Origin of the sequence: Mesorhizobium sp. WSM1293, from assembly GCF_000513875.1 — a bacterium.
Lineage (GTDB): Bacteria > Pseudomonadota > Alphaproteobacteria > Rhizobiales > Rhizobiaceae > Mesorhizobium > Mesorhizobium ciceri.
In genome coordinates this window covers 55,917-171,259 of sequence record NZ_AZUV01000010.1, presented here as the reverse complement: position 1 = coordinate 171,259, position 115,343 = coordinate 55,917, and the positions used below count along the sequence as shown (strand labels likewise).

The following is a 115,343-nucleotide window of genomic DNA, read 5'->3' as shown; positions in this document are numbered from 1 at the left end:
TGTCAAATGCTGCGGCGACACGCCATGGCCGCGGACTGGTCCGCGCGGCTGCGCAGCCAACGCACCGAACATCAAACCGAGATGCTCGACCTTCTGCGATGCGGTCTCCTCGCCCCAGACACCGTTGCGCTGAAGACCGAACGCAGTGAGTGTCGCGGTCTTGAAGCGGATCAGATCCGCCATTTCCATGGCAAGCGCAGACGGGGCGTCGATAACGCCGGACCTCAGGTCAGGGTCGGTGAACAGAGCACCATCCTCATCGTGGTGCTCACGTCGAACTCGGTAGCCGTCATTTGCGGCGTATGACTGACCGTATGTGACACCTGGGAAACGGATGGCGTAACGCTGTTTCAACGCAGCAGCCTGGAATCTCCGGTACTCCGTTGATCCGCTGATGATTACACGCCGGACCCATTCCAGGATCTCTTCCTGTTCCTCTGGGCGCCGCGTGTTAAAGTCGTCGGGCAGATGCCACGCAAGCCGCCGGCGTTCAGCCGGGCCTATATCATCAAGGATGTGGCCATAAGCGGAACGTGTCTGAAGCGGGAGTTTCGCCTTGAAATATCCTGCCGAAAGACGGTACCGACGCTCGATCCGAGCCAGCACCTCCATGCTCGCCACGCTGCGAGGCGATTTTGATCCCTGCAGCCAATGGCGAATTGTGGAGCGGTCGAGGCTCTCGTCGTCTCGGACAACAGCTCGATGAAGATGCCAATAGCTGTCTCCATGGCGGCGCATCTGGAAAGCCAGCGCCGCCTGAAAGGTGGGTGGGTCAATGCCTTCCTCGAAAAGAGGCTCCGGGAACTCTTCGGTCTCGCGCGGTTTGATGCCGGGCTTCTGCCGGTCTACAGCAGCGGCGCGCGCCGAGCGATCGAGCTTGCTCTCGCGCCTTGGTGTGGACGCTCCCGGTGCTGCCTTCTGTGGACGGCCTCGCACGGAATCCTTCGGTTTGGCACCGCGGCAGTCACCGACAGTCGCCCCCTTCGGCGAAGTTTTCGTATTTCGAACGATAGCATCCAATGCCGGCTCGATTGTCGTCCGAGCAGATCGCATCGCGTTCTCGTTCAGGCCGCACTGAACGCCAATTTCTTGCCAATCATAGCCGCGGAGTTTGCGAGGTGGGGTTTGTGCGTTGGAGATGAGGTTGAGCAGATATTCTCTGATGCGCGTGCTTTCTTGAGGAGGGAGCACAGGGTCAACGCGGAGACGGCAGAAGTCAGAGATCTTTCGGGAGAGCAGTCTGGTATGCGGATTTTCAGTCATGCAGGAGGCTATGTGGTTGATTAGCGATGGCAGTGAAGGAGTGCGCGCACATACCCCGATTCTCAGCGCTTGGGAGGTACAAAGCGCTTAAATCGACGAGGTGTCGATCTCCGCAGCGCGATACCGCTGTAGCCGACGATAGGGTCGGTCCGTGCGTGTTGGGCTACCGGATTACGCTCGACGAACCGCATGATGACGGCTTGCGCATTTCGTTGCCGCACACACCGCCAACCGCCTTCCAGCCTTGAGACGCCTGGACTATATCTGGCTGCAAGAACGTGACTGGCGAGCACGAGGACAACGGACGTAAGGGCAGGCATAATCTCCCCTCCCCTCGCACGAATCCTGTCGCCCGGGGGGCTACCTACCGAGTTGCCACGATCGGTGGAGGCGCGACGGGCGGGCAGGAGATGGTACCTTAGGCCCCTGTCCATCTGACCCCTCGCTGCGAGTCGCGAAATCTCGCCGTGGTGGGCATGTAGGGCCCCGCTTGTGACGGGCGAGTACGCAACCCCTAGAGAATCAATTTTGATTGCGCCGAAGTCCCCACCAAGCTCTATTTGTCGGAGCAGGATTTCTCCGGAACTCCGTCGCATATCGACTTCAACCTTCGCATGCTCGCAAAGTACTTTTTGAGGCCGCTCACGGAGTCTGAAAAGCAGCCATCTTTGTCGGGCCAGAATTCATCGTTCTCTCCGTGGGGCCAGCTTGGTGGCATGGTGTCGTTGGCGGCGTTGCCAAGGACCGTCGAACAGTAGGAAGTGCGCGTACGTGGAATATCGTGGCACCTCATGCAGGCGCCGCCCTCTCCGGTCGAATCCACAGGCGCCGGGTTGATCCAACTCAGCAGCGGCGCGCCGAACTCGACGAATGCGAACTGATCGCTATTTGTCTTGTCCGCATGCGGATTGAGAATTTCGCCCAAGCGCATTCCTGGATGCACGATGAGCGGATTGTCTCCAAGATGGCACAGATTGCAATCATCATCGTAGTCGGCTGGATGTGCAAGTTGATCGAAATTGGTTGAAAGCATTGTTGCTTCATCGATGCGACGGGTACTTCCATCTTTTCCGTAAACTATATTGTCGAAGAAACAGGCATATTTTCGGCCTGCATCCGTACAGATCGTTCCAATCAACGGGACGGGTTGATTTCCATGCTCGTCCGGATACGCCTCGCGCAGTAAGGTCACGCACATGCCCTGACTGCCCGCGTCGTATTTCCAAAGCGTCAATTTCTTCTTTATGTCCTTGCCGAAGAAGTATTTGCCTGCATCGGCTGCGAGATCGAAGGGGCTGGACCAGTGCCCTCCGCTGGATATCGCGTCAGGCACGGGAACCTGCGCCGTTCGGCAGTTGTCCAGGTATTGCTTGACGTACTGCGCGTATTTGCCCGGCGTCTGCCTGACCCAGCCATTCGCGGCCAACAGGTCTCTCGCGCCGCTGTGCTCGACGATTTCGTTGACGTTGCTTCCTCCGATCTGAGCCAAAAGGCGCCGGGTGATGCGGCTTTGCTCGTCCACCGTGACGTCGACAGAGATTGCTGCCGCGAGTTCGACCAGGACAATATCGCGTTCCATCGCGTGGGCGCCGGCGCTTGCGATCGGCAACAGCTGGCTCTGTTGCGCATATCTGCTTCGCTCGGCATCTGCCAGGCGATCTTCGGCGCAATTGCGCACCTGCGTCATCGTCGGCCCGACGGTATCCGGAGTGACCTTGACCTCGTCGCCCGTCACCAGGTCGTACACCATCCCGTAGGCGGCGCCATATGCGCAAGTTTCTCCTTCTTTGCCGGCAGCGGGCACCGGTCGAAGATACCAAACGACCTGAAGGGTGACGAACGCGAGCACCAGCACGGCGCCCGCCGTAAAACGTCCACGCGTGTCCATCATCAATCCCCCATCCCGGCTATCAGCTTGGAAAAGAACCTTGTTTCCAGGAACGCCGTGTCGATACGGCCGTCCCGGCGCCCAGTTCCAGGAAGTGCTTCGAGGAGCAGCTGGGCGTCGCGGCCCTTCAATCCCGGGCCGTTGCCTGCAATCCAGCGCGTGATCCTTTGCGAGCAGCCAGTGTCCGCTCCGGCTGCCGATAGCAGGCTGGGCCACGTTCGCGACTTGAAGAACATGGCTCTCGCCTGGCCAACGATCTCGTCGCGCAACGTATCGGACAATTCTCCGGCCGCGTGCATGCGGGCGACCGCGTCTTCCACATCGACCAGCGCTACGCTGAGCGGGACATAGCCGAGCTCCATCGGCCCATGGATCAGGGCGACGTCCGCATCGGCGCTTCGCCTGCCGGCGAGAAAGTCCTCGAACACCTGCCCGATACCGATCATGCCGAATGCCGCGCACTCGGCTGCTCGAATGGCCCCCATGCTGGACGCCCCCAGGACCGTACAGCCGGACGCCAGGGCGAACAGGATTTCCTTGTGCCAGACGGCCGGGCCGGACTCGAACGTTCCGTCGATGAGCCCGATGACGCCACGGCCCTCCCTGGCCGCCCTCAGCAGATCGCCGCAACCCGCCGGCGGCGCGAACTCGACGCGGCTGTCCCTCGGCAACTGGAGGCCGTGCAGGCTGGGTCCGGCAAAGACAATGGGCTTCACGAATGCATCCACCTGCGCAACAGCTTGTCGCCAGCTCGGCCGGTGCGGGCGCTGCCTGTCACGGCCTCGAAGGCAACCAGATCGTCGGCCAGGACCCGCACGACTTCGAAGCCATAGCGGCAACCGCCGAGAGGAAAGGCATAGACGTCGCCAATGCCTGCTGCGAACACTGCCGCAAGCAGCACGGCGAGATCATCCGATCCATCCTGGCCAGATTCTTCGGCAGGCCGCTCGTCGGAGAACCGGTGGCCGCCGAAAAGAGCTTTGGTCCCCGGTCTCAGTTGCCGGTGATACTCCTCGGCATAGAGATCGTCTCGCGCCCCGGAGATATATGTCAGCCGGCTTTGCACGGCCTCGAGCAGGGCTGCTAACGCGGCATCCTCCACGGTGGACCTGCAGGCCGATCCGCAGAAATACGCAAGGCCGGCCTGATCTCCATGTCGAGGCTTCAGGGCGGCCATGACAACCGGCATGGCGATGTCGTCCGAGACTTGCACGAAGCGTGCCTCGATATCCCGTTCCGCCAGCTTTTCGATCGCCCAGGCGATCCCTGTCGCGCAGGGACGATTGAAGATCACGTCACGACGCTCGGCCGGCGCGCCGCCGGCAAGCGGACCGAAAATGGCATCCTCCTCGACCAGTTCCCGCAGCCCGTGCAGGATGGCGCTCGCCAGGTCGCCCCCCGCGGCAAGGCCGAGTGACGACATTCGAAAGTCGCGCGTATTCCACGGCGCCGAGGAAACCATATCCATGCCGACGAGCTCATACGGCGCGAATACCGGCTCGCCCGTCCTCAGCGACAGGCCCATCATCCAGCCAAGCTCCGCCTCCTGCGTCAGGCGGCGAGCTGCGCAGCGGGCCTGCCGCTCGAGTGGTATGCTGCGCAGCCCCTGCCGGGTGACGGCGGCCCGACTGGCAACGAAGCTGACAAGGAGCGATGCCTCCTCCGCGATGGCTTGTTCGGCGCTCTCCATCACTGCCGACAGCCATGCGCCCTCTTCGGTGATCCCTTTGCCGTTGGCGATGCATAGCGACCTCGAGGCAGGCCTGGCTGCGAACCAGACCGGAATGCCGATGTGGTCCAAGCCAGTGATATCCCCGACGCGTGTGATGCCGAGCCGTGCCAACTCCGGCTCGAGCATCGCGCGCGACAGTCTTTTGCACGCCGCTGGATTGCCGCCTTGCAGATCTGCGTAAAGCATCCGAAGCGCGGCCAGCGCTGCGGCTACATCGGCCGCCTGCTTGATCACCGGTTCAGGGCTTCCACGGTTCCAGCGGATCGAGCTCGCTGGGCGCAAGATTGCCGATGTGGAATTGCTGCGGCTTGGTTGCGTTGGCTGCCAGGTAGTCCGCAATCTCCGAGGCCGGCTCAGTGTTGCGCCCCTTCGCGACTATTTCCGCAGGATCGACATCCAGCGCGACGCAGAAATCCACATCGCAAACATTGCCACCGTTTCTGATGATCCTGCCGATAGTCCTGGCATAGTCAGCCTCGGCGAACGCGGCCTCCTCCTGAGCGAGCGAAAAGTCGCCGTGCTTTCCTTGGTCGATCTGATTCAATCTTTGCTTCAGCTGCACTACCTCGACCCCACGCAGATGCGGCACCAGATCCTTGACTATCGCGGCCATGGAGACGATGGGCTCCTGCCCACTCATGTCGTTGTGTTCCGCCTTTTTGAGATCTTCGGCAGAGTAGTAAACAACCATCACCGGATCGGTAATGACGATTGTGAGACCGAGATCGCGATCTCCGATGATGAAGGCCCTGGATGGCTTCAGATTTTTCATTGCACTTCCCCTTCCCTCTTCTCACTTGATACCTGCCAACCGCAGTCCGTCGATGAATGGTTGCAGGTCCTGCCTGCTGCGGTGCGGCTGCAGGCGCGTCATGCTCTCGGCGCTCTCGCCGGGATACATCTCCATTAATCGGTGGCCGTACTCTCGCGCCTCGACGACGTTTCCCAACTGCCCATGGCACGCGGCCAGCAGTCGCAGAACGGACTCTTCGTTGTCCAGCCGGCCACATAATTCGATGGCCTTGAAATAGTCCGCCTTGGAAAAGGCGATGCTCGCTCCGGCCCACCAGTAGTGGTCGGGCGGTGTGGGATTGAGATCGATGGCGCGCTCGTACATCCGCCATGCATCGTTGGCGTCGCCGACGAAGCCCATGGCGTCGCTGTGGTCGAGCAGGATGTCAGCGGAGTTCGGATGCAGGTCCCGCGCCCGGTGAAAACACTGTTCCGATTGAGCGAAGTCGTGTTGATAAAGCGCGACCATTGCCTTGCGCCAGTGGCCGGACGAGCTGTGCGGATCGTAGCGTATCGCCTGATCGGCTAGTTCGCGCGCTTCCGACAGCAGCTTCGGATCGTTGCCGCCGAGCAAGAGCCACTCGAGATAGAGTGAGCATGACACACCGGAGTAGGCTTCTGCGAAGCAGCCATCTTCTTTGATCGCATTGGCGTAGGACCGCCGCGCCCGTCGCACGCTTCGCAGGTCGCATGTCTTCAGCGCGCTTTGAGCTCTCAGGAAATGCAAATACGACGAGGCGTTCCCGGTTCGCTCCAGTTGCTTGAGCGAATCGCTTTCCACGGCACCGGACACTTCGGCAGCAATCCGCGCGACGAGCACCCGACTGGAGTGGACAAGCACCTCATGTTGCAGCGCGAAGTCACCAGCCCAGACGATGGCGCCGGAATCGCTGTGCACGAGGCGCACACACAAGGTACCAGGACCGGCGGCGGGCCGGACGAAGCTGCTGACTGTATAATCTGCCCGCAACAAGCTGTTCTCCAGCAGAACGCCGCCGTCGTGCATTACCTGAAAGCTGCTGTGGGGTGCCAGCGTCAGATGGCTCTTGTATCGTGCCAGCTCGTTCGCGATGTCTTCCACAAGAGCGCGAAGGAAATTGTCGCGATCCGACATCCGTGATGCCCAATTGGGTGCCAGCAAGGCGACCCGCATCAGGCGTGTTCCGGCTTCGCCGACGTCATTGGGTCGACCGAATGTCTGATCGATGAGCCTTGCTGTCGCGTGCGCAAGCGAAACGCGTGTATTCATGACGGGACTGTCGGCGCCGTCCATGTTCAGCACCGAAGCTAGGAGGCCGTAAATCCGCCTTGCTTCTTCGGGCCTGCCGATTGCTCCGTAGGCCATGATCAGCGCGCGGTAGGTGTCTTCCCTGGCGTTGTCGATGGAAAGGCTGTGCCGTTCGACGGCGCGAAGCAACGTAGAGTCAGCAGTCCCGTAGCGGGTGAGCGCCTTCAGCGCCTCTTGAACAAGGGCGAAATAGCGCTCCCGCAAATAGGTGCTGGCTATAGCCAAGGCGTCATCCGGTTGATTGGCCGCGGCGGCCACGCCTTCCAGAAGGTCGCCCTGGTAAAGTGCGACCAGCTCCAGGAGGGTTTGATCCGCAGGCCCGTCACCCAGCTCCAGAAACCTGCAAACATCGATCTGGCCGGCGGCGTTTGTCAGCCAAAGCGATTTGTCGTCCACCGCAAGGATCGTGTTCAGATCGGGTAGAGCCTTCTGCATGCGCAACAGCAGTTGGCGCAGGTTGCCCAGGCTTGCAGCCGAGTCGGCACTGTCCCAAAGCTGCGCGGCGACCCTAGCACGCGTCAGCTTTTTGACCGGCGCCAAGCTGAGCAACGCCAAAAGGCAGAAGCCCCGCGACGGAAACACGCTCGCCTTTTTCGAGGAAACGACCTGGGGGAAACCAAACAATCGAAACGAAACAGTATTCTCAGGCTGTATCGACGCCATTTTCCCAACCCCCAATCCCAATATTCGATCAAAAAATCAATGAAGGCAAATGCTTTCGCGCTCGTTCGGCATAAATGCTTGAAGTCGGCAAGTTGAAATGATCGATGCGCTGACGGAACCACGATGCCACCGGTCAGGAAGGGTGCTAATCCGTAACATCAAATACAATCTACGGCGCGGGGCGCGCGTCGCAGAGTTGAGCCGGCTTCGAATCTTTCGGCGTGAAGTTCAAGAGTACACACTCGCGTGCACAATCCGAGACACATACGCTTTTGCCCCCACGACGATGTAACGGCCGTGTAACGCCTGTGGCGAGATGACTCTGGGGTCAGGCGGCGAGTTGAACACGCAGCCGTTCAAGAACCCAGTCCCGTGAGGCCAAGCTCTGCTTGGGTGAAAAGATGTGGAAACATCTCTATCTGCCGTCGTCTGCTGTTCCAGTTGGTGGGCTCCAGAGGCCGCTACCTCTGAGCAGACGCCATTTTCTTGGCCTTCTTGCCACGGCACCGGCTATTCCGAGTCTGTCAGCCGCCTTTGCCGCAGATCGAGCCGACGATTCGAACCTCGATCTCGCATTTGATCTCTCGGCCGACGGGAGCAACCTGCGCGTGCTTCGCGTCGATCACGAAACTCGGGAACCCGCGCCCGGGCTGAAAACGCTCGACATGTCAATCGACATGTTCGGTCAAAAAAGCTGGTTCGACATTGCGCGACCCGGGTCGGACGCGAAGAAACGCACACTCTACATCAGGAACATCAGCTATGGCGGTCTCGTTGACAGAAAGATCGAACTGTTCTTCGAGAATGTTGCCGGCTGGAAGCTTAGAATCCTCACCGACGTCTGGCTGGACAGCGACGGCAAGTCGCTCGAATACGAGACGGAACATCCCGTATTTCTCGACGATTTCATCATGGAAAAGGCCGAGGCCACCGAAACCCTATGGGCGTCGCGCGTCAACAAGACATTCCTGCGCATGTTCGCTGGCCGGATCGATGCAGGCAACGGCAAGGACGACGTCGCGATCGGACTGACCGGCAAGTTCCAGTGGCACGTGAGTACGATAGGCAAGCCGCTTGGTGCCTTTGCGGGCCAGATCGCCGTTACCGACTTCTCGCTGGGCTGGCATGAGAAGGCCGCGAAGGCCGCAGACGGCACAACGGCCGGGCCTCATTTTGGCGGGATCGGTGCCATTGTGTCGGTCGCGAACCTGCGTGCGGGCAACAGCGCCGGACTCAATTTCCGTCTCATCCGTCCCGATCCGCCTGCTGGCGGGAAATGGCAATTCGAAATCCGCCGCGGCCCCTCGGCCTTGCTGCCAGGCGCCTTCCAGACTGTATCCCGGATCGTCGTCGGCACCACGACGGCAGAATTCGTCGAAAAGGGCGCGCAGGTCGCCGGCCCGCTTGAACTCCAGCAACTGGTCGCGACAGAAACCAGCATCGTCTTCCCCGGCAAGGATGAGATTGTCCGCACCGTTATCTCTGCCGCCGGCGCGGTCGATATGGAGAAAGGCGATGCCGACGGGGAGTCGGTTGCCGTTCCGAGGAAGACGGAGATCACCACGGCAATCGGCCGAATTCGAGCAACCGGCGCATACAAGGATCATGAAGAGGGGGTGGCCAAGGCCGATGATGTCCCGGCCGGCGGCTCACCCTCGGCCTCAGATGCGGTTACGACGACCGGGGACGATTTCGGCAAGGTGATACTCGCCGCCAGCGGCGACCGCGCCGGCGCACCGGGCCAGACGGTATGGATCGTCGCGGATCGCGGCGCCAAAGCTGGCGATCAGCAGCGTCTGCGCCGGGCTGCCGTCGACCTTCATTTGCTCGAGGCCGACACGGCTTTGCCGGATGTCAGCCACAGCAGGCTGCGCTTCGAGCGGGCCGAATTGCGCCTGTCGTTTGCAGACGGACTGCCGCTCGCCGGGCCGATCGCTGAATCGCCCACCGCCGACTCATCAAGTTTCATCTGGCTTGGAACGCCGACGGCCGGCGCGCGCCAGGCAACGCTCGACCTGTCGCGCGCATCGCTGATGGCGGCGCGCGATTACGACCAGATGCGGCTCCGGTTCCGCTTCTCGGACATGATCCTGGCCTTCACGCCGCAGCCGATCATCCTCCCGGCGCGTGAGGACTGCGGGGTGGTTGTCGCGCCGCGCCAAGAGCGTGCCGACATGTCCGAAGAGGAGCCGGGGGCGCTTCCAGGACCGGTGCGCGTCGACACGCGCCCGGTCCTGGTTGTCGAGTTCGACCCCCAGCACGTCATGGAGGAAGCGATCTTCCGGCCCGAACTCCCGCCCCTGCCGGATTTCGGTCTCGACAAGGACCAGCAGGCTGCCGCAGCTCAACTGAAACCTGAGCTGGTGCAAAGGAAATTCATCCAGGACGAAAAGAAGAAGAACGAACAAGCGGCTGGCTCGGATCTCGGCAATCCTTTCGCAAACTTCTGCGGCAAGTTCGCGACCGCCACCGAGACCGCAGAACTCTCCGAAGAGCAGCGTGTCTATATCGGCCCCGACGGCCTGCAGCCGGATGCATTCGAAGCCGCTCGGAAACTGCAGATGCAGTCGATCGACGGCACAATCAGAGCGGCGATCGACCAGCTGATAGACGTCCAGGCAGCGGCGCAGATCACCGCCATTCAGGCGGCAGAATCCGGCCCCGACAATCAACCCAAACCGCTTCCGACCGACTACGACCTGCGGCTCGAACTCGAGCGCAAGCTGGAATCGAGCCTGCCGCTCTACTCGCTGTTCCGCGGCTTCTATCGCGATCTCTTCACCGGCAATTCCAAGATGAAGCCGGCTGATCCAGCGACCGATAGCGCCATGGAAGCAGAATATTTCCACCCGATCAATCTGGCCGGGCTTTCGACCGAACAGCTGACGATGGCGGGCAGGCGCGACAAGGACGCGCGATCGAAATTCACAACGTTCGCGTCGGGCCGCGACGGCATTCCAGACATCGTCGAGGCGCGGCTTTCTGGACCGACACGGCTGGCCTTCAGGGTCAATTGCCGACCGGGACTCGGCGATGGCCATGACGCCAACGGGATGCCCGCATTCCCGCCCGCGTCGGCGACCAAGCCAGGCGCCGCAGGCATCGCGTTCGGCGCAATCCCTTTCACCTTCGCCTCGCTCACCGACTGGTCACATCACGAGCCGGCGGTCACGCGGCGCGCTGAAAAACTGTTTCGCGAAGCGCCTTCGGGCATGATGCCGCCGCTCGGCGAACAGGCGGCCGACCTGGATGATCACCGCATGCTCGGCCATCAGGGCTTGAGCGCCGGCGAGGACGTAACCGGTGCCCAGCGCATGAGCGAGATCCGGGCCTCGCTGGCGCAGAATCCGACCACGCTCGAGACCGCGATCGAGATCCCGTCGCGGCTCGTGCTGTCGACGGCACAGGACGCGGTCTGGCAGGCCACCAGGCGCTTTCCCATTCCGCACGGCAACCCTGAATTCGCCAGTCCGCCGGCGGTGCTGGAGTATGGCGGGACGCCGACGCAACTCAAGGCAAGGGCCTTATCGCACAGCAGCGATCTTTGGACCGCCCGCCTGCTGGTCGACGACATATTGCCCAGTCTGCGTGTGGTCGGCACGCCGGACTTCCGGCCAATGGCCCTGCAGCCCTCGCCTGGCGACGGCAAGTCGCCGCTGCCGGGTCATTTCGCTCCGCCGCGCGGCGCCTACGCACCGTGGTTCCTCGGCGCGGAGCAGTCGAACTCCGGCGTGAACTCGCCGCTCGCCACGCATGTTGCTGCATTTCCCGAGGACCAGGGCAAGTGGGGCGATCACGATGACCAGGCGTTCTGCAAGGAGGAGAAGAGTTTTCCCGCACCGAGGAAGTTGCGGCTGGTCGACTGGCTATGCCGCCGATTGGGCATCCGCAGCGAGACGGAAGCCGACATCAAATTCTTCCGCACCTCGCTCGACGCCTACGACCGCCACGAATTGCTGCTGCTTGGCTCGGCCTACGGGCTGCCTGTCACCGGCAAACGCAAAGCGATCGGCGAGAATGTCGAGGAAGGCGGCGCCCTGATCGACGGCTCCGGGCAATTCGAGCCGGGGAAAGAATTCGCGCTGCTCGACGGCCGCAACGACGAGGCGATCTATCGGCCGGTACCGCTGAATGCAACCGAACTGACGCTGTCGACGCTCGGCGGGTCCTTTACGCACGACACGCACTTCAATCCGCCGGCGACAGCGCTCGACACCAATGGCCGCCCGTTCTTCACCGGCATGTCGATCGAACGCTGGCAGCATCAGATCGTGCTTGGCCGCGATATCCGCGCCGAGGTCGTCTACAAGGGCTATCTGTTCCCGCTCGGTCATCGCGCTTCACTGGTGAAGCTCACCGAACGTATCTTCCTGCTGACGGAGAAGCAGGGCTACAAGGCGTTGCTGCGCCAGCATATGTTCTTGAGGATCGGCAAGCCCGACAAGAAATATCCCGCGGTCGGGCAGCCGAATGCCGGGCGCCAGTGGTGCGCCAGTGACGTGCTGATGCTTACCCGGCGCACGCCGGACATCGTCGACCCGACGACGCCGGTGAGCGCCACCGGTCAATTGGCAGAAGAGCCGAATGGCAAGCTGAACCTGGGTGACGCCCCTGGGCTCGCTTTCTGGCCGAAAATCGACCTCACGGATCAAGGCAGGATCGCGTTCCAGTTTGCGCTCGACGGCAAGCCGACCTCGATGCCGCTGCTCTTCCTGGACAATGTTGCCGCGACCACACCGGCGAGCGTCAAGAAGGTCGCCGACTACTACAATACCTTGACGTCGGACCTCCGCTCCATGCCGCTCCGGGGGCAAAAGCTGCGTTTTGCCGAAGAGATGGAAAGCGGCGACACGACCTTCGCAACCGATAGCGTGCTGGTTCAGGCGCAGGGACGGCGCAGCCCTGGCGGTGCGCAATGGGGCGGCGACAATTCGTTGTATGCGACGACTGGCGTCCTCGAAGGAGCCGAGCAGCCTCCGTTCTATCCGATGGTCGAAAAGGCCTTCATTCATATCGAGCAGGTGGAGCGATTCACCGGTTCCGGCGCCAACCCAACCGTAGTCCGCTATGACGGACATTTCCTTGAGGAGGGCTTCCAGGGGGAGAAGAAGGCCTCGGACGGTGCCGGCCAAGTAGCAGACAACGGCAATCCGCTTGAAGTGTTTCTGGATCTCGTCACGCCGGTACCGCTGAACATGGGCGGCAGTGGCGACCGCTCGGGCGGCATCGCACGACCGAATTCGATGATCTACGCACTGTCGCGAAGCAAGGGTCCGCTCGGCGCTGATAAGCCCGCGTATGCAGCCAAGCCAGACCCTTTGAAAACCATCGAGACCGAAATCGTCTCGCTGGCGGAGTATTTCCGCAAGGCCAAGCCGCCCACCGCTGCCCCGCCTACCGGCGCAATGGCGGTTGCGAACAGCGACAACGAAGCCAACGACGCCGAGCAGCTCAAGGTCTTCGAGAGCTTCTTCTCGTCGGACGCCAAGCTGCTTGGCATCATCAAGCTCAGAGATTTGATGAAATGGTTCAACCTTTCAGGCGCGAACCTGCCGCTGCTCAAGGAGACGATGGAGTTCGGCTCGGCGCTGCAGGACGCCGCGGCTGATGCACTCTCGCTGGTGCGCATCAATGTGCTGTTGCCGCTGAAGGCCGTCGTCAAGACGATCGCAGAGCAGTGGAATGCTCTCGACGAACGTCTGGCCAAGGAGCAAGCGAAGGTTGCTGAGGGCGCCGAAAAGCAAGAGAAGATCTCGATCAAGAGGTATTTCCCGGAGATCGATGAAGGGCTGACCGGCCTCTCACAGATGCTCGATGCGGCGCTCGCCGAGAATGATCTCCTCAAGCTGCCGAAGAAGCTGTCGGCGATCTACGAAGCAGGCAAAAGGTTCGCGCGCCTGCTGGCGACGCTCGCCGCCAATGCTCCAGAACGCCTGCAGGAGGCGGTCCGCGACCAACTGCTCAACGGTATTTCGAACATTCTCGGCGCCAAGGCGGCGCTCGAGACAACGCTTGACAAGCTTGAAGCGATTGGAAAAGGCGACGCCAAGGCAGCCATTGCCGACGTCGTCGCACAGATGATCGGCACTATCGAGTACCTCGACGACTTCATTCCGCTGCCCGTGCCCGTGCCCGATCTCGTCGCCGCTGTCCGCGTGGCCGGCGGCACGGCCTCCGAGGTGGCGGCGGCCGAAGGCCAGGCGCGCGAGGCCGCCAAACTGCTTCGCGCGGCCGTCGCGACTGCCAAGCAGGAACTTAACGATGCGGTGAAGCAGACAACCATCGAACTCTGCACCGGCGTCATCACGCTCGAAATGGCGGTGGCGAAGCTCGCCAAGACGTTGATCGGTGCGGCCAAGGGCGCCATCGAGGACGCGCTCGACTACATCGAGCAGAACACAGACGCGCCTTACAAGTCGAGGCTGCTTGGCGCGGTCCAGGCCTATCGGACGCGCCTGGAGGAGGTCGAAAAGCGGATAGACGCCACGCCGTCACAGTTGCCTCCTGCCGTTTCGCAACTCCTTGCCGAGCTGCGCCGCCTGCAGACCGGCGCTCTAGCGGTCGAGAGTCTCGTGAACGCTGTCCATGCAAAGAACATGGACGCGGCGCTGGCTGCCTCGGCAACGGTCTCTCGTCAGCTGTTTGGCGCCGAACTCGATCTGACCGCTGTACTCCAAACGCCAGCCACCGAGGCAGCGGGCGCGCTCGACGGGCTCGCCAAACTCCTGGGCTTCGCAGTGGTCGGCACGCCCCAGTGGCCGACGGACGATGAAGCCGACACCGCAGATATGCCTGACCTTCCGGATGTGCTGCCCGCGGAGGGCACAATCCTGAAAAGAATTGCCGACGCATGGACGTCTGTCGGCGAGATCGACACGCAGCTCGCCAAGGCGCAGAGCGAATTTGACGACCACAAGAGCGATTTACCGCTGAACCTGCAAGAGGCCGCTCAAGGTGTCTTGAAGGATACCACAACCCTCGACAGCATCATCAAGACCCAGATCGGTTCGATCTATCGGCATACCGTTCACCTCGGCCGCGGACTTCAGGCGGTTCAGCGGTCATTGGACGACATCAAAGCTCAATCCATCGGCGACGGCACAGGCGACACTCTCAATCCGGCAAAACTGCTGCAGCGGCTTGAGGCAGCTCGCGCAGTTGTCGAGGTTGCGCTGGACGGCCTCGAGGCGGCGCTCAAGGAGATCGCCGCGGCATTCTCCAACTATCTCAGTAAACCCAACAACCAAGCTGCGCTGGCTGGCGGGTTCGCGGCAACGTTGATTGCTTCGACCGACATCGCCGACGCGGTGAAGAAACTGGAGGCAGCTCTTCAGTCCGCCCAATCAAAAGTCGCCGATTGCCTAACGGTTGTGGTCAGCCTCTCCCTCAAGCTTCTGTCCAAGGGCAGTCTCCTTGCCACCGCCGGGATTTCGGAGGTGAGCAAGATTGTGGCCGCATTGCCCGAGATTCTCAATCCCGAGCGCAATAGCGTCGTGGCAGCCCTCACCAAGCTGACGAGCACTCTACCAGTGAACCTTCGCGAGGACTTCGACGCTGGCGGAAGTCCAGAAACCATTGAAAAGCTTCTCGTTTTGCCGGTGAAGACCGGTGAGGGAACCAGTGTCCAACAGTTCTTCATGGGTGGAGGCGCCAGCACCGAATTCGACACCATCCGCGACGGTCTGCGAAATGCCGAAATCACTGCTGTGAACGCATACCGCAGCTTGCTCGACCGCGCGTCGGCGCTACCGGCGGCGCTTCGCGACAAAGCGTTCAACCTCATCAAGCCCGCTCTCGAGCCTCTCGCCACGGGTTACGCCGCCATTCTCGAGGCCCGCAACAAGGTGCTGAAAGACCCGTCGCTGGCGGAAGGTTTGGCAACCGGGCTTGTCGTCCAGGCCCTGACTGTGCCCAAGCTCGAGGGTTTCGCCTGCGATGGAGAAGGCTGCGACCGGCTTCAGCAGGAAGCGGACTGGATCAGCGATGCGGCCAACGCCACCGATTTCGGGCAGACGGAGGTTCGCAAGCAGCTCGGCGCCTTTCTCGACGGTTGGCTGGGCGGCCAGGCTGCGCCACTTCTAATCATCAGGAATCTGAAGGATCTCGTCGTCAAGGCGACCAGTGGCGACATATTGAGCATGATCGATGTCGCGGCGCTGCGTGACGAGATCGAAGACACGCTCGCCAATCTCGTGCCGCTGCGCACAACGCTCGCCTACGATCTCAACCTGGCGACCGGCAGCTACGGCGCCGGCCAGAGCCAAGGCAAGATCTTCAGCCTTATGAATGGCAGCCGCTTCGATGTCGCCGTCAGGGTCAATATCGATCTGCTTGGCAAGGACCCGGTCAAGTTCCGTGCCGATGGCAAGCTTGGTGCGTTCGAGGTCAACCTGCTCGGGGGCATCTTCGAAGCCGTCGCGCTGAAATTCCACGGCGCGTCGTTCCTCATCGAAGACGGCGGCAAGCCATCCTTCGACGTCAACTACAATACGTTCGAGATCGGCAAGGAACTCGAATTCGCCCAGCAGTTGCAGTCATTTCTCAGCCCAAGCGGCAGCGGCTTCTATCTGCAGCCACTGGACGGCCTACCGGGCATCGAAGCAGGCTACGGCATCAACCTGGGGACCATCCAGCTTGGCGGCATCTCGTTCTCCAACGTCTCGCTGAATGTCGCGGCGCTGCTGCCGTTTACCGACAGCGAAGCCCTGTTCCGCGCTTCGCTGGCGCGCCGGCTTGCGCCCTTCACCATCAGCGTACCGCCGTTTGGCGGCGCCGGTTATTTCGCCATTACCGCCAGTGCCAAGAAGATCGTGGGCTTCGAGGCGTCGTTCGAATTCGGCGGCAGCGCCGACTTCTCGTTCGGCCCGTTGGTTGCCTACGGGCGCATCATGAGCGGCTTCTATATCCGCACGCAGGAGCTCGCCAGCGGCCATCGCGTCACCGAACTCTCGGGCACGTTCTTTGCCGGTGGCGCCGCCAGCATCTGGATCTTCAATTTCTACGCGTCCCTCTATGTCAAGCTTGGCATGGCCGAGGGCGGCGCCATGGAAGGTGAAGCGATCTTCAGCTTCGCCTTCTCAATGGGCATCGTCGACTACGACTACAGCGTGCGCGCTGCCAGCAGCCAACCTGCGATGGGCAGTGGCGGCGGCGGTGGTTCAAGCCAGTCCGGCGCGCTGGAAAGCCCGACGCGATTTGCCGGCATCTCGGCCGATGGCATCGACCGCTCGATCATCACCGGCGCCACCGGCGCGACCATCACGCCGGACGAATACGGCTTCGTCACGGGCGTCAAGGTCACCACGGTGTGCCAGGGCAAAGACACGTCGAAATACTTGGACTACTTCGACATCGCACTTCTGGAGCAAGCATCATGAGCGAACCAGTTCGCCCTTTCATGCGGGTTGTCGCCAACGGATATACCAAGAGCGGAGCCCGACAGCTGACCTTGATCGTCACGCCGGAACCAGCAACTGCCGGCGCGCCAGGCAGTTTTGAGTTGTCGGAATGGCCGAAGAAAATGGCCATGCTGATCGCCGGCGGGATCGGCTTGCCCGGCAGCTCCAAGACTGCGGCAAAGTTCGCGGTCGAGATCGCGGTCGCTCCGAGGGCCGCACAAAGCTTCGACGGCGAATGTTGGACGGCGGCCGAACCCGACATTGCACAGCCTTCGACGTTGATGGCAATCGCGGCGATCAAGAAGCTCGGCGATCCCAAAACCTCCAAGGCGTGGGACGAGATCAACGCGGTTTGGAGGGAGGCCTTCGAAACGGCCGGAGGCGCCGACCCATGGACGGATCTGAGGAAACTCATCAGCCATTCGCTTGAGGGCGCAAGCTTCAACGCCGCCCTGACGGACGAGGCCGACCCCGCCGAGTTGCAGCCGGGCGGGCGCGGTCAGATGCGCGCTTCCGCCGTCAAGCCTGGCGAAACAGTAACGATCAAGACCATCATTCCGGCACGCCAGAGCGACCTGGCATTTCAACTCGAGATTGACCGGGCCAAGCGCGTCGCGGACCGCATCCGCGAGCCGCTGCCGGATCTGGACGACCTGCCGATTGAAGGCATAGCGGCGGCTCCGGCAACCGACCTCAAGGAACTGAGCAAGGAGCAAGCCCTGGCCGAGCTGCGTGAAAAAAAGAAGCTGGAATTGGACAGCGTCGTCAAAGCAACCAACGACGACCGCAAGCAAGCAAAGCAGACCTTCGACAAGACGACCCACAAGCTTTTGAGCCGGCTTTGCAAACCTGTTTCTCCGGCGGAGCTTCCTGTTCAGAATCCCGGCCAGCCGGAATCTGACAGCCCTGGGACGGCCGCGAAGACGCAGCTCTACGGAAGCTGGGCTCAGGCCCCCCAGACGCCGCTGGAAGAGCAGAAGCGCCTCGAGCGCATTGCGCAAACCTTCTATGCCCTGCAGAGCGACGCCGGTTTCGCGCGCCTGTTCTGTCTGGCGATCGACTTGGAACTCGAGCCGATGGAGATGGACCCGTATATGTTCCTCGCCGCCGAAGCGGACGAGGCAGGCCGCTCGACGCCGCGCGTCTGGACCACCGCAAAGGTGGCCGACGATCATTTCTGGCCTGCGCCGAAGGACGAGATCGATGTTCCGGGGATGATCCAGGGCGAAAAGGGCTGGGAGGCCCGGATCATGGATCTGATAACCAACCTCGACCAGTTCGACGGCGTATCGTTGACCGGCTCCGGCGCCGCCAAAGGTAACCCCCGCTACGGCCTCGTGTCGCTCGACATGCGCCGAGCCGTCGAACCGACCGGCAAGGACGACGTCATCAACAAGGCGGAGGCGATTGCCAACGCCTTCCAGACAGCGGGTTTCGTCGTCATGGATCGGTTGCGCGCCGACGAAGCAATCCGCACCGCTGCCCGCACGGCTGCGCAGAAGAGCACAAAACCGGAAGAAGGCGAGCAGCGTGCGCGGGCCCTGCTCTTTGCCGAAGATCTGACCATCGGCCGCCGGCTCGACGTCGCGGTCCGAAAGAACAAGGTGGATCGCTGGCGCAGCCTGATGAGCCGTACAGTAAGTTATGACTTCCGCGTGAAGCGTGAGCCCAAGCCGGCTGTCAAGGCCGCGCTCGACACATTGATCGGAGCACCCGGCTCCGCTGAGCGCCGCGAGATCGACGCCGCCAGCATGGTCTTCGCCTCGCGGCTGGTTCCGCGCGGCAGCGGCGGCGCGGACACCGACGCGGTTGTCGAGGAGGCTGTTGCGCAATGGGACGGCACGCCGATGGCAGTACTTTGCGCGCCCGAGCGTCCGGTGCCCGACGATGCTGCCGGGAAAGCCGCGCTTCCCTTCCGCCGAACGCTCGGTCTTCCCGATGCCAAGAACGAGCCGGCATCGCGGCCACCGCCGCTTCGCTATGGCGTTGGCTACCGTTTCGCCATGCGCTCGACCTTCCTCGGCGGCCGCGCCATCCCGTTGCGTGAGGATGGCGCGCATTTGAAGCGGCAATACGTGGCGAACACCCCGCAAGACCTGGAGAGCCTGCTCGCCTTTCCCGCAAAACTGACTGAAGAGCCGACGCCGGCATCACTGCGGCGTTTCCTGCGCCAGGAAGCGATCGGCCGCCCGGACGTGCTGCTGCCGAACCACATTGCACTGCGCAGCAACGCGCCGATGGGCTTCGAGCAGGCCGATCGTGCGGCGCTTCGCCTCAACAATTCCGAGCCGGCAGATGGCGGCGAGTTCATGGCTGGGGCGCCCTACGTGCCGGCGAGCAGGCGGGCTAACCCATCGTCCACCATGCGCATCATCGTGCCGCCGACCATCTCGCAGGACGAGGCGACGCGTCACGGCGTGTTCGATACGAGCGACTTTCGCGAGCGCCTCAAGGGCGGACTGCGCGACGTACGTCGCGATCGCCAGGCGCCGAACATGAACGACAAGAATGCTTCCCGCGCCCGCCGGCCGGCCGGCTTTCCGATCGCCGTCACCCGCAAGCCATATGGCTTCGGCATGATTCCGGCTGAACAGTTCCGCGAAATCGTCTACGACGCGCCCGACGAACAGGGCGAGACCGTGTTCATCGCGGGCCATGATGTCGGCGAGCGGCAAGCGTTTCTGCCGGACCCCGCCGCCGAGTATTATGTGCTGCGTCTCAAACACCGCACCACCGGGGCGTATCTCGATGGCTCTCTGACAATCCCCGTCTACGATGGCGGGCTCAGCAAGTGGCCGAATGCCCGGCCGCTGGCCATCGTGATGTCGTCGGTGAACCGCCGGCCAAGGCCCAAGGCAGCGAGCGAGGTGCTGGCATTCGCCAAATCTCCCGATCAGCAGTTGTCGCCATCGGGCGAGTTCGGCAAGACCGGCGCTCGTGTGAAGGTGGTCGAGATGAAACTCGCCCCTTCGGAAGACTATGACCTGGTGGCCTTCTGTCTGCCGAGCCCGGAGCACCTGGCGAAATGGTTTTCGCTGACAGAGGTGCTCGGAGCGCTTGTCAATCCGATGGGGTCTCCGGCAGCGCCGGCAAAGCTCGCCGCGATGTTCGGCGATCAGGCTGCCGAAACGCTGCAAAAATGCCTCGCCGCACAGGTTGGAGACGCAGCCGATTGTCACTGCTCGATCGGCGGCCACAGCGGCGCCAGCGACGACCTGCTGCTGGATATCGCGAAGCTTCTGTTGCAACACGCGACGTGCGTGCGGCCGATCGACGAGCTCTCGGCCGTGGCGCCGGTGCGTGTCGCCTGTGCGGCGAGCCGCCCGGCATCGGCGCCGCGATGGGCCGTATCGCCACTGCCCGGCGGGTTCGACCAGGCAATCGCCGCGGTGCAGTGGATTGGCGAAGGTGCTTCGGACAAGTATCTGGCGAGGAACCTGTTCGGTGCAGCCGACGCCGTTCGGCCGGCGGCCATTGCCGCGCAGACGACTGAAGGGGCCAAGCGGCATATCGAGGCGCTGGCGCTGGCGCGAGATGTGTTCCGGCCGGCAACAGCAGTCGGTTCAAAGGACTACCTGCTGACGGGCGCGATCTCCATCGACCTTACGGACGCCGACGGGTTCGAAATCGTCGCGGAAACGGTGGCGCCGCGCAGCTCTGTCATGGATGACATCAGCCGGCGGCGCAGCCTCAAGGCACGCCGCGCGGGCCGTTGGCCGAGCCTGCTCGACGAGGCGGGCAAACGCCGCTTTTCTTCGGTGCTCGACGTCTACGGCTTCGCGGATATCGACGACCGAAACCGTGTCTCCCTGCAGAGGTCTGAGGTCACCCTGCTGCGTTGTGAAGCATTGCCGGCTGAGGGGGCGACGCCATTGTGGCCGCAATGGGAGGGGAACTCGACCATCAGCCTGGCCATGGTGCACGAAGCCGCGCGGCGCGGCCTGGTCGTCCTGAACAAGGAAGAGGCAACACCCCGCAAGCCAGCGGGCAGCGGACAGGTGCGGCGTCTAATGTTCAAGTCCGACCAGGTGCACACCTTCCCGGACGCGAAGGCACGTCGCCTCGTCGTCAAGGCGGTGGCGTTCTCGCGTTTCGCGGCCGATTGGGAAACCGTCGACCGCTGGCGCGGCCCGAAGGAACCTACACAGCAGGAACTGGGGCGGAGGCAGCCGCTCAACCGCAAGCAGCAGATCAGGGAAAGTTTGCCGCACGAAATCTGGCTTCCTGCCAGCGAGCGCCCTGCGAAGTGTGTCGTCCGTTCGCCCATGCCGGTGTTCCGGACCGAGCGGTTGACGGTCGACAAACAGGGGCTGGTCGTCCACACGCTCAAGCGCAGTGCGGTGACCCGCATCTATCTGTCGCGCGGCTGGTTTTCATCTGGCGAAGGCGAACGGCTGGGCGTCGTGGCTTGGCCACCAAACCATTTCGACGAGCTGGAGGCATCGCTGTCGCGCAAACTCGGCGATTACTACAAGCGCAGCGTTGCGCTGGATGAGCTGTCCGACGAATTTGTCGGACCCGGCGGCGCCTTCATCACGCGCTGGGGCGGCGATCCGATCCGCTGGGACAGCGCTCCCAGCACCGAGCCGCTGATCGGCCCGTACAATTTCGCCGATGTCGCCCATCTCATTCACAGGCCGCAGGATCCCCCTATTCCCCCGGATATACTGCAGCGTCTGAACAACTCTCCGCACGACCCGCGCATTGTCCGTAACGTGAAGATGCCAATCGCCAGGGCGGACGGCGAAGACAGCGCGACGGCCGCCGACCAGGACAGCACCAAGCTCAAGCTCGACATGATGGACGTCAGTCTCATCACCTACGAGCCGTGCTTCGACGCAGACCGGGAGGAATGGTTCGTCGACATCGAGATCACGCCCTCGAGATCGACCGACCCGTTCGTTCGGTTCGGCCTGGTTCGCTACCAGGAGCATACCGAACCGGATCTCCAGGTCTCGGAGCCGGTGGTCGCATGGAGCCAGATCCTGCCCGGTCGCACCGCCGAGGTTACGCCGATCCGCGGAGAGAAGGGCGGTCTCATGGTGTTCGCCAGCGTTTTCGGTCAGGCGTCCGAAAGGGTCAAGCACCACAAGCGCTACGAGAAAGCAGGGCACCCGATCTACGACGCACTCGACAAGCCTCAGATGCGAATGAGCGTGGTCCATGAAGGTAAGGACAACGGAAATCGGTGGAGGCGCACGCCGGTCAACGCAGCGGAGTTCCATGCGTTCGACAACAACCCGCACATCGCAGACGGCGTAGGCCGCTGGAATTTGCAGTGTTCGATCGACGCCGAGCGGCTGGCGCAATTAGGCCCAGGCCGGTTCTATGCCTACCTTGAGGAAATCGAGCAGCGGATGCCGGCGACTTACCCGGCCGAGCCGATATCTCCCGAAACGATGTTCGAGCCAAATACCCTGGTCGATTCCGGTCCACGCTTCTCGGCACGCATAGCTTTCGACCTCCCGATGGAAAGCGCGAGCGCGCCGCCAAAAATGCAGCCCGAAGATGCGACCTCAAAGTAGCAAGTATCGAAATTGCCCGAAGCGAAACGCGCACGACAGCGGAGGAAATCACATGAGGAATTCACTGAGACTGGCCGGCGTCGCAGGATTGCTGTGCATGGCGGCAACAACCGCCCGCTCCGACGCATTTGACGCGTACCGCGTTGCATGTGATGCGGGACAAAATGCCATTGCATCGGCCGCGGTAGTGGAAGCGCGCTCGATGCTGTCGGACACCATCAACAGTCTGCCGACCACCAATTCCGCTAGTGGCGCGAAGTTCAAGCGCTGGTTCGGGGGGAATGAAGGCGACGACGATCCCGTACTCAAGCAAGTCTACGAAGAGGTCCTCGGCTTTATGGTGTTCCAGAGCTATTGGTGTCCGAACAAGACAATGCCAGACGACGACCCGGGTACCTTGGCCTTTGTTCCCAAGGGGGGCTTCTCCGAGATTTTCCTGGAGTCAGGTTTCTTCGACCTATCGGACAAGGGCGCCGATTCCCGAGGCGGGACCATCGTCCACGAGGCGTCTCATCAAGCCACCAGCGCCACAATCGTCGATACCGACGTCACGGGCGACGGCAAGCCTGACTATACCATCGCCGACGCCGAGCAATTGGCAAGAACGGAGCCCCAAAAAGCAAGGCGCACAGCCAACAACCTCGAATATTTCGCCGAGGACATCGTTGCCGGCATCCCATAGCCGCCGGGCGGTCGATCCGGTCGGCGGTACATCGTCAACCTAACCATTCGACCGATCCTGTCTCGATCGGACAAAGGAAGGATAAGAAAATGGGTGCGCTAAGCATATGGCACTGGTTGCTCGTCATCGTCGTCGTGATGATTTTCTTCGGGCGCGGGCGAATCTCCGCCCTCATGGGAGATGTGGGAAAAGGCATCAGGAACCTTCGGCAAGAATTGACGGCAACGGATGATGCCGTGCCTTTGGCACGCGAGCCGGAGGCTCGTGGTCTCGCGCGGGGCAATTCCTCCACGAAAACTTCCCAAAGGTTGCCGGGGCAATGAATAGTATTGTTACGAGTAACGATACCAGCGCGATCAGTGACTTATGCGGAACGCGCTGCACCCTCTTCTCACAGTAATTCGTGAATAGAATTAAGACATGGGGAAATATTATGACGATCGCGAAAACTCGTCTCCTATTGCTGGCGCCATCGGTTTGTATCTCGCTGGCAGCCTGTAACGGCGATCAACTCTTCCAAGCGCCGCCTCATGGTGGCGAGGCCGTTCCTCCTCCCACTATCTCAGATAGCGTCATCACGCTGGTGGCGTCGATTCCTTACAGTGCACTCGTTCAGGCCGGGGAAGCGAAAGTCCCAAACTCGGTCCCGCTGAACGGGGATGGCCACGTTGCGTGCATGAACATACCGTTCGTTAATCCAGGCCGCGTGGGATCGCACCAGGAGTGTTTTGACAAGCCATACCTGGACTTTCGAGGCGCTGGAATTGAGAGGGTGTGCATAAACGTGCCAGACATCGTTGGTCCTAGTATCGGCACAAGGAATCAATGTGCCGATTATCACTGGGACGCAAGCGTGAACAAGGATGGGTCTCTTCGGATCGCAAAATCCGGCGCCGATATCCAAGTAGGCCAGAGTGTCCACATAACGGGCAAGGCCGGTCTTGGCGGCGACCTCGCAAGAGTGCTCTCTCTATCTGGGAAGAGCTTCGACGCTCGGGTTTCGCCGCAGATCAATATGAATGTCGGTCTAGACAGTGGATGGTGTCCGATCGTCAAGGCTGCCCCCGTCGGAAAATGGGTAGATAGTGCATCCGTCGAACTCGTCGGGAGGAATTGCGTTGGGATTGATCTCGGTGCTCTCGGTCACCCTGAAGTGTGCGCCGGTCCGGTAAATCTTGGGCTTGCGGATGTTCTGAACGGCGAGTTCGACAAGCACCGCGACGACATACAGAACGCGGCTCAGAGCCTTCTTCCCTGTGACGCTGTCCGGTCAGGCGTTTCGAAGCAGTGGCACCCGTTCTCGATCAAGATCGACCGACTCAAGCAGACTCCCCTCTTTCTAAATATCGAGCCCAAGACAGCGGGCTTTTCTGGGCTCATAGCAGAGGACGACGCGATAAGAATGGTCGTTCGCGTCGGCGCGACGACAGTCCTTTCGCCATCTGAGATCGCGACGACCGGCACAGCCATTCCTCCTTTGAATTCCGCGTCTGCCGATCATGGCGGGCTCGATGTGAACCTTCAGGCAATCGCTCCATACGACTTTCTCAAAGCCGAATTGGCGGCTGCCCTGAAAGGGAAAACCTTCAAGCAGAACATCGCGTCCAACACGATCGAGATCCGGATTGACGACGTGGACCTCTATCCCAGCAATGGATCACTCGCTGTTGGGCTGAAGATCGATGCCAAGTTGCCAGGCCAGTGGTTCGACACAACTGGCTGGGTCTATCTGTCTGGTAAGCCGACGCTGGTTCAGGGCGGCAAAGCCATCACAGTGGAAGGCATTCACTTTGCGACTGTCATCGACAACAAGTTCTGGATGATCGTCCAAAGTCTTTTCGAAACGGAGATTCTTTCGGCGCTCAAAGAAGGCTCTAAATTCGATCTCACCAAGCCGATCGACGAGGCTGCATCGCAAATCACAACCGGCATCGCGAAGGCCAATGTGCCCGGCCTGAAAATCACCGCTGGAACTCCCACGATCCAGCTGACAGGTGTCCATATTGCTCCCGACAATCTCGTCGTCACGGCGAAGCTCGCCTTGACCTTCGACACCGAGATCACGTCTGCTCTTCTTAAGTGAACTTCGACAAGGACCGACGCTACGTTACCTCCGGAAAACCGTCTGACTGGCCAGTTTTTCGACGGGAGAACAAAGAGATGAGGGCCATCGTTGTAATGACGCCAGCCGCGAGCGGCAAGCCGTAGAAAGTTAGCGGAGTTAGAGAACGGGGAAACAGCTCGACGCCGGACAAACAAGGCTCTGCACCAGTTCCAGCTTGGCGAAGCCTCATCTGATTTCCTTCCTTGGCCACCGGAGCCCACAGCAGCATGGTCTCGGAGCCCTCGTAAAAGTACCGGGTGTCCTGTTCACAGATGTCGCCCGATTCAGCCTCGGCCATGCAGCACATAACTCCAGCGACCGGAACAAGAACGAAAATCACGAGAACGCAAATCTGAAAGATCTTTCCTTCCCGTGTGGCCGTATCAAGTCCGTCAAGCCAAACCACTGGTATGCGAGCGTGCCAGTGGTCGCCATGGCGCCGTGCGTGCAAGAGGAAGACGCTTGATGACAGCACAAACAGGCCTCCGCCAACAATTGCCCCAAAATAACCGGTGGCCGGCATGTTGTCGTCTACGCCAACTTTGTCGCCAAAGAGGCTTCCCAAAAACTCTGAACCTCCCTGTAGGGAAACCACGCTCGCCACCAAAAAGAGGACGCAGACAACAGACAGCCATTGCCACAATTGCGTAAGATGCGCCTTGGTCATCCCCTGGTATCTAAATCCTCACTTGATCTGTTTCTGCGCAGGGCCTTGCAAAGCGCTCTACTATCGTCAGGCGCAGAATCGCTCTGTCAGCCACTTGGCGCAAGAGCCTTTGTGCGATCTCACTGCCATTGCGGGTGACGCTCGCTGCGAGTCGAGAACGGTCGCAGCCATGCTGCCGCGGAGATCAGCAGTCCGCGGCATACGTGGGCCTCTTCAGGGCCTGCCGAGATCACGATCTTGGTCCATGTCTCGCAAGATGTTCTCATGCGGAGGACGAGAGAAGTCGTCAAATCAGTCGGTCGCAGAAAGGAATAGCAAGGCGTGCTAGTCGGAGAGCCGTGAGCCGGATCGGCTGTCGGCAAAAACCGCAAGTCCAAATCACGGTCACGCAACCACCGATAGCGACCTTCACTGGTTGTAGCGATTTAGGCGCGCGTTTCGCCGCCTGCTTCAGCCGATCCGTTTTTTAAGGCGCCGTTGAGCTTTGCCCATGCCGACGCTTTTTCCCACAGTCGATCGTTGATGATCCAGCGAGAATTTGATGAAGTACCGTCAAAACTGACAGGATCAATACGCCTACCTCCATATTTGGATCGATTGATCACTGGAGTCGGGCCGTGGACGCGTGGGCGGAAGAAGAGGTCGAGAGGGTGAGGACGGTTTCTCGCGAGAAGCTTTACGAGCAGGTCTGGTCCAAGCCGATGACCAAGGTTGCTGCGGATTACGGCGTTACGGGTACGGCATTGAAGAAGACCTGCGATCGCCACCACATTCCAACACCAGAACGCGGATACTGGGCAAAACTGAAATACGGCAAGCGCGTCAACAAGCAAGCGCTGCCCCCATCGGCCAAACCAAACTTGGCGTTGGTGAGGATCGCAGGAAGTTCCGAGCAGCACCTGTCGCCGTCGGTCCGCGAAGCCACAGAAAAAGCCCGAGATAGGCTCAACAAGCACGCTGCGACTGATCCGATGGTGGCCCCTACGCCGGAGTCTACGCCCAGCTTCGTTGAGCTCCCGTCTCTCGCTGTCACAAGGCGCGCGATTTCAAAGGCGCGTCCGGACGATCAGGGCTTCGCGATCGTTCGGTCCAGGGGCGTTGTCCCTCTCAAAATTGCAGTGGCCTCCATTGAAAGGGGAATTCGCATCCTAAGTCAGTTGTTCGCTCTTGCAGAAACGCAAGGCCATTTGCCCAAGGCAACCGAGACCGGGTTGGTGCTCGTTGTCGAGAATGAATCAGTTGCGTTCGGCCTGGAGGAGCAGCCCGAAAAGACCCTGCATCAACCGACGCCGGCAGAATTGAAACGGCGGGATGAAAGAACGCGTTGGGGCAACACCAACGATGCTTGGCCCAAGTACGACGAGTCTCCATCCGGGCGGCTCGCTATCGTCATTCACGCCAACCCGTATTCAGGCCTTCGCCGCAAATATTCCGACGGAAAGACGCAAACTTTGGAAAGCATGCTGCCGGACATATTGGCAGGCTTCGCTGGACACGCGGCGTTCATCAGCGAACGCAGGAGACAAGGCGAGGAACGAGAGCGTCGTCAACGAGACGCCGAAGCCCAGCGGCAACGCGAGGAAGCGTTCAATAGCCGCGAGAAGCGCCGTATGGAATTTGTGGATGCGATCCATGAACAACTGACCCATCGGGACAAGTTGAACGCGGTGCTGACCCATCTCGAGAATGCGACGCCTGAGGATGTCGGCAGAATGAGCGCGATGGCGACTTGGATCCGGCAGCGCCTGAAGCAGATCGATGCTCTGATCAGTCCCCATTTCCTCGATATTTCGGCAAGATCGTCGAAAGTCGATTTCGATGAGCCAGACCCTGAAAAAGAGGCAGACAGCGGCAATCGCTACCTTGGTTATTCGCCTTCCGTCAGCCTTCAACTTTGGTCGATTGACAACGAAAAGAAGCTGGCCACCGCGTGCTCACCGCTGGAATGGGCGAGCGCTGTAGGGTCGATGGTCGAGAAAAATCCGGCGGATTAAAGGAGACTATTCCGCATGTGAGATGCGTGATCATCAGGGCCACGCTGAAAAGCTGCCGCTTTCTGGTCGGCTCTATGCCGGGGTCGTGCCTCCATATTGGTCGCTGAGGGGGTAGATCATGATCCCGGGAAGAATTTCTGCCTGACACGGCGATTGCGCCCTAGCGCCCGTTCGAGCTCCAGAACCGACAGGTGGTATTGGTCGACTTGGCGTTTCGAGCAGATCGCGTCGAGCTTGTCGTAGAGTGTGGCGTCCATTTGAGCTGAGGTGATCACGCCGAACCCTTGGGCGCCGTATTGCTCGAGCATGTCCCCGACGTCCGTCAGGCGTGTGGCTCCGAGGGACGAACCGTTGGTGACAAGCTTGCACTGGAAGGTCCATTTCTTCGGTTTCACCCAAGGGCCTATTGTTGCCTCATGGATGATGATATCGCGGCCGCCATCCCTCGACCTCGATTTGCCGAGTTTCCGAATGGTATCGGAATTGAACTTCGGGTTGTCGAAGATCAGCTGGTAGCAAAGCTCTTCGAAGGCCTCGTCGTCCAAGCTCGTCCAGTCGCACTGAAAGAACGGCGCGGCGCCGGTCGCGGTGGACAACTCTTCGGTCATTTGGGCCGAAGCCTCGCGGAGGGCCTTGGCCGTCTGCAGCTGCGCCGGCCGGATGTCGTAGAGGAAGTGGAGGAAGTGGAGGAAGTAGCCATCATTGACGAACGCAAGCGTTCCAGTCTCGTGGAGGTAGCAGCCTTCCTTTAGCGTTGACGTGCCTTCTGGCGCGTCCGAAGTCGAGATGCCTACGGGAGCGGCTTGTTCTGCTATCGGTGAACGGAGCGCGCTGAAAGGGTCTGATGACCAGCGTTCGGCATACTCGTCGTCCTGGGTCACGAGCCCCGCGCAGACCTGGGATTCGAAATACAGACCTGATGGGAAGCGGACCAGGAGACCCTTGTGATGCACGAATGACTCGCCGTTGATGATGACGAAGTCGGCGGGCAGGAAATCATTCAGACGGTACTTCTGATCCGTTCCCACGAAGAATCGGTCGGGGCCTATCGCCACCGGCACAAGCCACCCGGTCCGCGAAGCATAGCAGCTCCCCCCTAGTATGCCGCTGAAGCCGCTGCGATGGAAGCCGAGGCGACGCTCTGGGAAGCGCTTCATCTGACTGCTCCATGCCCCTGGAGCTTCGGACCGCAACTCGCTGTTCACTTCGTGAAGGTTGGCGAAATACCAGTCGATAATCTCCGGCGCTCGGGGAACCAGAGTCTCCAGCTTGTCCTCATACTCATAGACCTGTTCGCGAAGGTTCTGCAGTTCCTCCAGTCCTGCATCGTCTGTGACATCCTCGAGTTCCCCGAGCAGAAGCGCACAGTCGGCGATGGCGCAGAATATTCCCGGCCTTGGTCCTGTGAGGACGGCCCTGATGCAGCGGTAGTCTCCGGGTGGGTTTTCGGTCCTGACACACTTCGCATGTGCAGCCATCCGTTCGATGGCCCACGAAGCGTCAAGAAGATCTCCGCAGATGTCGCGATAGGACTGGGTTGACCCGAATGAGGGGAGCGGCACGTAAACGAAAATCCGATCGTAGGCATGTGGATCAAGCGTCGCCAGATCCATTTCAAACTCTTCGCCGAGATCGATCTCGAGCGTTCGCGCATTGCCCCCGGAATCGTCCTCCATCTTGTTCATCCCTTGTCCAAGGTACCAGCCGCACCGGCTTCCGTTTCTGGCTTGCATCCCGGTTCAACGACGATTGTAGGCTGTCAGTCGAAACACAGCGTCAATCGGACGGGGCGAGCTGACGAAAGGGTGCCATTTACAGCAGATACATGCGGGGTACGGGCCACAATTCAATTGTCAGACGATCTGATGCGCGCGCAGGATGGTCCCACCAGCGCCCAGATGGCATCCACAACCTCCACCAGTGACAGGCCGTCGTGGTCGATTGACTGTGCGTAGGCCTGCCATTGGCGCTGCTTGGTCGTATCGTCCAGCAGTGTCGTTGAAAGACCAGGTGGCCTACCGTCAGGAATGTCAGTATGTCGCCGCTCGAAGGTCGCTCGGATAGCAGCATCCAGATCCGTATCTGCGAGAGGGACTGCCTTGGGGATCGCCCACAGATCGTAGTAATCTTTCATGCGACCGTTGGCGATGCCCAGCGCGACCATGGCCTGAAATTTCTCAGCGATAACTGTTGCCGGGGGATAGGTCCGAATCTGCGGCGTCTCCATGCCAAGCAACGATGGATAGGCGAGCGGTTGCGCCGCTGCCGCCAGAGCGTCGCCAAACCCTATGTCGATCGTAACTGGGATCCTGGACCGCTCCAAGAAGGCCGTCGTGCGCAGGCGCACCCCGCCATATTCCATCTCTTCGCGGATCGTAGTTGCAGTCAGGCCCTGGGTATCGAATACAAGCCCATCGTCGGTAGCGATTGCCATGATTTCGGCAAATGTAGCTCTGAGCTTTTCCGGGTTGGCATCACCGTGCCCAAGAAAGTCAGCGTCTCGCGTCTCGCGATTGCCATCGTCGATCCATAGGGTAACGAGCATCCCTCCCTTCAGAATGAAACGATCGCGCTGGTCCGAGACAGACAGGCGGTAGAGCAGCCGTTCCAGCGCGTAGCGCACCAGCACGACCTCATAGATCCGGCCTTCCTTGCGCGCGAGGTTCAGCAACCGCTGCTTGATCGAGGCAGCCTGATTTGTAGTGCCTTTAGCCATTCGAGGTCAGAGCCTCGAGATAGGGGCGCATGATCTTCCAGGAGTCGCCGGCGATTGCCGCCTCCGCGATTGTACCAGGTGTGGCCTTGCGCTGGTCGAGGGCAGCTCGCAGCCCCTCCACTGCAACCGAGCGGTCGACCAGCTTGCGGTTGCGGAAGATATCGGCGAGCGTCTTCGGGACCGAGAAGATCGGAACGTCGACTCCCGATATCCGATGATGCTCGATTCCCTGGTCCATGTACTTGTCACGAAGTTCGACGATGCGGATCGGCGGGTATGAGGGCGCCGGCGCTCCCCAGTCCTTGGCACTGATAGCAACCCAGATCTTGCGAGGCATCTGGTCGGTCAGCCCGTGAAAGGCGAGCGCTGAAACCATGGCAATGACGCCTTTGGGGACCCTCTTTGCAGCTTCTGCGAGCGCCTGCTCGGTCTCGACTTCACTGTCGGCGCGTTGATAGAGGCCGCGGGAGATGCGGATGAGTTGGCCATTGTTGACAGCGCGCGAGATCGTCTCGGGCGCAATCCCGGCCTTGCGGAGTTCGTATGCGCGCATGATTGGCTGGGTGTCCAGGAGGGCAGCCAGTTGTTGGCGTTGGGTAGTTTGAGTCCGTTCCATGACGTGACATATCCTGGGTCTCGTTTCGATCATACCCAGGATATGTCACATTGTCGCTCTGTGACAAATCCTGGGTCTCATTTAAATCATACCCAGGATTTGTCACAATCCCAATGTCTGGCCCTTGGCTTTCTCAACTCGCCACTCCGGTCACAATGACGCTCTCCTGGTCAGCGGAGAATCGACACGTGGGCGTACAACATCGCTTTCGAAATCGCCGCTTTCCGACCATATCCAGGCCAGCACCCGTTCCACCGTCTCATTGAGATACGCTGCCCGAAGCCCACATTCCCAGACGATAGCAACGCGCCAGCCTTCCGCATGCAAGGCATCGACCACCTCGCAGTCTCGGGTCATGTTTCGATCGAACTTCGCAGCCCAGAATTCCGGCCTGGACGCTGGTGTGCTGCACCAGTGACAACCCGCGTGACGATGCCAGAAGCATCCGTGAACGAGGATTACCGCCCGTCGCGAAGACAGAACCATATCCGGTCGGCCAGGCAAATGTGCCCCGTGCAATCGATATCGCAGGCCAGACCGATGCAGCGCCTTTCGCAATGCCATTTCCGGCCTGGTGTTCTTCCCTCGAATGCCGGACATCATCCGAGAACGGGTCGCCTGATCAACTACATCTGCCATCGATCTGTCATTTCTCTGCAGAGCTGATATTAATCGGACCTTTGCTCCCGGGGTCGAAAGAGCGTGATTCTTGCCAACATATGCAGTTGTTGACATATTTGCAGGTCCTGGAGGACTGGCCGAGGGATTTTCGAGCGTTTCCGGCGCCGATGGGAAATGCGCGTTCAAGATCGCTCTGTCGATCGAGAAGGACAAGGCGGCGCACTCGACCCTGCAGCTGCGAAGCTTCCTGCGCCAGTTTGGCAATTCCCTTCCTGAAAGTTACTACAATCTGATCAATGCGGGGGGCGAAGTACCCGACTGGTCCAAACGGCACCCAAAGGAATGGGCCGCGGCGGAAGAGGAGGCCTGGCAACTCGAGCTTGGCAAGGAGGATCCCGAGGAGCGACTGAACGCTCGACTCGACGCCATCCGGGCCGAAAGTGACGGCAATGTCATCCTCATAGGCGGTCCGCCCTGCCAAGCATATTCACTCGTTGGCCGTGCCCGCAACCAGGGCAAGGAAGGGTATGTGGCCAGCGAGGATGAAAAGCACTTCCTGTACAGGGAATATATCCGCATCCTCGATCGACTCCGGCCCGCGGCCTTTGTCATGGAAAACGTCAAGGGCATGCTGTCCTCGTCGGTCGATGGCGAGAATCGGATTTTCGATCAGGTACTGCGTGACCTGCGTGGAGACCGGCCGCATGGAGAGCCATACCGGCTGATTGCACTGGATCCGCGTAGCCGAGGACAACTCGGCTTTGGCAGGTTTGAACCACGCGCCACTGATTTCATAGTTCGTGCCGAGGATTTCGGAATTCCTCAAGCACGCCATCGAGTGATCGTCGTCGGCCTAAGGTCAGACCTGGCTGCGGACTTGCCTGATTCTGCCCTCGCCGACCTGATGGTCCGCCATAGTCTGACTGCAACCGTCGGCAATGTACTGGATGGGATGCCGAAGCTGCGCAGCGGTCTCAGCCGTGGCGTCGACAGCCGGGAGGAGTGGAAACAGATGGTCAGCATCGCCATGGCCTTTGTCGCCGACGTGGACACCGGTCTCGCGGATGATCTGCAAGCAGCATTTGCGCAGACGGCTCATCGGTATCATGCGACCTTCGAGAGCCTGAACGACGTCCCTGGCCGTGAGGCGCGGGGCGTCGGCATCTCGCCAGCCTGTCCAGCCGACCTTCGTGACTGGCTGATCGATCCCAGGCTGGAGACACTGCCAAATCATGCGACTCGTAGCCATATGGCGAGCGATCTTGCCCGTTACTTCTTTGCAGCGGTCTTCGCCGAAGTCGTCGGCCGCTCGCCCAAGGCGTCGGATTTTCCGGAGGAGCTGGCACCGGAGCACGAGAACTGGAACTCGGGCAAGTTTGCCGATCGCTTCAGGGTGCAACTCTCCAAGGCTCCCTCGACGACCGTCACGAGCCATATCTCCAAGGATGGACACTACTTTATCCATCCTGACCCAATGCAATGTCGCAGCCTTTCGGTACGCGAGGCAGCGCGTCTTCAGACCTTCCCCGACAATTATCTCTTCCAGGGCAATCGTACCCAGCAATATACCCAGGTTGGCAATGCGGTGCCCCCTCTCCTCGCCCGCTGGATCGGTGAAGCTCTTTTCGTGATTCTGACTGCCGAGAGAAGCGATGCAGCAGAAAACGAAATGAAGCTGTCGCAAGTTGCCTGACCAGGCCGGTTGGAAAGATTCACGCTGATATTCGCGTACGGTTCTAGTGGCGAAGTCGTTCGCGATTTTTTCATTTCAGCTTGCAGCCGATGGCCTGCAGCGTACAAGGTCCATTCGGGGCGATGAGTCTATTCATAGCGGGGGGGCGATGTCGGTATCAGCGACACAAATGGATGCGTTTGTCAGGCAGCTGCGCGCGCGCCTGTCGTCGGCTGACGGCCTGGATGATGCGGCTCGCCTCGTCCGGCAGGACCTCGAACCGTTCCTTGGCCGCTTCTCGGACGAGACCGAGCAGGATTTTGCCGCCGCCATCGAACAGGTTCGCGGATCCATTCGACCCGTCGAAATTCTCAGGGTGAATTCGATCTTCCGAATCCGCCAGGACTGGTATCACGGGCCGGCGGAAACTGATCGTCACTGGCCCGCGTTGCGGGCTTATCTCGTCGATTCCAAGGGCTGGTCCGCAGACACCGTCGATGACCGCATCGGCAAGGCCTCGAACGAGATCGTCTCGCTGCTTGAGAATCCCTTGAAGGAGAGCTTTGCATGTCGTGGTCTGGTCGTTGGACACGTTCAATCCGGCAAGACCGCCAACATGACCGCCGTCATCGCAAAGGCGGTCGACGCCGGCTACAATCTGGTGATCATTCTGGCTGGCCTCACGAACAAGCTTCGCAAGCAGACCCAGGGGCGCATGCAGAAGGATCTGGTCGATCGGCTGAGAGACCAGTGGCAGCTCCAGACCCGCGAAGACGAGCAGGGCGATTTCAGGATGCCGCCCAATGGAGGCTTTCCGATGCCCGTGGATGGGGCGGCGCAGCTCGCAGTCGTGAAGAAGAACGTTGCTCCGCTTGGACAGCTGCTTCTCACACTGGAGCGCACCCTGCCCGCGATTCTGCGTCGTCTCAAGGTCCTTGTCATCGATGATGAATGCGACCAGGCGAGTGTGAACACGGCCTCCGGCGAGTACGACATGACACGCATAAACGAGAGGATCCGCCTGATCCTCAAGAAGATCCCGGCAAATTCCTACGTAGGATATACCGCCACGCCGTTCGCCAACGTGCTCATCAACCCCTTCCCCGCTGGGGGAAGGGAACTCGACGATCTCTACCCGAAGGACTTCATAACCGCCTTGCCGACGCCGGATGGTTATTTCGGGACCGAGCGTCTGTTCGGCCGCCCGCCGATCGACGCGGATTCCCCGCAGCCCGAAGAAGAGGGGCTCGACATGATCCGGGAGATCCCGGAGGACGACATCGCGTTCCTTCAGCCGCCGAGCCGGGCGGAAAAGGATCATTTTCAGCCACGCATGACGGAATCGCTCGAAGATGCGGTCCTGTATTTCCTGGCGTCCTGCGCAGCGCGACGGTTTCGAGGTGATGCGGACAGCCACATGTCGATGCTGATCCACACATCGGCCTACGTGATCATGCATGAGCGGCTGGCCACTCTGGTGAAGGCATGGCTCGAGGTGATCGCCGACCAGATCACGGACCCCCTATCTGCTCTTGGGGTACGGATGCTCGGTCTCTGGGAGGCCGAGCAGCAGCGCGTTCCCGACGACCTGTGCGCCCTGCCCCACGTCACCGGACATCAGCTGATGCCATTCATGCCGGCGGTCCTCGAGGCGCTGGAAGTTCCTGTCGAGAACGGCACCAGCGAAGATCGGATCGACTACGATGGCCCTCCACGCACGTACATCGTGGTCGGCGGCTCCATCCTCGCTCGTGGCCTGACGATCGAGGGCCTGTGCGTGAGCTACTTTCTGCGCACATCCAGCCAGTACGACACCCTGCTGCAGATGGGGCGGTGGTTCGGCTATCGGCCCGGATACGAGGACATGCCGCGCATCTGGATGACCGATTCGCTCAGCACGGCATTCCGTTCGCTCGCCCTCATCGAGGCCGAGATCAGGGGGGATGTAGCCGAGTATGCGGTTCGCAGGACCACTCCGATGGAATTCGCGGTCAGGGTGAGGTCGATACCGGGCATGGCGATCACAGCCGCAAGCAAGATGAGAGCGGCCGTCCTCACCGACGTGAGCTATGCCGGCAAGCACGTGCAGACGATCCGCTTCGATCATCGCAGGCCTGAGATCGTCCGGGGAAACTGGACCGCCGCCGCCCATCTGATGACACAGGCCACCGACCTCGGGTTACGCGACCGGGAATCGACGCGCATCCTGTTTCGCAGTGTGCCCGGCCGCCTGATAGTGCAGTTTCTCCGGGCATACTCGGTGCAGGCGTCCCACAGGGAGCTCTCTGCCGAGTTCCTGCTGGGGTACATCGAGGCATCCGGCGACAGCGCGCGGACATGGAACGTCGGAGTCGTCGAACCGAGAAGCGGGGACCAGTCGGCAAAACCGATGGGCGAGCTGGGCCCGGTACGGCTTTCGACAAGAACGCGACTGGAGCGGCCGGATGATTTCGCCGACATCAAGGCGCTGATGTCGCGAAGGGACGTCCTCTTCGACTGCGCCGATGGCGCAGACGCCGCCACAGAGACGGATTGGACCAGGCTGAAGGCCGTGCGCGCGGGTGTCGTCGGCAACGTGCCGCTCCTGCTGCTCTATCCGATCGACAGGAACTCGACGCCGAGAAAGGCGTCGGGCCAGCGCGTCGCCCTTGAAGCCGTAGGAGATCTGGTCGGCTTCGGGATTGTCTTCCCCGGGTCGGCAGACGGGTCAGGCGGATATTACAGTGTGAGACTGGAACCACCATCGGCCGACGATCTCGAAGAGATCGAGGACGAGATCGCCGAACAGCTCGAGGCCGGCCGTGTCCACTGAGCCATCGCTCGAAGAGTGGGCCATGCTGCGCCGTGGTGGTCACGCTTCGAGCGAGCTCGGGATTCCCAGCGTGGATACGGGAATCGAGACTGGCTTCGGAAGCATTCGTCTTGCGCTGGGCAATGCGGGCGAGCTGCGCGTGCTCCTCCCGATAAGACACAGCGAGAGAATCACCCAGCTCCCGAGCAGTCCATCGCTGGGGATCGGCATCGCGACCTACTCTCTGAATGGTGTCTCGGTACGCTATCTTGACATTATCTGCCTGGCAGCCGGGCTGGACGGGGTCTTTGCGGATGTCAGCGCGGAGATGATGAAGCGTATCAGGGCTGGCTCGTCTCCAGTCGACGCCTGCGCGTCGACGCTCGACGACTTCAGATCGCTGCTCGCCGATCCGGGTTCTGGAGTAACGACCCAGGAAGTGAGAGGTCTCGTCGGCGAACTCCTGATGCTCCGGCGGATGCTTCGGCTTGATGCGCGCGCCTGGCAGCTCTGGCGCGGCCCCATGATGGAGCGTCATGATTTTCGCGCCGACAGCCTCGCGCTCGAGGTCAAGACCTCCGCGAGAGTGACTGGCCTTTCGGTCAGGATTTCGTCGGTCGATCAGCTGCTCGCTCCAACGGGAGGCGTGCTGCATCTCGTGCTCTATCAGCTCGAGCAGTCGACGGGCGGCGACCTTTCGGTGTCGACGCTGGCTGCAGAAGCAATCACAGCGGCATCGGACTCCCTTGGGGTCCGGAATCTTCTTGCGGCTGTCGGCTGCGCAGATCCGAACGCCCCGGCATGGAACATGGCGAACTTTCGTCTTGAGGGCGAGCACCACTATGTTGTCGCCGGCGACTTCCCGAGGATCACCCCGGAGAGCTTCGCGACCGGGGCCCTGCCAACGGGCATTTCCAGCCTTTCCTACTCAATCGACCTTGTCGCGGCCGAATCCAGCCGTCTGGCTGCCGTTCGTGCCGACGCTCATGTCAGCGAGATGATCGCATGCCTCGACCACCCCTGACATTGCATTCCGAGGCCTACTCGGCTTCCGGCAACCTGGCCGCCGACGGCTATCTGAAGCTGCTCGGTGCGCCTTCGATCGATCTTGTCCAGACGGTGGTGAGAGAGGCCGTGCAGAACAGCTGCGATGCCGCCCTGTCCGACGGCGGAGCCGAGGTCCATTTTCGGTTGCGCACGCTTGATCCGCAGCAGGCCGCCATTCTGCGTGTCGAGATCCTGAGCCAGCGACCGCTTGACGGCAAGGCGGCGGGCAGCCTCGACGATTTCCTGCATTCCGAAAGCCTGCGCGTGCTCGAGATCTGTGACTTCGGCACAGCCGGTCTCGCCGGGCCGACCAGAGCTGACCTGGCGTCTGATGACGGGCCAACCGACTTTGTCGATTTCCTGAGGAACGTGGGTTCACGCCGCAACACCGTGCACGGCGGCGGCACATACGGCTATGGCAAGACCTCCCTCTATCTGGCGAGCCGCTGTTCGACGATCGTGATCGACAGTCAGACCTCCTTTGCAGGCGATCCGGTCCGCCGCCTCATCGCTGCCCAGCTTGGATCAGCATTTGACGCGGACGACCCGCACGGAGTGAGACGAAGGTTCACCGGGAGGCACTGGTGGGGTGTTCCTGCCGACGGCGAGGAGTACGTCGACCCGATCGAAGGCCAGGAGGCTGCGGACCTTGCCGACGCGATCGGCTTTCCGGGGCGCGACGCTACCCGATCAGGCACCTCGATCATGATTCTTGACCCTGCGTTTGTCGGCACCGATGGCGAGCATGCGATGAGCCTGGTGCAGGAGGCACTGCTCTGGTTCTTCTGGCCTCGGCTCATCGAGGACACGCCCGAGACGCGGAAGATGCACTTCCGCGTTTTCATCGACGATACGGAATATCCGCTGCCGCGTCCTGAGGACTTTCCTCCGCTGGATCTCTACGCGCGTGCAATGAAGGCCTTGCGGACCGATCCGGCGAGTGGCGAGGAGATACGCTCCTTTCGGCCGAACAGGCTGCTTGGTCGCCTGAGCATGGTTCGAGGGCTCCGGGCAGATCGAATCTCGCCAGCAGGTCGTGAGGGTAGCCTGTTCCCGGAGCGATCCGCCGCGATCGCCGTGATGCGGCCTGTGGAACTGGTGGTTCGCTACTACGAAGGTCCGCAGCTTCCCGATGATCGATTCGAGTGGGCTGGTGTCTTTGTCGCTTCAGATGAGCAGATCGTCGAGGCTGCCTTCGCAGAAGCAGAGCCGCCCGCCCACGATGATTGGCAGTTCGAGGCGCTCGCCGACAAGGAGGCGCGAAGTATCGTGCGGATCGCCGTCCGCCGCATCAAGGTTGCCGCGGCAGAATATGCAAATCCGCCGGCGGCGGCGCCGATCGCCGGCGATACTGGACCGTCGCTTGCGACGGTCGCCGGCCTCTTTGGAAGGGTACTCGAGGGTGAAGGCGAAGGTGCAGGTCCACGAGCTCCCGGGGGCGGTGGTGGCGGTGCAGGCCGTGGTGGCAGCGGCGTCACTCGGCCCTTGTTCCTGAGACTGGAGGAAGGCCAGGACGGGCCTGTCGCGGTTTTCGAAATGATCGTGAGGGGCGACGGCGCGGCAAACTCGCTGCTTCTTGAACCTGCACTTGTGATGGACGGCGGCACTGCAGCCGAAGCGCCCTCGACCGTCAAACCTCATGTGCTCGACGCTCGCGATGACTTCGGAGAATCGCTCGGCAGCGGGGCGCGGATCGAGATCGGTCATCGAGTCGGCAGGTTCGAGGTGGCTGTCGCGATGCCGTCTGATTGCGCAGTGACCCTCGGCGCGCGACTGTCCGCGGCAGCCGGCGCATGAGCCGTATCGCCTTTCCATTCCTGACGCTAGGGACCGACGCCGTGCAGGCCGGCCCATGGGTACTCGTCGAGAACGATCGTGAAGTCGTCATAGAAGACCCCTGGATTGCAGACTGGGACAGCGGACGCGACGTGACCCTCAGGCGCCGGATTGCTGTCGATCTTGATATCGCCGCCTCACAGCTGCGGATCGACATCGCGCAGCTCACCCTGGTGCTGTTGATGCGCGTCGGCACGGGCGCGGGCAACATGCCCCGAACGATCATTGCAGCGACGCGTCGCGAAATTCGTGCTGGAGAAATTCTTCTCGAGGAGCGGGTAGCGGGACACAGCCTTTCCCAGCGCCTTCTTGCCGAGACAATGATCCTCCTCGGCCACCCGGGTGCAGGCGCCCACACGCTGTCCCCGTCGCGATCCGCATCGAAGCTCTGGTCTGACCGGATCGATCTGCGTCTCGAGGGCGAGGAGCCCAGATTCCCGATGGAATCGCTGAGTTTCTCTCGCCGCTTCGCCGGAAGGCCGGAAGCGTATGCGCCATGGTACCTGCACTGGGCTCCAGGCAACCTCCACCGGGACTTCGGCGGAGCTGTTCGACTTTTCCTCAACAGCGATCGCCCCGACTTCACCGAGCGACTTCTGGCCGGCGATCGCGCCACCCTCCAGGTGGTGCTTGCCGATGTCATGACGCAGATCATCGCGACATCGCTGCGACAGTCCGATTTCGAGCAAGCGGTCGCGGAGAGCGACTCCAGCTCCATAGCAGGCAGAGTCGAGTTCTGGATCCGGCTGGCCTTTCCCGGCCAGGACATCCAGACGATCCGGAGCATGCTCGATCTAAGACCATCCTCGTTCCATGCAGCGGTTCTCGCCGCTGCGGACGTCGCGACGGAGGAGGCTCGCGCATGAGCGTGGCACTACTGCCGAGACTCGACCGCATTGCAGTCGACGCATGCCTGTCGTCTACCGCAGGTCTCATGGCGACCGTCGATGCTGGGCTGGATTCTGCCCATTTTCCTGTCGAGGCAACCTATGCTGCGAGCGGTGGAAGCCCGGTGCCCGACGAGTTCCTGCGGACACTCCGATCTGCTCTGCTCGAGATCGGGCATGCCTGCGGATTTCCGGACCGCGGCAGCGCCACCGAGCGAGCTCGGTTCGACGAACTTGCATCCATCCACCTTGCACAGGTGCCTGAGTTTGATAGCGGCGAAGCACTGCGGGATGACGTGTGGGCGTTCCTCGCGACGGTAGTTCTGCCTGACCTTGTGGCATGGCGATTCGCCGGAAGGCCGGCCGAGCGATTTCAGGGAGGCATCCGCAATGCATTCCAGAGACTGTGGATGAGAGGGCGAATACTCGACAGAGGTCCTCGGGCCGGCCGCCGCTGGGAGCTGCTGGCAGAGCTCACGGAAGATGCTCTTGTCCAGATCACCGAGCGCCCATCCATCGGAAGTGACGCGCGACTTGCGCGCGGGTTCGCCGAGGCCTGGGTCAGGGCGGCAGGTCGGCTCGGCCGTCCGGCTATGGAAGATGTGACGCGGGAAGCCATCATCCGGCTGAGACTGCGGAATCAGATCCAGGTCCTCTCGGAGATCGAGGACTCCGAACTGGGGACCGTCATGGATTCCTTCTTCATCGGAGACAGTACACCGCCAGCGCCTGCCAGGCCCGGTTGGGTAGGCCGCCTCCTCGGTCGGACCTGATCAGCAATTGGCAGCAGTCTTGTTCGCAGGAGCGATGCGAATGCGCTTGCGGTTCTATCAGTCCCGACATGGACCGGTGGATTGCCGTGCTGGTGCGCGATCGGCGAACTGGAACCGCTGCCCCATGACCTCTCACCGCCATTGGCTTGGCAAAATGTGCGTATCAGTGCTTCAGTATCTGGCTGAGAAACAGCTTGGTGCGATCGTGCTGAGGATTGCCGAAGAAGCTGTCCGGCTTGCCTTCCTCGACTATCTGGCCGGCATCCATGAAGATGACGCGATCGGCCACCGCCCGTGCAAAGCCCATTTCATGAGTGACGCAAACCATAGTCATGCCGTCGCGCGCTAGCCCGGTCATCGTATCGAGCACTTCCGACACCATTTCCGGGTCGAGTGCCGATGTCGGCTCATCGAACAGCATCACCGCCGGCTTCATGCACAGGCTTCGCGCAATGGCGACGCGCTGCTGCTGGCCGCCCGACAGCTGGACCGGGAATTTGTTCGCCTGTTCGGGAATGCGCACGCGCTCCAGGAACTGCAGCGCGGTCTTGCGTGCCTCGGCGGCGGAAACGCCCTTGACCCACATCGGCCCGGCCATGCAGTTCATCAGCACGGTCAGATGCGGAAACAGGTTGAAGTGCTGGAACACCATGCCGACATTGCTGCGCACGTCGGCGACGTTCTTCATCTTTGGGTGAAGATGGATGCCGTTGACGGCGATGTCGCCCTCCTGATGCGATTCGAGGCGATTGAGGCAGCGGATCAGTGTCGACTTTCCGGAGCCGGACGGGCCACAGATGACGATGCGTTCGCCTTTGTGGACCGTCAGATTGATGTCCTTCAGGGCATGGAACTGGCCGTACCATTTGGAGACGGCTCTGGCTTCAATGATGGTTTCAGCGCTCATCGCACCTTGCTCCTGGCATAGTGCCGTTCGATGCGGGACTGGATCAGCTCGAGGCAGATCGACAGCATCCAGTAGATGAGAGAAGCCGAAATCAGCATCTCCATATGCTGGAAGGTTTTCTGGCCCAGCGTGCGGGCAAGGAACATCAGTTCCCAGACGCCGATGACCGAGACCAGCGAACTGTCCTTGAGCATGGAAATGAACTGGTTGCCGGTCGGCGGAATGATGACCGGAAGCGCCTGCGGCAGTATGATCCGGCGCATGGTCAGCGAAAAGCCAAAACCCATCGAGCGCGATGCTTCCCATTGACCACGGTCGATGCTCTGGATTCCCGATCGGAAAATTTCGGTCATGTAGGCGCCGTAGCACAGCGAGAGCGCCAGGATGCCGGCGGGAACCGCACCGACCACGAAGCCCAGTTGCGGCAGGCCGAGATAGATCAGATAAACCTGCATCAGGAGCGGCAGGCCGCGAAAGAACGAAGTGTAGAAGCTTGCGATGGCGTAGGCGAAGCCGTTGGTGGAGAGCTTGGCTACGGCACCCAGTATGGCGATCAGGGAGGCGATGATGATGGAGATGGCCGAGACGTAGAGCGTGGTCACCACCCCCTGGGAAATCAGGAATGGCAGCTTTTCCCGGATGAAGGGCAGGCTGAGATGAAAGGTCGCGAAGAAGGCCAGGAAGAGCAGCAGCAGTTCGAACCAGACGATGGCGATCTGGACACGCAGCGAGGCGAAGCCGATCAGGACGACATTGAGGACGAACAGAAGCGCGATCACGAAGGCGATGGCAAACCGACCATAGAGGCCGCTCTGCGACGGTTCGCCGATGACCGGGCGCATCAATTCGCCGAAGCTCGTCGACGTCAGGTTGAAGGCGAGGAAGATCGCAAAGACGACGCCGAACATCGTCGCCACAAACCACGGCTTGTGCACGAGGACTTCAGCTTCGACGGTATCGGGGTAGAGCATAGCCTGTCCCTTCGAATGGTCGGCGGCCCGCACAGGCGAGCCGCCAGCGAACGTCGGAACTACTTTACGACCGAGTAGTCGACCCCGTACCATTTCCTGGAGAGCGTGCTCAGCGTTCCGTCGCCTTTCATGGCCTTCACGGCATCGGCGATTCTGGCCGAGAATTCCGGGTCACCGTGTTCGATTGCGACAGCCAGGGGCTCATAAAACACCGGATCGCCGATCTGCCTGATCGGATAACCGGCTTTCACGGCATCGACGATGCTGGGCTGCGACGAGACGACGGCATCGAGCCGAACGCCGTCACCGACCCGCAGATCGTCGAAAGCGGTGGTGGAGTTCTCGTAGGAGTGCACTTCCTTCGGGTTGAGCTTGTATTCGAATGGCGGCGCACCGGCCGCGTCGAGCGTCAAATCCTTCTTGGCATAGGCTTCGAAGGTCGATGTCGTCGTCGCGCCGACAACCTTGCCATCCAGATCGCTCAACGATTTGGCCTTGCTGTCCTTGTGAACCGCAACCGCTGCTGGCGTGTAGTAGTAGACAGCGGGAAAATCGAAGATCTCGGCGCGCTTCTTCGTCGGCGTCATCGAGCCGACATGCATGTCCCAACGGCCGACCCAGTTGCCGGCGGTGATGATGTCCCAGCCCGGCGTCACGAACTCGACCTTGACGCCGATGCGCTTGCCGATCTCCTTGGCGACATCGATGTCGAAGCCGTCCAGCTCGTTGGTGGCGTTGAGGAAGGACTGTGGCGCCCAGTTGGCGTCAGTTGCGACCTTGAGAGTTCCGGCCGCCACGACACGGTCCAGCACCGCGCCGGCCTGAGCCGGAAGCGTCGTCAATGTCAGGGCAAGCGAAGCCGCCAATGTCGCCAATTTCAGAGATGTTTTCATGTGTACCGTTCCCCTTGTTGTTGTTGCTAATTTAGAAATGAGACCGCTGTCGCCGTCTTCCGGCGAGGCAGAGGAGGTTTGTCGCGCCCATTGCTCGGAACCACGGCAAGCCGATCGCCGCGAAACGGTTGTCATGGCGTGTCGGCCTTTGCTTCGTCGCGCACCGCACGCGCGACACGGAAGGCCTCGACACCAGCCGGAACGCCGCAATACACCGCGATCTGGATCAGGGCCGCCCGCAGCTCGTCGTCGGTCAACCCGTTGCGGATCGCACCGCGAAAATGCACGCCGAACTCATGCATGCGGCCCAGTGCCGCAAGCATGCCGAGATTGAGCAGACTGCGCTGCTTGAGATCGAGCGCGGCGTCAGTCCAGCATGTGCCCCAGCAATACTCGTTGAGCATGTCCTGGAGGGGACGGGAGAAGTCATCGGCATTGCCGATTGCGCGGTCGACATAGTCGTCGCCCAGTACTTTGCGGCGGATTGCCTCGCCGGCTTTCTGCAATTTGCTATCCATGGCTGGTCGCCCTTGCCCGGTCATCCAGGAAATCCGCTATCAGGCCAGCGACCGACCCGGGCGCTTCGATCAGGATCGAATGCCGCAACCCCGGCAGGATCTCGAGCCGCGAGCCGCGGATCTGATCGTGCATGTGACGCGCCATGCGCGGGTTGGATCCCTGGTCGTCCTCCCCCGTCACGATCAGTGTCGGCGACCTGATCTGGTCGAGGATGCCGCCGAAATCTGTCTCGGCCAGAACCCGGTAAGCGGCGGCGTAGCACGCAGGATCGTTCTCGGCGTCGCGCCGATGCAGCTCGGCGATCACATCCGGGTTGCGCTCCTGAAACTCCTCGGTCAGCCACCGCGAGAGCGACGCGGCATGGTGCGCACTCGGCTGGCTGGCGGTCAAAGCGGCGAGACGACGCAGAACCGCCTGCCGTTCTTCCGGCAAGCGCCCGGCGACGGTCGCCAGCAGCACCAGCTTCTGAAGCCGATCGGGATGGGTCAGTGCCAGGCGCTGGGCTATAAGGCCGCCCAGCGAGAAGCCGGCAAGATGAAAGCGCGCAAAGCCAGCATGATCGGCCAGCGCCAGCGTATCGCCGACGAAGTCATCAATCTCGTAGCGTCCCTTGATGCGCGCCGACCCGCCATGGCCACGCAGATCAAATGTGAGCACGGTGAACTGATCCGGCAGGCGAGCGACGACGCCGCGCCACGCTTCCAGATAGGAGCCGACGCCATGGATGCAGACCAGCTTCTGTGGCCCGTTTCCGTCGACACGATAGTTGAGCGCCACATCGCCGTGGACGAAGAAACCGGTCGCCATCGCCATCAGTGCCCCACCGCGACAGCCCTGGTGCGATTGCGTGCCGCGAAGTGCGGCATGACCTCGTCGACGAACAGCCGGATCGTCTTCTTCTGCAGCTCGAACGGCAGGTTGAAGGTCAGCCCCAGGCAGTACTGGTCGACGCCGGCGGCCTCGTAGTCCTCAAGCTTCTCGATGATCTCGTCGGGCGTGCCGAACATCAGGTTCTTGCGGATGCTCTCGGGATTGTAGTTGTCCTTGCCCTTGACGCTTTCATAAGGCACAGCCTCGGGGAAACCGTTCTTTACCGTGCCGATGTTCTGGAAGAGGTTCTCGAAGGCGCGCCCGTAGTCGATGGCGTGGCGGACCGCGACTTCCCAGTCCTCCGGGCGATCGTAGATGCAGGTGCGGCGTTGCATCATCAGGCGTGGGCGCGGCACTTCCCGATGGTCGGCGACCGCCTTGCGAAATTTTTCGCCGAGCACGGCAATCTCGGCCGCGGGCGCTGAAAGCGGGGTCGACAGGATGTTGGCACCGATGCCTACGGCCCAGTCGAATGTGCCGGGGTCACGTGCCGCCACCCAGATCGGCGGATGCGGCGTCTGCAATGGCTTGGGCACGCCCGCGGCCAGCGGAAACTTCCAGTAGTGTCCGTCATGCGCATAATCATCGGCCCACAGTTTCTTCACTGCCGGCACCAGTTCCTTGAGATAGGCGACACCCTCCTGCTGCGGCATGCCGCCGGCCATGCGGTCGAACTCGTATTGATAGGACCCACGGGCTATGCCGAACTCCAGCCTGCCGCCGGTCAGGTGATCGCAAAGGGCGGCTTCGCCAGCCAGTCGGATCGGGCTCCAGTACGGCGCCACCAGCGTCGAGGTGCCAAGCCGGATCTGCTGCGTGTGCTGCGCCAGCCAGGTCAGGGTCATCAGCGGATTGGGTGAGATGGTGCATTCGATGGTGTGATGCTCGGCGGTCCACAGCGTCTCGAAGCCGCCCTCGTCGGCCATGCGGGCCAGCTCGAGCAGATTGTTCTTCACCGTCGCCATCGACGTTTCCGGCGAGAACCGCTCCATGGTCAGCGACACTGCAAATTTCATTCTCTTCTCCCGCAGGCTTTCGATCGGTTGGACGCGCTCAGCGCAGACGAATGACGAACGGGTCCTGCATGACCCCGGAATAATCGATCATGATGTTCTTCAGCCGCGAGAACTCCTCCATCACATCGAGGCCGCCGCGGCGGCCATAACCGCTTTCCTTGAAGCCGCCATTGGCCGACATGAAGGACGATGCGCGATAGGTGTTGATCCAGACGGTTCCGGCGTCGACATTGCGGGCGAAGCGCAGCGCCCGGTCGATGTCCTTGGTCCAGATGCCGGACGACAGGCCGTAGCGCGTGTCATTGGCGAGCGCGGTCATCTCCTCTTCCGAGGAGAAAGGAATGACGCCGACAACGGGCCCGAAAATCTCTTCCTGCATGAAATCCATCTCGTTGCGGGCATCGACCATGACCGTCGGCTCGAAATACCAGCCTTGCGCGAGCTCGGCCGATTGCGGTCTGCGGCCACCGGCCGCGATCCTCGCCCCCTGATGGACGCCCGAGGCGACGTAGCTTTCAACTTTGGCAAGTTGTGCCGACAGCGCCAGCGGACCCATGTCGGTATCGTCATTCAGGGGGTGGCCCACCCTGACCCGCCTGGCGCGCTCGACCAGCGCGTCGACGAAACGGTCATAGATACTGGCCTCGACGAAGCAGCGCGATCCGGCAACGCAGCTCTGGCCGGCGGCCGCGAAGATGCCGGAGACGACGCCGTTGACGGCATGGTCCAAGTCGACGTCGGCAAAGACGACCTGAGGTGATTTCCCGCCAAGCTCCATCTGGCACGAAACCAGGTTTGCGGCCGCGTTGGTGGCGATCCGCCGGCCGGTGGCCGTGCTGCCGGTGAAGACGATCTTGGCGATGTCGGGATGACGCGTCAGCGCGTCGCCGGCGCTGGTGCCGGTGCCGGTTACGACATTGACGACGCCGGCGGGGAAGCCGGCTTCCATGATCAGTTCGGCCAGCGCCAGCGTCGAGGCGGTGGCGTGTTCGGACGGCTTGATGACAACGGTGTTACCGATGGCAAGGCAAGGCGCCAAGGTGCCGGTGAGCAGCATCAGCGGCGAGTTCCACGGCGTGATCATGCCGATGACGCCAAGCGGCTCGCGCATGTTGAAGTTCAGCATGTCAAGCTTGTTGACGGGGATGGTGTCGCCCAGCAGCTTGTCGGCCATTCCGGCGAAATAGCTGTAGGAATCCGGTATGGCGCGCATCTGCGCCCGCATTTCCTTGAGCAGCTTGCCATTGTCGCGTGTCTCGATCAGCGCCAGCTCGTCGGCATGTTCGAGCACCAGCTCCGCCAGGCGATAGACGAGCTTGCCGCGGTCGGTCTGGGTCATGCGGCGCCAAGCCGGATCGGCAAAGGCTGCCCGCGCTGAAGCGACTGCGGCATCGACATCGGATGCGTCGGCCTCGGCCAGCTCATACCAGGACCTAGCGGTCGTTGGATCGTAGCTTGGAATATATTGCCCGCCTTTCGGTGCGACGAAACCGCCGCCGATGAACAGCTGCTGGCGGGAATTCTCGAGCGATTTGACTGACGTCTTCATGGCTGTTCCTGTTCGGCGTCCTTGGGGCTCTGCATCCATGGCTTCGAACCGCCATCAATGCTGGCGAGACGCCCGCCATCGCCCGAATCCATGTAGATGCTGAAGCGCTCGTCGTGCCGCTCGCGGCTGTAGCGGCGCAGCAGCGCGCGGATTTCGCGCGCCGGAATGTCTTCGTAGGGAAGGTCCGCCAGCGGAAAGAACTTGAATCCCGCGGGCAATGTGAGGGCGGCGGAAGCGCCGGAGAGACGGGCGCGATAGATGAGGTAGCCGGGATCGCTGTCGGCGACATCGAAGACGGAATAAAGAAACGTCTCATCCGGAAGCAGCGTCAGTGCGTCGCCGCCTTCGAGCTTGAGTTCGTTTTCCGCCTTGCGGCTCTTGGCGCTGGGCAGCACCCAGCCGCCCTTGCCGTTGGCGCGCAACAGGATGTTGCCTTCGGCTTCGATCAAATAGCCGACGATCATCGAGTGGGACGCAAGCCAGCCCGGTGGCAGTGGATCCTTCACCGAGGCATAGCGTCCGCGGCAAAAGCCGAGCGGTGCCGACGGACTGGTGCCAAACGCCTGCACGGCGCCGATGAGAACGACATGGTCGCCGGCATCGACGCGGTTGTGCACGGTGCAGTCGAACCACGTCAGGCATTCGTTGAGGATCGGCGCCCCGGTGTGGACACGGTCATGGCTGATCGAGCCGAACTTGTCGTGCGCCTTCGAGGCGAAGACCGCCGAGACGTCGGTCTGCCCCTCATGCAAGAGATTGACCGCGAAGGAGTCGGACGCGTTGAACGCGGCATAGCTGGCAGCGGCCTTGCCGACGCAGACCAGAAGCAGCGGCGGATCAAGCGAGACCGACGTGAAGGAGTTGGCCGTCATGCCGCGCGGCGTGCCATCGGCGTCGCGGGTGGTGATGACTGTGACGCCGGTCACGAAGGTTCCGAATGCCCTTCTCAGTGCAATCGGATCGATCGTTGGCTGTGGGGTCGTCAGCATCTGGCCTCGTGTTCCCTCTTCGTATTGCACGAGACGTTAGCCGCTGACCTGCAACCGTTCTTCCTCCTGTTGATAGGAACAGCAGGCAGAGAGGCTGCTGTGTTTGCGAGCAAGGATCGCGGACAACAACGCAAAGGGCAGGGAAGAGTCTCGGGCTGGAAACAGTCCGCACGGCGGAGGCTGGAACGATGCTATCTTTCGACCGAAGCGCGGTTGTCGATGACCTCGCGCAAGCGGATGGCGAGCTCGAAAGCAAAGCGCCGCTCAGGGGTATCGAGATCGACACCGAACAGTTCCTGGATGCGCGCCAGCCGGTACCGCAAGGTGGTCACGTGCAGCCCCATCGCATCAGCGCAGGCCTGGCTGCGGCAGCCTTCGCGCAGATAGGAGAACAACGTCTCCATGTAGGGGGTGCCGTGCTGGCGATCGTGATCGGCGATGGCGCCGACACTGTCCTGCACGAAGCTCCGCACATCTTCCACCTCGGCGGCCGCGATCAGCATCGGCAGCGGGCCGAAATCCTGGCTGGCAAAGACGCCGGTCCGGCCGAACGACCGTCCGATGCGGATCATGCGCCGGCAGCGATCCCATGCCGGGGGATAGTCCGCAAGTTTGGTGCAGAGACCGGAAAGAACGGCGAACGGTTCCTGGCCGAATTGGCGCCCCAGTTCCTCGGCGATCTTGCGCAGCAGCTTGGCGACACGGTCCTTGTCTTCGCCCAGCTCAGCCGGGATCAGGCAGACGAGGCCATTGTCGACGACGATGATGTCAGCCGCGACCGAGTTCTGCTGCAGCAACCGGATCACCGCATGATGCGGATCGACCAGACGTCCGGCGCTGCTTTGGGCGGCTTCAGGCAGGTCGATGAGGATCATCTGCTTTGGTGATGACAAGCCCACGCCGAGCCGCTGCGCCCGCTGCATTACATCGGCGGGGTCGTGCCAGCGATGCTCGACCACCTCCATGAACAACTCCGTCAGCGTGCGTGTCTCGAATCGGAAGCGGATGAAGCTGCGCATCATCTGGACGCTGAGCGCGAATTTGGCGCTGTCGAGCAGAAGCAGGTCGAGCTGGCTGAAGGGCTCCTGCATGGTGAAGATGACCATTGCCCCGACAGCCTCGGCATCAACGCTCAACGGTTCGATCTTCGCGGTGAGACGCAGACGGCGCGTGCCGTCGTCGAGGAAGAACGTATGAGCCTCGCTCTGCGGCTGATCCACCGCCGACCGCGCGACCTTCATGATCTGCCGGTGCAGGCTGGTGCTGGCGGCAAGCTGCCAGGCCGCGTCGTCGAAATGCTTCTCGCTCGGTGAGCGGCTGGCGACGATCAGGTTGGCGGTGAAATCGACCACGATGACAGGGTTGGGCACCAGTGCTGCGATCCTGCCGGCAAGCGAAGGCATCGAGCTTTCGGCCAAGGCCTGCTGCAGCAGCGACGTATGTGCCTGGAGCGCCTGCTGGAGCCGTTCCGATGCACGCTTCTCCTCGCGCAGCTTGTTCTCGACAGCGATTTCACCGAGATGGACGATCATCCCGATGAAGGCGAGATCGTCGGCGCTGACGTCCATGATCTCTCGCGAGATGACGCTGAGCACCATCGGCCTTCCGGCCTCGTCGACGCAACTCATCGGCATTACCAGAACGCTGCGGTAGTCGCGTTGGAAAGCCTCCATGCGGTAGCCAGGAAACTCCTCCGAGACCCGGGCATCCCTGATATAGACGGCCTCGTTGCGTTGCAGGGCGACGATCGACGGACTGGTGGCGAGTTCCCAGCGGTCGGGGAGCGACCGCTGGATCAAGGTCGGGTCATGGCGAACGATCACGTAAGCATGGCCGTGCGGTGCGTCGATGCTCATGATCGACCCCATCGTCCATCCGGCATGCCGGCAGGCGGCCAACACCAGATCACGCAACACCGTGCTGAGATCGCCGCCTGAGTTGATCAGGCTGGCGGCGTCGCGTAGCGACAGGATTTGCGACTGATGGTTCACTGGTGCGACTGTTCCGGCTGACCGATCTGTTCCTGTTGGCACTGCGAGCCCCGATATAAGCAATTCGCGGCCGAGTGAAGCTACACGTCTTCCGAGAGCGAGACATCCGGTTTTTCCTCTGAAGCAGAGGAAGACGCGTGGTGCGCGCCTTCCTAGCCTGGCCCTTTCGAGTTTGGGCAGAAAGGACCGTTGGCGCGAATGGAAATCAGGAAAGTCTGCACCTTCATCGACGAGGTTCTGATCGAGGGCGGCAAGGTCGCTGGCAAACCGGTCACATCGATCGTCGTCGCCGCCGTGTTGAAGAACCCGTGGAGGGGACGCGGCTTCGTCGAAAACCTTCGCCCCGAGATCATCGACATCGCCCCCAGGCTCGGCGCCGAACTTACGCAGCGGCTGACCGCCTTGATGCCGCCAGCCGAGATCGAATCCTACGGCAAGGCCGCGGCCGTCGGTATCAATGGCGAAATCGAACACGCCTCGGCGTTGATCCACACGCTGCGCTTTGGCAATCTGTTCCGCGATGCCGTCGGCGGCACCACCTATCTCGAATTCTGCAACACCAGAAACGCCGCGGGGGCGTTGTTGTCACTGCCAATGATGCACAAGAGCGAGAACGGGAGGCGCTCGCATTTCATCACCGCGAACTTCCAGATCGCCGATGCACCGGGTGCCGATGAAGTGCTGGTTGCCATTGGTGCAGCCAACGGCGGACGCGTTCACGCCAGGATTGCCGACAGGTTCCAGGATATAGCGGAAATGGACGCGGAAAACGGCTCCTCCTGATAATCGGAGTCGTGTCAGGTCGTAAACCGACCAGCCTTTGTCCTGTCTTTCAAGCGCGCCATTGCGGGACATTGGCTGCGAAAGGCCTTCTACAAACCGGGGTGGCTTCTGGGAAGCGGGACCTTGTTTCGTGCAAGGAGCCGACCTATTCTAGGCTCGAGAGCGCCGTTCAGCCGGGCGGTCGTGCCGACGAGTTCCGCCGGCGTGGCGGAATCCAGATCGGGACCGCGGAAACGGGCGGTTCTCTGGAAGTTGCCATCCTTGTTGAGCACCACGCCTGGTGCAACCAGTGCCGCCCAGGGCAGATAGTCGGCGAGGCTGGATGGGCGCCTGCGGTATTCGGCGAGGTTCATCATGGACAAGCCTCTCAGCAGCCGAAATGCGCGGGATAGCGAAGGTGCCGGCGGACCACGTCGACGAACTGCGCGTCACGCCTGGCCGCCCAGACGGCGGCGAAATGCCCGATTGCCCAGATGACGAGACCTGCGATCCAGAGACGCAGACCAAGTCCGACCGCACCGGCGAGCGTGCCGTTGGCGATGGCGACCGCACGCGGCGCGCCGCCGAGCAGGATCGGTTCGGTCAGCGCACGATGGACGGGTGCGAAAAAGCCGCGGGCTTCCTCGTCCATCAGATCAGCGCTCCGCCGCCGAAAGAGAAGAACGACAGGAAGAAAGAACTCGCCGCGAAAGCGATCGACAGGCCGAACACGATCTGGATCAGGCGCCTGAAGCCCCCTGACGTGTCGCCGAAGGCGAGCGACAGGCCAGTGACGATGATGATGATCACCGCCACGATCTTGGCGACCGGCCCCTCGACAGATTCGAGGATCTGCTGAAGGGGTTGTTCCCATGGCATGGACGAGCCTGCGGCGTGGGCAGGCACAATCCTCATGGCCACGATGGCAGCCGCCACTGCGACACGCGTAACCAGCACACCAGGCCTGAGGATTGACGATGAAATTGAGCGGATCGGATTCATTCTTGGGGCTCCATGGAGGACTGGGGATCTGTGGCTGCGGCACTCTCGAGTCTGGCTTCGAGCGTGCGGTAATCACCGGTGGCGGCATCGAGACCCTCGACCCACGCGATCTCGACGAGCCGGCGCGCAGCACCCCTGCCAGCGAGAACCGCGATGAGGTCGATGGTCTCGGCAATGAGCGCGCGCGGGACCGTGACCACGGCCTCCTGCACAAGCTGCTCAAGCCGCAGCAGTGCGCCAGTGGCAGAACCTGCGTGAATGGTGCCGATGCCGCCTGGATGGCCGGTGCCCCAGGCCTTCAGCAGATCGAGTGCTTCCGCGCCGCGCACCTCGCCGATCGGGATACGGTCGGGCCGAAGCCGCAGCGAGGACTTGACCAGGTCGGACAGCGAGGCAACACCATCCCTGGTGCGCAGCGCCACCAGGTTGGGCGCGGCACATTGCAGTTCGCGCGTATCCTCGATCAGCACAACGCGGTCGGTGGTTCTGGCAACCTCGGCCAGCAGCGCATTGACCAGCGTCGTCTTGCCGGTCGACGTACCACCGGCGACCAGAACATTTTTCCTTCTTTCGACGGCAAGCCGCAGCACGTCGGCCTGGCCCACGGTCATGATCCCCGCAGTGACGTAATCCCCGAGGGCAAATACTGCGACCGCCGGCTTCCTGATGGCGAAGGTCGGTGCCATGACGACCGGCGGCAACAGGCCCTCGAAACGTTCGCCTGTCTCCGGCAGTTCGGCCGACACGCGCGGCGCACCCGCATGCACTTCCGTTCCGACGTGGTGGGCCACCACGCGGATGATGCGCTCGCCGTCGGCCGGGACCAGCAGTTCATCGGAGGCGCAGAGCCCTTCGCCCAGCCGGTCGACCCAGATGCGTCCATCCGGGTTCAGCATCACCTCGATGATCTCAGGATCCTCGAGGAAGCGGGCGATGGCCGGTCCAAGCGCCGTGCGCAGCATGCGCGCGCCGCGCGACATCGCTTCCCTGCCAGAATGATGATTGCCTGCCACGATGGTCCCCGTTCGCTGCGGCGAGCCTGTTCGTGCCGCGGTCGGGGATGATTAGAAGAGGCATGAATACCGGCCTTGCAACAGGCAAAACGGGTGAGCGCAACGCGGCGTGCAGTGACTTGCTGAATGCGGTACGGCGATCTCGCCGGCCTGGCGGTGCGATCTACCGCGACGGTGAATCATCCGCGCCGACTGGTGCCGCCGGCGGGACTTCATCAGCGATTTCCTGCCTGAGCTTTGGTCCCTTGCTCAGCCTGCGGCCAAGCGCGTCAACGAACGCGTCATACCGCTGCAGACCTTTCGCGCGCGCTTCGGCCTGCGCGGATTCCGGCAATGCCGGGGTCGAGTTGAGCCAGAAACGGACGAACAGCGCCAGTGTCTCGACCGCGATGCCGACATCGCGCTCGACACGCTGCACGCGCCGGTCGATCTGATCGAGGCGCCGCGTGATCGCTGCCTCCTTCCGCTCCTCGGCGTCCGGCGACAGGAACGAGGCGATCGCGGCCTCGGCTATCAGCGACAAGGATACGTCGCGCCTCGCCGAACAATCAGCAAGCGCATTCATGACGTCAGGATCAAGGTAGGCGGAGAGCCGTTTCTTCTTCGCGTTCTTCACCGGTCAGAGCTCGATGCCGTCATTCGGATCAAGGCTCGCCTGCCGTGCAGTGCGACGCATGGCCTGATCCACTGCGCGCCGCCGCACGGCGTCGTCATCAGCTTCATCGCTGTCGAGGTCGAACTCCTCGTTGCGCATCACTGCTCGTTCCGATGTGATATCCTCGTGTTCTGGAAGCTCAGGTTCGCGTCGGATGCCGCCATTTGCTGGATTCTCGTCATGCGCGTCCATCGCAGATTTCGCTTGCGGTAGCCCGCCTTCTGACGCCGAGAGGTTCGTTGCGCCTGTCCAATCGTCGGGGCGCGATGGCCTTGAAACCGGTTCGCGCTTAGGAGGCGGCAGAACGCGCTCGGCAAGGCGTGCGTCAGCAAAATAGCGCGCCTTCTTCGCCCGAATCGGGAACAGGCCGGACACCATGACGATGGCATCGGTCGGCGGAAGCTGCATGATCTCGCCGGGCGTCATCAGCGCACGCGCTGTTTCCTGCCGCGAGACCATCAGATGCCCGAGCCAGGGCGACAGTCTGTGACCGGCATAGTTTTTCATGGCCCGCATCTCGGTTCCCGTTCCCAGCGAGTCCGAGACGCGTTTGGCCGTGCGCTCGTCATTGGTGGCAAAGCTCACCCGCACATGGCAGTTGTCGAGGATGGAGTTGTTCGGACCGTACGCCTTTTCGATCTGGTTGAGCGACTGTGCAATCAGGAAGGACTTGATGCCGTAACCCGCCATGAAAGCGAGGGCCGACTCGAAGAAATCGAGCCGGCCGAGCGCAGGAAACTCGTCGAGCATCATAAGCAGACGATGCCGCCGATCCTTCGCATGAAGCTCTTCCGTCAGCCTTCGCCCGATCTGGTTCAGCACGAGCCGGATGAGCGGCTTGGTACGGCTGATGTCGGAGGGTGGCACGACAAGATAGAGTGTCGCTGGCCGCTCGTCCTCCACCAGATCAGCGATACGCCAGTCGCAGCGGGACGTCACCTTCGCCACCACCGGATCGCGATAGAGGCCCAGAAAACTCATTGCTGTCGAGAGCACGCCGGAGCGTTCATTCTCCGACTTGTTGAGCAGTTCGCGGGCTGCCGACGCCACGACCGGATGCGGACCGACATCACCTAGATGGCGCGTCAGCATCATGGTGCGCAGTGTCGTCTCGATCGGCCGCTGGGGATCGGAAAGGAAGTTGGCGACACCGGCAAGCGTCTTGTCATTCTCGGCATAGAGAACGTGCAGGATGGCACCGACCAGGAGCGCGTGGCTGGTCTTCTCCCAATGGTTTCTGCGTTCCAGAGATCCCTCAGGATCGACCAGGACATCGGCTACGTTCTGCACGTCGCGGACCTCCCATTCGCCGCGTCTCACTTCCAGCAAAGGGTTGTAGGCGGCAGAGGACGCATTGGTTGGATCGAAGAGCAGGATACGGCCAAAGCACGCCCGCCATCCGGCCGTCAGCTCCCAGTTCTCGCCTTTGATGTCGTGAACGATCGCCGAGCCGGGCCAGGTAAGCAGCGACGGAATGACAAGGCCGACGCCCTTGCCGCTTCGCGTCGGCGCGAAACACAGCACATGTTCCGGGCCGTCATGACGCAGATATTCCCGTTCGAGCCCGCCGAGTACCACGCCGTCCGGGCCAATCAGGCCTCCCGCAGCAATTTCGTCGTGCGTCGCCCAGCGTGCCGAGCCGTACGTGGCCGCGTTCTTCGCCTCCCGTGCCCGCCATACCGACATGCCGATTGCCACAGCGATCGCCGCGAAGCTTCCGCTTGCCGCGATGAGCGCACCCTCCAGAAAAACCTCTGGTGCATACGCATCGTAGAAAAACCACCACCAGAAAAAAGCCGGCGGCGGGTAAAGGGAATGGCCGGCAAGCTCAAGCCATGGATCTCCGAGCTGAGGTTGGAAGCCAAGCCGCCATGCCGTCCACTGCGTCGCACCCCAAGTGGTGACGAGTACGATCAGAAGCACGGCAGCGAGCTGCCCCCACAATATCCTGGTCGCCGGCACGTCTCATCTCTTTGGCAGAGGCTTGGGGCGCCCACAGAATACCGAATTTCCGAATAGGCAAGACTCCAAGACATTTTCCGGAGCCGCAGCGTAGCCCGACCTAAACTGACTTGCTGGCTGCAGTCCGGCACTGCTGATCGAGAAGTCGCTCAGCAGACCCGGCTATGCCGCTGATATCGGAGTTCGCCATGATGGGAGTTCCGGAATGACTGCAAGGGGCTGAGAGCGGACCGTCCGGTACTGACCGTCGAGCATCACCGTCATCGCGGTTAAAAGATGCACTGCGCCACCCGCGACGGGAACCAGCTTCGCATACTCCTTGACACGTTTGCGGAAGCCCACATCCATCTGTCGTCGGTCAGGAATTTGAGGGCGCGGACCAAGGTGGGTGCCGCGGCCGACAACTCACCCAGCAAAACCGTCCGGCGCGCTGCGCGCTGGTGGCTGCGGATTCGAATGCTCCTGCCTGGAGAAATGCAAAGCCTCCCAAGCCGTTCGCCGTCACATACCCATGACATTGCAGCTTTGGGTATCGGCTGATACTTATTTGCTTGGGGGATTTCAAATGGCTGGCTGGGTAATCCTTTGGCTCGCAATGGTGGCGTTCGTCGCGCTGACGTGGGCAAACACACGCGGCGAGCAGCGCTGGCCTGGCTTCCACTGGTTTGAGGGGATCATCGCCCCGAAGATCGGCGATTCCGCCCACGGTTTCTACAAAATCCTGTTGGCGTCGGTCATCATCGTCGGCGGGATATTCATCACTGGCTATGCGAAGTTCGACAAAATCCAGCACCTGGCAGAGTTCGGTGACTTCGTCGGCGGTGTCATTGGACCCGTTCTTACCTTCCTGACGTTTGTCGGTCTGCTGGTGACCATCATCCTTCAGCAGGACGCCAACAAAGAAGCGCGGGCCGAAGCGACAAAGGCGGAGCTGGCATTCGAACGGCAGCTGTCGTCGCAGAAGCGTGAAAGCTTCGAGTCTACGTTTTTCCAGATGCTCAACCTGCACAATACCATCGTCAATTCGATGGACATCCAGCGCCGGGAGGACAAAGACCTAAAAGGCCGGGACTGCTTCAGGTTCTTCGCCACGACCCTCAAGGGGAAATATGTCGCCTACGACAACGAACACGGGACATCCAGAGAACGTGCCCAACGGGCCTACGACCGGTTTTGGGATGAGCGGCAGCAGGATCTCGGGCACTATTTCCGTTACCTGTTCAATGTCGTGAAGTTCATCGATAACGCCCAGCCCAATGATCATCGCTATATGAAGATGCTCCGCGCCCAGCTCTCGGACTACGAGTTGGTCATTCTGTTTTACAACTCGGCAGCTGAAATCGGGAAGAAGTTCCGGCCCTATATCGAAAAGTACGCCATTTTCGACAATCTTCCGGGCAGGCTGCTTTTTGACGTTGACCATCACTTATTCTTCAACGCATCGGCGTATGGCAACCCCGACGACAATGTCGCTTAGCACCAAAAGAAACAGGGCGCCCAACGTGAGCGCCCTGTTGATGTGTTTGCTTCGTGGCAACCTACCCGTTGCAGACTTCTACGAAGGAGACGGCATCCAGCTTTTGGTTGTAGCCGGTCACGCCAACCGTGCAGTAAGGACGGTTCGAAGAGGCGATGTCGATCTGTTGTCCTATCCGAAGCTGAACCATCCGGCCGGAGAAGGTCAGCGTGAACAGGTTTTGCTTGTGCTTGACGTAGCGGACGGTCAACCCGCTGTCAGGCATGTATTGATCCGAGTTTCTCGCGATCATGAAGGATGCGAGCGAATGGTCTCCCATGGTCGACCTCAGGCGCTTGGTCGGCGCGGCTGAGCCTGGGTCCTTCTTCGTGGGCTGGTGGAAGTCGCCAGTCTCGGGGTAAGTCGGCCTGGTCTTCAGATTGTCATTTTCGGCCGTTATCCGAGCGTTGGCGTTCCGCGTCTCATCTACGATGTGTTGCAGTCTCCTATTGTCGGCTTTCAGCGCCTCGTTCTCGGCCTGCTCGCTGCTCGATGGCAGGAAGTACGGTACGACCTGGGCGCCAATGGCCATAGTGAAGGCAGTGTAGATAGTGCCGATCGCGCCCAGCGCGATGAAGATTGTGCGTTTCGAGAAAATGGCCTCCTTTGGTTTCGAGTTCATGCAAGTCTCCCGTGGGTAAGAGCTAGTTGCATAAAGCAGGGTATAAGCAATTTGGCAGGTTGCAATTGCTTATTTTTGTAGATTCGCTGCGAATCGCATTGATCCGGGCGGCTTTTCAGTGCACGCGTGATTCGCAGTCAGAATCAGCATCCGTCACGAGGATTCGCAGCTGACTCACCCGGATCGCTAATTGCTTGCCAGCCGATTCAGGCAGCCCCTATGATCTACGGTGCCAAGCCTAAATCCCCCAACATGAAAAACGCGGCGAAAACGCGCCCGACGAGATGCCGGTGGTGTGCCTTCACGGCCGAAAACCAGCTGGATGAATGCACACGATAGTCGACTGCTTTCACAAACCAAGCGCACGCTTCTTTCCAAAGGTCCAATCGACTCCGCCCCCTGCACCGGTGAGGCCGGAAATATGTTTTCCCAGGTGTCGCTCGACTGACGGCGACCAAGGAACAAGTCTGAAACCGAGCCCGTCATCGATCATCGCGAACCGGCCGGACGCGAGCGAGAATCGTTGCCGGTAAACACCAGCAACATGACTGCCAGCTTTCGCCTTCGTGAAGGCAAGACCGGTCTCGGCGGCGAGTTGCGCGCCGAGTGCCTCGATCTCCTGGCTGCGTAGCGTCTCGACAAGGCGGCGCGCGAAAATGATTTGCTGTCCCTGGCGTCGTGCGAAACCCTGCTCGACAAGTCGATCGGTGCGGTCGCGCAGCGCTTGGTTGACTTCCATCCCGAAACCGCCCTCCCCGAGTTCAACGGGTTCGCGCGCCACAAGCTGACGGTCGAGCCAGGTCGCGCCGGCGGCTCGGACCTGATCCTCGATCGAAAAGTCTGAACGGACGGCGAGTGCGCCGCGGGTACGTCCGTTTGCATCTTCGAAGCGGCGCAGCTCGACGATCGAGCCGGGCGCTGAATCGCCGGTTGCATCGAGATCTTGAAACCGGATGTGATGGACGCGACCGTCTACGCCGTCCAAGATGGCGTATGCCGAGCCCCGCAGCTCGTCGTCGAGCCCCCGCTCCAACAGCCGACCGATGACAGGTTTGGCTGTCTGCTCAGTTGCAAGGACATAATTGGCGGCACCCCTCTCGACGCCATGGCCGGATATGCTGCGATGCATGCGCTTGATGATGTCGCCACGCTCGCCGAGCGCACGCAACGTCGTCTCAGCCTCCTCGGCAATGGTCCACTGGCCAAGACGGATCTCGCTAGCGAGGCCAAGCCGTTCCAGCTTGCGCAACCGCCCGGTCTTGAGCGTGAGGAACTCGTCGGGCTGGTGGCTGCCAGGCGGCGCGAGATCGATGATACCAAGGCGATCGGCATCGCGAACAAGCTGGCGGTCGAGCTGTGTCCAGCGCTCGGTGTCGATCTGTCGTTCGACTGTTCGGCGGATGTCATTGTCGGTCCGAGGACCCAGCGTCTGGGTAAGGATATCGCCCGCTCGATCTCGCATTCCCTGGCGGATGTAGTCGCGCGAAATAACGAGGTTCTCGCCATCATCGGCCACGCCGCGCACAAGAATGTGGACGTGAGGGTGTTCGGTGTTCCAGTGATCGATGCCGATCCAGTCGAGCTTGGTGCCGAGGTCGCGCTCCATATCGACCATGAGGCCGCGAGCAAAACTCTTGAGGCCGCCCAACTCCTGGGCGTCATCGGGTGAGACGATGAAACGGAAATGATGCCGATCATCCTTGCAGCGGTCCGAGAAAGCATCGTGATCAGCCTCGTCCCCGTCCGGCCCGAACATTTTTGCTTTCTCGCCTTCGCGCGCCACACCCTCGCGACCAAGATATTTTAGATGGGCGGCCAGCGGCGTCGATCCCCTGAACTGCCGGACAACGCGTGCCTTTACGACGGCGCCGCGTGAGCGGCCGGTGATGAGGCGGTTGGCGCGGATGCTCGCCGACCTGCCGCGGCCAAACGTCGAGGCTCGTGGTGAAATTATCTTTCCCTTACGAGAGATATGTCCCCCTGCCCGCTGTGCCGCAGCCAGCGCCTGAAAGATAAAGGGGCGCGCACGCTGGCCGGCCCGAGAACGCATGCGGCCAGGACGGGTCCGGAAATCGTCGTCGCTTTTCATGACCGCAGATTCTGCGAGGTGCAGCTTTCCTTGAGAAATTTGACAAATTGCTGATCGCACACATCGCGGATTTGCCATGCACATCGCGGACGTGGTGGGTAAGTCATTGAAATTGAACACACCGACCGAGCCGCACATCGCGGCCCTTTATCCTGCCATCCCTCTCCGTCCTCTCTCACGGCCATTCCTCCCACCGCAATTTCTGCGACGGAACAGGCCGGAATGCGATTGACCAGAAATGCCAACATCACTGTGAAGTCGCGGCGGAGGTCTGGACAAACGGACTACGAGTAGCAGGGTTCGGAACTGATAAGCCTTCACTGCGCGAGCCGTCCGGTTGCGGTACGAGCGCCGTAAGATCGGTGACTGCTTTGCCCACCGGTGATCGCAAACTGGGGGAACGGATCGCAGTGAACACCGTCTCGAGGGGAACATGAGTCTCGCGTTCCGCCCGCGAAGCTGAGCCAGTCGGTGTGTTTACGACGTGCGCGAAAATCGCTGAACCCAGTGCACTCGCTCTGTCCGCTCCTCGTCGCGGGCGCAAAGGAATAGGAACCGCACCATTGATCAGCGGCACGAGTTTCCTGATGTAGTCGACTGTCTCTCGCGGCAGCGGCCGGCCCGTCGCAAGATGTTCCTGGTAGCGCCCGGGACCGGCATTGTAGGCAGCAAGGAAGCCGTTGCGGCCGAAGCGGTCGAGCATCTCGCGGAGGTAAGCGGCGCCGGCAAGAATGTTGTCGTGCGGTTGGTAAGGATCGTAGCCAAGATGATGCTTGATCCGCAGTTCTTCCCACGTCGCCGGCATGATCTGCATCAGGCCCATCGCGCCCTTGCTCGACACAGCATGAACATCGCCAATGCTCTCGACCTGCATGACGGCGCGCAGCAATCGCTCGGAAAGGGCAAACCGCTTTGCAGCCTCCTGGATATGCACAGACCAGGGGTCGGCGGACCAGGTCTTGCTGCTGGGACGCGCCGGCCGCTCATTGCGCGATAATGGTTCCGCGCAAACTGCGGATACTGAGAGGATGAGGATCACGCATGCGGATAGAATGGCCGTGCCTCTGTGGACGGCAGCGCATGCATCGCCGTCCCGACGTGCGAAAACCCTGCCACCGTGCTCGCTTCCGTCAAGGGCAAGGCTTCGCCGGCCGGACTTGCTTGCCGCAAACAGCTGGGCGATGAGCGTCCGCAGCGATTGGCAAGCGTCCGGCCGCCCTTGACCTTCGCTGTGCGCGGCGGCGGCCTGACAGGCGATCGGGTCGAAGGGTTTGACCAGCGCCCGATCGATCAAAGGGTTTGCTGTGAGCGGTTCGCTGTCGCGGGGTCGAGGCATCCGATCAGCCTCACTCGGCACGCTTGGACGGCCGGCCCCAGTGCAAGGCCCAGACATTTTTCTCGGCATCGGACTGGAACAGATTGGCGCGGATCGGTTGTGTGAAGGAGGGATCGTCGATGGCGACGGAGATGTAGGCGCCGGCCTTCTCGCCAGTGCGTTCCCACGCCGCACCAACCTCCATTCCTTCGCAGAAGACGCGGTGGTCCGGCGCGTTCTCGGCATCCGATTTCTCGGCAGGCAGGATGGCGAGCTTCGCGTCGAGCGTCAGCGTCGAGACGTTGCCGAAGAAGCCGTCGTTGTTGCGGGTGAAGGTGCCGATCTGGGCCATTGCAGTGCTCCTTTCATGAGCGTTTGACGATGATTGGCACGAGCCTCACGGCTCGCCGGGAACGGGATCTTTGAGAATATTCGGCGTTGGAGCGGTGCGGCGGGTCACCCAGACAGGAACAGCGCGACCGATGATCGAAGTGAGCGGCAGCGGCCCGAAATACCGACCGTCGAAACTGTCGGCGACATCCCGGTTCATGAGAAAGACTTCGCCGTCGGCGATCACGCGGCAGCCCTGCCAGACGGGCAACGATCTGCCGCGACTATCGCGCTCGCGCGCAAGTCCAACGGTCACGCCATGGGTGATGATAGCGGTGCCCTGGCGGCAGACTGTGGTGCCTTTGAGTGCCAGTACGCGCTTCAGAAGCGGCACGCCGTGCGGTAGATATTGACGCTCAGCCAGGAAGCTCGCGAGGGGTTCAGGCGGCATGACCACGACGATGTCGCCAACGTCGATCCGGCTAACCAGCTCGATACGATACAATCCGACGGGGACACTCGCGGATGCGTTCCAGATGAACCGCGGCCGATGATCGACCCATGCCGGAGCGAAAGCGAGAACCGCGCCGCCAAGCATGCTGCCGATGATCGTTGCGCGCATGCTCATGGCTCAATCCTGCGGCGCAGGAGCCAGGCCTCATGGCGCTGGCGTGTGTAGGGCCTGGGCGTCTCGCGCCCGGCAAACCTGCTGTGGGCATGGCGCCAGTAATCCGGTGACACATCGACAGGCTCGATGCCGATAGCCTCAATGGCGTCGATGGTCTTCAGCACCTTTTCGACATTCGGCCATCCGATCGCCGTGAGCAGGATCTCAGCGCCGGGGCGCACATAGGCGACGGTCGAGCAGCGCTCGCCGGTCGCGACGGCGCGCAGAATGTCGATGCGGGACGCGACCGTGCCGAAGTCATTGGACGCCCACCGGACGAAAGCGAAGATGCTGCCGGGCGCGAAGGTGACGGCACGACGACCGCGATCGATGTTCCTGTTCGAAGCCACCTTACCGAAGCGGATGTAGTTCTCGATCCGCTTCTTCAGCCACACCAGTTCGACGGTGGTGCGATCGCTCATGACGACCTCCACGACAGGAGGCCACCAGCAAGCATGGCGAAGCGAGCGGCGGAAAGAGTGGCCTTGTTCCCGCAGGAGCAGTGGACGTCGATCGCTGCCGGCATGGCCGAAAAATCAGGGCTCGGCTGTCGTCCACAGCCTCGCCGATCGTCGCTTTGCGTTAGAAAGAATCCGAAGGATTCTCGGTTAGAAACGTTAGAGGAGCCGGTTCGGCAATCACCACAATGGCTTAGCATCGAAACCGGTTCCTGATAGCACGGAATCCGGTTCCCGATGGCACGGGAGTTATGGTTCCTGATAGCACGGGCCTGTCCACAGTCATTTCACAGCCCTGGTCGTTCGGGCACGTGGCGTGCGTTGCGCCGCGTACGGTTCCGGCGGGTTGGGTTGAAAGGTCAGGCGCGACCGGCCATCAGGATCGATGGTGAGCGCCAGCCAATAGCCGGGCAGCGGCTGGCGCCGGACGATTTCGCGGAGCTCGAAGGTGAATCGTTTGAAGGGCGACAGGCCGCCCGACTTCAAGTGGAGATGGCGGAGATCAAAGCTCCAGCCATAGGTCTGGCGGCCACCGTGTTTTCGCACCAGGCGGTAGAGCCATCGCTCCAGGCCTCCTGTCAGGCCGAAGTACTCACGATCAATGGTGAGGATCAGGGCATCATCGAGGACGCCGGCATAGAACCAGTCGGGCAGGATCAACTCGATGCCGAGCGGCCGCCCGCTGGCGTCCATTCGCTCCTTCCACTCGTTGATCCAGGAGAAACGATGCCGCCGCCGTTCGGCCGGCTGTCGGATCGACGTGGCAACGGTGGTCGACTGCAGCCGGTCAAGTGCGGCCTTCAGCCTGTGATAGCTATGGGCGGAATCACCTCGGCCGATGAAGGCGAGAATTTCGTAGGGCGTGGCCGCCATGAGACGCGACGTGCGAAGACCGTTGTCTCGTGCGTCCACGATCTGGCTAGCCGCCCAGATCAGAATGTCGGCGTCCCAGATGGTCGCCATGCCATGTTCGACCGTCGCCTCGACGCGGATCGACACCTCGCCCATGCGAAAATCGATCGGCGTGACGCGCCGCGACTTGGCCAGCGAGAAGAACGGCCACGACATGAGATCTTGCGCGTCGCGCGGGGTGACGACGCTGGCGCGCGCGTGAAACAGATCGAGCTGGTCTTCGGAGCGGTACCGCACTGGCGCCACCAGCGGTCAGGAGGCGCGATTGCGCCGGCCGGCATAGGCGGGCGCGCGCGCGGCATGGGGCTTGGCCGGCGGAACAAAGGTCGCGTTCGCATCACTGGTGGAGGTACGCGAGCCGAGTTCGATCCAGGCGTGCAGGTCATCGATGTCGTAAAGCACGCGTCCACCGACTTTCCGATACTTTGGACCGGTGCCATAGGTTCGGTGCTTTTCCAGCGTGCGGACGCAAAGACCGACGATCGGTGCGGCCTCCTTGGTTCGCAGATATTTTTGGGGCGCGTCCGCGGGACCCTTCGACATTGTTCGATCTCCATTCGGTTTTGCTGTCATCCTGGCCTGCCGGGACGCGCGAAACGGACGATGGTCGAAATGAGAAAAAGAGAGGGAGGGCAAAGATCGGAGGGTGCGTTTTTGCTACCCCCGCGAAGGGCATCAGCGCCTGGATTTCTGGCTGCGGCTGTGGGGATAGAAAAGAAGATCGCGATAGGCACCGGCGACGAGGCGATCCGCTCTTCTCAGGATCGCCCGTACCTTGTGCCTGAGGTGATGATCGCGCCAATCCCGTGGCACGATCGGCTCTCGTGACAGCAGCACCTCCGCGATCATGCGGTAGGAGGCCGCTGCGCGGCGGGCGTCGTGAGTGCGCAGATTGAGGATATGCCTGTTCCTGGTCTGCTGCGGCAACGCGCCGTAGAGTGGGCCGGGCGATCGACCGTTCAGCGCGCGCCAGAACTGACGGGCGGCGTCCAGTCTTGTTTCGAAGGCATCGTCAAGCGGGAGAACAATGGCGTCGATGCAAAGTGAATCTTCGCGTCTCTCGGCGATCAGGCGATGGGTTGCGGTCGATGCCGACCAGCGAACCTCAAGGTCTTCGCTCTGCTCCCAAACGCGGGCGTTGCGGAGCTCGCGAGGAAGCACGCTCATATGCAAAGGGTCGGTCGAGGCAGGGATCCGTGTGGCCCGGAGCACGCGCGGCGACGCCTGTTCCGTCCAGACAATGTTCTCGGCAGATGGCGGCCCATCACCGGTGATTGTGAAATCGCGCGCCCCAGCGAGCGGCGAAGTCAGATTGTCCGAGCAGGCCCCCGGTATTTGTGCTCATCAACGCAAGCCGACTGCACTCGACGATGAAGGCGTCGTTCCGGATCAGATATTCGGCAGCGAACTCCTGGGCTTCGTAGTCGCGCATCTGCGCATAGGCCCGTGGATTGGTCCAATCGCCTTGCAATTTGCCAGTTCCTCTCCCGATGCCAGCACCAGGCTGCGAGCTTCGGAATCAGCATCGGGGTCGATGCCCGGGCTGGGTAGTTGGAGAGTCAGCAAACCGCTGTGCTCATTCAGCAAAGCGAGGCGCATGGCAGACTGCACCTAGTGGGGCGCACCGCCCGCCAGAAGATACCGATAACCACTCGTCGTCATCCACCGCGCACGGGCAAGATGCGTCTCCCACGACCGGAACGCACGCTCCGGCTCCTGGTCAGGATCTATGTGGAGGACGATCCTTGCCACCTCGCGCCAGTCCGCGTCTTCGGCCGCCGCATCAAGAAGGCGGATGTAGGTGAGCAGTCGCTCCTCGTCATAGCCGGTCAGGATCGGCGCATCCGGGGCAATGTCGGCGACATCGGGATCGAGGAGTGGTTTAAGCACGGCCCACCAGAAGTCGTGGAAGCACAAGTGGCTGCGTTCACCAGATAACCGGATTTTCTGGTTACCTGGATTTCCATTTAATTGATCTGCCGGTTTCGTCAAGGACCGGCAGCGAATGCAAAAGACACTTCGGTCGCCAAGACATTTGCGACTTATCCAATTGATCGTGGACAAGCGAAAAGCTGCGGGCCTGAGCCAAGCAGACTTGGCTAAGGCAATCGATCGATACCAATCAGTAGTCGCAGCTATCGAGTCGGGCGGACGGCGCTTGGACGTGATCGAATTCCTCGATCTGGCTGAAACGATCGGATTCGATCCCCATGATATTCTGAATGAGGTGGCAACAGTTCCGAGTATGCCTGCCCGAAAACGTTAGCAATCGATCTGCTCAAGGTCGAAATCAGACCTGAAATCCAAACGAATTTCTTGTGGCTGTGCTCAAAATGGCAGCAGTCGCATCGCGAGCCGGGCGGAGCCCGGCGAGCGGCCGCCATGTCTCGGAACGCCGAAAACTTTGATCCTGGCTACCCGTCGGGCGTCATATGATATGACAGTTTCGTTGATGTGGCGGACCTGAGGGCCGCGCGGCGAGACGTTCGCCGCGCGGCCTTTGCTCGTTCATGCCGCCTTTTCCAACAAGGCCCTCGCCCTGCCTTCAAGCTCCAGCCGGCTATCCTGATGTGCCTTGCTGCGGGCATGGGCGGTGATGCCCTGCACGAAATCGAAGATGCTTTCGGGCGGGCTCCCTTCCTCCTGCAACACAGCCTCAATAACTTTGCCCGTTTCGCTCTTGGAGAAGCCGCGTTTGCGCAGGAAGCCTTCACGATCCTCGTCGCTGCGGGCGACGATCTTTTCGCGAGCAGCCTTGATGCCGGCGATGAACGGCGCGGGGCTTGAGTTCGCGAAGCTTGTCAAGGCAGGTGCTGCTTCGTCCGCAAAACGCTGCGCGGCAAACTTCGAATGCCGGATCGTGACTTCCTCGAAACCTTCCACGCCCCAGAGATTGCGGTTCATGCAGACGGCGCGGAGATAGAAACTCGCAATGCCTAGAGTCTTCGAACCGACTTCCGAATTCCAGCAATAGAAGCCTCGGAAATACAAATCCGGCTCACCGTTCGGCAGGCGCCCGGCTTCGATCGGATGAGTGTCATCCACCAGAAACAGGAACACGTCGCGGTCGCTGGCGTAGAGCGTCGTGGTGTCCTTGGTAATATCAACGAGAGGATTGTGGGTCATGGTCGTCCAATCCAGAACGCCGGGCACCTTCCACATGGTGTCACCGGTGCCATTGCCCGCGAAGTTCATCACGGCAGCGACAAGCTCATGGTCCCAGATGCGGCCATAGTCCGGCCCTGTCACGGCGCGAAGCTCAATGCGTCCGTCTTCCGTCTCGAGCGTCTTCATCAATTCCGCCCGATGGTTCAAAAGGCCATGCTGCAAATTGATCCCTGCCAACGGTGCGGGCAGCTGGCGCATGTAGGTGGCCGGCGCGCTGACAAGGCTGCAAAGCTGGCCGAAGCTCCAATGCGTCGGCGCAATAGGCTGCTCCTGTCCGGGGACGATAAGCGAAAGCCGCTCTGCATTGTCGCGGGTAGCTTCGACGCGAACCGCCCGGCTCTCGACGGTGCGACCGGTAGCGCGGTCCGCTCTCTGCTTCACGGCATCAAAAAGTTCGGTGAGGCTCAAATAGCGGTCGTCATCGGGACGCGAAAACCATTCCGAGGAAACCCGGCCGATCCGCTCGCCGCGCGAGATGTCAACTCGAAAGCCACTTGAAGCCGGATGCTGCTGGCGGTTGCTCTCGCCGTCGATGAGGGTGGTCATGTTCATTGTGCTCGCTCCTTTTCCGTCAATGCCGAAGGCATGTCCCCCGGCATGCCTTCCGGGGGCGCGTGAGCGCGCGGGAGTGATGGGGGCCAATGCCGGCGCGCGGAGCCGGGTTGCACGGTCGAGCGGAGCGGATGGAAATTGATGGCCACCGTTGCTGCAGTCGACCGCTTTGCGAGCCTGCGGCCCTGCTCTGCACAGGCGGCATTGGCGGGGAAGCGAGGGGAAGTTCCTCGCTTCCCATCGGGTCGGCAAGGCTATCCGCAGGCGATCAAAACGATGAAAGCGAAGCTTACCTTTACAATATTAGCGAGGAGTGTGGATTGTAGAAAGGAAACGCACTATTTGCCACATTGGCGGGCTCTGGAAAACAAACGACGTCTAATTCGTCCCGACACAATAAGAGGAAGTTCATATGACCACTGCTCTCCAACAAGACGGCCAACTGGATACCGTGTCGATAGCGGCCGACATTGTCGCCGCCTATGTGTCGAACAATCCACTGCCGGTCGGCGAATTGCCGAGACTCATCGGCGATATCCATGCCGCTTTGAAAGGCATCGGCACGCCGGCGGTGGAACCGGTGGTCAAGCAGGAGCCGGCAGTATCGATCAAGAAATCGGTGACGCCGGATTTCATCATCTGTCTGGAAGATGGAAAGAAATTCAAATCACTCAAGCGGCATCTTCAGCACTTTAACCTGACCCCCGACCAATATCGGCAGAAGTGGAACCTGCCGGCCGACTATCCGATGGTGGCGCCGAACTATGCGGCGACCCGGTCGGCCCTGGCGAAATCAATTGGGCTCGGACGCAAGGCGGCGGCGCCCACTCCTGCCGCGGCAGCGGAAAAGCCAAAAACGGCTGCTCGTGCGGCAGCCGCGAAGTCGACTGCGGCAGCCATCAAGTCGCCGCTGAAGAAGACGCGCAAGGCACCAGCCAAAGCCTAGCCCTGCATCTGGCAGACGTGCCAGGCTTTGCAGGACCTGAACATAGCGAATCCCCGCCTTGCGGCGGGGCTTCGTGTCAAGTCGGATCACTCTGCGGTGCGGCGGGACCAGATGAGCGAGAAGTCGCCCTCGGTGTCGGTCTCGACCAAGCTCGCATAGATCGGAGCGGGGAAGCTGGGATCATCGAGCTTGACGGAGTGGTAGTCGCGTCCCTCGCGCGAGGTCTTCTTCCATGCCGCCCCGAACTCGGTGGCGCCGGCGAAGATGCGGAAGTCGGGACCCTTTTCGTTTTCGCCATCCGCCGGAGAGAACGTTACGGTCTTGACGTTGAGGTTGAGGGTCTTGACCGTGCCGGAGAAGCCGTTCGCGGTGCGGGAGAAAGTGCCGATCGTAGCCATTGTGGTGGTTCCTTCTGTTTTCTCGGGCCGCGCCCATCGCGGCCTCGATGGTGGTCGAGAGATCGGAGACGATCGGTCCGCACCCAGAAGGGGCTGAAACGAAGTGGAAGATGGCGACGCGAGGCTTTCTTGAATCGCGAGGAATGGACGCGCAGCGGCCAGGGGAAGAAAACGCAGCGGCGTCGTTGCGAGAAGACGATCGAGACTGAGCGCAGCGAAGGCGGTCTTCGGTCAGACCCAATCCATTCGAGGACGCCGTGGGCGTGGCTTGGAACTAGCGGAAGGAACCGCCACCAGGCTGCGATCTGTCATTGCTGATGTCGTCCGTGCTGTGGCGCCTCTCCGTCCTGTCAAAGAACGGCCCCAAACGCGAGAGTATGCCGCCCGTCCACCAACGGATGAAAAAGGACCGTCCGATTTTCCTGATCTTTGGGCTGAACCGCCATCGCGTTCGGGGCGGCTCCGAAGGCGACCGGTTGATTGCTCAGGGCACCGGGTTCCAAGCCTCCGACGCCGTGACGATTTCCTGTCTCACGTCGATTCGATGCAAGTCTCATTTGAGATCGAGGCGAGGATAGCCGCGTCACGGGGCATTGCTGGGGAAACGAGCGACGCTGGCTGAATGAGAAGCTAATTAAACGATGCGCCGCCGCTGGTGCGGCTTTTCGTAAATGGTCCGATGAGCCGGACCTTGAACGCATCACTTTCAGCCACGGCGATGTCATCACCGACAGACAGCGCAAAGTCCTCGAGCGGGATGCGCAAGATTTCGGGGCATAGCAGTGAATCTCCGGACGGTGGCGTAGCGGTCCGACCACGCTATTTGGCATAACTCTGCAACTGACCGAAAACGTCGGGCAGCTATGTGGAACGACTACGAGCAGCATATCGCCTGGGCAGAATATTGCCGGATGATGCAATCGCTGGCGTTCGACATTCCTAGCGATCAGACCGAACTGGATTTGCCACAGTCGGATGACATTCGCATCAGCGACCCCGCTCCGATCATGCGCGCCGCCGGCGACACGATCGAACTCACGCGTATGACCTTTGCCTTTCCGCCTTCCGGGCCCAAAGGCGGGCCGATCTTCAACTTCCGCTGGGAAGGCCGAAATTTCGCCAGCAGCAAGCGCTGCCTTATTCCGGCATCGGCTTTTTTCGAGTTCACCGGGAAGAAGTCTCCGAAGGCGAAGCATCGTTTCACGCTCAATGACGCCCCGTTCATGGCGATCGCTGGCTTATGGCGGGAGGGCGAAGGCAACAAGCCGCCCACATTCGCTATGCTGACGACAGAACCCGGGCCGGACGTAGCGCCCATTCACAACCGACAGATCGTGGTGTTGCGCCCGGAAGACTTGGCTGCATGGATACACCTTACGAAACCCGAGGGCGAGCTCTTGTCGCCCCCCGGCCGGATCGCTGGCGGTAGAAACGGTACGAGAAGGGAGCGACTGACTCGGGTGTTTTTAACGTCAACAGAGTATTCGTCGACCCAAGGGGGTATATGGGACAAAGCAACCTTTCACCTGTCCGGTTCGGAGCCTCAGCAAACCCTCCGAAGTGAAGCCAGCATGACTGCTTTGCGCCTGATGTCGGACGTTCGCACAGTCGAAACTTCCTGGGGAAAGCGGACATGCTCGCCGACTCCGCATCGACGAGTATGGCTCGAGCTAGCAGCCCCTGACGATCCGAGAGACTGCGTTGAGCACCGCCTGCTGATCACCCGATATGACTACGTCTGCTGCTCGGACCTTAAAGAGTGCTGCGGCAAACTGTTCACCTGTCATCAGGCGTGATGCGTTCGCACCAACTCTCGCATTCTGCTCAACAAGATCTAATACCGTATCCAGACCAATGGTCATTGCGCTAATACCAGAGCGGTCCCGGTAATCATAGAACGTCTGGATAGCAATCGGCTCAAATACGGTGAAGGCTGGAGCCGTTTCTGATTTAGCGATCTCGCTGAGCCGCATGCCGTAGTAGTGCTCACCAACCTTGATCGACCAAGCGTACCGCTCCGGAGACCAGGACTTCACGAATTCGTATTCCACTTCTCCCTCAAAACGCGGCGCTCGAGTTGTTGAAGGCTGCAGTACCAGACCCAGGTCGCTTTGCCGGATCGCATCAATCAGCGTCGTTTTCCCGGCCCCACGGACGCCGGTGACCACGTAGAGCATTGCTCAAATCCCTCGTCTAAAGACCAAGATCGTCTCCTTCTTGATTGATGTCCAAGATTGACGAGTGCGAGACTGACGCACTGATCGATCAGCAGAGAAACACAGTGCCCACCCCAGTTCGCTTAGGGCCTCCTTTAGCATCAGTTCACCCATGTCTCGCCCATGATCTTTGTGCGGCAAAACATATGCAGCGTAGCTGGCAGGTGCCATGCACCCAAGCTGTCGCCCCGCTACCTCCACAAGCTGCTCGGCCCAAAGGTTGATATGGCCTGGCCGAGATCGCTTTCGCCGCGCGCCTATCTCGGCGCTGACCAGCGCGGCGAGCGCATCGTCCGACATCCCCATAAAGTACATAGTAAGGCGCTGAGCTAAGCCGTAGTCGATCGCCCCTCCATATGGCGGCGACGTCAGCAGAAGTTCCGCCTCCTGTTCTAAGGAAATCTGCTTCTTCTGCAATGTCCAGTCGACAACAGAGAACGCGAACCTTGCAACATGTGCGGGTCGGTGTACTGATCCACGGACGGAGGACAATTGCCGTCTGGTCCGCTGAAGCCATGTGGTGGCGGCCCTCATCACGTCTTTGTACACAAACTCACGCGGCCGAACGTTGTCAGCGACGTGCCCCCAGCTGCGCGTTTCTGACGACGTGCTGCGCGCAATAGCCGACAACATTGTGAACCCTACAACTTTCGCGAATCGCGGGATTGTTGATGCCTCAAGGACATCAATTAGCCTCTGCAGCTCCACCAACGTTTTCGGATGGTACCAGATACGAAGGCTCTCAATCGTCGCCTGCCGGAACAGATACGGCATGATGTCATTCAGCGAATTGCCGCCAAGATCTTCGACATAGTCATCAACGTCCGTTCCCGGCCGCTTCGGATTTCTAACAAATCCATTTTTGCCCTGAACTTCCTCGACAACTTCACGGAGGCAGTCGAACACATCTTCGAACAGGTACTGGTTGCGCAGCAACAGCGATAGCAATCCAGCCGTGGCCAAGCCGGACATCACACCTACTGGGTTGATGTCGCAGGAAACTGAATTGCGACCGCGAAGTATGGCAGCCACTGCAGTTGATCCGATACCGCAAAAAGGATCGAACACCGTAGCGTCAGGCTTCGATAAAAGGTCTATCAGTACTCCGGGTAGCCCGGGTGCAAAGCTACCTGGATACCAATGGATCGCGGATATGTCTAAGGGACCGCGTTCGATGAAGTCCCAGTCGACCAACGACAGCTGTCTATGGACATCGGCTTCCATCAAATTAGCTTCAGTTGGCTAGATACGGCCTGAAAAGGATCCTCGAGAGGATCGGACATCAGCTGGGCATCTTCGAGATCGTCGCGAAGTATGTTTCGCAACTCCGCAAGCGCACGCGTTGCCATCCGATCGGAAAGCGCCCGCGACGAGAATAAGCCCACCAGCATTTCGTGTGAATCCTCACCTACGACAACGTGTTCCGCAGTGTCCCTAATATATAGTGCTACCTTTCTATCCGTTTTCGCTCGATCTAAAATGACGTGGAAAATGCAAGGGCATCCAACAATCTTTGAGATCTTGGCTTCAAGAGAGCGCTTAGTACTAGGCTTGGAGAGTTCCGCGTACCCTTTGACGCGATGAGTTTTGAGCAGGGAAATTGGATGATATAGATCGGCAAGCATTACCCTTTTAATTAGCGCTCCGACGTCCTGATTCTCTCCTATAGACATTGAAATCAAACGGCTAATCAAACCATCGTCGGTTAGTATCCAGCTATCTGTTCCAATTATTTCTGCTTCCGTCGCACGTTCTATTGCCTTCGTCAGCATTCCCTTCGCCGAGAATTCGGCCCAGTCGTGCAAGAGATACCGATAAAGCCGATGTCTCAAGAACTGCCATCGCTCGACAAGAGGTACGCTTTCCCGAGATATAGAAAGCCCGTGCTCCTGGACGCGTATGTCTCTCGCGAGTGCGAGGGCTAAGTCAGCATCTCGATGCTCAGCCAAACCAACATGATAGGCCAGTCTCACGACATTATCTATATTGTCGAGATCCATCGTGCCGCTAATCAATGGACCTAGTGGCCCGCTTCCTGCAATCGTCTGTGTAACTTGAGACCAATGCCGACCCATTATCGAATGTGCGGTGAATTGAACGCCCATGTAAGAGACATTGGCCCGCGTTCGCTGAAAGAAAGACTCTTCTGGGTCTTGCCCAACGCGCTGATGATCTAAGTCTGCCAGCTCGGGGGTGTCGTTTAATATGTACTCAAGAGAGTGCCCAAATGGCCCCGTCTTGATGTCATGAAGGATGGCTGCGGCTGATACAATCGCAGACGAATCAACGTCGGCATTGCTGGCCAAGGACCACTCTTTGGCCAGCCTCACAACACCAAGACTATGCTCGAAACGTGATATCTCCGAAGCACCACTCACAAGGAGGGAGTTGATATTGCACATCCTTATGCTTCGCAGCCTCTGCACCTCCGGAGCGCGCATAAGTTCAGCTTCCTGCGCCGTGAGGACCATGCGTCCATAAAGTGGGTCAAAACACCTAAAGGCTTGCATCTGCTAGAGCCTCACGCGCGGCAAGCCATCCGGAAACGCCAGCCTGCAGAAGTCCGCGTGCATGTCCTGCCGCGTCACCCGCAACGAAGAGGTTGGGCTGGCTGGTGCGATGTGAATGTCCAACTGCGAATGTGTCCCAGTGCCAGTCCAGAAGCGGGAAGTGAATTCGATGCTCCGAAGTCCAGTCGACCAGACCCAACTCCCCCAGTGTCTCAGCAAACTTTTTGAGATGGCCAACGACTTCAAACCCGTATGCTGATTCCAGAATAGCAGTCTTATCCTGAAAGGGAGCCCCTTTCACCGTGGGCGCAGCCTCATATTCCGCGGGCGGAACCGTTCTGAGGGCTCGCAGGACCCGACCTAGTCTGTCCTCCTTCCCTTGAACCCTCGTTAGGATGCCGAAGTTGGCGCCTCGCTCAGACGTATCCGCTACGATACCGCCTGGTATCGTAATTTGGCGGAAGCCATACCTGAAGATCGTTCCCGGGGAATTGAGACAGAAGGTTCTAGTGGGGCCGATGAGAATCTTCGCGTCCGGACCTCGGTCACGAAGTGCGCGCAGACTTTCCCGTTCAGCGAACTCTATTCGAACGCCTAGATCGATCCCTTTTCCCTCCTGCGGCATCGCTCCAGCACGGCGCAGAAGCGTCCCACCCATCCTGCCGCCGCAGAAGATGGCGACCCGGCCCTCTACAATTGCTCCGCCGCGACTAAAAGCGAGCCAACCTGACGGACCAGGCCGTAGTTCATCTATCCCTGCATCGATCACACGTATCGAGGCGCCAACTTTGCCTGAGATGCGCTCGACAAGCCGCTCGACCTGCTGTGGTGTGAGAACAATGGATTGATATGCTCGCATACTAGCCTGGGCACCTATCGGCTGGTCGTCTAGGAGATCCAGAGAACCTACGGCTGAGTGGTCAGCCAGATCGCAAAAGGCTAAGACATCTTGTGTTGTGGCACGCAACGCTCCAAGGCCGCCAGCCACGGGCGCGAGCCCCTGCCCAGCTGGCAGAAGAGAGAATTTCGCACCCGAGAACCGCGTAAACCCTCCCAACGCTCCTCGAGCCTCTGGCAGACTTCGGTCCACAAGCACCACGTCGCAGCCTGCCTCGGCAAGAACGTTAGCAGCCGTCAGCCCCCCAAGCCCGCCCCCGATGACAAGGTAGTCGCAGTGCAGCATCGCACTCATCTACCCTCACCATCTGACGCAATTTGCAGCGCTCGGAACACCAGTGACACCGCGTTTTTTGCAGCCAGGGCCTGCCGATCTTTCTTGTTTTCGCCCTTATTGCCGTCCGCCCAATCACATATTGCCTTTACTATCACCCAATGCTTTGGAGTTTCGGCAAGGGCGACTGCCAGCCCGATTCCCTCCATTTCGCCACCGATTGCCTCTCCATTGGAGATCGCTTTCAACTGTTCACGAAAATCGATGTTGTCTACGAGTTTTTCGCCGCTCAACATCAGGCCAATCTCGACTTTGGCCTCGCTCCAGACCTCCGCTGCTCCTTCCAACAGACTGATCAGAACAGGGCTAGTATCAACTTTGGCTCCTCGAGACAGGTTCTCTGTTTTACCAACCCGCTGTTGCTCGTACCCAAGCACTTGGCGACCAACCAAAACTCTCCCGATCTCTTGCTTATTCTCGTCGATCCCAAAAGCAATTCCAACCATTATGACATAATGCGGATCGATGTGCGGGACGACTTTCATCGCCGTTGCAATTGATCCGCCAATAGTTCCAGATCCCATTGATGCTTTTACTAGAACTATGTTATTTCCATTGATATCCCCTAAATCATAATAACTGCGACCTGCACCAAATCTTACCTGGGGGTTACAATCAAGCTCTTTCGCTTTATCTAAAACACTTTCCTTCTCAACATCCGTTGCGACAATAAGAAGATAGTCAATCTTCCTTCTTCCAAGTATGTTTTCACGTTCGATTTTATTTGCCTCATCGAATTCTCGGTTGTTTGACATCTGTTTCATTACACTCTCGATTCGGGAGGCGAATACTGCAATCGCGTCAGGCTCCACATCAAGCTCGCGATATGAGAACTGTCCGTGAATTCGCTCAAGAATTTGGATAATACTAATGCGGAAGAACGCGTTATTAATCGTCTTATCTGATAAAATCATTCGCCGCAAAGTTCTCCCAAAAATCTCAAATTTCTCCTGAAGCAAAATCAATCCACCGTCGGGACCATCGCGATAGAAAATAGAATTCCAATACTTTTTATGATTTTGCCAATCCTCGCGAATAAATCTGCCCATTCCGAGGCATTGTGCCAAAGCCAGTGATATTCTGTAGTCATATAGCGGGAAATTCCTTGAGCAAGAATCGAAGAATTCGATCCTTGGAATTCCCGTATAAATATCCGAGTTGAGCGCACCCATAAAATGCGTAGTGTATTCAACCGATATTTGCCTTCGGATTATGCCTATCGCCATGTCGGGATGACCTGACGCGGCCGTTGCGGCAGCAAAAAGCGATGCGGTAACCGCGCGCCCTTCGCGACGAAGCAAACTTTCCATTACAACTTTCTTCGCGTCCTCGACTTGATCAGAAGAACGATTTCCATCTCCTCCCCATGCGCTAAGCTGTTGAGCAAGAGAATTTGTCGCGCTCGAAGCCTTTGGCATTATGGATATTGAACCGGGCAGTAATAGTTTCTTACCAAAATACATCGGGTATCGCCCGCGGTCATGCGAATAAAGCTGAGATCGCGATTCGATGAACTCCGATAAAGTTGGGTGATTGCTCAATACAATAAGCTTCCCGGTCTCGACCAGAGTATTGGTAAGAATGCGGAGAGACGAAGATCGATTTAATGCGGGACTTTCGAATAGGATGGAGGCACTGCAATTCAGGGTCGCGCCTGATAAAAGCGTGAGCAATTTCAAGGCCACGTCCACCTCGTGCTCTGACACCTCTTGACGAACGGCCTCGCCCAATTCCCGATCGAGAAAGTGCAAATAGATCGATTTACCATGTGTAAGCATAGGCAAGTCGCTTCCCAAGCGAATCGGAATAACACCTACCTATATCTGATTGACCACCTCATAAACACGGTTCGGAAGCGCACGAGCGTTATGTTTACGAATTAACCATGCAGGCGTCGCGCGCCTTGAAATCCCCATTGAATCCAGATCGGAAGAAATGTTTGTCGCGACCGCCCGGTGGCACCGACAAAACCGTTTGCCAACAGGACGAGGCGTCGAAGGCCACCAGTCCTGTTGGACGTTCGCACCGGCGTTGGCCGGCGCCCAAGGAAAAAGGCGCATAAACCGCAGTCCTGCGCGCGTCCGCACATGCGGACATTGTCGCGCGCGGGACGGAGGAAATTCGCCGCCGCCGCAGGCGGTAACAGGACAGCCGTAGGAGCGTCAGCATAGCGCCGGCCGCAGGACGGGACGCGGGACCGACTGTCCCCCGTCTGCGGCGGCCCGCATGACTTTGCATGACGACGGCAGCTGACCAGCCGTGATCGCGCTCAGTTCGGCTCGGCAGTCAAGTCGCTGATCGGCAACGATGCGATTGCATTGAGTTGGCCTGGATGAAATTGATGAGGTCTTGCATCCATCCAACTCCCTCAATTGCGTGGCAGCTTGTGAGTTTCCAGCCTGACAGGCTCGCCCCTGTCACAGCGCGTGCAAAAAAGCGCCCGCTCGACCGAACTGAACAGAGCGCCTTTGCCATAGCGTTTCATGAGGCCGGCTGGCTTCTCCGTCACCAAGCCAGGCCAGCCCTCGCGGCAGTCCTAGGTACATCGAATCAGCGGTCTAAGCGCGCTTGAAGTCGATGCGGTGCGCCATCCCCGACTTGATCGATTCCCAACAATCGATTCCGTTGCAGGACAATGTTACGCGCGAAATGGAAGCCCTGAGTTCGCGGGCTGAAGGGCGGCACGAGAGAAACTCGGCAACAAAAGCTTGCACGGACGTCGCGTTTGCAGCGCTCGGCAAGAAGGCAAGAAGAAAGCTAAAGCTCCGCAGGTGCACTGCCCTCAGCACTTTGGATCCGGTCGGCGCGTTGTAGCCAAGAAACCCGACACGGTTGATTTCCGGCCGTACTATCGCAGGCAGACCGGCTTGCCTCTCCTCTGCCGGCATGTTGCTTGGATATGTCATGTCCAGGAAAAGCCGAACGGTCCGCCCTCCGGATGTATTTTGCCCCAGGATGTAAGGAATCAGTGGTTGAAAGACGGGCACGTCTGAACCGCTGATGCGCGCTGAGTTGTACGACATCTTCAGCAACCAGCGTTTCAGCAGATGGTAGTCGTAGTCCAATGTCACCTGCTCGCCACGCTCGCGGATGATGCTAAAATAGCGATCGAAGGCCTCGCAGATGTAGCTATCCAGCTTCGACAATTCACCGTTGTTGCAAATCGCGCAAACGTCTCGAATGGTTGGCTCGTTTGGGAGCGCCCTATCCAAACGAGCAAGCCAGAATTTCTGCTCGCCGCCGTCCAGCAATGCCACAACGCGTCTATGGAGACTGGCCGGCCAAAGGTGTTCCTTCGTCCGCTTCTCACCCGTCGGACCACAGAATGCGCATATCCAGCGTTCCACATGATTCTCCAAAGCAGACTGACACAGAATCGGCACTGGCCCATCAAATCCTCAAGATATTGAGGACTATGGAAGTGGTTTTCAACTTGACCGGCCAGTATTCGCCACTCACCCGGGGGGGGCGGGAAGAACTTTGAGCGCTGCACGCGCCACAAGGCGCCTTCCGCCTAACTTTCCCGCACCCCGACCGTTACCCCCACTCGAAAGCAGATGCCCAAAGAGCTATCTTCCTTGCGATGCCAAGAAAGGCCACCCACGACCGACATGGATCCCGCGCAGGCCGCGGGTCAGCACGCGCTGCGCCTCCAGCATTCGGGCTGCGTGATGCGTCTCCAGGTGCACCATCGGCATGCCACGCGCCGAGGGTTCGCGATGCAGCCAGGCCGACCATCCGGTCGCCTCGTGCCCGACCAGATGCAGCCTGGACGCACAGGGCCCGAGCACGTCGAAGATCGCATTGGCATCGGTCGGTGCGCTCATCTCCAGGACGACCGTGCCATCGCGGCCGTTGATCAAGGGACTGTAAGCGGGCCAAGCCAATTACGTAGTCCGTCCCCTAACACCCTTAAATTCCCGCGCTTCTGATAACAACAATAGCGCTACCTCTGCACGTCAGGTGCCCGAATGGAGACAAACAACAGCAACTTCGCTGCAAGCGCGATAGCGAAATGACTGTGGCCCGGCCCGGTCTAATAGGTGCGCAACAAGCCAACATTCGTTAAAATATTGCACCGTTTAGCCGATTTGTTGGGGATTTGGAGGAGCAGGGTCTTGCAGAACGGACGGCTGCAAACTTACCAGACAAGTAGATCATGCCCACCATCTCCTCGTCACAGCTGCCACCGCCAAAGAACTGGGACGAGTTCGAGGATATCTGCGCGGATGTGTTTACGCGTGAGTGGAACGATCCCAACACAGTGCGGCACGGCCGGCAGGGCCAACGGCAACATGGCGTCGATATCTATGGCGCTCGTGAGGCGTCGCATCTTGGTGTGCAGTGCAAAGGAAAGAAGGTTTGGCCGCCCACACCACTAACCAAAGAGTCGATCACGAGTGAGGTCGAGAAGGCTAAGTCATTCACTCCGCCCCTAGCAGAATTCACAATCGCGACGACAGCGGAGAACGACCAGCTCCTCCAGGGGCACGCCCGCAAGATTACCGAGGAGCACCGCAAAGCCGGTTTGTTCTCAGTTCACGTTCTGGGCTGGGAGGAAATTCAGCGCCGGCTGACCACGTATCCCGAACTAGTAGAAAAACACTACGGGTTTGTCGCTCTCGCTTCGGTCGATCGCAAGGTTGATGACCTACAGCGCTCGGTTGATCGCATCCTCAATGTCGTCAGTGTCCGTGTCGCGCCCACCGAAGCGGGTGAAGGAGCTGGCCCACCTGCTCTCACTGATCCGGCTGCTAATCAGACAAGCCTTGCAGAGGCTTTGGAGCGGGACTTTTTCGCGCGCTACATGCGCGCCCTTCGGCGGGGCGGCTTTGTAGAAGCAGCGTCGGTCGATGAATTCGCTTTGCTGGCGACCGATCTTCGGCAAGCGAGCAATCGATGGGTCTCCACAGTGCTCAAGCGTCGCATATTCCTGCGAGCTGCTCGAAGCCAAGCAGTCCGCGGCGCGATAAACGATGCGGAGACGTTTCTTGAATTAGGTCGAACGGCCAATGGCGAGGATTCAATCTTGCCGGCGGAGGCGCGGTTGCAGGCGGCACGAGGCGATGTTGCGGGAGCCGTGCGGTTGCTACGCGATGAAATTGACCCCGAGTGTCGCGGCGTCCTGCTCCACCTTCTGCTTGCATCCCAAGGTCCTGCCGACGCACGCAAGTGGTTCGATGGATCCAAGATTTCTGTATCCGAGTTGTCTGCGGGCGGCGCTCAGACGCTGATCGAGATAGCGATCAACGAGCATGACCTCGCACAGTCGGCACGATACCTCGCCGAGGTAACTGACAGCCAAATCGAATTCGATCCGAACCTCCTGTTTTTGAGAGCGTGCGTTCGGTTCGCGCTCCTCTTCCCAAAAGCGGATCAGATCCACATCGCGAGGGGGGTTCCACTTGATATTCGTGGTGCGCTGCCGATCCGGGATGACACGGGGTTCGCAACGCAGCTCGATCTCGCGTTGGCGGATTTCCGCGCTGTTCGGAAGGATTTGCATGCCCTCGGACTAACGCACGCCCTGGGTGTGGCTGATCGATACATTTACTGGGCCGAAATGCTGCATCCAACTCTGAAGGAGGCCGCCCTTGCTCGCCTTCGACGTGAAATGGAAGAGCCCAGGACTGCCGTACAGTTTCTGTCGTTCGCCCTCGCATTCGATCCAGTCTTCGACCCAACTCCGATTCGATCATATCTTGAAAAACGCGAGGCGTTTGGCGGACTTGATGACGACGACCTGAACGCGCTCCTGACCCTTAGCTTCCACACCGCCGATCCGTCGCAAATGGTGAAGGTCGTCGCGAAATTCCGGCAACAACTTGGCGAGCTGTTCTCGCCTGAAATCATTGCCAATCTGGAAATTCAAGCGCTTGCGAAAACCGGCGACGCCACGTCGGCTCGCTTGATCTTGGATCAAATGCGCGCACGGCTGGATCAGTCCACTGTGCAGGCGCTGGAAGTTGAAATAGCGAAGGCGGAAGGAGCCGATCCGGTTACCGAGCATAAGAAGGCATATGAGCGCGATCCCAACCGCGAAACGCTTCGTGCTTTTGTTCACGCGCTGATGGCGAAGAGTGATGACCGGGCGGTCGGCGAATTTTCCGAGAAGCTGTTTGAGCTTTCCGGCGATCCGACAGACCTCAGAAATGCTCTCGTCGCATACGCTGCATCCGGTGACGAAGCCAACTTCAGGCGGCTGGCAGTTCTCCATCCTGATATCGTCACCAAAGACGGAAGACTCCTAAGAAATTTTGCGATCGTGCAATACCGGGGCGGCTTGCTTAAGGAAGCTCGACAAACCCTCGACTCGCTTGTGAACGCCTTGCCAGGCGAACGCGATTTACAGCTTGAAGTCGCCATAGCAATCGAAATGGGAGACTGGGAGGCTCTGGCATCGCCGATCAGCGCCTACCTCGCCCAGTCATCCAGATATAGTGGCCTAGAGCTCATTCATGCGGCGCATCTTGCGCAGGGGATCGGCGGTTTGCACTTAGAAGCCCTGATCGATGCCGCGATCGAACGATCGCCTGATGACGCGCATGTGCTGATCGGCGCGTATTCTCTTGTGTTGGATAACGGACTGGAAAACAAGAAGCCGGAAGCCCAAGAATGGTTCCGGCGCGCAATCGACTTGTCCGGTACCGATGGGCCAGTAAAGCGCTTTGAACTCAAAGAGCTGTTGTCATCTCAGCGAGAATGGTCGGCGCGCACGAGCAACATCACCGGGTCGGTGGTGGCTGGCGATCTTCCGCTGTTTATTGCCGCACCGGGGCTGCGGACCACGCTCGTAGATGTCGCGCTTCGTGGACTGATCCAGAACTCAGAACAACCCGATGGCCGGAAGAAATCAATTCTGCCGCTTTTCAGCGGCTCACGTCCCCCATCGCCCCTCGAAGACGTCAAGCGGATTGCGATCGATCTATCTGCTGTGCTGACTCTCGGATGGGTCGGCTTGCTACCAAAAGTGTTGGAAACCTACGAGCAGACCATCATCCCGGCCGGGGCGCTGCATGAGTTGTTTGCGGGGAAAAATCGCATCGACAATCTGCAACGGTCACGAATTGTCGAAGCCCGGGCGATCGAAAAGGCGGTCGCGCGAAACCAGCTAAAAGTTATGAAGGACCGACTCAATTCGTCGGATTCTCTGACGCAAGACGTGGGCGAAGAGGTCGCCCGACTGCTTCGAGCTGCCCAACGCCTTGAAGGGGTCCTTTTGCATCCGGCGCCGATCCGCCGGGTGTCGCTTGAAGACAATCGGGTTTTCGATGCTTCAGCCTATGAGCGAAATTTGATTGACCTTCATTCGGTGCTCGATGAGTTGGTCGACCAAGGCAAGATTGATGCTGGGACGGAAAGTATCGCGCGCAAGTTCTTCCGGCTGCAAGACCAGCGATGGCCGAATGGCGCGAAGGCTGATACTGGCAAAGCGATATTCATTGACGGGCTGTCGTTGACGTATCTGATGACCGTCGACCTCCTGGTGCCATTCCTTGATGCGTTCAACCAAGCCTACATCGATGTTGCCACTGAACAGCAAGCCAAGTCACTTATCGATGCCGAAGAAGGCATCCAGCGGATAGTCGAATTCATTAATCTGATCCGGCACGCTATTCGCGGGGCTTATTTGCAAGGGAAAATTGTGTTCGGCGCGAGAAATCCGGGCCGACACGAACAAGACGACGACATGCCTTCGTCCACCTTCTACCTGCTGCATGATCTGCGCGACGTCGATGCGGTCGTAATCGACGATCGGGCAATAAACAAAGAGGGATTCGCGGCCGACAGGCAGGGAAACAGGACTCCTGTCGCGACGACGCTCGATATTCTAACGGATTTGGAACGGCGGGGCGCGATCAGCGATCGGGAGCGCCGCCTGTGCCGACACAGACTTCGCCAAGCAGGTGTCGGTCTCGTGCCGGTCGATACCGAGGAGCTAGTGATTGCGGTCCAGCACGGCAGGCCTGGTCACGGCGCGGAGTTCAGAGCAATCCGGGAAAGCCTTGACCTTGCCATTCTGCGCGAGTTGCCGCAGTTCCCTGCCGAGATCCGTTGGCTCGCAAGCTGCTTGTCAGCAATCAAGCACGCGATCATCCAGGTATGGGAAGCGGAGCCAGATCCAACTCGCGCTTCATCGTACGCGGACGCTCTGCTGGCGACCTTGCCGGTTCCGGATGATTGGATCGGCAGGNGGAAAGAGCCCCCGCCGGGGTGGAGCACAGCTGTCGAGACGGCCATGATGAGCGGGCTCCTGATTCCCGTCGAGTTGTCGGACACGGCACTCAACAATTATCTCAAATGGGTTGACAAGAAAGTTGTTGGCGGCCTGCACGAAAGGTCACCGCACACTTATAACGCCATCGTCGAGCACGTTAAGACATTCGTGATGGCCATTTCGGAGGAGAGTAATGATATCGATCCCTCCGAGTAAGCTCCGGCGCATGAAGGCGATGTACGCCCTTCAAAAGCTTCCAACCTCAATTCGCTCTGCCGTACTGGCCGATGGCGAACTCGCCCGCATCTTCGGTATTTCCCTTGAGCGGCCTGTTCATCTCGGCGAGGTGGAAGTCGTAAGCTTCGAACAGCTTGTTGGCGCGTTTCGAAAGATCGTGGACGGGAAGAAGGGCGTGAAGCTGACAAACCAGTCGGGAACGGAGGTCGACGCGAAACTCAACCTTGCGAGTGACGGCGCGATGATCGTTGAGTTGCCGCAGCATCGCTTCCGTTTCAATTTCGCCAGTCTTCTTGCGACAAAAAAGGTACGGCGCCTGGCCGCCTTCGACGAATTTGCGTCGAGATTCTCACTGCCCGCCGATGGGCAAGCCCAGGCTCGAGCTCGGCTATCCCGCTCGAAGCTTGATGAGAAAGCTTTTGTCGAAACGGTCGATCTGTTCTCGGCAAGCCCGGAGCTTTTTGCGGAAGAACTGCGGGTGAAGGCTGAAGCGAGAGAAGATATTACCCGAGAAGATTTTTTTCCTGAGCATTGCGGCTATTGGGATGCTCTGATCCCAGCACCTCGGGAAGCGGGCAATTTGAGTGAGTACGTTGCAGCGGAACTGACAGACGAGTGGCGGCGGCGTCTTGGCGTTGGTCCTGGTCGGGCCATTCAGTCGTTGATCGGAACGTGCGCATCTGCGCGACTGACGCCGGTGGGGTTACTTAGTCTCGCCGACCCGGATGACGTTGCAGTCGCCATAACGGGCAACATCCCTGGGTCGAGTCCGTACGCGTTGGTCGGGATGTTTGAGGTCTGCGCTTCACTGTCAGCTTCGCAAGGCCGGTTTGCCGATCTTGGTGAAAGGCTTCTCGTCGAGCTGGTTGGCGATATGACCCGGTTGGAGAATTCGTGTCGGGTCTATGCGGCAGCGTTCGTCGTCACCACTGCCTACCTGGCGCAGCATGAGATACTCAGAGAACGACCTGCCTATTGGCGTAGGATCGCCGCCGCAGCACATGCGAGCGCGATCTTTATGGCCTTCGCCAAAATGGAGTTGCGTTACGATCAAATTGTGCCTTGGGCTATGAGGCTGTCCGGAAATGAGTTTGTCGTCTCAGTATTCTTGGGCTTTTTTGATCAGCCTTTGTGGCGGCCAGAGTGGATCGATCCACGCTACCTCGTGGCCGACATGGTCGGTCGAACTCTCAATGCTGTTCACACTGTGCGTGACCATGTGGCCACAAAATGGAAGCCGCATACGGAGAAGGCCCGCGCGGCGATTTCGGAGCGAGGAATGGAATTTGCCATGTTTCTTCCTTCACTGCTGGAGGGAGAGCGGAAGGCAGCCTACATGGACATGCCCGCGGAAAGTGGCATCGGGGAGAAGTTCCATCAGTTTTGCGAGGAGCCGAGCATGGAAAGGTTCCACCCGCTGACGGATGTGCTTATGCACTTTAACATTCCCCGTCGGGGGCATGACGCGATCAAATCGTTGCTAGAGGGGTTGCGCGGCGGGAGCCCAACGTCGGACAAACGTCCCGTGATCAACGGCTTGTCGACGCTTTCTCAAATCGCCGCTCGTGACCATAACACGAGCCTTGCCGAATCTATAGCCAATGCGGTGATTGAGCTCTCTGCCGATGAGGCCAATAGCAGCCACCCCAGCGAGGCCGCGTGGCGGATCATTGAGTGCGCCGGTGCGCAGCCAACCAAGCAGGCGCTCCGTGCTTGGCTTGCGGAGAAGCTAGAACGCCTAGCCTTCGCTATTCCGGCTCCCCCGTCCATCAGTGAATTGCCTGAGCTGATATTGATGATGCGAGCCTTTGATCCGGCACTCGGGATTTTATTAGCGCGAGCCGGAGCAGCAGCCCGGTTGGCTCGGTCCTAAATTTCGCGACGGATCGAGCCGAAAATTCGCCTTGGACCGACCCGTATTGCTAGGCGTACTATGACATCAGCCGAAGTTGTCACTGTGCCACCGCTATGCTCGCCGCCCGACCAGGTCCGGGTACGAATGCGACCATCAGTTTCAAACTGAATCACTACCACCGCCATCGCTGAACCCATGCCACGATTCAGGTTCGTTGTAGGACCAAGCTGTTGCCGCAGGTGAAAAGCTTCCGGGACCATAGAAATCACAAGTTAAGTTGTGCCGACGGGCCATCTCGTCAGCCGTCTCAGAGCGACATGGTGTAATTGCTTCCCCTTCCTTGTACTTTATTGTCGTTTTCCAGTTGTGAGACGGCAAACTCCGGCCTACAGCTGATTCTGGCAATGGCAAGGAGGATGCAGGGGTGCCAATAGTCTTTGTTCATGGCGTCAACAACCGAAAAGAGGATGCCGGTTTTCTAGACGATCAAGCGCGCAAACAAGAATATTTGAAGACGCTGCTTGCTGGACCGCTCGGCCTCGATGTCGAAAAAACTGCGATCAGTTTTCCCTATTGGGGAGGCGACGGGGTGAAGTTCTTATGGAACCAGGCCTCCCTTCCTGGTGGTGGTGTGGAGGCTCTTGCCCTCGGACAAGCGAATGCCGAAATAGACTTGCGACTTCAGGAGGCCCGCGAACAGGCTGGAACTGACATCGTCAATCTCGGCGATCTCAGTCGCGCCAAAGGATTCGCGGATGCAGTCGACTTGGTGTGGGACACTGCTTCTGCCACATCAAACGCCTCGCAAAATGTCGAAAGGATCGCCGCTGCATATGAAGCCTCGCAGCGCTATCTGCAATCGAACCCCGCGCCTGCATGGGCGATGAAAACCCCGCCCCTATCGAACGCCGAGTTTGTTGACGAACTCATGAAAGGGATAGAAGCACTTCCCGACGGCGACCCAAAACTCGAAACGCTCAGCTTGAGTGGCTGGCTTCAGTCGACACGGGAGGCGTTGGCCCGCCTAGGCTCGGCTCCCAGCGACGCGATGACGGCTGCCACCCTCTCGCTTGCGAGGAGGTCAATGCACACAAAGGCGTCTCGGTTCTTGGGGGATGTTTTCGTCTACCTCAAAAACCGCGGCACGGCTGCTGCGCCCGGATCTATCGTCAATGAGGTCCTTGGGGCGTTGCGAACAGCCGAAGCAGCAAAGAAGGCCGGCGATGACAAGCTGATCATTATCGGCCATAGCCTCGGGGGTGTGATCGTCTACGACATCCTGACCTATTTTGCCCCGGAGCTGAAGGTCGATCGCCTCGTAACGGTCGGCTCACAAGTCGGCCTTTTCGAAGAAATGTCACTCTTCGGCAGGGTGCTCCCGGCGGGGATGCCCACCGATCCGAAGAAAGATCGGATTTCGCGCAATCCGAGTGTCGCAGTGTGGCTGAACGTCTTCGATACGAACGATGTGTTTTCATTTTGTGCCGAAGCGATCTATCAGGGTGTGAAGGATCTTCAGTACGACACCGGCTATGGGATGATCGATGCCCATGGCGGATACTTTGCCCGGCCGAGCTTCTACAAACGCTTGCGGATACGTCTCGCGCAGTAGAGAAACCTAGATGAGCCTGATTTTTGAATCGCAAGCTATCAAAGGCGATCCTACTGCCGCCGCAACGCATGTACTGCTGATTGGCTGTGGAGAGTACCCAAGCATCGCCAAGGCCGGATACGGAAGCCTCAAGCCGCTGTCGTCGCCGAGGCTCTCGGTGGAAGCCATTGCGAATTGGTTTTTAACCGGCGTTGATGCCATGCCCCTTGGTCAAGCCAAAGATTCGAGCGAGGCATTCTTCAATAGCGAGGCGCCCCTAGGATCCTTGGCGATGCTCACATCTCCATACCATGCGTTTGCGACGCCGTTTGGGAGCTCGATCACGCCCACCAGACCGACAATCGCCAACATCAGAGCAGCGTACTTAGCCTGGCTAGAACGGATCGCGCTCAATTCAGATAGCCGCGGCGTATTTTATTTTTGCGGTCACGGCGTCAGCGACGGATTGACACAATATCTCGTGGCAGATGACCTCGGGGAAGATCTCAACAACACCTGGGATGCCGTATTCCACTTGACAAATACGGCCCAAGCTTCGATTCGAAAGGCTAAGGCGAGCCTATTCTATTTCATTGATGCTTGCATGGAACTCAGCGAAGAGATGATCAACCAGATCGACTCGCCACGAGCTCTTATAGGTGGGAAAAGAACCGGTACCCCCACGACGAATGAATGGGCAATCCTCCGCGCCACCACTGCCAACCGCATAGCCTACGCACCCGAAGGCGGTGTCGCCAAGTTTACGGCAGCCCTTCTTGCGGCACTTAAAGGGCACTGTGGCCTTCAACATCCAAGTGGCAACGGCTATGGCGTGGGGATTGCAAGTCTGCGAGAAGCTATCTCCGCATTCTTGGAGTTTGAACAGCCGGACGCCGGCGACGATCGTCAGAAGGTGGGAGCCACCGAGGGTGACGGCACTTGGACGGTCCCAATGCACATCCAGGCCAAGCGCCCTTCCATTCTGCTGGAACTGGACGTCGTGCCACTAGGTTTTAGGCCTTTAGCTCAAGCCTTCATGGAAGATCCTGCGCAAGCCAGAGATATCAAGTCGCTTTCAACTGGTCCCGCCAAATTCGTTCGGGAGCAGGGAGAGTGGACTTATGGAGCCAACTCAACCGATTCGACCTCGTTTAAAGAGCAGATCTTGAGCAAGCAGTTTCTCACGCAGGCTGCATTCCGGCGCCGTTTCACGGTCTCGTCTTGAGAGGATCACGTGACAGATCTGATAATTCACATTACCGGCTCTAGCCAGAACAATCGGTTCCTAACGTTCCCGGTTGACGTTTATTCTCCTCTCGGTGACCTCGTTGCATCGGGAACCGCCTCGCCAAGCCGGCCTGGCAGTTTGACCTTCGCTAATGGCAAACGCGGTCCGTTAGACAGAGTGCACGTCGTGATAACCCTGCCTAGCGGCGAAACCGCTCAGCAGATCGTGGACCTGAAGAACGGTAAAAGCGAAGCCCGTTTCGACATTAGGAGCACAGTGCCGACGGAATGGCTTGAATGGGTAACCCCGTTTCATTCGTTGGATCATCTCGTCGGAACCTCAGGCATTGCTGCGCGTCGCTCGATCGGCAAGGTTTGGATGACCTTGTGGTCGTTGTTGGACGGGCTATGGCAGGGCAGCTCGCTTGATGCCGAAAATCGCCTGAGTGATCGCAGCGGCGTTCAGCAGATCACGATCGCCGTACCTAACAACCCACACCTGCTTCAAATCGGTGGCGACGAATTCGGCTGGCGGTTGGTCTCACTACCACCCGCCCAGCGAGTGCGTGTTGCTTTGACGCGCAGCGCGCGCGAGAAAGGCGACACGATCGATGTCACCGTATCGCGTGAGCAACCGGACAATGAGATCATTCTGGCTTATCTCTCGGGTGGCGCGATCACCGAGGCGAATCGCCTTGCCGACATACCGGAGGTGGCGGACCGCCTCTTGGAAGAGAAAATCAATGATCCCATCTCGGCGGTGGCAGCGGGATATTTCCTTCTGCGAATCAATAAATTGTCCGAACGCAGAGACTGGGTCAGGAATCTGATGAACTGGTTTCCTGCAATTGCCGATGGCGCAATCCTTTCAGCGACGCTGGCGGCACAGACAACAGGTGTAAAAGAGACCGAAATTCGTAAGAGCATAGATGTTGCTCTCGACCGTGGCCTGCCGATCTTCTCTATCGGCGCAACATTTCTTCACCGCACAATGTCTGCGGTTCACCGCGGGCGCCATGAGACGAAGAGGTTTCACCAGTCTTACTTGGCGCTGCAAGCCTATGTCAGAGCCGCATCCGCTTTGGGTCCGTATTTTGCTTTTCGGGGGTTGAGCCCCGCGGAGCCGACATGGGTCTCAATTTTTGGCCAAGAAGACAATCCTGGCTTCGGTCTGAGCAGCGATGGCACACCGCTTCAACGCCTCGTCTATGCGCGACCTGCCACGGTTCGCGGGCGCTACGGTCGAACCGCTGTCCAGCTGCCCCTAGCCCCAGTGAGCGCCAGTGCAGAAACCGAAGTCCAGACGCAGGCAGTGTTGGAGTCTCTCCCGTCTCCAGGAACCCCCGGCGTGCAGATACGACCTCTGGATCGACGACGGAACGGCCGTGGGCTTCCATTTCGCGAGACCACCTTTCTGACTCACCTATCTTTGCCGACTGAGCGTTCAGTTACACCGCCCCCCCCATCGTCCGGTTCAAGGAAGTCCGCAGCGCCGACTGGTTTGAGGGATAAGGCTATCCCTGACGCGGTTGGCACTGCTCCGTCACCAAGGCAATCGGAGCGTTACTGGAGGGAACAGCGCGAAGCGAACGCAGTCACCTTCTTTGAGGACTAGAGGGGCTAGCAGGCACTGCTGCACCGACGAGTCGCAAGCTGGCTTCGGTTGCCTGACCGCCTACGACGACTATCCCGCGTCCGAATTAAGCGAACGTCGTGGTCTTCAACGAAGACGGCATCGACAACCTTCGGCATATCGTCGACGAGCGCAGGGCTGCGGATCACGCCGAAACCTACCGCAGAAAACCGTTGCCCAAAATCATAGCCCCGCGGCCCTCGCCGAACGGTTACCTGGATGTGGGTGCCGACCGATACATCCCCGGCCAAAAGCCCAAAAACCGCCCCGGTTAGACCGAGACGGTTCGGGTGTGACAGAAGTGGTTGCGGGGACAGGATTTGTATCTGCTGACCTCGCTTGCGAAATCCCTGCAACAGACGAACTCGGTTGCAGCGCTGTATTGGCGGTAGCGGTCTCCCGGCTCGAAGCCCCGCGGCCGCGGTCTGCTATCCTATTTTCACGTCGCCACCGCCGTTTGCCGCATTGGCCGGACAGATCCATTCCAGGCATTCCAAGGAAAGGGTAGCGTGATTGCTTCTTAGGTGAATGCTCCACTGTCGCGGAACTCAGCCCGCGAGGCGATGTGCAGCGAGTAAAGCAATGAAACGCGCACCTGGCGGGCTCCCGCTGTTCGGCATTAATCGAGAACAGGCAGCGGTAGCTATCGGCGTCAGTCCAACGACGTTCGACCAGATGGTCGCGGATGGCCGTATGCCACAACCGCGGATGCCCAGCAAAGAGCGCTATGTCTGGGACGTGGAGGAACTGGCAGAGGCATTCGGGCGGCTACCACACCGCAACAGCAAACTTGACGGCATGTCCTCCAGCGATAATCCTTGGGATCGCAGATGATGGACGTGGCGAGCACCATGGTGAAATTCAATCTGAAAGGCGTTGTCGAAGACAGGGATCGGCACGGCAATATCCGGCTGTACTTCCGCGCACCGGGTAGAAAAAAGATCCGTCTGCGAGAAAAGCCAGGTTCAGCCGAGTTCCACGAAGAAGTGCGCTGCGCGCGAGATGGCGTTCCTTATGCTTCGGCTCAGAATGTGGTCAGGCCTGTAGTGAGGCCAGTGGCCCCGCCGGGCAGTCTGATGTGGCTTTGCCAGGAGTATTTCCGGCGCGGTGGCGCAGAGGTCGGCGAAGGCACGATGCTTCGACGACGAACGATACTCGAAGGCGTGTGCAAACTGCCTCACCCGCTGAGCGGGCCGGTCAGTCCGGACTTTTCGACGAAGGGTTCATTACCTTTCGCGGCCATGAAGCGGGCTCACGTCAAGGAGCTTCGTGATACCCGGTCAGACGCTCCAGGGGCAGCCAACAATATCACAAAAGCCATTAGCGCAATGTTCGCCTGGGCCAAGGATGCCGAGCTGGTCGAGGTCAATCCGGCAAACGGAATAAAGCGCCTGACTTCGGGCAATGGCGAAGGTTTCCACACCTGGGAAGTGTCGGAGATCGTCCAGTATGAGAAACGGCATGCGCGCGGCACCATGGCTCGTATGGCGCTGGCGATTTTCATGTTCACAGGTTTGCGACTGTCCGATGCAGCAATCTTTGGCAGACAACACATTACCCAGGTTCGCAACAAGGATACCGGGACCTGGGAGAAGTGGATCAGGATCAAGCCTGGCAAGACCGACAAGAGCAAGGTGCGCAAGGAAGCGATTGTCGTCGAACTGCCTCTGCTCCCAGAACTCGAGGATGAGCTTTCCTTCGCCCCGGCCGGCAACCTGACATTCCTCGTCACCGAGTATGGTCGGCCTTTCTCGGAAAACGGCCTTGGCAACAAGATGCGCCAATGGTGCGACGAAGCGGGGCTCCCGGGCTGCAGCGCCCACGGGGTCCGCAAGGCAGGCGCCACCGTTGCCGCAGAAAACGGTGCCACGCATGAACAGCTGAAGGCGATTTACGGCTGGACGACGTATCAGCAGCCCGATCATTACATCCGCAAGGCACGCCGCCGGATAGTGGCGCAGTCTGCCCGGACGCTTCTGGTATTCGATCGAAACGAGAACGAAAATGTCCCACTTTTGGAGGGGGTGGAAGAGAGTGGGACAAAAAAGTACAAAAAACCCAATTAAATCAACGGCAGAGAAAGCCGATGGTGGGCCCGGAGGGCCTTCCACCAAGGAAGGCTTCGGTTCGGGGCCGCCATGCTCTCTTCGAAAGTAGCGGCTATGACGCCAAGGATGGCATTTGAAGGACCCCCTTAGGGTGATTGTGTCCAATTGCGCGCGATCGCTTGGATCAAAATCGCGGGAACGCGACCGTATCTTCTTTGATCTCGCCTGATGACATGCCCGTACGGATCCGCCCGGCGAGCGTATGGGTTGCGGTCACCGTACCGTCGGGCATCATCATAAAACTGACGTCCGCGCCATTCGGGAGGCGCCCCAGCTGCAACGTAGTCTCGATAGTTTTTCCTTCGCCTGCGGCCTAGTACGGCCATGAGGGTGACCGACAAGATCGGCGTCATGGACAAAGGGCGGAATGGATCCACTAGGCCTATCGGTGGTCGAGACAGCAGAAGGGGTCAGCTTGCCTGTCGCCTTTCGTCGCACGGTACCCCGAAACGCGACGTAGGCGGGTAGTTCAAAGCTTATCCGGTGCCGGCCTGATGGATCCGAATGGTACCAGCGAGATTGTGTCCTATATGACAAGTGAAGACAGTCTCCTCGAGACGGGAGCTGTTGGGTCCTTCCCGTCAGAGCCAGATTGTCATGACGGCACCTGCGACCGCCGAATAAACCCAGGGCATTCAGATGCGGCTTCTCGCCCTCAACAACAGCTATGCGCAATTGCCCGAGCGCTTCTTCGCGCACACAGATCCGAAGCCGGTGTCCGAACCCCGGCTGATCCGATTCAACCGGCCACTTGCGGAGGAACTCGGGCTCGATGCCGACCAGCTTACCAGCCCGGATGGATTGGATATGCTCTCTGGCCATAGATTTCCAGAAGGCTTGCAGGCAATCGCCCTGGCCTATGCAGGTCACCAGTTCGGAAACTTCGTGCCTCAGCTCGGCGACGGGCGCGCTCTGCTGCTTGGCGAGGTGGTGGACGTTAACGACATTCGCCGTGACATCCAGTTGAAGGGATCGGGACCGACGCGGTTCTCGCGCAATGGCGACGGCCGCGCAGCCGTCGGCCCGGTTCTGCGCGAGTATGTCGTCAGCGAAGCAATGGCCGCGCTGGGCATTCCGACGACGCGAGCCTTGGCGGCTGTGCTCACCGGGGACCCGGTCTATCGCGAGGTCCGGCTGCCCGGCGCTGTCCTTACAAGAGTGGCGGCCAGTCATATCCGGTTAGGCACCTTCCAATATTTCGCTGCGCGCCACGATACCGGAGGCCTCAAGATCCTCGCCGACTATGCCATTGAACGCCACTTCCCGCAGCTGGTCGGGCAAGCGCGTCCGTACCGAGCTTTGCTTGAGGCCGTTGTCGCTGCACAGGCCGATCTGGTGGCGCGCTGGATGCTGGTCGGCTTCATCCATGGCGTCATGAACACCGACAACATGACGATCTCGGGCGAGACGATCGACTATGGCCCATGCGCCTTCATGGACGCTTATGACCCGATCGCGGTGTTCAGTTCGATCGACCGTGTCGGCCGCTATGCCTATGCCAACCAGCCTCATGTGGCGACATGGAATCTTGCACGCTTTGCCGAGACTCTGCTGCCGCTCATGAGCACGGACGAGAGTGAAGCCGTCTCTGAAGCCGAAGAGGTGCTTGGGTCTTTCCAGTCCTCATATGAGACTGTGTTGCAGCGCGGCTTCCGCAGAAAACTCGGATTGCTGACCGAGGCGGAAGGCGACTTGCTGCTCGCGGCTGATTTTCTGGATGTATTAGCTCGCAGCGAAGCCGACTTTACACTCGCCTTCCGGCGTCTGGGCGACGACCTCGCCGCCCCGGACGATCAGGGCGGGGCGCGGCAGTTGTTTGAGGATCCAGGCGCATTCGATATTTGGTCGGCGCGCTGGCGCCAGCGCATCGCAAGCGATGCTGCCGACACGGCCGCGCGCCGGGCGGTCATGCATGCCGTCAATCCCAAATTCATCCCTCGCAACCATCGCATCGAGGCTATGATCCAGGCGGCGCTGGGCGGGGACTTCACACCTTTCGAGGAGATTCTGAGGGTCATCAGCCGGCCCTTCGATGAGCAGCCGGAAATGGAACGCTATGCTGACCCGCCACGCCCGGATGAACGCGTCTTAAAGACATTCTGCGGCACATGAGACATTGAATGATGGCCGGTTAACATGTGCAAATGCGGAAGACGCTTCGCAAGCTACCGTCGTGAGTAGTCGGAAGCGTCTGATCTATGACGATTATGGACTCACGGAAGCTTGTCGATCACCCGTGCCGATGCTTCCTCCGTTGCAGCCAGGCCTACCTGAGCGTCCGGCGGCGGGTGCTGGGAGACAGGTCTTGAGCGTCATGGCTGTCCTGAATAAATTGGTCGCGTTCAATTTCACTGCAATCAGAGAACGCTCTCCGGAACCAGTTGCCCTGCATCGAGTTGCTATTCCGCCTCGCTTTTGAGCGCGAACGGGAGAACACAGGATGGCACCCACTAAGAAGGCATCACCGAAGGGCCTGAACGAACTTTTCCACGACACGTTGAAGGACATCTATTTCGCCGAAAAGAAGATCGTTGCGACGCTGCCGAAAATGGCAAAGGCCGCTCAAAGCCCAGATTTGAAGGCGGCGTTCGAAAAGCACCGCGAGGAAACGAAAGAACACGTTGCCCGGCTCGAACAGGTTTTCGAAGTGATCGGCAAGAAGCCGCAGGGAAAGACGTGTGCGGCTATTGTGGGCATCACCGATGAAGGTGCCGAGATCATGGAGGAATATAAGGGCACACCTGCCCTGGACGCCGGCCTGCTGGCTGCGGCCCAGGCTGTGGAGCACTACGAAATCTCACGCTATGGCACACTGAAGACCTGGGCCTCCGAACTCGGGTTCGATGAAGCGGTTTCGCTCCTCAATTTAACCCTTGGAGAGGAAAAAGCGACCGACGAGGCGCTGACACAACTCGCTGAATCGGCTGTCAACATGGCGGCCGAAAACGTGTAGTAGCCCCACCAGGCGAAGACTGGCCCGTGGCGTACGCGAATCTCACGGGAGGTATCAGTGGGATATCCAGGTACGCTCGTTTCAAGACTACTCGGCAAGAAGCCCGGCCCCGCTGGCAACGGCGATATGTGCAAGTCGACTGGCGCGGGTCCTGCAATAGCAGCACATTCGAAAGGCGCGAAGACAACGGCGCCGACCGGCCAGAACCGATCGGCGGCAGCAAAAGAAAAATGACCGACGCCGTAGGAGCGTAGTCACTGGACAGCCAACAATGCGACCTTTGACGCCCATTTCCGGTCAACCCTTTGAATCAGGCGGTTGAGTCCTGTCCAGACTGCCCCGTCAGGTCGACTTGCAAGGCTTGCAACCAGTAAAATAACAGTGTCATCAGTACAAGCCATCGACAAACGGTCTAAATTGTTAATTGGACATATGTTATATTTCCTCCCTCTCTAAAAATCGACCGATGCGCAATATTATACCCTGCAGAAGACCCACTGAATGAATTACGCAGGTCCAAAGGATCGCAAGTAAACCTCTAATAGGCCATTCCAGATTTCGAATGCAGTTCAGCTCGGGAAGGAGGGTCGCAAAACCCAACCCCGGAAGCGTCTGGACCTTTAGACCAATGCCATCGGTAGGTAGCGGATGATGATCTCGTCCTGCCGGAAACGGCGCTCCAACTCCGCTCGGCGCCTTCGCCAATCGGGCAGATCGACTTCTTCCGTCATCACCTCGAAGATGACAATCTCGTCCATGTCGGACTCTTTTCCCTCCCTCCATACCCCTTCCGCGGGCGTCCGAAAATACGCGGTGACACCTTTGAAGGTATTGGCGAGTTCGTCCTTCACACGATCGAAGTCTTCCTTGGCGAAGGGCTCACCCGCGTTGTCGGAACGAGGAAGCAGGATCTGGACAAGGTGCATGCGGCCGCCTCCAAGCTCTTCCAACGGCGGCGACCGGCATCATGTTCCATCGGCTGACGCTGCGGGCAAAGGCGCAAATGTGAACCAGGCTGACAGGAAGTTCCTGCATTCCGTGACTCCAGATGGGAATCCTGGCCTTGCGTGAAAGTGCTGCCACCCGCAGCCAGCCCGTGACACCGCCGCAGTTGGAGGCGTCTGGTTGGATGTAGGCGAGCCTCGACCAAGCAAAGGCGTGCCCGAGTCCTCAAGACATGCAGGTTTTCTCCCATTGCCAAGGGCCGACAGGTTGCCTTGGCAATGCTGGCGCAACGTTCATAGGTGCCTGCACAATGGGCAGGGATCAGTCAGCCCGTTAACTGCCTGTTTTGGCTACGTTTTCCTTCTCGCCGGGTGTCGTTTGCATCACAATACACGTATGACAGTAGGTACCACGATCTCGGCCGCGGATATTGCGCCGGCGACACGGACAGACGGCAACCTTGCATCGGCGCACGCGGCTGCGCAATTTTTTGCAAAAGCAGGAACATAGCTGCATCGCCCAAGTTAAATAGCGACGGCATTGGACCACGGACGCATTTTCGCATTTTCCAGGATGCCAGAATGCTGCGGGGTTCTTTGATGCTCGAACGAATGGGCAGGACAATGTATCGCTGTCGGCGTTTGCTATCAGCCTTTGGTCTGGTGTTGTTGACGAGTGGCCTGTTCCCACAGGGCCAAGCCATGGCACAGGCGCCCTGCCCGGCCGACCACGATAAGCTGCTCGCCGCCCTCAAGGCCAATGTGAAAGCAAGCGGCGGACCTGCCAACGGAGGCTTTGAGACCAACGAATGGGCCGCTGTCGTTGCCCGCGATGGCGCCGTGTGCGCGATCGCTTTCAGCGGTCCCACCGCCGATTCGCAATGGCCAGGCAGTCGCCTCGTCGCGGCGGAGAAGGCCAATACAGCCAATGGGCTCAGCCTGGCGCAAATGGCCCTATCGACGGCCAATCTCTACGCGGGGACGCAGCCGGGCGGGCCGCTTTTCGGCTTGCAGGAGACCAACCCGGTCAACCAGGCCGCAGCCTATGCGGGCGATCCCAAAACGTTTGGAAGTGCCAGCGATCCCCTCGTCGGCAAGCCAATCGGAGGCGTCGTCGTGTTTGGCGGCGGGCTTGCCCTCTATGACGGCAAGAGCATCGTCGGAGGCCTCGGGGTCTCCGGAGATTCCTCATGCGCCGATCACAATGTCGCCTGGCGTGTTCGCGCGGCGCTTGGCCTCGACAAGGTTCCCGCCGGGGTCAATCCCAATCGCAAGGACGCCATCGTCTACGATGTCGATCCCGGCGGCAAAAGCGCCTCGGGTTGGGGCCATCCGCTTTGTGCCGGCACCGAGGCTGACATCGCGGCGGAGCTCGGCGCCGGCGTGGGAGGCTCGATCCACAAATGAAGGGCATGCTGCACCCGGCACGAGCGCGCGTTGACGCAGGACAAGGCGCCCGCGCATTGGCGACCGAGAATTCTTTTCGCACCCGCATACTCCCGGTGATGCTGCTGGCATGCGGCCTGTTTCTGAGCGGTGCCTCGGAGCCCGCATCGGCGGCGGCTATCGCGCCGCCCGCCGCCGCGGCGCCACCCGATGACGGGCAATGGACAATGCCGGCCAAGAACTACGCGTCGACCCGCTTCAGCGAACTCAGCGAGATCAACGAAGGCAACGTCAAGAACCTGCAGGTCGCCTTCACCTTCTCGACCGGCGTAAACAAGGGCCAGGAAGCAGCGCCGCTGGTCGTCGGCAACAACATGTACATCGTCACGCCCTTTCCCAACATCGTCTACGCGCTCGACCTTTCCAGGCCCGGCGCGCCGATGAAGTGGAAGTACGAGCCCAATCCCGAGCCGGCGGCACAAGGAGTGGCCTGCTGCGATGTCGTCAACCGCGGAGCGGCCTTCGCCGACGGACGCATCTTCTTCAACACGCTGGACGGCCACACGATCGCGCTCGATGCCAATACGGGCAAGCCGATCTGGAACACTCATATCGGCAACATCAACATCGGCGAGACCATCACCATGGCGCCGCTGGTGGTGAAGGGCAAAGTTCTGGTCGGCAATTCCGGCGGCGAAATGGGCGTCCGCGGCTGGGTCAAAGCGCTGGATGCCGGAGACGGGCATGTTGTCTGGACGGCTTATGGCACTGGACCCGACAAGGATGTGCTGATCGGCCCGGACTTCAAGCCCCACTACGACATGGACAGGGGCACAGACCTTGGCGTGACGACATGGCCACCGGAAGCCTGGAAGATCGGCGGCGGCAATATGTGGGGCTGGATCTCCTACGATCCGGACTTGAACCTGATCTTCCACGGCACAGGCAATCCAGGACCGTGGAATCCGGATTTGCGGCCAGGCGACAACAAATGGACGTCCGGTATTTTCGCGCGTGACGCCGATACCGGAGCGGCGAAGTGGTTCTATCAGTGGAGCCCGCATGACCTCCATGACTATGACGGCATCAACGAGCAGATCCTTCTGGACATGACCTGGCAAGGCAAGCCGCGCAAGGTCCTTGTCCGACCGGAACGCAACGGCTACCTCTATATCCTCGATCGGACCACTGGAGAGGTGCTATCGGCCACAGCCTATGGCCCGGTCAATTCCAGCAAAGGCGTCGATCTGAAGACCGGCCGCCTGATCGCAAACCCTGACAAGAGAACCGGCACCGGCAAGGTGGTCCGAGACATTTGTCCGACGGCATCCGGCCTCAAGGACTGGCAGCCATCGGCGTTTTCGCCGAGGACCGGCCTGCTCTATATCCCCCACAACAATCTCTGCATGGATGAAGAAGGCGTCGAGGTAAACTACATCGCAGGCACGCCCTATGTCGGCATGAACGTACGTATGATCCCCGGGCCGGGCGGCAATCGTGGTGCCTTCACCGCCTGGGATGTTGCCGCCGCCAAGCCGGCCTGGGTCCTGAAGGAGAACTTTCCGGTATGGAGCGGCACCGTCGTCACTGCCGGCAATGTCGTCTTTTACGGGACCATGGAAGGCTGGTTCAAGGCGGTCAGCGCCAGGACTGGCGATCTGCTTTGGCAGTTCAAGACATCGTCCGGCATCATCGGCCAGCCAATAACCTATCGCGGCCCCGATGGGCACCAGTATGTCGCAATTCTGTCGGGCGTCGGTGGCTGGGCCGGCGCCATCGTTTCGGGCGACTTAGACCCACGCGATGCCACCGCGGCACTTGGCTTCGTCAACGCGATGAAGGATCTGAAGAACGCTACCACGGCGGGAGGCACGCTTTATGTGTTCCGGCTGCCTTGATGGATTGAACTTGACCGTACGTCCGGCGCGAAACGCGTTCCAACGGGTGGCGATCGGCATGGCCGGGCTCGCCTTGTTGCTCTTTCCGGCTGTTGCCAACGCACGTGAATTGAGAGTGTGCGCCGACCCGAACAACATGCCGTTTTCCAATGCGGCCGGTCAAGGCTTCGAGAACAGGATCGCGGAAATTGTCGCCACTGATCTTGGCGCCAAGCTGACGTATACCTGGTGGGCGCAGCGCCGTGGCTTCATCCGCAACACGCTGAAGGCAGGCCTTTGCGATCTCGTGCCCGGCACGCCTGCCAATCTCGAAATGCTGCGCACCACCACGCCTTACTACCGTTCGTCCTATGTCTTCGTGACCCGCCAGGACGGCCCGGACGTGACGTCCTTCAACGACCCGCGGTTGCAAGAATTGCGCATCGGTGTTCAGCTCATCGGCGACGATGGCGCCAACTCGCCGCCTGTCCAGGCGCTTGGCCGCCGCGGCATTGTCGGGCACCTCATCGGCTACCCCGTCTATGGCGACTACTCTGCTCCCAACCCGCCGGCGCGCATCGTCGAAGCTGTCGCGAACGGCGAGATCGACCTTGCCGTGGTCTGGGGTCCGCTCGCCGGCTATTTCGCGCAGAGGCAAAAGGTGCCGCTCCGGATCACGCCGGTCACGCCTCGCATCGATGGACCGCAACTGCCGCTGATGTACGACATCTCAATGGGTGTTCGACGCGAGGACGATGCGCTGCGTGGCGATGTGAATAGCGCGCTTGCCCGACACAAGGCCGAGATCGACGAGGTTCTGGCGCGATACGGCGTACCGCGTCTGGACATGGCCGGGAGACCGGCCCGATGAGGCGCGCTCTGGCGATGTTGCTGCCCTTGACACTGGCCCTGGTCGCCTGCCAGCGCGAGGAGCGCGACACGCGACCGCAATCGGCGCTCGGCTCAGGTGAGCAGCCGACGCCTGTGACCACGTTGGAGCCGGGCGGACAGCGACCCTCCCCCACCGACAACAAGGCGGCGAGCTTCGAGGCCAACGCCTTCCACATGAGCGAGGGCAAACGCCTGTTCGGCTGGTTCAACTGCTCGGGCTGCCATGCCAATGGCGGTGGCGGCATGGGTCCGGCGCTCATGGACGAGAAGTGGATCTACGGCAGCTCGATGGAAAGCATCCACGCCACGATCCGCGACGGCAGGCCCAACGGGATGCCAAGCTTCGGCCAGAAGATACCCGACGACCAGATATGGGAGCTGGCGGCCTTCGTGCGCGCACTGGGCGGCAACGCGCCGTCTTCCGCCGCGCCGCAACGCGATGACGACATGATGGTGCATCCCTCGGAAAACCGCCTGCCGGATGCCGCGACACTGGGCAAATCACCGTGAAGCGCCCGGCCTCGATGGCCTTCGCCTTCTGTGTCCTGTTTCTGCAGGGATGCGCAGGCTGGCAGTCGGCGCTTGACCCGAAGGGCCCCGCAGCCGGCGAGCTGGCCTGGCTCATCTGGTTCTTTACCGCGCTTTGCGCGGTTGTTTGGGCGCTGGTGATGATCGCTCTCGCAGCACCGCTGGTCATGCGATCGCGTTCCGGCGATGAACCCCTCCTACTCGACGAAGCGGCCGAACGCGGCAAGATGCGCGTGGTCGTGTCCGCCGTCGGAGTGACCACCATCATCCTGATCGGACTGACGCTGCTAAGCTTTTTCGCCAACAGGACGCTGGCTGCGATCGGCTCGGAGGCTGCGCTGACAATCAGGGTGACCGGGCACCAGTGGTGGTGGGAGGTGCGCTACGAGGATGCTACGCCGAGCCGCATCCTGACGACGGCAAACGAGATTCATATCCCTGCCGGCGAGCCGGTGCGGCTGCTTTTGACCTCGACCGATGTGATCCATTCCTTCTGGATCCCAAGCTTGGCCGGCAAGCTCGATCTTATCCCGGGCCACATGAACGTCCTGGATATCAAGGCGGACAAGCCAGGCGTCTACCGTGGTCAATGCGCTGAATTCTGCGGTGCGCAGCACGCCAACATGGGCACCTTCATCATCGCCGAGCCGCGCCCGAAATTCGATGCCTGGCTGAACGACCAGTTGCAGCCTGCCGGCGCGCCGGCGAGCGGCGAAGCCAAGGTCGGTGCGGACCTGTTCCTCAAACGCCCCTGCGTGATGTGTCACAGGATCGGGGGGACGCCGGCCGGCGGAACGGTGGCTCCCGATCTCACCCACATAGCCAGCCGGCAGACGCTCGCTGCCGGGACCTTGACGATGAGCCGCGGCAATCTCGCCGCCTGGATAGCCGACCCGCAAGGCATCAAGCCCGGCTCCCACATGCCGGTGGTGGAGCTCAGCGGCGATGAGCTCAATGCCGTGGTCGCCTATCTCGAGGGTCTGAAATGAGCAGCGCGGATCTCACAAGCCAACGCGACCTGCCGCCGGAGCGCAAGGTATCTGCAAAAGGCGACATCGCGCCCGAGCATGACGGACCGCGCGACACCGGCATGGATGATGCCGGCCTGCATCGCTGGCTCGAGCGCACCTGGCGGACGCCATCCGGCATCGTCGGAGCCTTGTCGAGCGTCGATCACAAGGTGATCGCACGACGCTATTTGATCACCGCTTTCGTGTTCCTTGGTCTTGGCGGCCTCAACGCTGTCGTCATGCGCATCCAGCTTTCTGGACCGCAACGCGGGCTGATCGGGCCCGACCTCTACAATCAGCTGTTCACCATGCATGGCGTTACGATGATGTTTCTGTTCGCCGTGCCCATCATGCAGGCGACCGGGATCTACCTGGTGCCGCTGATGGTCGGCACCCGCAACATCGCGTTTCCGCGCCTGAACGCGTTCAGCTACTGGGTCTACGTCTCGGGCGGCGCTTTCGCCTGGGTGTCCTTCGCCCTCAACATGGCCCCTGATGTGGGCTGGTTCGCCTACGTACCGCTGTCCGGCCCCGAATTCGCACCGGGCAAGCGGGCTGACGTCTGGGCGCAGATGATCACCTATACCGAAGTGTCGTCACTGGCCGTCGCGGTGGCGACCATCGTCACGGTCTTCAAGCAGCGAGCCCCCGGCATGTCGCTGGACAAGATCCCGCTCTATGTCTGGGCGATGCTGGTCACTTCCTTCGTCGTCGTCTTCGCGATGCCGGCGGTGATGATCACCTCGACTTTCCTGATCCTTGACCGGCTGGTTGGCACGCACATCTTCAACCCGGCCGAAGGTGGGGATGCTCTGCTGTTCCAACACCTCTTCTGGTTCTTCGGCCATCCGGAAGTTTACATCATCTTCCTGCCGGCGACGGGCATGGTGTCCTCGATCATTCCTGTTTTCGCCAGGCGACCGACATTCGGTCATCTCGGGCTGGTCCTGTCGCTGATCGCGGTCGGCTTCCTTTCGTTCGGGCTTTGGGTCCATCACATGTTCGCCACCGGCCTGCCAAAGCTTGGCGCCAGCTTCTTCACCGCATCCAGCATGATGATCGCCATCCCGAACGGCGTACAGATCTTCTGCTGGCTGGCAACATTATGGGACGGCAGACCGGTGATCCGAACTCCGTTGCTGTTCGTCTTCGGCTTTTTCTTCATCTTCGTCATCGGCGGGCTGACGGGCGTGATGCTCGCCTCAGTGCCGTTGGATCTTCAGGTCCACGACACCTATTTCGTCGTCGCCCATTTCCATTACGTGCTGATCGGCGGCTCGGTGTTCCCGTTGCTTGGCGCGGCTTATTTCTGGTTCCCGAAGGTCACCGGCCGCATGATGAGCGAACGCCTCGGGCGGTGGCATTTCTGGCTGGCCTTCATCGGGTTCAATGCAGCCTTTTTCCCGATGCATCTGGTCGGCCTGTGGGGCATGCCACGACGTGTCTACACCTATCCGGCCGAGCTTGGCTGGGGCAACATCAACCTTTTCATCTCGGCTGGGGCGTTACTCTTCTTCCTGAGCTTTGTCCTGTTCACCTTCAACCTTGTGCATGGCGCGTTGAAAGGCACCTCGGCCGGCAACAATCCGTGGGACGCAGGAACCTTAGAGTGGGCAACATCCTCGCCGCCGCCGAGCTATAATTTCGCACGCATTCCCATCGTGACTCATATCGAGCCGCTCTGGGCCGAGCGCGAGGCGCTCCCTGTAGCGACCGGGCTCCGCGTCGACGCGCGCGAACTCCTCATCTCGACCGTGGCCGAAGCTCATCCCGACATTCGCGAGAAATCGGCCGCCCCTTCGATCTGGCCGCTTTTAGCGGCGCTGGCCGTCGGCGGCACGTTTCTCTATTCAATCTTCACGCCCTGGGCGATCGTCTGGGGCGCCGCGCCAATCGCCATCACGTTGATCGGATGGTTCTGGCCCAAGGGCGATCCGGAGGACGAGGAATGAAGCAGCGCGCCGCCGCCGATCTTTCTGGCCTGCCCACCTTCGGGCACGGTCCGCGCAGCCCGACCTGGTGGGGCACGCTGGGTTTCATGGCGCTGGAAGGCACGGGCTTCGCGCTGGCGGCCGGCGCTTATCTCTACCTTGCGCAGTCATGGCCAGACTGGCCGCTCAGCGCACCGCGCCCGAACCATTGGCCCGGAACGATCGTCACCATTTTGTTCATCGTCAGCCTTGTGCCTAACCACATCCTCCACCGCTATGCCAAGCAATGTTCGATGGTGCCGGTGCGGATCGGGCTGATGGTCATGTCGCTGCTCGGCATCGCTCCGCTCGTCGTGCGCTGGTTCGAATTCCCGGCCCTCAACATCTATTGGGACACCAATGCCTATGGATCGATGCTCTGGGTGCTGCTCGGGCTGCACACCACCCATCTCATCACCGATGTCGGCGACACTATCGTGCTGACTGTGCTGATGTTCACGCGCCACGGCTATAGCGGCCGTCGCTTCGGCGATGTCGGCGACAATGTCTTCTACTGGGACTTCGTGGTCCTGACCTGGATTCCGATCTATCTGCTCATCTACTGGGTGCCGAGGCTAGGCTGAGATGCGTGCATTACGCCTGGGAACGTCTTGGGGTGGTCTTCTGTCAGGGCCGCTGGCGTGGGCGGTCTCGACACAGCTGAATTATGCGCTGGTGCCCTGGCAATGCAATCGCCAGGTGCCGGTCGTGCTTCCCGTGGCGCTGCTGCTCGTCTTGTTGTCGCTGCTCGGCGGGGCGCTGTCGTGGCGGGCGAAGCGGCGAGGCGGTGCCGCATTCAAGCCGGAGCGTACGCGCGCCACAGAGCGCTTCGTCGCCAATCTCGGCATGCTGTCGGCGTTGCTGTTTGCGCTTGTGATCCTCATGCAAGGCAGCGCAGCGCTGATCCTGGATGAGTGCCTGCGATGAATCTGGACGGGCTGTTCTCTACTTCCATCTGCTACGGCGCCGGCGCACCCCAGGCCGGGTGGACGCTCGCGCTGCCCATCACCCTGCCACTTGCCGTGCTTGCCCTGATATATGTCGTTGGAGCTGGCCGGCTTTGGCGGCGCAGCAGCCGCGGCAGGACTCTGCGGCTGCGCCAGGCTCTGCTGTTCACGGCCGGATGGGGCGTGTTGACGGCCGCGTTGGTCAGCCCGATTCATGCACTCGGTGAGCAGATCTTTGCGGCGCATATGATCGAGCATGAACTGCTGATGGCCGTGGCGGCGCCGCTGCTGGTCTCCGCCAGCCCGGCTGCGGCCTTGATGTGGGGATTTCCCGCCGGGGTCCGGCGCATTCTTGGAATGGCCGGGCACGGCAGATGGCTGAATGCGGTTTGGTCTTTCGTAACTCGACCGCTCAGCGCGACCATTGCCCACGGCCTGGCCATATGGATCTGGCACCTTCCGGCGTTGTTCGAGGCCGCGCTCGAACGCGGCGTGATGCACTATGCACAGCACGCGAGCTTCTTCGGAACAGGGCTGCTGTTCTGGTGGGTACTCTTGCCGCGTCCCGGCCGCCAGCATGCCTATGGGACCGCAGTGATGCATCTTTTTGTCACCTCGCTGCACACTGGCCTGCTTGGCGTGCTCCTGCTGCTCTCGCCGCGGCTCTGGTACCCGCAGAACGCGGTGGGTGCCGCACTATGGAATTTGAGCCCCCTGGAAGACCAGCAACTTGCCGGGCTGGTGATGTGGGTTCCCGCTGGACTGATCTATGGCGGCGCAGCGCTGCTGCTGGCCGCGCTGTGGATCAAGGCGAGCGGAAGGGGGGAGGCGGCGCATGCCTACGAGCTTGTCTAAGCTGCTTGCCGGCGCCAGCGCCGCGCTGGTGCTGCTCGTTGCGGGCGTGGCCGGAATGACCTGGTGGTCCGATCAGGCGGCGCGCATCCGCCACGAGGCGGAGGCGGCCACGGGAGGTGACATTGCGCGCGCCATGCCGATCATGACTGCGAATGGTTGTTCCGGCTGCCATACGATTTCGGGCGTGCCGGGCGCGCAAGGGCAGGTCGGTCCACGCCTCGACGCCAGTCTTGCTGACCGCACCTTTATCGGCGGCGGGCTGGCCAACAATCCAGAGAACCTGATCCGCTGGATACGATCTGCCAGGGAAATCAATCCGCGCACGGCCATGCCATCGACCCGAATTTCGGAGCAGCAGGCGCGCGATATCGCGGCCTACCTCTACGCTCTTAAATGATTGAGCGGTTCACCGTTTGACGGGCAACGCCGACCCTGTGTGGAAGAGACCGACTATCGCCGATCCAGGATCATCTAGCTTTGATGCTGAGACGGATCGGATATCCGTTCACGCACGGCATGCTCGGTCTTGTCTGCTGTGGACTTCACGATCTCGCCGAGCTGATCGGCGATCGTGTCTGCTTCCATATGTTGCCGGCCAGCTTCCTGCTTGATGGTCTCATAGGCTTCGGCGGCGACCTGCTTGGCCTCGTCGAGACCCCTGTCGAGCATGGTTTCGGCGGTATCGCGAAGCTTGTCGCCATAGGCGCCTAGCTGCTCATCCTCCGTTGCGGTATGGGGCAGCATTGCACCTATGGCGGCGCCGATGGCGAGACCCGCGGCCGCTATGGCCAAGGGCTGGTTCTCCAACAGATCTTGCGCGGAGCGGGTGGCTTTCGCCGCCATGTCGCCGGTCACCGATCTTGCAGTGGCCGTGCTGCCCGTCAAACCCTCCGCGGCGCTGCTTGCCGCGCTGGAAACGGTATCGCCGACGCTGGTGGCAGCTGATGACAGAGATGCGGCGGCATCGGAAAGCGTGCTGCCCAGGCCTCCACGTTCCCGTTCATCATGTCGTCCCGGCGCCGAGGGCATTGAGTAGCCAGCCGAACCGCGGGCGGTGTCTGCGATACCACTGCCAAACATCAGCCAAGCCAGACCCGCTCCCACCATGGTGACCGGCAAAGGATTGTCTCGGACCTGCGTTCTGAGGTTGGCGAGCATGGCCGAACTCTCCCCTCCCGAGAACAGCCCGGTGAACTCATCCAGCAATTGTCCCGGCGACATCCTGCCTCGAATGGATTCGGCGGTCTCCATCACCCGCGCACGGGCTGCCTCGGCCTCGCGTTCAAGTTCGGCTGCGGATTTCTCAGTCATCTCACTTGTTCCTTGATCACGCTCGCGTCGCGCTTGAGCTGTTCCTGGGTGCGGTCGGGGGTAAGTTCCGAAGGCGCCATGCTGGCCGTCCCGGTCCGCAGCAGGATAATGCCGAGGGCCGCCACGACCACGCCGACCAGCAGGGAAGACCACCCCGCGCCAAGTCCTGCCCGCGTCAGTGCAATAACGAGTGCCTGCAGCAACACCATTAGCGCGGCGAGCAGGCAGATCGCGCCGCCCAGCACTTCCGCGGCACCTGCTCCGGCCTTGGCAAGCTTTTCAGAAAGCTCGGCCCGAAACAGCCTGGCCTCGGTTTGCACCAAAGTGGTGACATTCTGGGCCAAGTCGGTGATCAGCCCGGCAAGGCTTGGGTTGTCCTGGGTGTTCATCTGTCCTGCTCCGTGCTCTGCATGGCCCCATCATCGCCGACGACGCCAGAATCCTGCGACCGATCAGCGGACCAACCCTGTGCCTGATCGGTGTGGGATTTGAGGTCTCCCGGCGCATCCTGAAATTCTGGACCCGCCGGCGGCGAGGCCTTGATGAACCGCCCGAGAGCCAATCCGGCCAATACCGATCCGGCAAGCAGGACACCGGGATTTTGCCGGCCAAAGGACTGCACGTCCTCCAGGACCTGGCCGAACGGCTTCTGTTTCAATGACGATGAAAGCCGCTCCAAGCCACCGGCAGCATCCAATGCGAACTTCGATGCGTTCCTTTCATCGTTGTTGGCCAGGTGATCACTGGCCGCGCGCAGTGCGCCGCCCAGCGCCGCCAGAGTCGATCCGATGTCGCGCTGCGCTTCCTGCGCCTTGTCGGAGATGACCTCCCTGGCTTCAGATGCATAGTCGCCAGCCTTGCGGGTGACCGTGTCACGCGCGTCGTGAAGCAACTCGCTGGCACGCTCATTTTCCTGGCGAAGCCTTTCGGAAACGTCGCTTTTCGCCTTGTCGAAATCGGTGGGCTGTCCGCCCTGATCGTTTTCATGCTGCATGGGGCCACCTAGTGAAGACCGAGGAAGGAGAGGACCGCCAGCACGACAACGATAACGCCGATAAGATAGATGACACTGTTCATGTGCACGTCCTCCGTGGCTGTCCAACTTCGCGGAGCCGGCGATGTTCCCTAGGTGAAGCATTTATGTCGAAGCGGAAATGGAGAGCTTCGTCAGGCACGCACCAGTCACCAATGGGTCGCGCTATCCCTCGTGCGGAGCGCCAGTTGCTCGGTACCACCGGGTGCGCCCTACTCCGCAGGAGCCGCTAGCAGGAGACAGCCGAGTGCCGGCTGCCTCCGGCATTGCTATCTTTACCTATTCGGCTGCCCGCCTGTCGATCATCTGCTCGCTCTGGGCGCCGGAACTTGGCCGAGGCGGCGACAGCATGGGCTCCTCGCCCATTGGCGAACCGGCGACCAGGGAGAACTCGCCCTTGCCGTCCATCGACGGTCCTTCGCTCCAACGACCCTGCGCTGGTTCGACACCTTCGACGAAGCAATTGATGAAGGCATAGGATACGTCCTGATGCTCCTTCTCCTGCGGGAAGGAGTTGGGGACCGGCAGAGACGCGTTCAGTCCGCCCATATCTTCGATTGCCGCGAGCCACTGCTGTTGGTGCATGGTGTCGCGCGCAATAAGGAAGGACAGCATGTCCTTCATGCCGGGATCGCTGGTCATGTTGTACAGGCGGGTCGCAAGCACGCGGCCGCTTCCTTCCGCGGTGACGTTTGCGACCATATCCGCGGCAAGATTGCCGCTGGCATAGACATGCGAAGCATTGAAGGGAACGCCGTTGGCGTTTTCAGGCAGTGCGGCCAGGCCGGTCGACAAGATATGGCGGAAGTTCATCCCGTTGAGGACCGAGCCGCCGACCGTGTCCGACGAGATGTCCTCCTGCAGCGAAAGTGGTGCACCCTCAAGATTGAGGGCGACCGCAGTCGCCAGCATTTCGATATGGCCGAGCTCCTCGGTCGCCGTGTTCAACAACAGGTCGCGGTATTTGGCCGGCCCGCGGCATCCCCATGCCTGGAAGAAATACTGCAAGGCCACGCGGATTTCGCCTTCTACTCCGCCGATGGCCTGCTGCAAGGCACGGGCAAAGACTGGATTGGGCGTTTCCACACGAACCGGGTACTGCAATTTCTTGTCGGTGTAATACATGGCTGACTCCTGGTTGGAAGTCAGCCGAACCTCAGCTCTGATGCATTGTTCCGTGCGAGGAACACTTAATTCCGGCAGGCTTTCCGCGGGAATGTCTCGAGCCACGGACGCTTATTCGCAATGCGAGCCGTCCAGTTCGTTGATGCAGTCGGTGCGAGTGGCGCCGACCGGATCACGCGACCCTGGAAAGCAGAGCGACGTCACATCTGGCCAAGCCGTAGCGCCACCGATGATCAGTCGTGGCGACCCGGCTCTGATAAAACAGTGAAAGCTGGCTGCCTTCGATCATCACTGTCGAGTGGCCGTTCTCTCCCGGCTGGCCTGGTTCCAGCACCGGGCCGATCGAGACGTAAGGTCCAGCAACGTTATCCGCGATGGCAAAAAACACGCGTTGCCGGTTCCCGCGAAGGCCATTGGGCAGAAAGCAAGTGGCATTGAGAAGCACGCGACCGTCCGGCAATTCGACCAGTTGTGCGCCCTCAATGCCCCATTCATAGTCGGGATCCTCTCTCGTGTTGTGGTGAGGCACATCATTGTGGTCGAGGATCTTGCCGATCCGCTTCCAGGGACCGAACCATGAGTCGGATTGGCTGCGTGCGAGATAGATGTCGGGCTGCGGCACCCTGGTGAATTTTGGCATGGCGGAATAGACGAGGTAGCGCTTGCCGCCAATAAGTGCGGGATGCGGATCGTAAATGCCATCTTCCTCGGTGTCCGGGATGGCGAGGATTGCGGGGCTAAGAACCACCCACTGGAACCCGTCATTGGAAACCGCATGCTCGCAGCGGCCGCCAGACTTCATGAACTCGGTCTGGATGAACATGTGAAAGACGCCGCTTTCGTGGATGACCCCCGGAGCCGCAACACCACTCCCATTGATTGGAAGCTCGATCGACTGATGCTCGGTCCACGGCCCATAAAGGTCCGGCGCCGTGGCGTGCAGTATCGTCCACGTCTCGGTGGTCACCGTGCCGCTCGAGCCGAAGACGTGCCACAGGCTGCCATCAAAGACGGGGCAAGGGTCCTTGAGATCATCCACGCTTTGCGGATGAAACAGCGGAAAAACGTTGGTCGCAAAGTCGATCTTCATATCAGCCCCGGAATTCGCCTGGCACGGACTCGCCAGCGATGCGGGCGAATCAACTTGATGTCCTGCGCATTTTATAGCCAGCGACTTCAACGCAAATACGGCAGGTCCGTTCTCCACCGACATTCCCCCGTCGCTCACGCATTCAAAGCCCGGCGATGCGTGGCGGGCGTTCTCAGCTTCGCGGAAATATGGTCGCATCCGTGATCCGAGCGGTGACTGAGAGCTCTTCACTTCACCTTGGAACAACTCACGCGCTGGAAAGTTAGGAGCTGGCATCGAAGTCTATTTCTCCTCGATCCGCGCTTAACAAATGTTAGTCATAACATAAACTAAAGATTACGAGAAGGAACATCTCAATGGAAGCAGCCTTGGGCAGGGTATCCGCCAGTAAACACATTGGCAGGGAAAATCTACTGGTTTGCTTCTCCCACTTGCGATGGAACTTCGTTCATCAACGGCCGCAGCATATCCTCACCCTCGCATCCGAGCAGCAGAGAGTGGTCTACTTTGAGGAGCCTGTTTTCGAAGAACTGCCACAGCCGCAGATGCGGACGAGCGAGGCGTCGCCAAACATTCTAATCGTGACACCAGTGCTGCCGCTCGGCGCGTCGGCCGCGAAATCAGATGCCGTGCAGCGGAGATTTGTTCAGCAGATCATAGCTTCTATGCCGCACAGCCGGCTGATCGCCTGGTATTACACGCCGATGGCTCTCCGCTTCACGGAGTTCCTTGACCCAGACATATGCGTCTACGACTGCATGGACGAACTCTCCGCTTTCAAGAATGCGCCGCCCGAACTGGCGCAGATGGAAAAGGCACTTCTGCGCCGTGCCGATCTCGTTTTCACCGGTGGTCTGAGCCTGTTCGAGACCAAGCGCCGCCTGCATCAGGCTATTTACCCCTTTCCGAGCAGCATCGACGTGAAGCACTTTCACAAGGCAAGGCTGCCAGGAAAGGACCCAGTCGATCAGGCCGGCATTCCTCACCCGAGGGTGGGGTATTTCGGCGTCATCGACGAGCGGCTGGACGCCGGACTCGTGGCGCTAGCGGCGCGGACGATGCCGGACGTGCATTTCGTCATGATTGGCCCCGTGGTCAAAATCGATCCTGCAATCCTGCCGAAGGCCGACAACCTGCATTGGTTGGGTGCCAAGGCCTACTGCGACCTGCCCGATTATCTGCGCCATTGGGATGCCGGCTGGATGCCGTTTGCACTCAACGAAGCGACCCGGTTCATCAGCCCAACCAAGACGCCAGAGTTCCTGGCTGCGGGCCTGCCCGTAATCTCGACGGCGATCGTTGACGTCGTGCGCAGCTACGGCGCTGCTGGACTGGTGGAAATCGCCGACAGTGACGACTTGGAGAGCAAGCTGCGCTCCATGCTTTTGCGACCGCGTGAGATGCTGCTGCCGCAAGTCGATGCCTATCTGGCTGACATGTCGTGGGAAAGAACATGGACGGCCATGGCCGCTCACATTGAGGGCGCCTACCGACGCAAGAAGGTCGTCCCGTTGCGCAGGAGCGCATAGCCATGTTCGATTGGCTGATCGTCGGCGCGGGGTTTGCCGGCAGCGTGCTTGCCGAAAGAATAGCGTCGCAGCGTCATGAAAGCGTTCTCTTGGTCGATCGCCGCAGCCATGTCGGCGGCAACGCCTATGATTGCTATAATGAAGCCGGCATCCTCATCCACCGCTATGGGCCACATATTTTTCACACCAACAGCCAGTCGATCGTGGACTACCTCTCGCAGTTCACCCAATGGCGCACATACGAGCATAGGGTTCTGGCGGCGGTGGATGGGATACTGCTCCCCATCCCGATCAATCTGGACACGATAAACCGCCTTTATGGCCTCGAACTGAATTCTGCACAGTTGGAGGAGTTCTTCGCGTCGCGACGCGAAACGGTAGAGGACGTGCGAACGGCCGAGGATGTTGTCGTCAGCACCGTGGGACGCGAACTCTACGAAAAATTCTTCCGTGGCTACACCAGAAAGCAATGGGGCGTGGATCCGAACCAGCTGAGCAAATCGGTGACGGCACGAGTGCCGACCAGGACCAACCGCGATGACCGATATTTCAGCGACAGCTTCCAGAAGATGCCTGCCGGCGGATACACGAGGATGTTCGAGCGCATGCTCGACCATCCGAACATCAAGATCATGCTGCAGACCGACTTCCGCGAAATTCGTGACGAGATACCGTTCAACCGCCTGATCTATACCGGCCCGATCGACGAGTACTTCGGCTGGCAGCTGGGGCGTCTTCCTTATCGTTCGCTCCGCTTCGAGCACGTCACCCTCGACCAAGAGCAGTTTCAGCCGGTTGCCGTCGTCAACTATCCCCAGACGGAAGATTACACCCGCATCACCGAGTACAAACATCTGACCGGCCAGCAGAACGCGCGGACCAGTCTGACCTACGAATATCCCACCGATATCGGGGACCCGTACTATCCGGTGCCGCGGGCCGAAAACGAAGAGCTCTTCAAGCGCTACGAAGCGCTTGGCGCAACCTGTCCCGACGTGTGGTTTGTCGGTCGCCTGGCAACCTACCGCTACTACAACATGGATCAGGTGGTCGGGCAGGCCCTGGCAACCTTCGCCCGCATCCAGAAGAGCGTCCCGGAATGGGCGAGCGCGGGGAAGGCGTCGTTGGCCGAAGGGGCGCTGTAGCTCGCCCACCCGGACGTACCTGGGAGCATCGAGCGTGGCAAGGCGGCGCCGACAGGCGCTCGCAACATCCCTCGTGCCGCTCATGTATTAACGCGTCAGGTTCGCCGCGAACAAAGCTCGCTGGCGGGCCAATTCCTCCGCGATGGGCTTGCGGACGTGCCGACTGCCGTCCGCCTGGACGACCGAAAACAATCCCACCTCCGCATGCCGCGAATTGTCCCAGCCCGGATAGGCGGTTATCGGGTATAGGCAAATACCTTCGATCGGCGCTTCGAGGTCAATTGCGGCACGCACCTCGTCGCAGACATAATGGAGCCACGCCGCCCCGCCTGATCCCTCGGAGCCGGTCTCGGCGATGAACATCGACTTGCCATATCGATGCGCGACCTCGATCAGCATCTCGGATAGGGCACGGTACTCGTGGTGCCCCATGGGAATCGTCGGCCCGTTGAGGTACCACTGATTGTGCGGGTAGAAATTCAGGCCAACGACATCGACAACATCGTCGCTGCCCCCCAACTCAGGCTCTGCCCGGCCCAGCAGCATGTCGTAAGCTTCGAACTGTCCGAGACGGGCATTTTCGGCCCGACGCCGTTCGGTCCGCGTCCGGTCGCGAGGGGCAATGTGGATAAGCGGCTCGGCCCAGACAAATCTGCAAGCGGGATCGACCTCGCGCATCGCGCGAACGCCAGCTATTGCAGCTCTCACGAGGTGCCTCTTGAACCATCCCCGCTTCTTCGGGCCAACGCGCGGGAAATAGCCAACCTCAACAGCCCAGGCGAAAAACGAGATTTCGTTGATCGGGCACAACAATGGCGCTGTACCGGCGATTGAACGATGAACCCTCACAGCTTCTGCAGCGAACGAGGCATAGGCATCGATGAAATGCATCGACCCTTGATCAACGTGGTCTGGACATCCGTAGTGGAAGATGTCCCAGATGACCTGGACACCTGCCGATTGCGCTGCTTCGACCATCGGCGTCCAGCTTGACCAGTCATAGTTTCCAGGAGCGGTTTCGATCAGGTGCCAGCGCAACCCGTCGCGGACGGTACGAAGACCGAGTTCGGCGCAACCGCGGTAGTCGCCCAGGGCGTGCAAATAATGCGAGGTCGCACGGATAAGATCGAGGCGGACGCCGTCCTTGCGCCGGTGCGACGAGCACTCAAAACCAGCCATGAAAAAACTGGCGAAGGGCGACGTGCCCGCAATCGAAGTCACCTCATTGCCTTCGCTGTGTCGTGCTTCGCTCATACGAAGTCTCCTGCAGGCATTTCGGCTCAGTCTCGGCTGCCGAATGCAGATCGAAGCAGCCATGAGCAATCCGGCTGCCGTATCTCATCCGCCAGGCTGCACTTTCGTCCTGTGCTTAACGGGATGGTTCCAAACCGGATGATCGAGCCTTTGTTCCCGTCGACCCCGTCAGAGGCAGACAGCAGCCAGGGAAGAAGCTGCGCGAGGCAAGTCGGGGGTCAGGCACATGCCGTGATCGGATCATCCAACGCTCCGGCGAAGGCAGGCAACAGTCCGTTCAAATTTCGACTTTCCAATATCGATCATGCAGGCGAGAGGGACGAGGCCCGTCGCGTCAAGCCGCTCCGTCGATCTTTGCCGGCAGAGCGCGCGCCATTCAGCTCAAGCGGGAACATTGGCTACGTCAGCAAGTTTGATCGCCATAGCAAGGGGCCGCAGGGCGGGCGCGCAGATGAGACATCTGGTCAAGGAAATCCTGGTCGAGATCGCTGAAATCCTTCCAGCGATGGCTCAAAAGGGCGACAATTCGGCCGAAGCACTGCCTGTCCATGCGCCGAACTTCCCCCACGATCTGGAGCCGGTTATCCGGGCAGACCCTTCCTGCGAGGTGCCATCGCAACGCGCCGACGATCGGCATAAATCAGTCGCAGTTGAGCAAGCCGCAAGCTGTATGGAGGGATACGGCGCCGGCTCGGATGATCTTACCTTTGCCAGTCACTGCAGATGAATCCACGGTCAAGGCTCACGACCTTTCGTTTCACGAAACAAGAAAAAAGCCCGCGTCCGATTCGCGGCAGCGAGGATAGCGCCATTCGCTAGGGACTGTCGCAGGCGGTGCAAAGCAGGTCCACCTGGGGCGATCCAACACCACACACCTTCGATAACGTACGCAAACCGGTCCCAACAGAACCTGCGCGAAACCCATGCAAGCCGCGCCGAAACGCCCCGCAGCCCCTCAGAATTAATGGGGATTGGCATCGGTGGTGTGTTTTGGGACGTGGGCGGTCAGGGGGGTCTCCTGACCCCCATGTTGAGGAAATGCTTCGGTCCGGGGCCGCCACGGTCCTCGAACGTAGCGACTATGACGCCAGGGACTGGTATTTCAAGGGCCGCTATGGGAGATGGTCCAAGGGCGCGGGATGCTCGGATCAAAAACCGCGGGAACGCGGCCGTATCTTCTTTGATCACTGCCTGATGAACATGCCCGTATAGGTCTGGCCGGCGAGCGTATGGGTTGCGGACAGCGTGCCGTCGGGCATCATCCTAAAACTGACGTCCGCGCCATTCGGGAGGCGCCCCAGCTTCAACGTATTCCCTACAATTTTTCCTTCGCCCGCGGCCTCACCCGGATTGTCATCGCTCAGAATTCCCCATGCGTAGGTTACGGTCACCTTTCCGTTTGAAGAAACAGATTGAACAGACAGTTTACCTTCATATGTGCCTTCCAATCGCCCGACCCAATTGCCCGAAAAAGCGGCGTACTTTGTTGGAACGCCCTTTGAAGGAGGAATGATTGCCACGGATTGATCCATTATTGCCGGGCCGGGGGGAACAACGGCAGGATCCAAGGCGGATTGGGAGGGAATGGCAGCAGGTTCGATAGCGGCGGATTGCAGCGGTTCAGGAGCCGATTGGCACGCGG

92 protein-coding genes and 2 pseudogenes (2 of these 94 cut by a window edge) are annotated in these 115,343 nt (G+C 60.2%); 39 read left to right on the top strand and 55 right to left on the bottom strand.

Annotated elements, in window-relative coordinates; translation table 11 throughout:
• The 6 genes from M729_RS0114230 to M729_RS1000000136490 form a co-directional block, all read right to left on the bottom strand.
• On the bottom strand, nucleotides 1-1,263 hold the 5' portion of the coding sequence (locus M729_RS0114230) for a hypothetical protein (protein WP_027161941.1). Its footprint begins 1,098 nt before the window's first position; only the first 1,263 of its 2,361 coding nucleotides appear in the window; it begins with the start codon at nucleotides 1,261-1,263; its stop codon lies beyond the left edge, outside the window.
• A 556-nt stretch (nucleotides 1,264-1,819) separates the two neighbouring features.
• Nucleotides 1,820-3,157, bottom strand: a complete 1,338-nt coding sequence (locus tag M729_RS0114225; RefSeq protein WP_156949295.1) for a hypothetical protein — start codon at nucleotides 3,155-3,157, stop codon at nucleotides 1,820-1,822.
• Nucleotides 3,154-3,867, bottom strand: a complete 714-nt coding sequence (locus M729_RS01000000135085) for a TfuA-like protein (protein ID WP_084652643.1) — start codon at nucleotides 3,865-3,867, stop codon at nucleotides 3,154-3,156. The genes M729_RS0114225 and M729_RS01000000135085 overlap by 4 nt, the downstream gene beginning before the upstream one ends.
• Nucleotides 3,864-5,117 carry a YcaO-like family protein gene (locus tag M729_RS01000000135080; RefSeq protein WP_050596237.1) on the bottom strand — a complete coding sequence of 418 codons (1,254 nt, stop codon included), beginning with the start codon at nucleotides 5,115-5,117 and terminating at the stop codon, nucleotides 3,864-3,866. Before M729_RS01000000135080 ends, M729_RS01000000135085 begins: the two co-directional genes overlap by 4 nt.
• Nucleotides 5,118-5,121: 4 nt before the next feature.
• Complete coding sequence (locus M729_RS0114210; RefSeq protein WP_027161939.1) at nucleotides 5,122-5,655, bottom strand: hypothetical protein; 534 nt, start codon at nucleotides 5,653-5,655, stop codon at nucleotides 5,122-5,124.
• A 21-nt stretch (nucleotides 5,656-5,676) separates the two neighbouring features.
• A complete protein-coding gene (locus tag M729_RS1000000136490) occupies nucleotides 5,677-7,626 on the bottom strand; it encodes a BTAD domain-containing putative transcriptional regulator (RefSeq protein ID WP_081730883.1) in 1,950 nt (649 codons plus the stop codon).
• A gap of 665 nt (nucleotides 7,627-8,291) precedes the next feature.
• Here M729_RS1000000136490 and M729_RS0114195 point away from each other — a divergent pair.
• The 5 genes from M729_RS0114195 to M729_RS0114175 all read left to right on the top strand — a co-directional run bounded on the left by M729_RS0114195 (nucleotide 8,292) and on the right by M729_RS0114175 (nucleotide 25,314).
• Complete coding sequence (locus M729_RS0114195; protein WP_027161938.1) at nucleotides 8,292-17,003, top strand: hypothetical protein; 8,712 nt, start codon at nucleotides 8,292-8,294, stop codon at nucleotides 17,001-17,003.
• Nucleotides 17,000-22,549, top strand: coding sequence for a hypothetical protein (locus tag M729_RS0114190; protein WP_027161937.1), 5,550 nt, complete (start codon nucleotides 17,000-17,002; stop codon nucleotides 22,547-22,549). The genes M729_RS0114195 and M729_RS0114190 overlap by 4 nt, the downstream gene beginning before the upstream one ends.
• A gap of 52 nt (nucleotides 22,550-22,601) precedes the next feature.
• A complete protein-coding gene (locus M729_RS0114185) occupies nucleotides 22,602-23,231 on the top strand; it encodes a M35 family metallo-endopeptidase (RefSeq protein WP_027161936.1) in 630 nt (209 codons plus the stop codon).
• An 89-nt stretch (nucleotides 23,232-23,320) separates the two neighbouring features.
• Nucleotides 23,321-23,554: a twin-arginine translocase TatA/TatE family subunit gene (locus tag M729_RS0114180; RefSeq protein ID WP_027161935.1), complete on the top strand. Its 234-nt coding sequence runs from the start codon at nucleotides 23,321-23,323 to the stop codon at nucleotides 23,552-23,554.
• Between the two features lie 110 nt (nucleotides 23,555-23,664).
• Nucleotides 23,665-25,314, top strand: a complete 1,650-nt coding sequence (locus tag M729_RS0114175) for a DUF4403 family protein (protein WP_027161934.1) — start codon at nucleotides 23,665-23,667, stop codon at nucleotides 25,312-25,314.
• Nucleotides 25,315-25,333: 19 nt separating this feature from the next.
• Here M729_RS0114175 and M729_RS0114170 read toward each other — a convergent pair whose 3' ends face one another.
• Entirely contained in the window at nucleotides 25,334-26,002 is a 669-nt protein-coding gene (locus tag M729_RS0114170) for a hypothetical protein (RefSeq protein ID WP_027161933.1), read from the bottom strand.
• Between the two features lie 617 nt (nucleotides 26,003-26,619).
• Between M729_RS0114170 and M729_RS0114165 the strand changes: the two genes are divergently transcribed.
• A complete protein-coding gene (locus M729_RS0114165) occupies nucleotides 26,620-27,996 on the top strand; it encodes a hypothetical protein (protein ID WP_027161932.1) in 1,377 nt (458 codons plus the stop codon).
• 116 nt (nucleotides 27,997-28,112) lie between these two features.
• Here M729_RS0114165 and M729_RS0114160 read toward each other — a convergent pair whose 3' ends face one another.
• From M729_RS0114160 to vsr, 4 genes are all read right to left on the bottom strand, one after another.
• Nucleotides 28,113-29,681, bottom strand: a complete 1,569-nt coding sequence (locus tag M729_RS0114160) for a restriction endonuclease (RefSeq protein ID WP_027161931.1) — start codon at nucleotides 29,679-29,681, stop codon at nucleotides 28,113-28,115.
• A 161-nt stretch (nucleotides 29,682-29,842) separates the two neighbouring features.
• Nucleotides 29,843-30,712: a nucleotidyl transferase AbiEii/AbiGii toxin family protein gene (locus tag M729_RS0114155; protein ID WP_027161930.1), complete on the bottom strand. Its 870-nt coding sequence runs from the start codon at nucleotides 30,710-30,712 to the stop codon at nucleotides 29,843-29,845.
• Entirely contained in the window at nucleotides 30,705-31,328 is a 624-nt protein-coding gene (locus M729_RS0114150) for an AbiEi antitoxin N-terminal domain-containing protein (RefSeq protein WP_027161929.1), read from the bottom strand. The genes M729_RS0114155 and M729_RS0114150 overlap by 8 nt, the downstream gene beginning before the upstream one ends.
• Before the next feature lie 150 nt (nucleotides 31,329-31,478).
• Nucleotides 31,479-31,967, bottom strand: a complete 489-nt coding sequence (vsr, locus tag M729_RS1000000137205) for a DNA mismatch endonuclease Vsr (RefSeq protein ID WP_084652627.1) — start codon at nucleotides 31,965-31,967, stop codon at nucleotides 31,479-31,481.
• A gap of 70 nt (nucleotides 31,968-32,037) precedes the next feature.
• On the opposite strand from vsr, the gene M729_RS01000000135070 reads away from it, so the two are divergent.
• From M729_RS01000000135070 to M729_RS01000000135060, 6 genes are all read left to right on the top strand, one after another.
• Nucleotides 32,038-33,642: a DNA cytosine methyltransferase gene (locus M729_RS01000000135070; RefSeq protein WP_050596236.1), complete on the top strand. Its 1,605-nt coding sequence runs from the start codon at nucleotides 32,038-32,040 to the stop codon at nucleotides 33,640-33,642.
• A gap of 169 nt (nucleotides 33,643-33,811) precedes the next feature.
• A complete protein-coding gene (locus M729_RS0114140; RefSeq protein ID WP_198032094.1) occupies nucleotides 33,812-36,433 on the top strand; it encodes a Z1 domain-containing protein in 2,622 nt (873 codons plus the stop codon).
• Between the two features lie 22 nt (nucleotides 36,434-36,455).
• Nucleotides 36,456-37,436 (top strand): PD-(D/E)XK motif protein, encoded by a 981-nt coding sequence (locus tag M729_RS01000000135065; protein ID WP_050596235.1) that lies wholly within the window; start codon nucleotides 36,456-36,458, stop codon nucleotides 37,434-37,436.
• Nucleotides 37,418-39,256 (top strand): hypothetical protein, encoded by a 1,839-nt coding sequence (locus M729_RS0114130; RefSeq protein ID WP_027161926.1) that lies wholly within the window; start codon nucleotides 37,418-37,420, stop codon nucleotides 39,254-39,256. The genes M729_RS01000000135065 and M729_RS0114130 overlap by 19 nt, the downstream gene beginning before the upstream one ends.
• Complete coding sequence (locus M729_RS0114125; RefSeq protein WP_027161925.1) at nucleotides 39,253-40,161, top strand: hypothetical protein; 909 nt, start codon at nucleotides 39,253-39,255, stop codon at nucleotides 40,159-40,161. Before M729_RS0114130 ends, M729_RS0114125 begins: the two co-directional genes overlap by 4 nt.
• On the top strand, nucleotides 40,158-40,955 hold the full coding sequence (locus M729_RS01000000135060; protein ID WP_050596233.1) for a hypothetical protein: 798 nt from the start codon (nucleotides 40,158-40,160) through the stop codon (nucleotides 40,953-40,955). The genes M729_RS0114125 and M729_RS01000000135060 overlap by 4 nt, the downstream gene beginning before the upstream one ends.
• A 163-nt stretch (nucleotides 40,956-41,118) precedes the next feature.
• Here M729_RS01000000135060 and M729_RS0114115 read toward each other — a convergent pair whose 3' ends face one another.
• The 9 genes from M729_RS0114115 to M729_RS0114075 all read right to left on the bottom strand — a co-directional run bounded on the left by M729_RS0114115 (nucleotide 41,119) and on the right by M729_RS0114075 (nucleotide 50,660).
• Nucleotides 41,119-41,862 carry an amino acid ABC transporter ATP-binding protein gene (locus M729_RS0114115; RefSeq protein ID WP_027161924.1) on the bottom strand — a complete coding sequence of 248 codons (744 nt, stop codon included), beginning with the start codon at nucleotides 41,860-41,862 and terminating at the stop codon, nucleotides 41,119-41,121.
• Complete coding sequence (locus M729_RS0114110) at nucleotides 41,859-42,833, bottom strand: amino acid ABC transporter permease (protein WP_013525195.1); 975 nt, start codon at nucleotides 42,831-42,833, stop codon at nucleotides 41,859-41,861. The genes M729_RS0114115 and M729_RS0114110 overlap by 4 nt, the downstream gene beginning before the upstream one ends.
• A gap of 59 nt (nucleotides 42,834-42,892) precedes the next feature.
• Nucleotides 42,893-43,726 (bottom strand): transporter substrate-binding domain-containing protein, encoded by an 834-nt coding sequence (locus tag M729_RS0114105; RefSeq protein WP_027161923.1) that lies wholly within the window; start codon nucleotides 43,724-43,726, stop codon nucleotides 42,893-42,895.
• A gap of 131 nt (nucleotides 43,727-43,857) precedes the next feature.
• A complete protein-coding gene (locus tag M729_RS0114100) occupies nucleotides 43,858-44,244 on the bottom strand; it encodes a carboxymuconolactone decarboxylase family protein (protein WP_027161922.1) in 387 nt (128 codons plus the stop codon).
• Complete coding sequence (locus M729_RS0114095; protein WP_027161921.1) at nucleotides 44,237-45,058, bottom strand: alpha/beta hydrolase; 822 nt, start codon at nucleotides 45,056-45,058, stop codon at nucleotides 44,237-44,239. Before M729_RS0114095 ends, M729_RS0114100 begins: the two co-directional genes overlap by 8 nt.
• Nucleotides 45,058-46,131 (bottom strand): LLM class flavin-dependent oxidoreductase, encoded by a 1,074-nt coding sequence (locus M729_RS0114090; protein ID WP_027161920.1) that lies wholly within the window; start codon nucleotides 46,129-46,131, stop codon nucleotides 45,058-45,060. Before M729_RS0114090 ends, M729_RS0114095 begins: the two co-directional genes overlap by 1 nt.
• A gap of 37 nt (nucleotides 46,132-46,168) precedes the next feature.
• A complete protein-coding gene (locus tag M729_RS0114085) occupies nucleotides 46,169-47,680 on the bottom strand; it encodes an aldehyde dehydrogenase (protein ID WP_027161919.1) in 1,512 nt (503 codons plus the stop codon).
• Nucleotides 47,677-48,669 (bottom strand): flavin reductase, encoded by a 993-nt coding sequence (locus M729_RS0114080; RefSeq protein ID WP_027161918.1) that lies wholly within the window; start codon nucleotides 48,667-48,669, stop codon nucleotides 47,677-47,679. The genes M729_RS0114085 and M729_RS0114080 overlap by 4 nt, the downstream gene beginning before the upstream one ends.
• A gap of 191 nt (nucleotides 48,670-48,860) precedes the next feature.
• Entirely contained in the window at nucleotides 48,861-50,660 is a 1,800-nt protein-coding gene (locus M729_RS0114075; protein ID WP_027161917.1) for a helix-turn-helix domain-containing protein, read from the bottom strand.
• A 198-nt stretch (nucleotides 50,661-50,858) separates the two neighbouring features.
• Between M729_RS0114075 and M729_RS0114070 the strand changes: the two genes are divergently transcribed.
• On the top strand, nucleotides 50,859-51,443 hold the full coding sequence (locus M729_RS0114070; RefSeq protein WP_027161916.1) for an amino acid synthesis family protein: 585 nt from the start codon (nucleotides 50,859-50,861) through the stop codon (nucleotides 51,441-51,443).
• A gap of 143 nt (nucleotides 51,444-51,586) precedes the next feature.
• Here M729_RS0114070 and M729_RS0114065 read toward each other — a convergent pair.
• The 6 genes and pseudogenes from M729_RS0114065 to M729_RS0114040 form a co-directional block, all read right to left on the bottom strand.
• A pseudogene (locus tag M729_RS0114065) lies at nucleotides 51,587-51,799 on the bottom strand (hypothetical protein); the annotation flags it as partial.
• An 11-nt stretch (nucleotides 51,800-51,810) separates the two neighbouring features.
• Nucleotides 51,811-52,074 (bottom strand): VirB3 family type IV secretion system protein, encoded by a 264-nt coding sequence (locus M729_RS0114060; protein WP_027161914.1) that lies wholly within the window; start codon nucleotides 52,072-52,074, stop codon nucleotides 51,811-51,813.
• Nucleotides 52,074-52,337 carry a TrbC/VirB2 family protein gene (locus tag M729_RS0114055; RefSeq protein WP_244514475.1) on the bottom strand — a complete coding sequence of 88 codons (264 nt, stop codon included), beginning with the start codon at nucleotides 52,335-52,337 and terminating at the stop codon, nucleotides 52,074-52,076. The genes M729_RS0114060 and M729_RS0114055 overlap by 1 nt, the downstream gene beginning before the upstream one ends.
• 83 nt (nucleotides 52,338-52,420) lie before the next feature.
• The gene (trbB, locus tag M729_RS0114050) at nucleotides 52,421-53,386 is read right to left on the bottom strand and encodes a P-type conjugative transfer ATPase TrbB (RefSeq protein ID WP_198032100.1); all 966 of its coding nucleotides are present in this window, start codon (nucleotides 53,384-53,386) and stop codon (nucleotides 52,421-52,423) included.
• A gap of 214 nt (nucleotides 53,387-53,600) precedes the next feature.
• Nucleotides 53,601-54,002 carry a hypothetical protein gene (locus M729_RS01000000135055; protein ID WP_050596261.1) on the bottom strand — a complete coding sequence of 134 codons (402 nt, stop codon included), beginning with the start codon at nucleotides 54,000-54,002 and terminating at the stop codon, nucleotides 53,601-53,603.
• Nucleotides 54,003-54,056: 54 nt separating this feature from the next.
• Nucleotides 54,057-56,054, bottom strand: coding sequence for a conjugal transfer protein TraG (locus M729_RS0114040; protein ID WP_027161911.1), 1,998 nt, complete (start codon nucleotides 56,052-56,054; stop codon nucleotides 54,057-54,059).
• A 565-nt stretch (nucleotides 56,055-56,619) separates the two neighbouring features.
• On the opposite strand from M729_RS0114040, the gene M729_RS01000000135050 reads away from it, so the two are divergent.
• Nucleotides 56,620-57,531 carry a putative phage abortive infection protein gene (locus M729_RS01000000135050; protein ID WP_198032093.1) on the top strand — a complete coding sequence of 304 codons (912 nt, stop codon included), beginning with the start codon at nucleotides 56,620-56,622 and terminating at the stop codon, nucleotides 57,529-57,531.
• 61 nt (nucleotides 57,532-57,592) lie between these two features.
• On the opposite strand, the gene M729_RS0114030 is transcribed toward M729_RS01000000135050, so the two are convergent.
• The 11 genes from M729_RS0114030 to M729_RS0113980 form a co-directional block, all read right to left on the bottom strand.
• Entirely contained in the window at nucleotides 57,593-58,192 is a 600-nt protein-coding gene (locus tag M729_RS0114030; protein ID WP_027161910.1) for a hypothetical protein, read from the bottom strand.
• Between the two features lie 349 nt (nucleotides 58,193-58,541).
• Nucleotides 58,542-60,281 carry a VirD2 family relaxase/mobilization nuclease gene (locus M729_RS0114025; protein ID WP_027161909.1) on the bottom strand — a complete coding sequence of 580 codons (1,740 nt, stop codon included), beginning with the start codon at nucleotides 60,279-60,281 and terminating at the stop codon, nucleotides 58,542-58,544.
• Nucleotides 60,282-60,528: 247 nt separating this feature from the next.
• Nucleotides 60,529-61,575 carry a lytic transglycosylase domain-containing protein gene (locus tag M729_RS1000000136485; RefSeq protein ID WP_050596229.1) on the bottom strand — a complete coding sequence of 349 codons (1,047 nt, stop codon included), beginning with the start codon at nucleotides 61,573-61,575 and terminating at the stop codon, nucleotides 60,529-60,531.
• A 52-nt stretch (nucleotides 61,576-61,627) separates the two neighbouring features.
• Nucleotides 61,628-61,948 (bottom strand): DUF736 domain-containing protein, encoded by a 321-nt coding sequence (locus M729_RS0114015; RefSeq protein ID WP_027161908.1) that lies wholly within the window; start codon nucleotides 61,946-61,948, stop codon nucleotides 61,628-61,630.
• Nucleotides 61,949-61,993: 45 nt separating this feature from the next.
• The gene (locus M729_RS0114010; RefSeq protein ID WP_027161907.1) at nucleotides 61,994-62,554 is read right to left on the bottom strand and encodes a S26 family signal peptidase; all 561 of its coding nucleotides are present in this window, start codon (nucleotides 62,552-62,554) and stop codon (nucleotides 61,994-61,996) included.
• Entirely contained in the window at nucleotides 62,551-63,015 is a 465-nt protein-coding gene (locus M729_RS0114005) for a DUF2840 domain-containing protein (RefSeq protein WP_027161906.1), read from the bottom strand. The genes M729_RS0114010 and M729_RS0114005 overlap by 4 nt, the downstream gene beginning before the upstream one ends.
• Nucleotides 63,016-63,333: 318 nt before the next feature.
• Nucleotides 63,334-64,200, bottom strand: coding sequence for a replication initiator protein A (locus tag M729_RS01000000135040; RefSeq protein WP_245267569.1), 867 nt, complete (start codon nucleotides 64,198-64,200; stop codon nucleotides 63,334-63,336).
• Between the two features lie 15 nt (nucleotides 64,201-64,215).
• Nucleotides 64,216-64,506, bottom strand: a complete 291-nt coding sequence (locus tag M729_RS0113995) for a helix-turn-helix domain-containing protein (RefSeq protein WP_027161905.1) — start codon at nucleotides 64,504-64,506, stop codon at nucleotides 64,216-64,218.
• A 132-nt stretch (nucleotides 64,507-64,638) separates the two neighbouring features.
• A complete protein-coding gene (locus tag M729_RS01000000135035; RefSeq protein WP_050596228.1) occupies nucleotides 64,639-65,130 on the bottom strand; it encodes a DUF2285 domain-containing protein in 492 nt (163 codons plus the stop codon).
• A gap of 97 nt (nucleotides 65,131-65,227) precedes the next feature.
• Nucleotides 65,228-65,434, bottom strand: coding sequence for a DUF6499 domain-containing protein (locus M729_RS0113985; RefSeq protein ID WP_027161904.1), 207 nt, complete (start codon nucleotides 65,432-65,434; stop codon nucleotides 65,228-65,230).
• Nucleotides 65,435-65,574: 140 nt separating this feature from the next.
• Nucleotides 65,575-65,853 (bottom strand): DUF2285 domain-containing protein, encoded by a 279-nt coding sequence (locus M729_RS0113980; protein WP_027161903.1) that lies wholly within the window; start codon nucleotides 65,851-65,853, stop codon nucleotides 65,575-65,577.
• 115 nt (nucleotides 65,854-65,968) lie between these two features.
• Between M729_RS0113980 and M729_RS1000000137200 the strand changes: the two genes are divergently transcribed.
• Nucleotides 65,969-66,229, top strand: coding sequence for a helix-turn-helix transcriptional regulator (locus M729_RS1000000137200; RefSeq protein WP_084652625.1), 261 nt, complete (start codon nucleotides 65,969-65,971; stop codon nucleotides 66,227-66,229).
• Between the two features lie 242 nt (nucleotides 66,230-66,471).
• Here the strand turns inward: M729_RS1000000137200 and M729_RS0113970 are convergent, their stop codons facing one another.
• Nucleotides 66,472-67,683, bottom strand: coding sequence for a hypothetical protein (locus M729_RS0113970; protein WP_050596227.1), 1,212 nt, complete (start codon nucleotides 67,681-67,683; stop codon nucleotides 66,472-66,474).
• Between the two features lie 412 nt (nucleotides 67,684-68,095).
• Here M729_RS0113970 and M729_RS01000000135030 point away from each other — a divergent pair, with 412 nt between their 5' ends.
• Nucleotides 68,096-68,629 carry a MucR family transcriptional regulator gene (locus tag M729_RS01000000135030; protein WP_084508195.1) on the top strand — a complete coding sequence of 178 codons (534 nt, stop codon included), beginning with the start codon at nucleotides 68,096-68,098 and terminating at the stop codon, nucleotides 68,627-68,629.
• Nucleotides 68,630-68,715: 86 nt separating this feature from the next.
• Here M729_RS01000000135030 and M729_RS0113960 read toward each other — a convergent pair whose 3' ends face one another.
• A complete protein-coding gene (locus M729_RS0113960) occupies nucleotides 68,716-69,027 on the bottom strand; it encodes a DUF736 domain-containing protein (RefSeq protein ID WP_027161901.1) in 312 nt (103 codons plus the stop codon).
• 863 nt (nucleotides 69,028-69,890) lie between these two features.
• Between M729_RS0113960 and M729_RS1000000137195 the strand changes: the two are divergent.
• Nucleotides 69,891-70,482: pseudogene (locus tag M729_RS1000000137195) on the top strand (SOS response-associated peptidase family protein).
• 215 nt (nucleotides 70,483-70,697) lie between these two features.
• Here M729_RS1000000137195 and M729_RS0113940 read toward each other — a convergent pair.
• From M729_RS0113940 to M729_RS0113905, 7 genes are all read right to left on the bottom strand, one after another.
• Nucleotides 70,698-71,204, bottom strand: a complete 507-nt coding sequence (locus M729_RS0113940; RefSeq protein WP_027161898.1) for a hypothetical protein — start codon at nucleotides 71,202-71,204, stop codon at nucleotides 70,698-70,700.
• Between the two features lie 3 nt (nucleotides 71,205-71,207).
• The gene (locus M729_RS0113935) at nucleotides 71,208-72,467 is read right to left on the bottom strand and encodes a DNA methyltransferase (protein ID WP_027161897.1); all 1,260 of its coding nucleotides are present in this window, start codon (nucleotides 72,465-72,467) and stop codon (nucleotides 71,208-71,210) included.
• Nucleotides 72,467-73,714, bottom strand: coding sequence for an HD domain-containing protein (locus tag M729_RS0113930; protein WP_027161896.1), 1,248 nt, complete (start codon nucleotides 73,712-73,714; stop codon nucleotides 72,467-72,469). The genes M729_RS0113935 and M729_RS0113930 overlap by 1 nt, the downstream gene beginning before the upstream one ends.
• Nucleotides 73,715-73,739: 25 nt before the next feature.
• The gene (locus M729_RS0113925; RefSeq protein WP_245267580.1) at nucleotides 73,740-74,936 is read right to left on the bottom strand and encodes an FAD-dependent oxidoreductase; all 1,197 of its coding nucleotides are present in this window, start codon (nucleotides 74,934-74,936) and stop codon (nucleotides 73,740-73,742) included.
• Between the two features lie 5 nt (nucleotides 74,937-74,941).
• The gene (locus M729_RS0113920; protein WP_027161894.1) at nucleotides 74,942-76,762 is read right to left on the bottom strand and encodes a hypothetical protein; all 1,821 of its coding nucleotides are present in this window, start codon (nucleotides 76,760-76,762) and stop codon (nucleotides 74,942-74,944) included.
• 780 nt (nucleotides 76,763-77,542) lie between these two features.
• Nucleotides 77,543-78,331: a hypothetical protein gene (locus tag M729_RS0113910; RefSeq protein WP_027161893.1), complete on the bottom strand. Its 789-nt coding sequence runs from the start codon at nucleotides 78,329-78,331 to the stop codon at nucleotides 77,543-77,545.
• Nucleotides 78,332-78,553: 222 nt separating this feature from the next.
• On the bottom strand, nucleotides 78,554-78,871 hold the full coding sequence (locus M729_RS0113905) for a hypothetical protein (RefSeq protein ID WP_156949290.1): 318 nt from the start codon (nucleotides 78,869-78,871) through the stop codon (nucleotides 78,554-78,556).
• Between the two features lie 4,524 nt (nucleotides 78,872-83,395).
• Here M729_RS0113905 and M729_RS0113895 point away from each other — a divergent pair.
• The 9 genes from M729_RS0113895 to M729_RS0113850 all read left to right on the top strand — a co-directional run bounded on the left by M729_RS0113895 (nucleotide 83,396) and on the right by M729_RS0113850 (nucleotide 94,806).
• Entirely contained in the window at nucleotides 83,396-85,312 is a 1,917-nt protein-coding gene (locus tag M729_RS0113895; RefSeq protein ID WP_027161891.1) for a hypothetical protein, read from the top strand.
• 406 nt (nucleotides 85,313-85,718) lie between these two features.
• Nucleotides 85,719-86,906 (top strand): hypothetical protein, encoded by a 1,188-nt coding sequence (locus M729_RS0113890; protein ID WP_027161890.1) that lies wholly within the window; start codon nucleotides 85,719-85,721, stop codon nucleotides 86,904-86,906.
• Between the two features lie 10 nt (nucleotides 86,907-86,916).
• Nucleotides 86,917-88,110 (top strand): caspase family protein, encoded by a 1,194-nt coding sequence (locus tag M729_RS0113885; protein ID WP_027161889.1) that lies wholly within the window; start codon nucleotides 86,917-86,919, stop codon nucleotides 88,108-88,110.
• A 9-nt stretch (nucleotides 88,111-88,119) separates the two neighbouring features.
• Nucleotides 88,120-89,727 carry a hypothetical protein gene (locus M729_RS0113880; RefSeq protein ID WP_032808433.1) on the top strand — a complete coding sequence of 536 codons (1,608 nt, stop codon included), beginning with the start codon at nucleotides 88,120-88,122 and terminating at the stop codon, nucleotides 89,725-89,727.
• A 98-nt stretch (nucleotides 89,728-89,825) separates the two neighbouring features.
• Entirely contained in the window at nucleotides 89,826-90,020 is a 195-nt protein-coding gene (locus tag M729_RS0113875) for a hypothetical protein (RefSeq protein WP_027161887.1), read from the top strand.
• Between the two features lie 307 nt (nucleotides 90,021-90,327).
• Complete coding sequence (locus M729_RS0113870; RefSeq protein ID WP_027161886.1) at nucleotides 90,328-90,579, top strand: transcriptional regulator; 252 nt, start codon at nucleotides 90,328-90,330, stop codon at nucleotides 90,577-90,579.
• On the top strand, nucleotides 90,576-91,811 hold the full coding sequence (locus M729_RS01000000135020) for a tyrosine-type recombinase/integrase (RefSeq protein WP_245267567.1): 1,236 nt from the start codon (nucleotides 90,576-90,578) through the stop codon (nucleotides 91,809-91,811). The genes M729_RS0113870 and M729_RS01000000135020 overlap by 4 nt, the downstream gene beginning before the upstream one ends.
• 681 nt (nucleotides 91,812-92,492) lie before the next feature.
• Nucleotides 92,493-93,965 carry a protein adenylyltransferase SelO gene (locus M729_RS0113855; protein ID WP_027161885.1) on the top strand — a complete coding sequence of 491 codons (1,473 nt, stop codon included), beginning with the start codon at nucleotides 92,493-92,495 and terminating at the stop codon, nucleotides 93,963-93,965.
• A 328-nt stretch (nucleotides 93,966-94,293) separates the two neighbouring features.
• Nucleotides 94,294-94,806 (top strand): ferritin-like domain-containing protein, encoded by a 513-nt coding sequence (locus tag M729_RS0113850; RefSeq protein WP_027161884.1) that lies wholly within the window; start codon nucleotides 94,294-94,296, stop codon nucleotides 94,804-94,806.
• Between the two features lie 620 nt (nucleotides 94,807-95,426).
• Here M729_RS0113850 and M729_RS0113845 read toward each other — a convergent pair.
• Both M729_RS0113845 and M729_RS1000000139685 read right to left on the bottom strand, forming a co-directional pair.
• A complete protein-coding gene (locus M729_RS0113845) occupies nucleotides 95,427-95,732 on the bottom strand; it encodes a hypothetical protein (protein ID WP_024504611.1) in 306 nt (101 codons plus the stop codon).
• Nucleotides 95,686-95,889 (bottom strand): hypothetical protein, encoded by a 204-nt coding sequence (locus M729_RS1000000139685; protein ID WP_275955479.1) that lies wholly within the window; start codon nucleotides 95,887-95,889, stop codon nucleotides 95,686-95,688. Before M729_RS1000000139685 ends, M729_RS0113845 begins: the two co-directional genes overlap by 47 nt.
• 563 nt (nucleotides 95,890-96,452) lie before the next feature.
• Here M729_RS1000000139685 and M729_RS0113840 point away from each other — a divergent pair.
• From M729_RS0113840 to M729_RS0113795, 10 genes are read left to right on the top strand one after another with little or no spacing between them, the layout of a single operon-like run.
• Nucleotides 96,453-97,157, top strand: a complete 705-nt coding sequence (locus M729_RS0113840) for a heme-binding protein (protein WP_013525145.1) — start codon at nucleotides 96,453-96,455, stop codon at nucleotides 97,155-97,157.
• Entirely contained in the window at nucleotides 97,154-99,034 is a 1,881-nt protein-coding gene (locus tag M729_RS0113835) for a methanol/ethanol family PQQ-dependent dehydrogenase (protein ID WP_027161883.1), read from the top strand. Before M729_RS0113840 ends, M729_RS0113835 begins: the two co-directional genes overlap by 4 nt.
• A complete protein-coding gene (locus tag M729_RS0113830; RefSeq protein ID WP_027161882.1) occupies nucleotides 99,015-99,884 on the top strand; it encodes a substrate-binding domain-containing protein in 870 nt (289 codons plus the stop codon). Before M729_RS0113835 ends, M729_RS0113830 begins: the two co-directional genes overlap by 20 nt.
• Nucleotides 99,881-100,414, top strand: coding sequence for a c-type cytochrome (locus M729_RS0113825; protein WP_027161881.1), 534 nt, complete (start codon nucleotides 99,881-99,883; stop codon nucleotides 100,412-100,414). The genes M729_RS0113830 and M729_RS0113825 overlap by 4 nt, the downstream gene beginning before the upstream one ends.
• Nucleotides 100,411-101,421, top strand: coding sequence for a cytochrome c oxidase subunit II (coxB, locus tag M729_RS0113820; protein ID WP_164920095.1), 1,011 nt, complete (start codon nucleotides 100,411-100,413; stop codon nucleotides 101,419-101,421). Before M729_RS0113825 ends, coxB begins: the two co-directional genes overlap by 4 nt.
• Nucleotides 101,418-103,394 carry a cytochrome c oxidase subunit I gene (gene ctaD / locus M729_RS0113815; protein WP_082826784.1) on the top strand — a complete coding sequence of 659 codons (1,977 nt, stop codon included), beginning with the start codon at nucleotides 101,418-101,420 and terminating at the stop codon, nucleotides 103,392-103,394. Before coxB ends, ctaD begins: the two co-directional genes overlap by 4 nt.
• Nucleotides 103,391-103,996: a cytochrome c oxidase subunit 3 gene (locus M729_RS0113810; RefSeq protein WP_013525139.1), complete on the top strand. Its 606-nt coding sequence runs from the start codon at nucleotides 103,391-103,393 to the stop codon at nucleotides 103,994-103,996. The genes ctaD and M729_RS0113810 overlap by 4 nt, the downstream gene beginning before the upstream one ends.
• A 1-nt stretch (nucleotide 103,997) precedes the next feature.
• The gene (locus M729_RS0113805; protein WP_013525138.1) at nucleotides 103,998-104,339 is read left to right on the top strand and encodes a hypothetical protein; all 342 of its coding nucleotides are present in this window, start codon (nucleotides 103,998-104,000) and stop codon (nucleotides 104,337-104,339) included.
• Nucleotides 104,336-105,214, top strand: coding sequence for a cytochrome c oxidase assembly protein (locus tag M729_RS0113800; RefSeq protein WP_027161879.1), 879 nt, complete (start codon nucleotides 104,336-104,338; stop codon nucleotides 105,212-105,214). Before M729_RS0113805 ends, M729_RS0113800 begins: the two co-directional genes overlap by 4 nt.
• Entirely contained in the window at nucleotides 105,195-105,611 is a 417-nt protein-coding gene (locus M729_RS0113795; RefSeq protein ID WP_027161878.1) for a c-type cytochrome, read from the top strand. Before M729_RS0113800 ends, M729_RS0113795 begins: the two co-directional genes overlap by 20 nt.
• Nucleotides 105,612-105,685: 74 nt before the next feature.
• Here the strand turns inward: M729_RS0113795 and M729_RS0113790 are convergent, their stop codons facing one another.
• The 5 genes from M729_RS0113790 to M729_RS0113770 form a co-directional block, all read right to left on the bottom strand.
• Nucleotides 105,686-106,525 (bottom strand): DUF3618 domain-containing protein, encoded by an 840-nt coding sequence (locus M729_RS0113790; protein ID WP_013525135.1) that lies wholly within the window; start codon nucleotides 106,523-106,525, stop codon nucleotides 105,686-105,688.
• Nucleotides 106,522-106,914, bottom strand: a complete 393-nt coding sequence (locus tag M729_RS0113785; protein ID WP_013525134.1) for a phage holin family protein — start codon at nucleotides 106,912-106,914, stop codon at nucleotides 106,522-106,524. The genes M729_RS0113790 and M729_RS0113785 overlap by 4 nt, the downstream gene beginning before the upstream one ends.
• Nucleotides 106,911-107,519, bottom strand: coding sequence for a DUF1206 domain-containing protein (locus tag M729_RS0113780; RefSeq protein WP_027161877.1), 609 nt, complete (start codon nucleotides 107,517-107,519; stop codon nucleotides 106,911-106,913). Before M729_RS0113780 ends, M729_RS0113785 begins: the two co-directional genes overlap by 4 nt.
• Nucleotides 107,520-107,837: 318 nt before the next feature.
• Complete coding sequence (locus M729_RS0113775; RefSeq protein ID WP_013525132.1) at nucleotides 107,838-108,683, bottom strand: manganese catalase family protein; 846 nt, start codon at nucleotides 108,681-108,683, stop codon at nucleotides 107,838-107,840.
• Between the two features lie 172 nt (nucleotides 108,684-108,855).
• Entirely contained in the window at nucleotides 108,856-109,971 is a 1,116-nt protein-coding gene (locus M729_RS0113770) for a hypothetical protein (RefSeq protein ID WP_245267566.1), read from the bottom strand.
• A gap of 158 nt (nucleotides 109,972-110,129) precedes the next feature.
• Here M729_RS0113770 and M729_RS0113765 point away from each other — a divergent pair, with 158 nt between their 5' ends.
• Together M729_RS0113765 and glf are read left to right on the top strand one after the other, a co-directional pair.
• Nucleotides 110,130-111,302: a glycosyltransferase gene (locus M729_RS0113765; RefSeq protein ID WP_027161876.1), complete on the top strand. Its 1,173-nt coding sequence runs from the start codon at nucleotides 110,130-110,132 to the stop codon at nucleotides 111,300-111,302.
• A gap of 2 nt (nucleotides 111,303-111,304) precedes the next feature.
• Nucleotides 111,305-112,447: a UDP-galactopyranose mutase gene (gene glf / locus M729_RS0113760; protein ID WP_024504623.1), complete on the top strand. Its 1,143-nt coding sequence runs from the start codon at nucleotides 111,305-111,307 to the stop codon at nucleotides 112,445-112,447.
• 87 nt (nucleotides 112,448-112,534) lie between these two features.
• On the opposite strand, the gene M729_RS0113755 is transcribed toward glf, so the two are convergent.
• On the bottom strand, nucleotides 112,535-113,701 hold the full coding sequence (locus M729_RS0113755) for a beta-glucosidase (protein WP_013525128.1): 1,167 nt from the start codon (nucleotides 113,699-113,701) through the stop codon (nucleotides 112,535-112,537).
• A 451-nt stretch (nucleotides 113,702-114,152) separates the two neighbouring features.
• Here M729_RS0113755 and M729_RS0113750 point away from each other — a divergent pair, with 451 nt between their 5' ends.
• A complete protein-coding gene (locus tag M729_RS0113750) occupies nucleotides 114,153-114,428 on the top strand; it encodes a hypothetical protein (protein WP_013525127.1) in 276 nt (91 codons plus the stop codon).
• A 457-nt stretch (nucleotides 114,429-114,885) separates the two neighbouring features.
• Here M729_RS0113750 and M729_RS1000000139225 read toward each other — a convergent pair whose 3' ends face one another.
• Nucleotides 114,886-115,343, bottom strand: partial view of a hypothetical protein gene (locus M729_RS1000000139225; protein ID WP_013525124.1) — the 3' portion only. Its footprint extends 40 nt past the window's final position; 458 of the gene's 498 nt are visible here — the last part of the coding sequence; the start codon falls outside the window, past its right edge; the stop codon is at nucleotides 114,886-114,888.

Excerpts from the sequence above, each read along its gene's own strand:
- M729_RS0113780 (WP_027161877.1), bottom strand. The coding sequence starts at position 107,519 with ATGCAGCATGAAAACGATCAGGGCGGACAGCCCACCGATTTCGACAAG.
- trbB (WP_198032100.1), bottom strand. The coding sequence starts at position 53,386 with ATGCTGCGCACGGCGCTTGGACCGGCCATCGCCCGCTTCCTCGAGGAT.
- M729_RS01000000135020 (WP_245267567.1), top strand. The coding sequence starts at position 90,576 with ATGATGGACGTGGCGAGCACCATGGTGAAATTCAATCTGAAAGGCGTT.
- M729_RS0114085 (WP_027161919.1), bottom strand. The coding sequence starts at position 47,680 with ATGAAGACGTCAGTCAAATCGCTCGAGAATTCCCGCCAGCAGCTGTTC.
- M729_RS0114030 (WP_027161910.1), bottom strand. The coding sequence starts at position 58,192 with ATGAACTCGAAACCAAAGGAGGCCATTTTCTCGAAACGCACAATCTTC.
- M729_RS01000000135060 (WP_050596233.1), top strand. The coding sequence starts at position 40,158 with ATGAGCGTGGCACTACTGCCGAGACTCGACCGCATTGCAGTCGACGCA.
- M729_RS0114175 (WP_027161934.1), top strand. The coding sequence starts at position 23,665 with ATGACGATCGCGAAAACTCGTCTCCTATTGCTGGCGCCATCGGTTTGT.
- M729_RS0113800 (WP_027161879.1), top strand. The coding sequence starts at position 104,336 with ATGAATCTGGACGGGCTGTTCTCTACTTCCATCTGCTACGGCGCCGGC.
- M729_RS0113940 (WP_027161898.1), bottom strand. The coding sequence starts at position 71,204 with ATGCTCTACGTGGTCACCGGCGTCCGTGGGGCCGGGAAAACGACGCTG.
- M729_RS0113885 (WP_027161889.1), top strand. The coding sequence starts at position 86,917 with ATGAGCCTGATTTTTGAATCGCAAGCTATCAAAGGCGATCCTACTGCC.
- M729_RS0113995 (WP_027161905.1), bottom strand. The coding sequence starts at position 64,506 with ATGTCGAAGGGTCCCGCGGACGCGCCCCAAAAATATCTGCGAACCAAG.
- M729_RS1000000136490 (WP_081730883.1), bottom strand. The coding sequence starts at position 7,626 with ATGGCGTCGATACAGCCTGAGAATACTGTTTCGTTTCGATTGTTTGGT.
- M729_RS01000000135065 (WP_050596235.1), top strand. The coding sequence starts at position 36,456 with ATGCTGCGCCGTGGTGGTCACGCTTCGAGCGAGCTCGGGATTCCCAGC.
- M729_RS0113855 (WP_027161885.1), top strand. The coding sequence starts at position 92,493 with ATGCGGCTTCTCGCCCTCAACAACAGCTATGCGCAATTGCCCGAGCGC.
- M729_RS0114125 (WP_027161925.1), top strand. The coding sequence starts at position 39,253 with ATGAGCCGTATCGCCTTTCCATTCCTGACGCTAGGGACCGACGCCGTG.
- M729_RS0114160 (WP_027161931.1), bottom strand. The coding sequence starts at position 29,681 with ATGAACAAGATGGAGGACGATTCCGGGGGCAATGCGCGAACGCTCGAG.
- M729_RS0113785 (WP_013525134.1), bottom strand. The coding sequence starts at position 106,914 with ATGAACACCCAGGACAACCCAAGCCTTGCCGGGCTGATCACCGACTTG.
- M729_RS0114005 (WP_027161906.1), bottom strand. The coding sequence starts at position 63,015 with ATGAGCGATCGCACCACCGTCGAACTGGTGTGGCTGAAGAAGCGGATC.
- M729_RS01000000135050 (WP_198032093.1), top strand. The coding sequence starts at position 56,620 with ATGGCTGGCTGGGTAATCCTTTGGCTCGCAATGGTGGCGTTCGTCGCG.
- M729_RS0113835 (WP_027161883.1), top strand. The coding sequence starts at position 97,154 with ATGAAGGGCATGCTGCACCCGGCACGAGCGCGCGTTGACGCAGGACAA.
- M729_RS0114115 (WP_027161924.1), bottom strand. The coding sequence starts at position 41,862 with ATGAGCGCTGAAACCATCATTGAAGCCAGAGCCGTCTCCAAATGGTAC.
- M729_RS0113970 (WP_050596227.1), bottom strand. The coding sequence starts at position 67,683 with ATGAACATGACCACCCTCATCGACGGCGAGAGCAACCGCCAGCAGCAT.
- M729_RS0114130 (WP_027161926.1), top strand. The coding sequence starts at position 37,418 with ATGCCTCGACCACCCCTGACATTGCATTCCGAGGCCTACTCGGCTTCC.
- M729_RS0114010 (WP_027161907.1), bottom strand. The coding sequence starts at position 62,554 with ATGAGCATGCGCGCAACGATCATCGGCAGCATGCTTGGCGGCGCGGTT.
- M729_RS0113810 (WP_013525139.1), top strand. The coding sequence starts at position 103,391 with ATGAAGCAGCGCGCCGCCGCCGATCTTTCTGGCCTGCCCACCTTCGGG.
- M729_RS0114180 (WP_027161935.1), top strand. The coding sequence starts at position 23,321 with ATGGGTGCGCTAAGCATATGGCACTGGTTGCTCGTCATCGTCGTCGTG.
- M729_RS0113830 (WP_027161882.1), top strand. The coding sequence starts at position 99,015 with ATGTGTTCCGGCTGCCTTGATGGATTGAACTTGACCGTACGTCCGGCG.
- M729_RS0113770 (WP_245267566.1), bottom strand. The coding sequence starts at position 109,971 with ATGCGACCATATTTCCGCGAAGCTGAGAACGCCCGCCACGCATCGCCG.
- M729_RS0113925 (WP_245267580.1), bottom strand. The coding sequence starts at position 74,936 with ATGCTGCACTGCGACTACCTTGTCATCGGGGGCGGGCTTGGGGGGCTG.
- M729_RS0114210 (WP_027161939.1), bottom strand. The coding sequence starts at position 5,655 with ATGAAAAATCTGAAGCCATCCAGGGCCTTCATCATCGGAGATCGCGAT.
- M729_RS0113845 (WP_024504611.1), bottom strand. The coding sequence starts at position 95,732 with ATGCACCTTGTCCAGATCCTGCTTCCTCGTTCCGACAACGCGGGTGAG.
- glf (WP_024504623.1), top strand. The coding sequence starts at position 111,305 with ATGTTCGATTGGCTGATCGTCGGCGCGGGGTTTGCCGGCAGCGTGCTT.
- M729_RS0113870 (WP_027161886.1), top strand. The coding sequence starts at position 90,328 with ATGAAACGCGCACCTGGCGGGCTCCCGCTGTTCGGCATTAATCGAGAA.
- M729_RS0113795 (WP_027161878.1), top strand. The coding sequence starts at position 105,195 with ATGCCTACGAGCTTGTCTAAGCTGCTTGCCGGCGCCAGCGCCGCGCTG.
- M729_RS0113790 (WP_013525135.1), bottom strand. The coding sequence starts at position 106,525 with ATGACTGAGAAATCCGCAGCCGAACTTGAACGCGAGGCCGAGGCAGCC.
- M729_RS0114055 (WP_244514475.1), bottom strand. The coding sequence starts at position 52,337 with ATGAGGATTGTGCCTGCCCACGCCGCAGGCTCGTCCATGCCATGGGAA.
- M729_RS0113755 (WP_013525128.1), bottom strand. The coding sequence starts at position 113,701 with ATGAGCGAAGCACGACACAGCGAAGGCAATGAGGTGACTTCGATTGCG.
- M729_RS0114100 (WP_027161922.1), bottom strand. The coding sequence starts at position 44,244 with ATGGATAGCAAATTGCAGAAAGCCGGCGAGGCAATCCGCCGCAAAGTA.
- ctaD (WP_082826784.1), top strand. The coding sequence starts at position 101,418 with ATGAGCAGCGCGGATCTCACAAGCCAACGCGACCTGCCGCCGGAGCGC.
- M729_RS0114140 (WP_198032094.1), top strand. The coding sequence starts at position 33,812 with ATGGATGCGTTTGTCAGGCAGCTGCGCGCGCGCCTGTCGTCGGCTGAC.
- M729_RS0114190 (WP_027161937.1), top strand. The coding sequence starts at position 17,000 with ATGAGCGAACCAGTTCGCCCTTTCATGCGGGTTGTCGCCAACGGATAT.
- M729_RS0114015 (WP_027161908.1), bottom strand. The coding sequence starts at position 61,948 with ATGGCCCAGATCGGCACCTTCACCCGCAACAACGACGGCTTCTTCGGC.
- M729_RS0113960 (WP_027161901.1), bottom strand. The coding sequence starts at position 69,027 with ATGGCTACGATCGGCACTTTCTCCCGCACCGCGAACGGCTTCTCCGGC.
- M729_RS0114025 (WP_027161909.1), bottom strand. The coding sequence starts at position 60,281 with ATGAAAAGCGACGACGATTTCCGGACCCGTCCTGGCCGCATGCGTTCT.
- M729_RS0114195 (WP_027161938.1), top strand. The coding sequence starts at position 8,292 with ATGTCAATCGACATGTTCGGTCAAAAAAGCTGGTTCGACATTGCGCGA.
- M729_RS0113805 (WP_013525138.1), top strand. The coding sequence starts at position 103,998 with ATGCGTGCATTACGCCTGGGAACGTCTTGGGGTGGTCTTCTGTCAGGG.
- M729_RS0113775 (WP_013525132.1), bottom strand. The coding sequence starts at position 108,683 with ATGTATTACACCGACAAGAAATTGCAGTACCCGGTTCGTGTGGAAACG.
- M729_RS01000000135035 (WP_050596228.1), bottom strand. The coding sequence starts at position 65,130 with ATGAGCGTGCTTCCTCGCGAGCTCCGCAACGCCCGCGTTTGGGAGCAG.
- vsr (WP_084652627.1), bottom strand. The coding sequence starts at position 31,967 with ATGGCAGATGTAGTTGATCAGGCGACCCGTTCTCGGATGATGTCCGGC.
- M729_RS0114150 (WP_027161929.1), bottom strand. The coding sequence starts at position 31,328 with ATGGAACGGACTCAAACTACCCAACGCCAACAACTGGCTGCCCTCCTG.
- M729_RS0113850 (WP_027161884.1), top strand. The coding sequence starts at position 94,294 with ATGGCACCCACTAAGAAGGCATCACCGAAGGGCCTGAACGAACTTTTC.
- M729_RS0114080 (WP_027161918.1), bottom strand. The coding sequence starts at position 48,669 with ATGCTGACGACCCCACAGCCAACGATCGATCCGATTGCACTGAGAAGG.
- M729_RS0114060 (WP_027161914.1), bottom strand. The coding sequence starts at position 52,074 with ATGGACGAGGAAGCCCGCGGCTTTTTCGCACCCGTCCATCGTGCGCTG.
- M729_RS0113895 (WP_027161891.1), top strand. The coding sequence starts at position 83,396 with ATGATATCGATCCCTCCGAGTAAGCTCCGGCGCATGAAGGCGATGTAC.
- M729_RS1000000137200 (WP_084652625.1), top strand. The coding sequence starts at position 65,969 with ATGCAAAAGACACTTCGGTCGCCAAGACATTTGCGACTTATCCAATTG.
- M729_RS0113750 (WP_013525127.1), top strand. The coding sequence starts at position 114,153 with ATGAGACATCTGGTCAAGGAAATCCTGGTCGAGATCGCTGAAATCCTT.
- M729_RS0113765 (WP_027161876.1), top strand. The coding sequence starts at position 110,130 with ATGGAAGCAGCCTTGGGCAGGGTATCCGCCAGTAAACACATTGGCAGG.
- M729_RS0114155 (WP_027161930.1), bottom strand. The coding sequence starts at position 30,712 with ATGGCTAAAGGCACTACAAATCAGGCTGCCTCGATCAAGCAGCGGTTG.
- M729_RS0113825 (WP_027161881.1), top strand. The coding sequence starts at position 99,881 with ATGAGGCGCGCTCTGGCGATGTTGCTGCCCTTGACACTGGCCCTGGTC.
- M729_RS0113840 (WP_013525145.1), top strand. The coding sequence starts at position 96,453 with ATGGCACAGGCGCCCTGCCCGGCCGACCACGATAAGCTGCTCGCCGCC.
- M729_RS0114170 (WP_027161933.1), bottom strand. The coding sequence starts at position 26,002 with ATGACCAAGGCGCATCTTACGCAATTGTGGCAATGGCTGTCTGTTGTC.
- M729_RS0114105 (WP_027161923.1), bottom strand. The coding sequence starts at position 43,726 with ATGAAAACATCTCTGAAATTGGCGACATTGGCGGCTTCGCTTGCCCTG.
- M729_RS0114070 (WP_027161916.1), top strand. The coding sequence starts at position 50,859 with ATGGAAATCAGGAAAGTCTGCACCTTCATCGACGAGGTTCTGATCGAG.
- M729_RS0113920 (WP_027161894.1), bottom strand. The coding sequence starts at position 76,762 with ATGCTTACACATGGTAAATCGATCTATTTGCACTTTCTCGATCGGGAA.
- M729_RS0114185 (WP_027161936.1), top strand. The coding sequence starts at position 22,602 with ATGAGGAATTCACTGAGACTGGCCGGCGTCGCAGGATTGCTGTGCATG.
- M729_RS0113935 (WP_027161897.1), bottom strand. The coding sequence starts at position 72,467 with ATGGAAGCCGATGTCCATAGACAGCTGTCGTTGGTCGACTGGGACTTC.
- M729_RS01000000135030 (WP_084508195.1), top strand. The coding sequence starts at position 68,096 with ATGACCACTGCTCTCCAACAAGACGGCCAACTGGATACCGTGTCGATA.
- M729_RS0114110 (WP_013525195.1), bottom strand. The coding sequence starts at position 42,833 with ATGCTCTACCCCGATACCGTCGAAGCTGAAGTCCTCGTGCACAAGCCG.
- M729_RS0114095 (WP_027161921.1), bottom strand. The coding sequence starts at position 45,058 with ATGGCGATGGCGACCGGTTTCTTCGTCCACGGCGATGTGGCGCTCAAC.
- M729_RS0113930 (WP_027161896.1), bottom strand. The coding sequence starts at position 73,714 with ATGGTCCTCACGGCGCAGGAAGCTGAACTTATGCGCGCTCCGGAGGTG.
- M729_RS01000000135055 (WP_050596261.1), bottom strand. The coding sequence starts at position 54,002 with ATGAATGCGCTTGCTGATTGTTCGGCGAGGCGCGACGTATCCTTGTCG.
- M729_RS0114090 (WP_027161920.1), bottom strand. The coding sequence starts at position 46,131 with ATGAAATTTGCAGTGTCGCTGACCATGGAGCGGTTCTCGCCGGAAACG.